Genomic DNA, 111199 nt, shown 5'->3' on the forward strand with positions numbered 1-111199 from the left:
CGCACCCAGCCCTACTCACCGGTGTGAGGACTTACCTATTGCCTCCGGAACCAACCTCTACCCGACCGGCGTCTCCCTCGGCACCGTCGGGTTCCGAGCCCGACGTCGTCTCGCTCAGCCGCAGTCGGGACGGCAGGCGCGCTGCGACAGCGCGTCCACGAGCACGATGCCGAGGTCTTCGGGCTTCGTCGCCGAGTACGCGGCGCCGCCGGTCACCTCGGCGATGCGCTGCATCGCCTCGAGATCGGTGTCTGGACCGAAGCCGACCATGATGACCGGCACCGGTCGCTCCGGGTCCTGTCGTTCCGCGAGCTGCGAGAGCAGCTGGTCGAGCCCCAGACCGCTCTCGTCCTCGTTGCGGCCATCGGTGATGAGGAGCACCGAGTTCATCTTCTTCGGGTCGTAGCCCTCGCGCACGCGATCGACCGCGGCGAGGGTCGTGTCGTAGAGGCCCGTCGCCCCGCCGAGCCGGTCCGGCAGGGAGGCGACCACGCCCATCACCTGCGCCGTGTGCCCCGCGTCGGCCAGCGGGGCGATCGGGGCGAGCTCCTCCCAGTCGCGCTCGCCGTCGCGCGCCGTCGAGAAGACCCAGACGCCGAGCTGCACCTCCCCAGAGAACTGCGCCAGCGCGCCGCCGGCGGCTCGCTGGAACAGGTCGATCCGGCGCAGGCCGTCGCCGGCCGGGTCGGCCATCGACCCGGAGACGTCGATGACGGCGAGCATGCGCGAGCGGAGCGTCATGACGCCCCACTGCCGCAGCAGCTCCAATTGCCCGGCGCCGAGCGAGTCCGCGGCGAGCGCGGTCTCGAGCACGGTGTCGGGGAAGGGCAGCTCCGCGCTGACGCCCGAAGTCGTGATCGTGCCGGAGCCGTCGGGGCGGCGGAGTCCCGCGTGCAGCAGCGGGGCGGACTCGGCGCGCAGCGCGGCCTCGAAGTCGACGATGCCGCTCGCGGTCTCGGCGTGCGCGGCGGCGATGGCGTCGGCCGAGCCGGAACCCGCGGCCGCCGGCACGCGCACGAACGGGTAGTCGAGGACCACGGTGCCGTCGGCCGGGTAGTTCGCGACGAGCAGCTGCGCGGGACGGTCGCGGTTGTGGCGGGCGACCTCGGACTCGCTCATCACGACGACCGAGCCGGCGGCCGCGGACGAGATCGCCGCGTCCGCCGAGGCGGGGATGACCCGGCCGAGCGCGAGCATCGCCGCGGCGAGCTGGCGGGGTTCCTCTGGGGCGGACACGGCCTGCACCGCGGAGAGGGCGGCGAGGCTCGCTGCGCTGGCCTCGGGGTCCGGGAGGAGCGCGGTGAGCGTGCGGTCGCGCACCGCCGCCCAGCTCGGCTCCACCGGAAGCGCGTCGACCGTGGCGCTCGGCGTCGCGAGCACCACCGGCGAGACGGCGACGGAACCCTGCGAGTCGAGCACCGGGGCCTGCCGGCCGAAGGACTGGGCGAGCGCCCCCAGCCGGGCGACCCAGACGCTCGAGTCGGGGATCCAGGCATCGCCCGTGAAGCTGCCGGCGGCGAGCGCGGCGGCGGTGTCGGCGGAGTCCTGCGCGACGACCTCGGCAGCGAGGCACGCCTCGGCATCGGCGTTGAGCCGCTCGGCGGTCTGGCGCGCGGCGTCGGCGATGGACGGATCCGCGACGACGACGATCGCACGCCGTTCGGGGCACCCCTCGGCGGCGGCCGGTGACGCGGGCGGTGCGATGACGCCGCCCGCCCAGAGCGCGCCGCCGGTGGCGACGAGCAGGGCGGCGACGCCGCCGGCGATCAGGGCGCGCCGACGGCGGGGCGTGCCGGCGCTGCGGCGCTCGGCTCGTCTTGCTTCACGGCGCGATCGGATTCCCGGTTCGGGTACCGGGTCGCTGTGTCGTCCCACGTGCACTCCAGGTGAGCGCCGGCCGCTTCGCCGCCGCCCCTCGAACGGGCTCCCCCGTTCGAGGGGGAAGAGAACGAGAACAGCATAGGGGATCGTGCGAGGATGGCACGACGGAGAACGTCATGGAACCGTTCCGCGATCGAGCCCACGCCGGGCGCCTGCTCGGCGAAACCCTGCAGCACCGGCGAGCGAGCTGGCCGGAGCCGCTCGTCGTCGTGGGGATCCCCCGAGGCGGCGTGCCGGTCGCGGCGGAGGTGGCCGCCCGGCTCGCAGCGCCGCTCGAGGCGGTCGTCGTGCGCAAGCTCGGGGTACCCGCGCAGCCGGAGCTCGCCATGGGGGCGGTCGGGCAGACCGGCTCGGGCTCGGGCGCCCACGCGGTCGTGGTGTGGAACGACGACGTCATCGAGGCGGCGCACGTCGACGAGGCGGAACTCGCCGCGATCGTCGCCCGCGAGTCGGCCGAGGTCGAGCGTCGCGCGGCCAGGTGGCGCACGGATGCCTCGGCCGGCGCGATCCTCGACGCGGCCGTCGTGCTCGTCGACGACGGGATCGCGACGGGCGCGACCGTCGCCGCGGCCGGGCGCGTGCTCCGTGCACTCGGTGCCGCCCGCGTGGTGCTCGCCGCTCCGGTCGCGTCGCCGCAGGCGCTCGCCGAGCTCGACGGCTTCGACGAGGTGGTCGTGCTGTCGGCCCCGATCGGATTCAGCGCGGTCGGCAGCTGGTACCTCGATTTCGCTCAGACGCCGGACGAGGAGGTCGACGCGCTGTTGCAGCCGGGGCCTCGCGACTGAATGCTCGGGTTCAGCGCAACCGGGCGCGCACCGCCGTCGCATCGATGGTCTCGTCGACGAGGATCGCGCTCGAGAACCCGGCACGCGCGAACAGCGCCGCCGAGGTCTCGGCCTGGCGTTCGGCGCACTCGATGACGACGGCGCCGCCCGGTCGCAGCCAGCCGCCGGCCTCGGCCCCGATCCGGCGGTGCAGGGCGAGCCCGTCCGCGCCGCCGTCGAGCGCGAGCCGGTGCTCGTGCTCGCGCGCCTCGGGCGGCATGTGCGCGATCTCGGCGGTCGGCACGTAGGGCGCGTTCACCGCGATGACGTCGAAGCCGCCACGGAACTCGGCGGGGACCGCGTCGAAGAGGTCGCCCTGACGCACGACGGCGCCACCGGGCTCGAGGTTGCGGCGCGCGGCCGCGACGGCGGCCTCGTCGAGGTCCACGGCAACGAGCACGAGCTCGGGCAGCGCTCGCTGCAGCACCGCCCCGATCGCGCCGACGCCGCAGCAGAGGTCGAGCACGGTGGCGGGCGCGGCCGAGCGGCGGGCGAGCTGCACGGCTTCCCGGGCGACGAGCAGGGTGCGCGCACGCGGCACGAAAGCGCCCGGTTCGAGCTGCAGCCGGAGCCTGTCGAACTCGGCCCAGCCGAGCAGCTGCTCGAGCGGCTCCCCCGCCTCGCGCCGGACGACGAGCCGCTCGAGTTCGGTCGCCGCCGCGGAGGACGACGCCGCCGCCGCGAGGAGCAGCGCGGCCTCCTCCTCGGCGTAGACGCAGCCGGCGGCGCGCAGTCGGGCGGCGAGCGCCGCGGGGTCCTGGAGGGCGGGCGAGCTCGTCACGCCCCCATCCTCCTCCCGAGTTGCCCGACTTCCATGCGCTTCGGGCAACTCGGGTGGGGCCGGCGCTGGCGGACCGACCCCGCCGGTGCCAGGCTGGGCGCATCATGCCCGTCTTCGAAGTCACCGGCCGCAGGGCGCCTCGGGCCGCCGTACTGGTCGAGGGCGACAGCGACGCCGTCGTCGTCGAACGCCTCGCGGCCTCGCGAGGCATCCGCTTCGACGGCGGGGCGAGCGGAGCCGAGCTCGTGCCGATGCAGGGGGTCACGAACATCCGCCGCATCGTCGCCCGGCTCCGGGCGGATCAGCCGCGCACCGTCGTGCTCGGGCTCGCCGACGCCCCCGAGGAGCGGTTCGTCGCGTCGGCGATCGCCGACGGCGGTGCGCCGCCCGACCGCGACGGGCTCGCCGCGCGCGGCTTCTTCGTCTGCGTGCGCGACCTCGAGGACGAGCTCATCCGCGCGCTCGGCACCGATGCCGTCGAGGACGCCCTGCGGGAGATCGGCGACGCCGGCCGATTCGCGACGTTCCAACGCCAGCCGGACTGGCGCGACCGCGCGCGCGCCGATCAGCTGCACCGTTTCGCCGGCAGCGGCGCGGGACGCAAGCGCGCCCTCGCGGCGCGGCTCGCCGAACGTCTGGACGCGTCGACGACGCCCGTGCCGATCCGGGGGCTGCTCGACCGCCTCGAACTGGAGCTCGGCTGACTCAGCGCGCCCGCCACTCCTCGGCGAGCATGGCGTAGGTGAAGCCGTCGATCCAGCCGAGCTCGGCGTGCCAGGAGTCGCGCACGCCGTGCTGCTCGCGCCGCATGCCGAGCTTCTCCATCACCCGCCAGGAGCCGATGTTGTCGGCGAAGCAGCCCGCCGTCACCCGGTGCACGCCGAGCTCGTCGAAGGCGAGACTCAGCAGCGCTGCGGCGATCTCGGTCGCGTGGCCGGCGCCGGCGTGCGCCGGGTCGATGAGGTAGCCGAGGTCGGCCTCGGCGCCGCGCCACGGCCCGTCGGGCACGTGGCTCTGCCCCATCGCATCGCTCAGCGAGAGCGAGCCGGTGCCGACGACCTCGCCGTCGAGCAGAGCGATCGCGGAGTGGTCCTTCGGGTCGGCGACGCTGTCGAGCCACGCGGCACGGAACGCCTCGGGTTCGACCGTGGTGCGCAGCAGCCAGCGGGTGACCTCCGGACGGTTGCGCCATTCCAACACGGAGTCGAGGAGTTCAGCGGTCGGCAGCCGCAGTTCGAGGCGGCCGGCGGGACGGGGCCAGGACACGTTCGCAGTCGTCATCGCTTCACAGTCTGCCAGCGACCGGCCGCGGTCGCCGCCGCGGCTACTTGACGAGGCGGGACAGCACCCGGTCGGCGAGCACCTTGCCGCCGGTCTGGCAGCCGGGGCAGTACTGGAACGTGGAGTCGGCGAAGATCACCTGACGGATGGTGGTGCCGCACACCGGGCAGCTCTGGCCCGCCCGGCCATGCACCCGGAGGGCGCGCCGCTTCGCGTCTTTCAGCTCGGCCGGCGGTTTGCCGGATGCCTCGGCCACCGCCTCGGCGAGCGTCTCGCGCATCGCGGTGTAGAGCTGCTCGACCTGGGCTGGTGTGAGCTTCGCGGCGAGCGCGTAGGGAGACATGCGCGCGGCGTGCAGGATCTCGTCGGAGTAGGCGTTGCCGATGCCGGCGAACACGGATTGATCGCGCAGCAGTCCCTTGATCTGCGTGTGCCGCCCCTCGAGCACGGCGGCGAAGTCGGCGAGGGCGAAGTCGTCGGCCGTGGGGTCCGGGCCGAGCCTCGCGATGCCGGGCACCTCGGCCGGGTCGCGGACGACGGAGACTGCGAGCGACTTCTTGGTGCCGGCCTCGGTGAGGTCGAATCCCGAGCCGTCGTCGAGCCGCACCCGCAGCGCGAGCGGCGACTTTCCCGGCTTCACGGGGGTCGCCGGCAGCTCGTCGTACCAGCGCAGCCAGCCGGCGCGCGCCAGATGGAAGACGAGGTGCACCTCGCCCGTGTCGAGGTCGACGAACTTGCCGTGCCTCGTCACCCGCTCGATGGTGCGGCCCTCGAGGGCCGACAACGGCGGGTCGAAGGTCTTCAACGCCGCGATGGCCGCGACCCGCAACGACGCGAAGGCGTGACCGACCGTGCGTTCGTCGAGGAACGCCGTCAGCGCCTGCACCTCGGGAAGCTCCGGCATGCCTCGATGCTGCCACTCGCCGCCGACATCCGGAAGCGCTTCGGCCTGCAGCCGGATGCCGAGCCGAATGTCGGTGGGTGCTGAGACACTCTCAATATGAACGAGATCGAGCTCCGGCAGACCCGCGAACTGCGGGTCGGCGACACGCTCGTGAACACCACGGGCCGCCACTACGAGATCACCCGCGTCCGGCGCATCGGGCGAGGCATCCGCGTCGACTACACGACCGTCGACGGCGCGGCCGGGCGGTTCACGGCTGCGCCTGACGCCGCCATCCGCGTCCTCGTCGCCCCGATCTCGCACGCCGCGGCCTGAGCGCACACTTCCACGAGCGCTCAGCGCCGCCAGACATACGGCGTCGTCGTCGACACCTTGACGAAGCCGGAACGCTCAAGAATGGGGCGCGAGAACTCGGTGGAGTCGCTGGTGATCAGCGTCTTGCCCTGTGCGAGCGCCGCGCGCGCCCGCGCCGAGGTGAGCGCCCGGTAGATGCCACGGCCGCGCCACTCCACGCGGGTCGCCCCGCCCCAGATGCCGGCGAACCGCGTGCCCGGCACCGGTTCGATGCGCCCGGCGCTGACGAACCGCCCGTCGACCTCGGCAGCCCACTCCTCGACGCCGTCCCCTCGGGCGAGCTTGCGCAGCAGCTCGTCGGCTCGGACCCGGGAGACCGGAGAGCCGAACACCTCGTCCTGCATCGCACTCGCCGCGCGCACCTCGTGCTCCTCGACGACGCGTCGGACCACCACCCCGGGCGGCAGCTCGACGTCGGCGAGGAGTCGTCGAGCCTCGCCGATCATGATGGACTCGGGCTCCTCCGGGGTGAAGCCGTGCTCGAGCAGCGCATCATGGAGACCAGGCGCGACGTCGTGGCCCCGGGTCTTCCACTCCGCCTCGACGATGCGATCGTCGGCTGCGAAGCGCCGCGCGACTTCGCCGACGAGCCCAGCGATGCCCTCCGCCGTCGCATCGCCGAGGTCGCGGTAGCTCACGAAGCCGCGGCCGCCGCCGAAGCGGGCGATGAACAGCGGACCGAACCGTTCGACGGCCTCCGCCTCACGAACCTCGGCGTCGGTGCGGAGCTCGTCGTCGTAGGCCCGGAGCAGTGCCGAGCGATCGCCCATCATTGCGCCGCCGGTTCCGGCAGCAGCTCGCCGCCCGTCTGGCAGCTCGGGCAGTACTGGCCCACCGTGCTGGCGAAGGCGAAGTCCCGGATGACGCCGCCGCACCCGGGGCAGGGCTCCCCCGTTCGGCCGTGGACCCGCATGGCGGCGACCTTGGCCGCCTTGAGCTCGGCGATCGGGACGCCCCGCCGCGCCGCGATGGCCTCGGTGATCTCGCCCACCGTCGCCTCGAAGAGCGCGTCGAGCTCCGCGCCGGAGAGGCTCGACGCGTGCGCCACCGGCGAGCGCCTCGCCCGGAAGAGGATCTCGTCCGAGTAGGCGTTGCCGATGCCGGCGATCGACTCCTGCTCCTGGAGCACGGCCTTCGTCTGCTTGCGCCGCCCGGCGAACGCCCGGTCGAAGTCGCCGCGCGAGTACGCGGGATCGGCCGGGTCCGGCCCGAGCTTCGCGATCGCGGACACCTCGGCGGGGTCGTCGACCACGGAGACGCCGAGCGACACCCAGCTCCCGGCGTCGGTCAGCTCGAGCGCGGGCCCGTCGTCGAAGCCGATCGTGAGCAGCACCGGGGGCGCGTCGGCCGCGGCATCCGCCCCGCCCCAGCGCGCCCAGCCGTGCCGGCCCAGGGAGATCACGAGGTGCCGGCCGTCGTCGAAGCCGAGTTCGAGATGCTTGCCGTGCCGGGCGACGCGGGCGATTCGCGCGCCGACGAGCTCGGCCGGTGGTCTCGGCCGGGTCTTCACGACCCGGAACTCGAGCACGTCGATTTCACGAACGGCGCGGCCGACGATGCGCTCGCCGAGCTCGTCGACGAGCGCCTGCACCTCTGGCGACTCCGGCATGGGGCCACCCTCTCACGTCCCGCCGACGGCGTCACGCGATCGGGTGGCCCGCCGGGTCACTCCGTGTCGAAGTCGAGCGCGTCCTCGGCGACCGCGATGACCGACCAGGTGCCGCCGTCGGCGTCGGTGAACTCGTAGGCGGGGACGATCAGCACACTGCCGTCGCTCTGCCACTGGCTGGCGAGCCCGAGCCGCGCCTCGACGATGTGCACCTCCGCGACCGGCCACGACACGGCCGCCCCCTCGCCCGGCGTCGCCGGCGGCGCGGTCGGCGGCACCCAGGTCTCGCCGCCGGTGGTGTCGTCGGTGCGCAGGGCGATCACGTCGCCCGAGCGCTGGGCGCCGAACCGCGGGTCGGACAAGCGCCCGAAGGCCTCGTCGGCGCTCACGATCGGGTACTCGCCGAGCCCGATGATCGGGGCGAGGGCACCGGAGACCGAGACGGTCCCCTCCTCGGCGAGCTCGATCGACCACCCTTGGTCGATGCGCTGCCCGTCGACGATGGGCCAGGCCTGCGCGGTGCGGGTGACCGCGCCCTCCCAGGTCTGCGAGTCGTAGGCGAAGGCGTCGGTGTCGTGCCCGGTCGCCGCCAGGATCGAGCGGAGCGCGTCGATCGCGGCCTGTTCGCTCGGCAGTGCGCCGCTCGGGGTGCACTCGCCGCCGTCGGCGGGGCAGTTCCAGGGCTGGATCGACGGATCGTTGTACCAGAAGCTCAGCGCCCCATCGAGGGTCACCCAGAGCGACGGCGCTGAGCCGTCCTGCGGGCCGACGATCCAGCTGCCGTCCTGCAGCACCGGCTCGCCCTCGACGCCGAGCGCCGCGGCGAGCGCACCGATCGTCTCGGCGTTCGCGGCGGAGCCGGGGTCGAACGCGTAGCCGGCGGCACTGCCCGCCTCGGTCGAGAGACCCGACGAGGTGAAGTGGTTGCGCCCCCACCCCCACGGCATCGAGTCGTACGCCCCAGAGCCGGCCATCGCCTTGTCCTGCGCCATCTCCGGCTGACCGCCGCCGGCCTGCCCCTGCGCGCCGTTCTGGCCGTTCGAGAGCGAGATCGGGGGCGCACCCGCGAGCGTCGTGCCGTCGTTCCCGCCGAGTGCGGCCACCGCATACCCGGCACCGCCGCCGAGCACCAGCATCGAAGCGGCGACCGCGGCGATCGGCAGCCAGCGCGGCCGCCGCTTGACGCGTTCGCTGCCGAGATCGGCGACCGGGGCCTCCGTCGCGGTCGTCGCCTTCGCGATCGTCTCCTCGGCGAAGCCGGATCGCGGCTCGATGCCGGCGGCCGGGTCGGCAGCGCGCAGCCGAGCCATCGGGTCCAGCTGGTCGCCCGTGTCGTGCGTGTCGTCGTTCATGTCCTCGCCTCTCCTCGCGGGGCCGGAGCCGCCGTCACCAGGGATATGTCGTCGGCGCGCCCGACCTTGCAGCGTTCGGCCGGCCGTCAGAAGGCGAGGCGCTCGCCCCACGCTTCGCGAAGCCGCTTCCGGGCGCGCGAGAGTGCGGCATCCGCGCCGGAGCGGCTGATGCCGAGCACCGCGGCGAGCTCCTCGCCGTCGAGGCCTTCCCACGCGTGGAGCAGCAGGATGCGCCGATCCCGCTCGCCGACGCTCTCGAGCGCGCCGCGGAGTTCGGCGTCGAAGAGCGCGCTCAGCTCCGGATCCTCGGAGACCGCGCTCGTCCCCTGCTCCGGCACGGTCTCGACCGGCAGATCGACGAGCTTGCGGCGGTGGTTCGCGAGGGTGTACCCCGCCGTGCGGTACAGCCACGGCAGCACCGCGTCGCGTGGCACGTCCGCGCGGCGGCGCCACGCCGTCGCGAAGACCTCCGCCGCGAGGTCCTCCGCGTCCTGGCGCGGACCACGCCGGGCGAAGTAGCGCACGAGCGCCCCGGCGTGCTCGCGCACGACCGCCTCGAACCAGCCAGGCTCGTCGTCCGGCTCGGGACGACCGCTCGGGTCCTCGGGCATCGGCTTCCCCTCGTCCGGGGCGATCTCGTCGGTGCTCGCGCGCTTCACGCCCTGTTTGTGTCGCGTCCGGCGAGAGTCTTGCACGCGATCACGGATTCGTGGCGCATGACGGCGGGCGACACCGCGCTATCGTCGAACACGATGGATTCCGCCACGACGATCGAGGCCCTGCGCCGAGCTGGATGGGGCTTCGAGCCGCCGCTCGACGAGCAACGCCCGGTCCCCCGCTCGCTGCTCAGCTTCCCCGCGGCCTTCGGCGCCTGGACCGTCGCGTTCAGCCGGCTCGCCAACGCGGACGACACCGTCTGGTTCCTCTCGGTCGAGGACTACCGCGGCACGGCCGACTCCGCGTTCGCCTGGAACGAGTTCGAGAAGCTCGGCCTCGACGCCGCCGTCGACCCCGAGCAGACCGCCGCCGTCGCCGCATTCTGGGCCGGGCATCTTCCGGTGCTCCTCTCGGTGCGCGGCGACTACGAGTACCTCGCCATCCGCTCGGACGGCCGGATCGTGCACGGCGGCGGTCCGGAGTTCGAGGAGACGAGCGTCGTCGCCGACGACTTCGGGGCGCTGCTCACCGAGCTGGCCGAGCCGGGCGGTCCGCGGCACCCGCTCGTTCGCGCGCTCTTCCCGGAGCTCGCAGACTCTCCCGAGACATAGCGCGGGGCCTGCGCAACGGACCGTATGCGCGGGCGGGCATACCGGCGCGCGTACCGTTGGTGAATGCTTCGACGACTCGCCTCCCGCGTCTACTGGGCCTGCAGCCGGTGGACGCTCACCGGGTCGCCCGCGCCCACGCAGCCCACGGTGCTGATCGGCGCCCCGCACACTTCGAACTGGGACTTCGTGCTCATGCTGGCCATCGCCTGGCGGCTCGGCATCGACGTGCGCTGGCTCGGCAAGAAGAGCCTGTTCGCCGGCTGGCGCGGCCCGATCATGCGCCGCCTCGGCGGCATCCCAGTGGACCGCGCGGATCCCGCGCGCGTCGTCGACGAGGTCGTCGCCGAAGTGCACGCGGGCAAGGTGTTCGGGCTCGTCGTGACGCCCGACGGCACCCGCGGGCCGCACGAGTACTGGAAGTCGGGCTTCGCCCGCATCGCCAAGGCGACGGGGATGCCAGTGACGCTCGGCTTCGTCGACCGCACCACGATGACCACGGGCCTCGGACCGACGTTCGCCCTCGGCGACGATCTCGGCGCCGATATGGACCGGATCCGCGCGTTCTACGCCGATAAGGCGGGACTCCGGCCCGAGCTGCGGGTGGAGCCGCGCCTGCGCGAAGAGCTCGCGCTGCGCTGAGCGTCAGCGGAAAGCCCTGAGCGTCAGCCGAGCTCGGCCCGGCGCAGCGCCTCGCTCGTGACGCCGGGCATGAGCAGCACTGCGGCGAGCGCGAGCCCGACCGCCGCGATCACGAACGTCGGCTGCAGGCCGAACACGCCCGCGAGCAGCCCGCCGGCGAGGCCGCCGAACGGCACCGCGCCGAGCACGATGAGGCGGTACGCGGCGGTCACCCGCCCGAGCAGCGCGTCCGGCACGGCGGCTTGACGCAGCGTCGAGACGACGATCTGGTTGCACGCGGTCGCGACGGCCGCGAGGAACATGCCGACGAGCACGAGCACGAGATTCGTGCTCAGGCCGAGCACCGCGAAACTCGCCGCCGGCACGAGCGCGGCGGCCCACATCACGGGCCCGCCGCCGATGCGCGGGATGACGCGCTCCGCGATGAGCGAGCCGAGGATGGCGCCCGCCGCGGGGACCGCGATGAACAGGCCGTACCAGGCCTCCGGCACTCCGAGCGGCCCGGTCGCGAGCAGCACGAGGATCGCGCCGGTCGCGGTGCCGAACAAGTTGAAGGATGCCGAGATGAGTGCGACCCGGCGCAGCAGCCGATGCCGCCAGAAGTGCCCCCATCCCGCCGCGATGTCGGCGACCACGGAGTTCGGCCTGCGCGGCGGACCGTCCGCCGCAGCGGCATCGGCGTCGTGAGCCGTCGGGCGGAGTTGCGGGAGCAGCAGCGCGGCCGCGGCCGCGACGGCGAAGAGTCCGGCGCTCGTGAAGAACGCGAGCGTCGCCGCCACCGCCATGAGGAACGAGCCGATCGGCGGCCCGACGAAGGTGTTCACGACCGACTGGGTCGCGAAGAGGCGCCCGTTCGCGCGTTCGAGCTGCGCGCGCGGCACGAGCCGCGGTGGCACCGTCAGCGCGGCGTTGTCGACGATCGTCTCCGCGGTGCCGGCCACGAAGACGGCGGCGTAGAGCAGCCACACGCTCTGCCAGCCGACCGCGACCGACACGGCGAGCAGGGCGAAGCCGAGCGCTCGGAGGAGGTTGCCCGCGACGAGGAGCGTGCGCCGGTCCATCCGGTCGGTGAGGGCGCCGGCGGGCAGCGTGAACACGAGCCAGGGCAGGAACTGCACGACCGTCATCCCCGCCACGATCACGGGGTCCCGGGTGAGCGAGGCCACGAGCAGGGGCGCGGCCGCGGCGAGGATGCCGTCGGCGGTGTTGGACGTCGCCTGCGAGGCCCAGAGGGCCGCGAAGCCGGAGCGCTTCGGCATTCGCTAACCCCCTATCAGCGTTATGATCATTAGGCCGAAGGTAGCAGAGGGCGAGAGGAGCGCGCGATGCGGATGCCGGAGCTCGCCGTCTCCCGGCTCGGCGGCGACGTCGCGCTCGACTTCTGCAACACCGTCGACTGGCGGCTCGACCCCGAGCGCCGCGGCGAGCGACTGCGCAGCTACGCGCACGTGCTCGCCTGGCTCGAGCGCGTCGAGCTGCTCGCCCCGGCTGCGGCCGAGCGTCTCGACGAGCTCGCCGACGCCGATCCCTCGGCCGCGGCCGCGGAGCACACCGCCATCCTGGCCCTCCGCGACGACAGCTACGCCGCCCTCACCGGCGACGCGAGCTCGCCCACCGTGCTCGAGCGGGAGCTGCCACTGGCGCACGCGGCGAGCCGCCTCGAGCGCAGCGCGGACGGCACCTGGGCCTGGCACCCGCGCACGCTGGCGCTCGGCACGCCGCGACACCTGCTCGCGCTCGAGTTCGCCCGACTGTTCGCCTCCCCCGCGCTCTCGGGCTTCCACCGCTGCGAGGACCGGCACTGCGGCTGGGTGTTCCTCGACACCTCCCGGCAGCACAACCGCCGCTGGTGCAGCTCCGCCGATTGCGGCAACCGCAACCGCGTCCGGGCGCACGCCGAACGGCTCCGGCGCGAGGCGGCATCGCAGCGCTGATTCCGCCTATGGCAGATCGCGCACCGGCTCGTCAAGCAGCTGCGGCCAGCCCCGCTGCTCGGCGATGATGGGCGGGTGCGAAGCTCCGTGAACGGTGTGCAGTCACCCGGCGGTCGTGCGGCGAGACGGCTCCTGCTGGGCGTCGTCGCCTGCCTCGCCGCCCTCTCCCTCGCCGCGTGCGGCATGCAGGTCCCGAGCGACCCGGACGGCACGCTCGACCGCGTCAGCGGCGGAGAGCTCCGCGTCGGCGCCGTCGAGGAGCCGGGACTCGTCGAAACCGATGGGCCGAGCCCCGCGGGACCGCTCCCCGAGCTCGTGCGCGGCTTCGCCGACACCATCGACGCACGGGTGAGCTGGCGTGTCGGCAGCGAGGAGACGCTCGTCACCGCCCTGGAGGACGGCGAGCTCGACCTGGTGATCGGCGGGTTCACCGACCAGACCCCGTGGATCGAGCGGGCGGGCCTCACGCGCGGGTACCGGGACATCGAGCACGCCGACGGACGCAGCCTCGTGCTGCTCGTGCCGATGGGTGAGAACGCGTTCCTCTCAGCCTTGGAGCGCTACCTCGACGAGGAGGTCGGCGGATGACCCGGCCGAGCAGTGCCCAGTTCGGCCGCACCGACCTGCCCGAGAAGCAGCGGATCGCGCTCAAGAAGGCGATCCGCTGGGAGCTGTTCACGATCGTGTACACCTCGATCACGATCACCGTCGTCGCCTTCGTCGTCGGCGGATCGCAGGCGATGCGCACCGCCTGGATCGAGGACATGCTCTCGCTCCTCCCCCAGCTCGCGTTCCTCACCGCGGTCATCTTCGTGCGGCGACGGCCGACGGTGAAGCATCCCTACGGCCTCCACCGCGCGATGGGCGTGGGTCACCTCGTCGCCGGCATCGCCCTCCTCGCCGTGGGCCTCAACCTCGCCGTCGAGGCCGTGACCGGCCTCATCGCCGCCGAGCATCCCACGATCGGCACCGTTCAGCTGTTCGGCAAGACGATCTGGCTCGGCTGGCTCATGATCGCCGTGATGGTGATCGTCGTCGTCGGTCCCGTGTTCATCTACGGCCCGGCGAAGGCGAAGCTCGCGCCGGTGCTGCACAACAAGCTGCTCTACGCCGACGCCGACATGGCGAAAGCCGACTGGCAGACGAACGCGGCGTCCATCGTCGGCGTGCTGGGCATCGGCCTCGGCATCTGGTGGCTCGACGGCGCCGCCGCGCTCTTCATCTCGATCGGCATCGTCTGGGACGGCGTGCGCAACACCAAGGGCGCGGTCATCGACCTCATGGACCAGCGTGCGCGCAGCTACGACGACAAGAAGCCGCACCCGCTCGCGGGCGAGATCACCCGGTACCTGCGAAGCCTGCCCTGGGTGGTGGACGCCGGCGTGCGGCTGCGCGACGAGGGGCAGGTCTTCCACGTCGAGGCGTTCGTCGTGCCACGCCGAGCCAAGGTGCGCACGGAAGCACTCTCCGCGGCCTCCGAAGGCATCACCCGGCTCGACTGGAAGGTGCAGGACGTCGTGGTGGTGCCGGTCGAGGAGCTGCCGAGCGAGGCCGACCGCGCGCTCAGCGCCTGAGGTCTGCTCAGGGGGCGCCGTAGCGGGCGGCGATCGTGCGGGCGGCGGCCTCGATGACCTGGTCCTGCTCCTCGTCGGTGATCGACCAGGTGCCGTGCACGAGCCGGGGCCAGAAGACCGACGACGCGATCATGCCGAGGAACTGGGCGGATGCCGTGTCGGGATCGTCGATCTCGGCGACCCCGGCCGCGTGCGCATCCCGGAGGTAGCGTCCCAGCGCCGCGAGCACCGGCAGGGTGCCGAAATCAAAGGTGCGCTCGCGCAGCTCGGGGAACCGGGGCGACTCGGCGATCACGGTGCGCATGAGCGCGGTCATCTCGGGCCGGGTCACGAGCTCGGCGTAGGCGCGGCCGAGCACCACCAGGCCGGCGGCAAAGTCTGCGAGCGGCACGTCGACGGGCTCCGGCACGGCCCTGCCGCCGGCGGCGAGCACCGTCGCCTCGAACAGCGCCGCCTTCGTCGGGAACTGCTTGAAGAGCGTGGCCTTGGAGACGCCCGCCCGCTCGGCGATCCGCGCGAGCGAGGTGCGATCGTAGCCGTCCTCCAGGAAGAGCTCGGTCGCGGCAGCCAGCACGGACTCGCGCTTCGACGTCGCCAGCTCGCGATGGTAGGACGAGGTTCCGCGTGCCATCCGGCCAGTATCGCAGAGACGAGTGCCTTGACTCACCTCTTCGAGCACAGTACCTTCCAGAGGTGAGTCAACCGACTCACTACTAGCCGTATCCGCGAAGGAGCGCCGCATGGCCACCGTGATCGTCCATGCCACCATCACCCTCGACGGCTTCCTCGCCGACCCAGACGGCGGCGTCGACTGGATGTTCGGACGCCCCTCCGCCCCCGAGGACGACGCCGTCGTCGAAGACGTGATGGCTCGCATCGGCGCGGTCGTCGGCGGCGCGAACCGCTCGCAGACCATCGAAGACGGCGAACTCCCCTACGGCGGCATGCTGAAGGTGCCCGTCTACCTGATGACCCACCGCTCCCACGAGCCGATCGAGCGCGACGGCACCACCTACACCTTCGTCGTGGACGACATCGCCGAGGCGGTCGCGCTGGCCTCGGCAGCCGCCGGCGACCGCTGGGTCAGCCTGCTCGGCGGCAGCATCTCGCGGCAGTGCCTGCAGCTCGGACTCGTCGACGAGCTCCACCTCGACGTGGCACCGGTGCTCCTCGGCGAGGGCATCTCCCTGTTCGCCGGGCTGGGGCAGCGGATCGAGCTCGAACGGCTCGAGACCTCGGCCTACGCGAGCGAGACGCACCTGCGGTACCGAGTGCTGCGGTAGGACTCGCGCTCGTCCCGAGATGCGGCCCGGGATCCGAGCGACAGGCTTCGCTCCGGACTCAGTGCGTTTCAGCCGTTGACGGCCCAAGCCCAGCCGTCGCCGGAGCCGCGACGGCTGACGGACTTCTGGCCGTAGACGACCGACTCGATCGCCGCGTCCGCGCGCTCGCTGGCGAAGAGCACGCAGGAGGAAACCTCCACGCCGGAAGCGAATTCCTTCGCGTCATCCCTGGAGAACACCGCGCAGCCGTCGACATTCACGTCCGGTCGAGCGTTGATCGTGACGACGTCGACGTCATCCTTGCCCGCGGCCGCCCAGTTCTCGATCCCGAAGCCGTAGACGCTGTCCTCCGGGTATTCGCCCTCCAGGAGAACCGCCTCGAACCGGACCAGGAAGACCGTGCCGTCGTCATACGCGTCGGGGAGCTGCAATTCACCCTTCGCCTCGGCGACCGACATCGAGGACACCTCGGTGACGGTGACCGCTGCGGTGGCGTCGACCTCCGCCTGGCGCACGCCCACCTCGAGCTGCTCCCCGATGCTCGCCTCGGTCGGCGCACTGGAGCAGCCGGCGAGGACCAGCACTGCGAGGCAAGCGGGGGCGAGGAGTGCGGTTCTGCGCATGGAACGGGGGCCTTTCTGCCGGGGACGGATTCTTGGTATCCAGAGTAATCCAGGAACCAGAGATGCGGAGCCCGCGATGGCCGACTCCTCCGGCGAACTCTCCGACGAAGCCCGGCGGCGAACTACGCCCACACGACCAGGAAGCCGCGCGCCGATGGAATCCCAAACGCGAATCGCGGCGGCCGAGCAAGCAGCTCAGACCGGCGAGCCGCCTTCGTACTGCACGTGGTCGACGATGCATCCGCCGAGGTCGGGCGGCGTCGGGCCGATGAACACGCTGCCGGCGACGGAGCCGGTGAAGGCGGCGACGTGCTCGAACTCGCAGTGGTCGAAGACGCAGCGCGTCGTCCACATCACGTCCCGCAGGCTCGCGCCGGTGAAGCTGCAGCGTTCGAACCGCACGCCGGACGCGACGGAGCGCGACAGGGTTGCGTCGGAGAAGTCGCAGCCCTCGAACACGCCGCCGAGGCGAGCGCCGGTGAGCTTCGCCCCGACGAAGCTGCAGTCCACGAAGCGTCGTCTGACGAACACGCGCCGCATGTCGATCCGGTCGAGGACGCAGTCCTCCAGCTCCGACTCGATCACCGACGCCCCGTCCGCGAAGACGACGTCCGACAGGTCGACGCCCGATGCCCCGAGGTGCCGGATCGGCCTCGTCAGCCGCGCACCGCGCACGTCGACGCGACCCGCCGCGGTCGTTCCGAACGGGGACGCCGGAAACGCGGACCCTGGCCGCTGCAAGGCGCGGACGAGCGCACGCTCGAACTCGCTCGTGAGCTCGGGCGTCCACCGCTCGCGCAACTGGCGCTTCGTCGACTGCATCGGCTCGGCCGCTCACACGTTGAAGCGGAACTCCACGACTCGCCCGCATGCGTGACGTAATCCTTGCCTGCGGTAACGCGCGAAGGCCGGCGCCCGCTGGTCAGCGGGAGTCCTTCGGATCTCTCAGGGCAGTCATGGCCTCGAGCAGCGTGTCGTGGACGTAGGCGAGCTCGGGCGAGACCTCGCCCCATCCCCCGTCGGTGCTCTCGGCCCCCCACTCGCTCTCAGCGTCCTGCGCGTCCCAGACCGCGTCGCCGTGCTGCCAGATCCACCACAGGTTCGCACTCGCATCCTGCACGCGGGCGAATTGCGTGCCGAAGAAGTCGGTCGGCTTCGTGACGAGGCGCGCGCCGCGCGCGAGCGCGCGCTCGAGCACCGCGTCGAGGTCGTCGACGTAGACCTGGAGCAGGCTCGGAGTGAACGGCCAGTCCGGCTTGCGCTCGGCGAGCATGACGGTGGTCGTGCCGACGCGCACCTCGGCCTGCAGCAGCAGCCCGTCCTCGTCGATGGTGCGGGCCTCGGCGCGCTCTTCGCCGCCGAAGACCTCGATCACGAACCGGGTCAGCTCGGCGGCGTCCGTCGTGATGATGAAGGGGTTGACGGTGGCGTAGCCCTCGGGGGCGGCGGGTGCAGACATCGCGTGCTCCTGTCCTCGTGGTGGATGCGAAGTCCTCAGTGCATCATCCCGCCGGGTCGAGGTATTGAAGGATTCCGCCACCCTTGTCCGGAGAGCACCTGCGCCGGGGTCCGGCCGTGGAACATCCGCAGCGAGCGAGTGAGATGGGCCTGATCCGCGAAGCCGCAACGGGCAGCGCACTCGACCGGCGCCACGCCCTGGAGCAGCAGGGCGTACGCCTCCCGCGCCCGGGCCAGCTGCGCGATCTGCTTGCGCGTGAGCCCCGTCGCAGCCCGGACGCGGCGTTGCCGGTGCCGCTCCGAATAGCCCGCGTCGTCGCCGGAGAGCATCCGCCGGACCTCGTCGTCGCCGCGCAGCACGTCGAGCTCGAGCAGCCGATCGGTGAAGGCCTCGAGATCCCCGAACTCCGGGAACGGCAGGGCGTGCTGCGCGATGACGACCCGGCGCTCCTCGAGGACGAGCTGCTGCTCCCCGCCGAGCAGCAGCTGCTTGCTCACCCCGGGCAGGACGACGTGCGCCTTCAGCTGCAAGCCCCAACTGTGCTCACCGATCGTCGAGCGGATCCAGCGGTGTCCGAGCGTCGGCCCGGACAGCCCGGCGCGCAGCGCTCCGTCCTGCTCGCGCGCGAACCACAGGTCCCAGTACTCGACCGCGTCGACCAGGTAGCGCTCGTCCTTCGTCGCGCGCGCCTGCCACATGCACTCGATCACGGGCGATTCAGGATGCTGCTCCTCGTACATGCGTTCGCTCACGACACGCTCCGGTGGCGCACCGTTCACACGTTGAAGCGGAACTCCACGACGTCGCCGTCCTGCATGACGTAGTCCTTGCCCTCCATGCGCGCCTTGCCGCGCGAGCGGGCCTCGGCGACCGAGCCGGCGTCGACGAGGTCGGCGAAGGAGATGACCTCGGCCTTGATGAAGCCGCGCTCGAAGTCGGTGTGGATGACGCCCGCCGCCTGCGGCGCCTTCCAGCCCTTGTGGATGGTCCAGGCCCGCGACTCCTTGGGGCCCGCGGTGAGGTAGGTCTGCAGGCCGAGGGTGTCGAAGCCGACGCGGGCGAGCTGGTCGAGGCCCGACTCCTCCTGGCCGGTGGAGGCGAGCAGCTCCGCCGCGTCCTCGGGGTCGAGGTCGATGAGCTCGGACTCGATCTTCGCGTCGAGGAACACCGCTTCCGCCGGCGCCACGAGCGCGGCCAGCTCGGCCTTGCGCGCGGCATCCGTCAGCACGCCCTCGTCGACGTTGAAGACGTAGATGAAGGGCTTCGCGGTGAGCAGCCCGAGCTCCTTGACGGGCTCGAGGTCGATCTTCGTCGCCGAGAGCGGGGTGCCGGCCTGCAGGGCCTCCTGGGCCTCCTTGGCGGTCGCGAGCACGGACGGGTCGAGCTTCTTGCCCTTGACCTCCTTCTCGTAGCGAGTGATGGCCCGCTCGAGGGTCTCGAGGTCGGCGAGGATCAGCTCGGTGTTGATCGTCTCCATGTCGGACTTGGGGTCGACCTTGCCGTCGACGTGCACGACGTCGCCGTCGGTGAAGCCCCGGACGACCTGCGCGATCGCGTCGGCCTCGCGGATGTTGGCGAGGAACTTGTTGCCGAGGCCCTCGCCCTCGCTCGCCCCGCGCACGATGCCGGCGATGTCGACGAAGGACACCGCGGCGGGCAGGATGCGCTCCGAGCCGAAGATGCCCGCGAGCGTCTCGAGCCTCGGGTCGGGCAGGTTCACGACGCCCACGTTCGGCTCGATCGTCGCGAACGGGTAGTTCGCCGCGAGCACCTGGTTCTTGGTGAGGGCGTTGAAGAGGGTGGACTTGCCGACGTTGGGCAGGCCGACGATGCCGATAGTGAGAGCCACGGGGCTCTATCGTACCGGTGCCGCGCGGTTCCGCCCGGCCGGGCTTCGCCGGCCCGAGGTGGGGCTCAGCCGTCGAGGCGGGCGCGGAAGCAGCGGGTGCGGTACGGCACGTCGAGCTCGTCGCGTCCGGCGAGGTCGGGATGCCGCGCGAACAGCCGTTCCAACTGAGCGATCGTGTCCCGCTGAGCGCCGGGGCTCGAGGTGATGAAGTAGGAGCGGGAGCGCACCAGGTCGAGGAATCCGGCGCGGCTCATCCGGGCGGTCCAGTCCACGGTGTGCTCCTGGATGGGACCGAACGGCGCGCCGATCTGCACGTACTGCTCGAAGCTCGCGCTCGCGTCGTGCCGCTCGTGCATGATCTCGCCGGCCTCCTTGAGCCAGCCGACGCTCGTGTCGCGGCTGTTCCAGACCAGGCCCAGCACGCCGCCCGGCCGCAGCACGCGCGCGATCTCCGGCACCGCGCGCGAGGGGATGAACCAGTGCCACGCCTGACCGGCCACGACCGCGTCGACCGAGCCGTCTTCGAGCGGGATGTCCTCGGCCGTGCCGAGGATCCGCGGCACGCCGGGCACCGCGACCTCGAGCTCCTCGAGCATCTCCTCGACCGGGTCGACCGCGATCACCTCGCGGTCGAGCGCGACGAGCGCCTGGGTGAGCTTGCCGGTGCCGGCGCCGAGGTCGAGCACGCGGGCGGCGTCGCCGATCAGCCAGGCGACCGCCTCGGCCGGGTAGCCGGGACGGGCTGCCTGATAGACGGATGCCGCGTCGCCGAACGACCTCGCGTGCCGCTGCGTCTCCGCGTCCCCCGGATTCATGCCTCCCATTCCACGCCCGCGGCGAGGCATCCGTCAACCGTCGGAGGCGCGTGCGACGATGCCCGCATGCCAGTGGACTTCACCGCCATCGACTTCGAGACCGCGAACTCCTCTGGAGCCAGCGCCTGTTCGATCGGCATGGTGAAAGTGCGCGACGGCCGCGTCGTCGAGCGCGAGTACTGGCTGCTGCGCCCGCCGTTCCCGCACGACGAGTTCATGGAGTGGAACGTGCGCATCCACGGCATCACGCCCGAGATGGTCGCCGATGCCCCCGGCTGGGGCGATCGACTCGCCGAGTTCCGCGAGTTCGCCGGCGCCGACTGGCTCGTCGCGCACAACGCGGGCTTCGACATGGGCGTGATCGAGAAGAGCTGCGGGGTGCTCGAGCTGCCCGTTCCCGACCACCGCTACCTGTGCAGCCTGCAGGTGGCGCGCAAGACCTACCACCTCGACTCGTACCGGCTCCCGGTCGCCGCGATGGCGGCGGGCTTCGAGGACTTCTCGCACCACAACGCGCTCGACGACGCCGAGGCGTGCGCCGCGATCGTCGCGCACGCCGCAAAGCGCCACGAGGCCGATGACCTCGAGCGACTCGCCCACGTCACGGGCGTGCGCGTCGGTGCGCTCGGCGCCCGCGCGGTCAAGGCCCGCGAGGCCGCGCACGGGCCGATGGCCCTGCAGTAGGCGCACTCGGCCGGTGCGCGGCCCCGGCTCGCCGGGCGCCTCGGCGCCGATGTCGGAGGCGGCTGCGACACTGTCGGCATGGAGATCCTGCTGCTCATCATCGGCCTCCTCGTCGGCGCCGCCCTCGGGGGGCTCGCCACCTGGGTGCTGGCGTCGCGCCGGGCCGCCGGCAGCCCCGACGCCGCGCCGGCCGAAGACCCGGCGCTCGTCGAGGCGCGCCACGAGGCGCAGCTGGCCGCCCTGCAGGCCGAGCACGCGGCCGAGCGCTCCCGACTGCTCGCCGACGAGCAGCGCGCGCAGGCCGAGCTCCGCGCCGAGCTCTCCGCGATCGAGGCGACCGCCGAGGGCCTCCGCGAGCAAATCCTCAGCGCCAGGCAGCAGTACCGCGAGATCGTCGAGCGCCATGAGCTCGAGCGGCGCGAGCGGGAGCAGCGCGAGGCCGCCGACAGCAAGGTGCTCCAGGCGCTCGCGCCCGTCAAGCAGACCCTCACCGAGATGCAGAGCAAGGTCACCGCGCTCGAGACGCAGCGGCACCAGCAGCACGGCGAGCTCAGCCAGCAGCTGAAGATCGCCGCCGAGAACGAGGAGCGGCTCCGCTCCACGGCCGAGTCCCTCGCCTCGGCGCTGCGCTCGAACAGCACCCGTGGCGTCTGGGGCGAGACGCAGCTGCGCAGCGTGGTCGAGGCCGCGGGGCTCATCGAGCGCGTCGATTTCGACACCCAGCACTCGGTCACCACCGACGCCGGCGCCGGCCGCCCCGACATGGTCATCCACCTGCCGGGCGGCAAGCACATCGCCGTCGACGCCAAGGTGCCGTTCAACGCCTACCTCGAGGCGAGCCAGATCCCGGCGACCGCGACCGGCGCCGACGCCGGCCGTCGCGAGAGCCTCATGAAGAACCACGTGAAGGCCGTGCGCGACCACATCACCGCGCTCGGCGGCAAGACCTACTGGGAGGGCCTCGGCGCCTCCCCCGAGATGGTCATCGCGTTCATCCCGAGCGAGTCGCTCATCTCGAGCGCGCTCGAGGCCGACCCGTCGCTGCTCGAGTTCGCCTTCTCGAAGCGGGTCGCCCTCGCCTCACCCGTCACGCTCTGGTCGGTGCTGAAGACCGTCGCGTTCAGCTGGCAGCAAGACGTGCTCACGAAGGAGGCGAAGACGCTCTTCGACCTCAGCCGCGAACTCTACGGCCGCCTCGCCACCACCGCGGGGCAGATCGAGAAGCTCGGCCGCACCATCGAACGCACCGTGAAGGACTACAACACCTTCGTCGGCTCGCTCGAGTCGCGCGTACTGCCGACCGCCCGCAAGCTCAAGGCGCTCGACGAGACGAAGGTGCTCGCCACCCTCGAGGGCATCGAAGAGAGCCCGCGCGAGCTGACCGCGTACGAGTTCACCACAGCGATCCCCGCCGAGCGTGACGCCGTCGAGAGCGCCGGCGACGTCGAGGCCGAGGTGCTCGAATCGCCCGCGGCTCCCGCGGTCGCGGCGGCCGACGAACTCGACGTCTTCGCCGACATCGATGCGGGCATCCGGGCTCGGCTCGGCGACGACGACTGAGACGGGCGACGCCGCCGCGCGCAGCCGCGCAGCGCCGCCCGACAGCGCAGCCGCGCTCAGCCGCGCAGCACGCTGAGCACGTTGTCCGAGGGGTCGCGGAACCAACAGATGTCCGGCCCCATCCCCGACTCCCGGCCGCGCGCGATCCCGCGCTCGTCGGTGCCGAAGTCCTGCTCGCCCGAGTAGATCTTCGTCACCACGCCGGCCGCATTCAGCGCGTCGACGGCCGCATCGATGTCGTCGACCTCGAAGTTCAGGATCGTGAACGGCGCCGGGCTGTGATCCGGCTTGCCGTACACGAACACCGACTGCCCCGACGGCAGGGCGAAGCGGAAGCCGCCCATCGCCTCGACCACCTCGAGCCCCAGCACGTCGCGGTAGAAGGCGAGCGCCGCCTCGACATCCCGCACGGCGAAACCGGGGAACGCATCGCGAATCTCGATCATGGCAACCTCCTCGATCGGTCCAGGGCACAGCCTGGCACGCGAGCAGGATCGCGTCGAGGGCCTGGGCTCAGTCCTCGTCGAGCCACTTCGAGGCGAGGTGCTCCGCCTGCACGCGACGCAGCGTGCCCGACTTCGAGCGCAGCACGACCGACTCCGTCGTGATGTAGTCGCCCTCGCGCTTCACGCCCGCGACGAGCGCACCGTCGGTCACGCCGGTCGCGACGAAGAAGGTGTTGTCGCCGCGCACCATGTCCTCGAGCTCGAGCACCGCGTCGACGTCGAGCCCCGCCGCCGCACCGCGGGCGCGCTCCTCGTCATCCTTCGGCGCGAGCCGGCCCTGCATGAAGCCGCCGAGCGCCTTCACCGCGCACGCGGTCGTGATGCCCTCGGGGCTGCCGCCGATGCCGACGCACATGTCGATGCGCGAGTCGTGCCGGGCCGCGTTGATGCCGCCCGCGACGTCGCCGTCGAGGATGAGCCGGGTGCCGGCGCCCGCGGCGCGGATGTCGGCGATCAGCTGCTCGTGGCGCGGCCGGTCGAGCACGGCGACGCGCACATCGGCGACGTCCTTGCCGATCGCGGCGGCGTACGCACGGATGTTCTCGCCGATGGGCTTGCGGATGTCGACGACCCCGCGGCCCGCCGGACCGGTGACGATCTTGTCCATGTAGAAGACGCTGGACGCGTCGAGCATCGTGCCCCGGTCGGAGACCGCCAGCACCGACAGCGCGTGCGAACGGCCCGCCGCGGTGAGCGAGGTGCCGTCGATCGGGTCGACCGCGATGTCGCACGCGGGGCCGTTGCCCGAGCCGACCCGCTCCCCGTTGAAGAGCATCGGGGCTTCGTCCTTCTCGCCCTCGCCGATCACGATGACGCCGTCGAAGTCGACCGTCGCGAGGAAGGCCCGCATGGCGTCGACCGCGGCGCCGTCGGCCGCGTTCTTGTCGCCCTTGCCGATCCACGGAACCGCCCGGATCGCCGCCGCCTCCGTGGCCCGCACGAGCTCCAGCGCGAGGTTGCGGTCGGGGTGGTGGAACAGGCTGGCTTCGTTGCTCATGAGGGGGTCCTCCAGGACGCATCTGCGCCGCGGATCGTCTCACGGCGCGCCGATCGGCGGTGTTCCCGCCACCACGAGCCTAACGAGCCGCCGCGAAACCCGACGCGCTTTCGGCGTGCACGGCCGTGCAATTTCGCCCGTTCTTAACCGCCTGGCAAGTCCATCCGCCCGTGCCGTCCCGAGGCGGCCGACCACCACGCCACCCGCACCCCGTCGGCACGATGCTCGGCGCCCGGGAGCTCGACGCCGATCTCGCACGGGGTGACCGCGGCCACGACGACCTCGGCCGGCCCCGCGCAGAGCAGCTCGAGGGAGAACACCCGCCGCCGATCGAGGACGTCCGCCCCGAGGGCGCTTCGGATCCGCTCCGCCTCGCGCCGGGATTGCGGGGCGAAGCGGGCGAGCATCGATCCGCCGAGCGCGCGGACCGCGGCCGCCACGATGATCCCTTCCGGCGCGCCGCCGATGCCGAGGACGGCGTCGAGCGGCCCGTCGCCGAGCGAACCGGCATGCGATGCCCTTCCTCGCCCTGCCGCATCGCGTGCTCCCCCGTGCAGCGCCCGCAGACTGCGTTCCACTTCGCCGTGCTCGAAGGCGACGAGTTCGGCGCCGCTCGCCCGCACCGCCTCGGCGTGGGCGCGATTGCGCGGGCGCTCCTGCACGGCGATGCGCACCTCGGCGGCGGGGACGCCGCGCAGCTCGGCCGCCCGCGCCACGAGCGCGGGAACCACGGCGGGGAGCTCGCCCGCCGGGGCATCCGCCGCGCCGAGGCCCGGCACCCAGGTGACGAGCTTGTCGAGATAGTGCGCCGGGCCGATGCGCAGGAAGCCGTCGCGGCCGGTCGCCGCGGCCACGGCCATCGCGCCCGGTCGGCCGGCCGCGGCGAGCCGGGTGCCGTCCACGGGATCGACCGCGAGGTCGACGGCGACGCCACCCCGGCCGAAGCGCTCGCCCGGGCTCAGCATGGGCGCCTCGTCCTTCTCGCCCTCGCCGACGACGACACGCCCCTCGACCGGCGCCGAGGCGAGCGCGCGTCGCATGGCGGCGACCGCCGCCCCGTCGAGCGCGTCGCCGTCGCCCCCGCCGACGAGCGGCAGGCCGCCGGCCGCTGCGGCGGCGACCGCGGCGACGAGGGGTTCCGTGAGATCAGCGACATCGAGCGAAACGATCACGCCATCATCCTGGCCGACCCCCGCGCACCCCTGGGCGCGACGCGCGAACTCGGTAGACTCGAGCCGATCCCGCTGTCGTCACGAAGGAGCCTCCATGCCCATCGCAACTCCCGAGCAGTACGCCGAGATGCTCGACACCGCCAAGGCCAAGGGCTTCGCCTTCCCGGCCTTCAACGTCTCGAGCTCGCAGACGCTGAACGCGGTGCTGCAGGGCCTCACCGAGGCGGGCTCCGACGGCATCATCCAGGTCACCACCGGCGGTGCCGACTACTTCGCCGGGCACACCGTGAAGGCTCGCGCCACCGGCGCCCTCGCCTTCGCGCGCTTCGCGCACGAGGTCGCCAAGTCCTACCCGGTCACCGTCGCGCTGCACACCGACCACTGCCCGAAGCCGGCCCTCGCCGACTTCGTGTTCCCCCTGCTCGAGGCCTCCGAGGAGGCCGTGAAAGCCGGCGGCAACCCGATCTTCCAGTCGCACATGTGGGACGGCTCGGCCGTGCCGCTCGACGAGAACCTCGAGATCGCGAAGGAGATCCTGCCGCGCATGAAGGCGATCAACGCGATCCTCGAGGTCGAGATCGGCGTCGTCGGCGGCGAAGAGGACGGCGTCAAGCACGAGGGCTCGAACGAGGCGCTCTACACGACCCTCGAGGACGCGATCTCGACCGTCGAGGCGCTCGGCCTCGGCGAGCAGGGCCGCTACATGGCGGCCCTCACCTTCGGCAACGTGCACGGCGTCTACGCGCCCGGCAACGTGAAGCTGCGCCCCGCGCTCCTGAAGGAGATCCAGGACGGCCTCGCCGCCAAGTACGGCACCGGCCCGAAGCCGCTCGACCTCGTCTTCCACGGCGGCTCCGGCTCGACCGACGCCGAGATCGCCGAGGCGGTCGCGAACGGCGTCGTGAAGATGAACATCGACACCGACACCCAGTACGCGTTCACCCGCTCGATCGCCGGCTACATGTTCCAGAACTACGACGGCGTGCTGAAGGTCGACGGCGGCGTCGGCAACAAGAAGCAGTACGACCCGCGCGCCTGGGGCAAGGTGGCCGAGTCGGCGATGGCCGTCCGCGTCGGCGAGTCGACCCGCCAGCTCGGTTCGGCCGGCCAGTCGATCAGCGCCTAAGGCCGAGATGACGAACGACGAGGCCGCACGTCCCGAGACGCCGGAGCCGGGCACCCCGGCTCCCCCGTCGGCGGACGAGCGGCCTCGTCCTCGCTACGGCGAGTACGCGCCCCCGGGCTGGAGCTGGCAGCCGCCGCAGGCGGCCGAGCCGAGCGCGCCCGCCGAACCTGTGCGCCCCGAGGCATCCGCCCCGCTGCCGCAGCAGCCGACGCCGGCGGATGCCTCGGCGACCCCGGCCCGTCGCGCGCCCGGCTGGGACCGCATCCTCACGATCGGCCTGCTCGCCTTCGGCGCGTTCGGCGCCTGGAACTCGGCCGCGTCGCTGCAAGAGATCCCCCGGCAGATGCAGCTGAGCTACGACCTCATGGGCGTCGGGACGTTCACGCCGCCGGAGTGGCTGCCCACGCTCGTGCTCGTCGGCACGATCATCCAGCTCGCCCTCTACGCCGTGGTACTGGGCCTGTCGATCCTGCGGCTGCGCGCGGGGCGACTCGCCTTCTGGATCCCGCTCGCCGGCGGTGCGGCCTCCTTCGTCGTCACGCTCGTGCTGCTGTCGATCGTGATGCTGAACGATCCGACGTACGTCGACTTCGTCACGGGGGTCACCACCCCGACGCCGAGCCCGGCGCCGTAGGCCTCCCGCCTCAGGAGGCCACGGCCTCCTCCGCGTCGTCCTCGATGGGTGCGGCGAACTGCGCCTCGTAGAGCCGGGCGTACGCTCCGCCCGCCGCGAGCAGCTCGTTGTGCGTGCCCTGCTCGACGATGTGGCCGGCCTCCATCACGAGGATGAGGTCGGCGTCGCGGATCGTCGACAGCCGGTGCGCGATGACGAAGCTCGTGCGGTCGGCCCGCAGCGCGTTCATCGCGTGCTGCAGCAGCAGCTCGGTTCGGGTGTCCACGGAGCTCGTCGCCTCGTCGAGGATGAGCACCGAGGGCTGCGCGAGGAACGCCCGCGCGATGGTCACGAGCTGCCGCTCACCGGCCGAGAGGTTCGATGCCTCGTCGTCCAGCACGGTGTCGTAGCCGTCGGGCAGCGAGCGCACGAAGCGATCCACGTAGGTGGCGCGGGCGGCGTCGAGGATCTCCTCCTCCGTGGCATCCGGCCGGCCGTAGGCGATGTTGTCGCGGATGGTGCCGGCGAACAGCCAGGTGTCCTGCAGCACCATGCCCATGCGGCCGCGCAGCTCGTCGCGGGTCATCTTCGTGACGTCGACGCCGTCGAGGGTGATCCGCCCGCCGTCGAGCTCATAGAAGCGCATGATCAGGTTCACGAGCGTCGTCTTGCCCGCACCGGTCGGGCCGACGATCGCGATCGACTGCCCGGGCTCCGCGACGAGCGAGAGGTCCTCGATGAGGGGCTTCTCGGGGTCGTAGGAGAACGAGACGTCCTCGAAGACGAGCCGGCCGGACTCCTCGGCGGGCGTCTCCGGCTCGACGGGGTCGGGCACCTGCTCCTCGGCGTCGAGCAGCTCGAAGACCCGCTCGGCGCTCGCGACGCCGGACTGCAGCAGGTTGGCCATCGCGCCCAGCTGGCTGAGCGGCTGCGTGAACTGCCGGGAGTACTGGATGAACGCCTGCACGTCGCCGAGCGAGATCGAGCCGCCCGAGACCATGAGCCCGCCGACGACGGCGATGACGACGTAGACGAGGTTCCCGACGAACATCATGGCGGGCATGATGATGCCGCTCACGAACTGAGCGCCGAAGCTCGCCCGGTAGAGCTCCTCGTTCTTCTCGTCGAAGGACTGCTCGACCTCCTTCCTGCGGCCGAAGACGCGCACGAGCGAGTGCCCGGAGTACGCCTCCTCGATGCGGGCATTCAACACACCCGTGTGGGTCCACTGCGCGACGAACTGCTTCTGCGAGCGCTTCGCGATCACGGTCGTGATGAGCAGCGTCGCCGGGATCGTGACGAGCGCGATGAGGGCGAGCCACGGCGAGATGACGAACATCATCACGAGCACGCCGATGACGGTGAGCAGCGAGGTGAGCAGCTGGCTCATCGTCTGCTGCAGCGTCTGCGAGATGTTGTCGATGTCGTTCGTGACGCGGGAGAGCAGCTCGCCGCGCTGCATCTTGTCGAAGTACGACAGCGGCAGCCGGTGGATCTTCTCCTCGACCTCGCGGCGCAGCCGGTACACGGTGCGCTGCGTCACGCCGTTCAGCACGTAGGCCTGCGCCCAGCCGAACAACGAGGACAGCACGTACAGCGCGAGCACCCAGAGCAGCACGGTCGCGACGGCGCCGAAGTCGATGCCCTGGCCCGGCGTGAGGTTCAGCGAGGACAGCAGGTCGGCCTGCTGGTCCTGGCCCTGCGCGCGCAGTCCCTCGACGACCTGCTCCTTGGTGGCGCCCGCCGGCAGCTGCGCCGAGAAGAAGCCCTCGAAGATGAGGTTCGTCGCCTGCCCGAGGATCTTCGGGCCGAGCACCGAGAACACGACGCTCACGATGCCGAGCAGGATGACGAACACGACGGGGCCGCGCTCGGGCGCGAGGCGCCCCACGAGGCGCTTCGCCGAGGGGCCGAAGTTCATCGACTTCTCGGCGGGCATGCCCATGCCGCCCATCGGTCCGCCGCCCATGGGGCCCCGGCGCACCGGGGGACGCGGGGTCCTCGTCTCGCTCATGCCGCCTCCTCGACGCTCAGCTGGCTCTCGACGATCTCGCGGTACGGCTGCGAGCGTTCGAGCAGTTCGGTGTGGGTGCCGCGGTCGACGATGCGGCCGTCCTCGATGACGAGGATCTGGTCGGCGCCGGTGATCGTCGCGACGCGCTGGGCGACGACGATCATGGTGGCGTCGCCGACGGTGCGCTCGAGCGCGGCCCTCAGGCGCGCGTCGGTCGCGGTGTCGAGCGCCGAGAACGAGTCGTCGAAGAGGAACACCGACGGCCGTTTGACGAGCGCCCGGGCGATCGAGAGCCGCTGGCGCTGCCCGCCGGACACGTTCGTGCCGCCCTGCGCGATCGGCGCCTCGAGCTGCTCGGGCATCGCCTCGACGAAGTCACGGGCCTGCGCGGTCTCCAGCGCGGCCCAGAGCTCCTCGTCGCTCGCGTCGGGGTTGCCGTAGCGCAGCGTCGATGCGACGGTGCCGGCGAAGAGGTACGGCTTCTGCGGCACGAGGCCGAACTGCGCGTTCAGCACCTCGGGGTCGAGCTCGCGCACGTCGACGCCGCCGACGCGCACGCTCCCGGACGTCGCGTCGAAGAGCCGCGCGGCGAGGTTCACGATCGTCGTCTTGCCTGCACCGGTGCTGCCGATGATCGCGGTTACCTCGCCCGGGCGGGCGGTGAAGCTCACCTCGCGCAGCACGGGCTCGTCGGCGCCGGGGTACGCGAAGGTGACGTCGCGGAACTCGACGGTGCCCGGCTCGCTGAGCTCGCTCACGGGGGCGGTCGGCTCGACGACGCTCGGCTCGGTCTCGAGGATCTCGCCGATGCGTCCGGCCGAGACCGCGGCGCGCGGCAGCAGGAACGCGATCATCGTCGCCATCATGACGGCCATGAGGATCTGGATGAGGTAGCTGAGGAACGCGGTGAGCGAGCCGATCTGCATGGAGCCGTCCTCGACCCGGAACGCGCCGAACCAGAGCACGGCGATGCTCGAGAGGTTCAGCACGAGCATGACGATCGGGAACACGAGCGCGAACAGCCGGCCAGCTCTCAGCGCGGTGTCGGTGAGCTGGTCGTTGGCCTCGTCGAAGCGCTCGCTCTCGACGCCCTCGCGGACGAAGGCGCGGATGACGCGGATGCCGGTGAGCTGCTCGCGCAGCACCCGGTTCACGTTGTCGATCTTGCGCTGCATCGACTGGAACAGCGGCACCATGCGGCTGATGATGAGGCCCACCGAGACGAGCAGCACGGGTACGGCGACGACCATGATCCAGGAGAGCTGCAGGTCTTCGCGGAGCGCCATGATGACGCCGCCGATCGCGAGGATCGGTGCCGAAACGAGGATGGTGCAGCTCATCAGCACGAGCATCTGCACCTGCTGCACGTCGTTCGTCGATCGGGTGATGAGGCTCGGCGCCCCGAAGCGGGACACCTCCTGCTCGGAGAAGTCGGAGACGCGGCGGAACACGGCGCGGCGGAGGTCGCGGCCGAGGGCCATCGCCGCGCGGGCGCCGAAGTACACGGCGGCGATCGCGCAGGCGACCTGCACGAGGGTGATGGCCAGCATGATCCCGCCGAGGCGGAAGATGGTGCCGGTGTCGCCGGTCGCGACCCCGTCGTCGATGATGTCGGCGTTGAGGCTCGGCAGGTAGAGCGAGGCGATCGACTGCGCGAGCTGGAAGACGACGACGGCGACGAGGAGCGGCCAGTAGGGCCGCAGATAGCGGCGAAGCAGGGTTACGAGCACGGCTCGCTCCTCTCGGTTGCGGGAAGGTCGGCGGGGACGGACGATGACGCGGCGGCTGCGGATGACGCGGCCGCCGGGGCCGGCGGATCGTGCGCGATGCCGCGGCAGACGAGGCTCGCGAGCTCGGCGGAGTCGAGCGAGATCGTGGAGCTGAAGTGCGGCAGGGCCGAGGCGAACGCGACGACCCGCACGAACGCGAAGACGGTGGCCGGCGGCACGCGGAGGCGGTCGAGCTCGGGCGCGAGGAGCTCCGCGAAGATCGCGACGATCGCGTCGACGTTGATGTCGACCGGCGGGCGCGGGTGCGTGCCGAGGGCCGCGAAGACGCCGAAGATGCCGGCGAAGCGGTCGTGGAAGCGGTCGATGATCATCCGCACCTTGAGCTCCAGCGGCAGGGCGGGGTCGATGCGCCGGAGCTCGGCGCGGAACGGCCCCGGCTCGAGATAGGCCGCGACCGCGGCATCCACGATCGCGTCCTTGTTCTCGTAGACGCGGAAGAGCGTGCCCTCGGCGACGCCCGCCGCCTCGGCGATCTGGCGGGTGGTGACATCGCGCCCGTGCGCCATGAGCAGCGGCAGGGTCGCCCGGGCGATCGCCTCGCGGCGCTCGTCGACGGACATCGGCTTCGCCCGCCCTCTGCGGGCCTCGCTCGTCGTGGTCACGAGCGGGAGCCTACGCTGAGTGAGCGCTCACTCCAATCCTGTTCGCCGGAGGCGAAGCCGCGCGGCCGGGTCGCCGCGTGGCGCTCAGCCGTTGGCGCGCGTGCGTCCGCCGAGGGCGCGCGCGTCGCGATTGCCCGCGAGGTCCTTACGGAGCTCCTTCGGCAGCGAGAACATCAGGTCCTCCTCGGCCGTCTTCACCTCGGCGACCTCGCCGTAGCCCGCGTCGGCGAGCTCGAGGAGCACCTCCTTGACGAGCCCCTCCGGCACCGAGGCACCGCTCGTGACGCCGACCGTGGCGACCCCGTCGAGCCACTCCTGCCGGATCTCGCTCGAGTAGTCGACCCGGTAGGCGGCCTTGGCGCCGTTCTCGAGCGCGACCTCGACGAGGCGCACGCTGTTGGACGAGTTGGCCGAGCCGACCACGATCACGAGCTCCGCCTCGGCGGCGACCTTCTTGATCGCGACCTGGCGGTTCTGCGTGGCGTAGCAGATGTCGTCGGACGGGGGGTCCTGCAGGTTCGGGAAGCGCTCGCGCAGCCGGCGCACCGTCTCCATCGTCTCGTCGACCGACAGCGTCGTCTGCGAGAGCCACACGACCTTGTCGGGATCGCGCACCTCGATGTCGGGCACGTCGTCGGGGCTGTTCACGAGCGTGACGTGGTCGGGTGCCTCGCCCGCCGTGCCCTCGACCTCTTCGTGGCCCTCGTGGCCGATGAGCAGGATCTCGAAGTCGTCGCGGGCGAAGCGCACGGCCTCGCGGTGCACCTTCGTCACGAGCGGGCACGTCGCGTCGATCGCGTGCAGGCCGCGGTCGGCCGCGGCGTTCACGACCGCGGGCGAGACGCCGTGCGCGCTGAACACGATGTGCGCGCCCTCGGGCACCTCGTCGACCTCGTCGACGAAGATCGCGCCCTGCTTCTCGAGCTCGGTCACGACGTGGATGTTGTGCACGATCTGCTTGCGCACGTAGACGGGGGCGCCGTAGTGCTCGAGCGCCTTCTCGACGGCGATCACGGCGCGGTCGACGCCGGCGCAGTAGCCGCGGGGCGCGGCGAGCAGCACGCGCTTGGGTCGGCCGGCGGGGATATCCTTGAGCCGGCCTCGCACGCTCGGAATCCTCGGCATGCCGAGGCCGACCCGCGGGGCATCAATCGAGCTCGTCACGATGTCCATCCTACGTGGCCCAGGCTGACGAGCTCCCGGGAGGCAGAGTGACGCAGGCGCCGGCGACGCGCGACGAGCCCTGGCCCGTCGCGCTCCTCTCCACGAAGGTCAAGGAGTGGATCGACCGGCTCGGCACCGTCTGGGTCGAGGGCGAGATCACCCAGTGGGGAGTCTCCGCCGGCAACGTCTACGGCAAGCTCAAAGACCTCGACCAGGCCGCGACGGTGTCGTTCACGCTCTGGTCGAGCGTGCGGGCGCGGCTCTCGGAGGACTTCAAGCAGGGCGACCGGGTCGTCGCGCTCGTGAAGCCGAACTGGTGGGTGAAGGGCGGCAGCCTCACCTTCCAGGTCTTCGAGCTGAAGCACGTCGGCCTCGGCGACCTGCTCGAACGGCTCGAGCGCCTGCGCGCCCAGCTCGCCGCCGAGGGGCTGTTCGCGCTCGAGCGCAAGCGCCGGCTGCCGTTCCTGCCGGGCGTCGTCGGGCTCGTGACCGGCAAGGACTCCGACGCCGAGAAAGACGTGCTGCGCAACGCCCGGCTGCGCTGGCCCGCGGTCGACTTCCGCGTGGTGCACGCCGCGGTGCAGGGCGACCGTGCCGTGGGCGAGGTGACCCGCGCGATCGAACGCCTCGACGCCGATCCCGAGGTCGAGGTCATCATCGTGGCCCGTGGCGGCGGCGACTTCCAGAACCTGCTGCCGTTCAGCGACGAGCGCGTGGTGCGCGCGGCGGCGGCGGCCACGACGCCGATCGTGAGCGCGATCGGCCACGAGGCCGACCGGCCGCTGCTCGACGAGGTCGCCGACCTCCGCGCCTCGACGCCGACGGATGCCGCGAAGCGAGTCGTGCCCGACGTCGCCGAGGAGCTCGCCCGGGTGGGGCAGGCGCGCTCCCGGCTGACGATGCGCCTGCAGGGCTTCCTGGCCCACGAGATCGACCGCATCGGGCATCTGCGCTCGCGCCCCTCCCTCGCCGACGGCGGCTGGATCGTCGACCGCCGCGCCGAGGAGCTCACCCGCTGGGTCGCCCGCGGCACCGAACTCGTCGACCGGCTCGTCGAACGGCAGGGGCACCGCCTCGGCGAACTGCGCGGGCACCTCCGCGCCCTCTCCCCGCAGGCGACCCTCGACCGCGGCTACGCGATCGTGCAGGGCGCGGACGGGCACGTCGTGCGCGCCCCCGCCGCGGCGCCCGCGGGGGCCCCGCTTACGCTCACCCTCGCCGAGGGCACGGTCGCCGCGCGTTCCGAGGGGGCCGCGCCGGATGCCGCCGGTCGCGGCGAATAGAATGGCGGACATGCCCTCCTCCCCCGACATCGCCGAGCTCAGCTACGAGCAGGCGCGCGACGAGCTTGTGCGCGTGGTCGCCGAACTCGAGCAGGGCTCCGCGACGCTCGAGCAGTCGCTCGCGCTGTGGGAGCGCGGCGAGGCCCTCGCGGCCCGCTGCGAGGAGTGGCTGATCGGCGCGAAGGCGCGGCTCGACGCCGCCCGCGCGGGCGTCGGCGCCGAGGCATCAGCCGGGTCCGCCGCGGAGGACGAGGCCTGATGGCCGAGCGCGCCCCGCGGATCGTCGCCGAGCTCGGCCGCCCGGAGACGCCGGAGGAGACCGCCGCCCGCAAGGCCGAGAACTCCCGCAAGCACCGCCAGCGTCAGACGCTGCGCAACCTCGTGCTCGCGCTCGTCGCGAGCCTCGGGCTGATGCTCTTCATCGTGCTCATCGTGCCGCGCAGCAACACCCCGATCGAGCGCGACGTCGACGTGCCCGCCGTGGCCGAGCAGGCGCAGCCCGCGTTCTCGAACGAGCTCGCCGTGCCCGTGCTGCCCGAGGGCTGGCGCGCGAACGCCGCCGAGATCCGCACCAGCAAGGCCGACCAGGTCACCGCCTGGTACGTCGGCTACCTCACGCCCGGCGACGAGTACATCGGCATGTCGCAGGCGGTCGGTGCGAACCCGAGCTGGGTGTCGACGCAGCTCGCCCGCACCCTGCCCGTCGGCACGACCGAGATCGCCGGCGTCGACTGGACCGTGTACGACAACCGCACGAGCGACGCCGACGTCGGCAACGCCCGCTACGGGCTCGTCGCCGAGGCCGGCGAGCAGACCATCATCCTGATCGGCACCGCCTCGCCCGAGGAGTTCGCCGAACTGGCCACGGCGCTCGCGCCGACCATCACGGCGCACGGCTCCGCCGGCTCCGAGTGACCGAGCCGGCGACCGCCGCCGAACGAGAGGATCCCTCCGTGAAGAGCTCCACCCCCAAGACGCCCGCCGACACCTGGCGGGAACTGCGCGACGGCAACGCCCGGTTCGTCTCCGGCGCCCCCCTGCATCCGCGTCAGGACGTCGAGCGCCGCGCTTCGCTCGCGCACTCGCAGCGCCCGCTCGTCGCGATCTTCGGCTGCAGCGACTCGCGCCTCGCGGCGGAGATCATCTTCGACGTCGGCCTCGGCGACGCCTTCGTCGTGCGGAACGCCGGCCAGGTCGTCTCCGACTCGGCCCTCGGCTCGCTCGAGTACGCGGTGGGCGTGCTGAACGTGCCGCTCGTGCTCGTGCTCGCCCACGACGAGTGCGGCGCCGTGCGCGCCGCGATCGACTCCCAGGCCGCCGACGCGGCGCCCCTGCCCTCGTTCATCGGCGGGCTGGTGTCGAAGATCGTCCCGGCCGTGCGCAAGGTCGCCGGCGTCGGGCCGGATGCCCCGGTGGAGCCCGCGCGCATCGACGCGGGTTACGTCGGGCGCGAGCACCTGCGCAACACCGTCACCGGCCTCGTCGAGTCCTCCGAGATGATCAGCGACGCGATCGCAGCGGGTACGCTGGCTATCGTCGGCGCGAACTACCGGCTCCTCGAGGGCCGGGTCGAGACCGACATCGTCGTCGGCGCGGTCTGACCGCCGACGCCAGCCGCCAGCCGGGCCCCGCCGGAGCGTCCGGCATCGCCGATCGAAAGGGAAACACATCGTGGTGGACAACGCCGCCGACTACCGCATCGAGCACGACACGATGGGTGAGGTGAGGGTCCCCGCGAAGGCCCTGTATCGCGCCCAGACGCAGCGCGCCGTCGAGAACTTCCCGATCTCCGGCAGCGGCCTCGAGCCCGCGCAGATCGCCGCGCTCGCCCGCATCAAGAAGTCGGCCGCCCAGGCCAACGCGAAGCTCGGCGTGCTCGAGCAGGACCTCGCCGACGCGATCGTCGCGGCCGCCGACGAGGTCATCGCGGGCCGCCACGGCTTCGTCGAGCACTTCCCGGTCGACGTGTACCAGACCGGCTCGGGCACGAGCTCGAACATGAACATGAACGAGGTGCTCGCCACGCTCGCGACCGAGAAGCTCGGCCGCCCGGTGCACCCGAACGACCACATCAACGCCTCGCAGTCCTCGAACGACGTGTTCCCGACCTCGGTGCACATCGCCGTCACGGCCGCGCTCATCGACGAGCTCATCCCCTCGCTCGACCACCTCGCCGTGTCCCTCGAGGCGAAGGCCGCCGAGTGGGCCGGGGTCGTGAAGGCCGGCCGCACGCACCTGATGGACGCCACCCCGGTGACCCTCGGCCAGGAGTTCGGCGGCTACGCGCGCCAGATCCGGCTCGGCATCGAGCGCGTGCGCACGGCGCTCCCCCGCGTCGCGGAGGTCCCGCTCGGCGGCACCGCCGTCGGCACGGGCATCAACACCCCCGCGGGCTTCCCGCAGCTCGTCATCGAGCTCCTCCAGCAGGAGACCGAGCTGCCGATCACGGAGGCCGCCGACCACTTCGAGGCGCAGGCGAACCGCGACGGCCTCGTCGACGCCTCGGGCGCGCTGCGCACCATCGCGGTGAGCCTCACCAAGATCTGCAACGACCTGCGCTGGATGGGCTCGGGCCCGAACACCGGCCTCGGCGAGCTGCACATCCCCGACCTGCAGCCGGGCTCCTCGATCATGCCGGGCAAGGTGAACCCCGTCGTGCCGGAGGCCGTGCTCATGGTCTGCGCGCGGGTCATCGGCAACGACGCGACCGTCGCGTGGGGCGGCGCCTCGGGCTCGTTCGAGCTCAACGTGCAGATCCCGGTGATGGGCACCGCGCTGCTCGAGTCGATCCGACTGCTCTCGAACTCGGTGCGCGTGCTCGCCGACAAGACCGTCGACGGCCTGCAGGCGAACACCGAGCGCGCGACCGCCCTCGCCGGCATGTCGCCCTCGATCGTGACCCCGCTCAACAAGCTCATCGGCTACGAGGCCGCGGCGAAGATCGCGAAGCACTCGGTGGCCAAGGGCATCACGGTGCGCGAGGCCGTCATCGACCTCGGCTACGTGGAGCGCGGCGAGCTGAGCGAGGCCCAGCTCGACGAGGCTCTCGACCTGCTCTCCATGACGCGCCCGCCGCAGGCGAAGTAACGTCCAGCACTCGGATGCCCCGTGCCGCTCGTCGGCACGGGGCATCCGTCGTTCCGGGCCCCGTCTCAGGCGGCGGGCGCCTCGGCGGGAGCCGTCGTGTGCGGGATGATCCGGAGGCACGCGGCGATCCCCGCCACCGTCGCCACGGCGGTGAGCAGCGCACCGCTGAGCGCGGCGTCGCCGCCCGAGATCATGAACGCGTCGGCGAGCGACATGCCGAGGCTGAAGCCGGCCACGAACACCCCGAAGCCGAGGAACGCCAGCCCGGTGAGCGCGGTGCGCGCCACTCGGCGTTCGTCGAGGTTCCGCAGGATGCCGCGGGGACCGACCACGGCCACGGCGAGGAAGAGGAGTACGAGCGGGAGCCAGGACGCGGCCCAGACGAGGGCGAAGCCGACGCCCGCCGCGGGCATCTCGCCCCGGGCCTCGAGTTCCGCGTAGATCGCGCCGAGCTCGAGGCCCGGCACCTTCGCCATCGGGTTCCACACGAGGAGGTGCAGCACCGCGACGACCAGGGCGGCGGTGAGCGTCAGGGCGGCGAGGAGCGCCGAGAGCCGGGTGCCGAGCCGCGCCGGGATCCCCGGCGTCGTGCGCCGCAGGGCCGGGTCGCGCGCGATCGGCCAGGCGAGCGCCACCGCGGCGACGCCGAGCCCGGCGACGAGGCCGAGCATGAGTGCGAAGCTGAGCGCGAAGAGCGCCAGCACGACGGCGAGCACGGATGCCCCGGCGACCGCGATCCCGATCGCGAGCAGCCAGGCGACGAGCGGCCGCGGCACGGGCAGCAGGGTCCGCAGCCCGACGCTCGCCGCGATCGCGCCGAACACCAGTGCGACGACGGCGAGCCCGCCGAGGCCGATGGAGACGAGTCCGGCGAACGTCCCCGGCAGCGCCTCGCCCGGGATGAGCCATCCGCCGTTCAGCAGCACGAGCGCCGTCGCGAACCAGGCCGCGGCCCAGCGCAGCCGGCGGAAGCCCAGCTCCCCCGGCGTGAGGCCGAACGCGGCCGGGGAGCGCGGGGCGCCGAGCGCCGTCGCGTAGGCACCGCGCACGATCGCGGCGCGGGCAACGCCGAGCTCCGGGGCGTCGCGGAGCGAGCCGAGCCACTCCTCGCGGAACCGCGGACGGAGCGCTCCGGGCAGCAGCAGGACGGCACCGCCGATCCACCGCTCGGCGCTCACGCGTTGCCTCCGACTGCGACGGGCGCGAGGCCCGACCGCGAGTGCGCGGCCGCGGCGCGCCGGCGCGCGATCCGATGGGCGATGGCGGGTGCGGCGGCCTCGCGCCCGGCCGCGGTCAGGGTGTAGAGCCGCCGTCTGGGTCCGGGCCGGTCGGCGTCGAGCTCCCACTCCGACTCGAGCCAGCCGGCGCGCTCGAGCCGTTCGAGCAGCGGGTAGACGGTGCCCGCGGGCCGGCCGGAGCGCTTCACGAGGGCGAGGCCCCAGATCGGATCGGCGGCGTCGACGAGCGCTTCGAGCACGTCGGCGGTGGCGTCGGTGATGCGGGGAGACGTCATGCCTCGAACCTAGCTATATCGAGATAGCCGCGCAACACCCGCTGATTCCGGGCGTGTTTCGGCTGGTGCACGGAGCGAACGGCTCGAGCGGCGGGCGGGAGTAGCGTGGAACCATGGACCACGGAGGCATCCCCGTCACCGACCGCGCCGAGCTCGAGGACCTCATCGGCATCCCGCTCCCGGCCGCGAAGGCGAAGGAGCGCACGCGACTGCACGAGATCGACCGGGCCTTCCTCGCGGCATCCCCGCTCTGCTTCATCGCGACGGCGGATGCCTCGGGCGCCGCCGACGTCTCACCGAAAGGCGACCCGGCCGGCTTCGCGCTCGTCCTCGACGACACGACGATCGCGATCCCGGAGCGTCCGGGCAACCGCCGCGCGGACGGCTTCCACAACGTGCTCGAGAACCCGAACGTCGGGCTCGTCTTCGTCATCCCTGGGCGCGGCGACACGCTGCGGGTGAACGGTCGCGCCCGCCTCCTCCGCGACGTCCCCTACGCGGAGCGGATGACCGTCCGCGGCCACGTGCCGCGGCTCGTGCTCGAGGTGACCCTCGAGCAGGTGTTCTTCCACTGCTCGAAGGCCTTCCTCCGCTCGAAGACCTGGGACGCGGACAGTTGGACCCCCGACGCCGCGCCCCGGCGCGCCGTCATTGCGCAGGCGCTCGAACGGCCCGAGGAGTCCGTCGCCGCGCTCGAGGAGTACTACGGGCCGAGCTACGCCGAGCGCATGTACTGACGCGCCCTCGGCGGAGGAGATTCGCACGCAGGGAGGATGACTCGTGCCCGATCGTCCTCCCCGGGCACGGATCTCCTCCGCCCGCGGCCCGGTCTCGAGCGGCCGCAGCCCGGAGCCGACGCCCCGGGCTGCGGCTCCGATTAGGCGAGCTCGGTGCCGTCGAGCATCTCCGAGACGAGTGCCGCGATCGCGCTGCGCTCGCTGCGGGTGAGCGTGATGTGGCCGAACAGCGGATGCCCCTTGAGCGTCTCGATCACCGAAGCCACGCCGTCGTGCCGGCCGACCCGCAGGTTGTCCCGCTGGGCGACGTCGTGCGTCATGACGACCCGCGAGTTCTGCCCGATCCGGCTGAGCACCGTGAGCAGCACGTTGCGTTCGAGGGACTGCGCCTCGTCGACGATCACGAAGGCGTCGTGCAGCGAACGACCGCGGATGTGGGTGAGCGGCAGCACCTCGAGGATGCCCCGGTCGACGACCTCGTCGAGCACGTTCTGCGAGACAAGGGCGCCGAGGGTGTCGAACACCGCCTGCCCCCAGGGGTTCATCTTCTCGCCCTGATCGCCGGGCAGGTAGCCGAGCTCCTGGCCGCCGACCGCGTAGAGCGGGCGGAACACCATGATCTTCTTGTGCTGCTGGCGCTCGAGCACCGCCTCGAGCCCCGCGCAGAGTGCGAGCGCCGATTTGCCGGTGCCCGCTCGTCCGCCGAGCGAGAGGATGCCGACCTCCGAGTCGAGCAGCAGGTCGATCGCGAGCCGCTGCTCCGCCGAACGACCGTGCACGCCGAACACCTCGCGGTCGCCGCGCACGAGCCGCACCTCCCGCTCCCCCACGACCCGGCCGAGCGCCGAGCCGCGGTCCGAGTGCAGCACGAGACCGGTGTTGATCGGCATCCCCTCCACCGTGCTCGTCGTGAGCGTCTCGCGCTCGTACAGCCGGGCCATGTCGTTCGAGCCGAGCGTGATCTCGGCCATGCCGGTCCAGCCGGAGTCGATGGCGAGCTCGTGCCGGTACTCCTGCGCGTCGAGGCCGATCGAGGCGGCCTTGACGCGCAGCGGCAGGTCCTTCGAGACGACCGTCACCGGCACACCGTCGGCCTGCAGGTTCGCCGCGCAGGCGAGGATGCGGGAGTCGTTGTCGCCGAGCTGCAGCCCGCTCGGCAGCACCGAGGGGTTCGAGTGGTTCAGCTCGACGCGCAGCGACCCGCCCTCGCCGACCGGGATCGGGAAGTCGAGCCGCTCGTGCTCGATCCGCAGCTCGTCGAGCAGCCGCAGCGACTGCCGCGCGAAGTAGCCGATCTCGGGGTCGTTGCGCTTCGCCTCGAGCTCGGTGATGACCACCACCGGCAGCACCACCGCGTGTTCGTGGAAGTTGAACAGCGCTCGCGGATCGCTCAGCAGCACCGAGGTGTCGAGGACGTACGTGCGCTCGGCCTGCGCGAGCTTCTCGTGCTCCGCCTCCGCGTCGCGCGCCTTCGCACGCCCAGCGGAACGACCGACCGATTCAGGAGTAACCGATGACGCCACAACCGCTCCCGCCCCGAGCATTTCGCCCGGATCACGCGCCGGCCGGCGATCCTCCTACGAGCGGTCACGAGCCGACTCGAACGGGTGATTTACCCGTTGAGGCGAAGCTACGACCGTTTGGCGGGAACCCTGGAAGCGACACGCGGGCGGATATCCGGCGTTCACCTGCCTCCCGTCCTCGACAACTCAGGACGCTTCCGACCGGCGTCCGCAGCGGTCCGGGGATGCCGCGACGGCACGTGGCCCATATCCGCCACATGTTCCTGAGTTGTGTTGCCGGGGGGTCAGTAGCTGGCGGCGGTGGCGTAGGAGACGAGCGCGTCGCGCAGCATGCCGAGGGTCTCCTCGGTGGTGGCCGCGTGCACGCTCAGCCGCACCCGCCCCTGCCGGCTCGTCGCCGTCACGCCGTGGTTGTGCAGCGAGGCGGAGAGGATCGTCGCCTGCTCGGCCGGCGGCTCGAGCACGACGATGCCGGCGCGCTCGTGCTCGTCGCGGGACGAGGCCACGGCGATGGCGAACTCGTCGGCGAGCTCGATCACCCGGCTCACGCGCTCCGCGATCGCCGCGTTCACCTGCGGCACGCCGACCCGGGCCAGCTGCTCGAGCACGACCGCGAAGCGGGCCTGCGCGATCGGGTCCGGATTCGTCACCCGGAACGCCCGGGCCGATGACGCCGGCGGCGGCACCTCGCCCCAGGGCTCGTCCTCCTCCGTGCCGGTGAAGCCGGAGAAGACGGGCGTCAGCCGGTCCAGCGCGCGCTCGCTGAGCGCGAGCAAGCCCGTGCCCCAGCCCGCGCGGCACCACTTCTGGCCGCCGGTCGCGACGACGTCGGCGAGCGCCCACGGCGCGTCCACGACGCCGAAGCCCTGGATCGCGTCGACGATCAGGAGCCGATCGCCGATGACCTGGCGGATGCCCTCGAGATCGCACAGGTAGCCGGTGCGGGAGTCGACGAGGCTGACCGCGACGGCCTTCACGCTCGGGTCGAGCTGCTCGCGGATGCGCGCCGGGGTGACCTTGCCGTGGTCGGTCTCGAGCCATACCGGCGTGATCGCGTGCAGCGCCTCCTGGGCGCGCACGGCCGCGATGGGCAGGCTCGGGAACTCGCCCGCCGAGAGCAGCACGCCGCCCGTGAGCCCGAACATGGCGTGCATGAGGCCCTGCGTCGTGTTCGGCTGCGCCACGATCTGCTCACTCGGCAGCCCGAGGAGCGCGGATGCCGCGCCGCGGAGCCGGGCGTCCTGCTCGCGCATGACGTCGAGGCTGCCGTGCCTGGCGCGGCCGAGCACCTGCGCGAGCGCCAGCGTCTCCTCCGCCGCGACGGAGGCGATCGGACCGACTCGACCGTAGTCGAGATAGCCCGGCTCCTCCGTGAATCCGGCGGCGTATTCCTCGATGCTCATGGGCCCCTTCCGCAAGTCCAGCACTGAGGATAGCGCTCGGAGGGCGAACAGCGCTCGTACCGACCGCCCGGACGGCTCGGCGGCGGTTCAGCCGCCGAAGCGCCGGTGCCGCTTGGCGTAGTCGCGGAGGGCGCGGAGGAAGTCGACCTTGCGCAGATCGGGTCCGAGTGCCTCGACGAAGTAGAACTCGCTGTGCGCCGACTGCCAGAGCATGAAGTCGCTGAGCCGCTGCTCGCCCGAGGTGCGGATCACGAGGTCGGGATCCGGCTGGCCGCCCGTGTAGAGGTGCTCGCCGATGAGGTCGGGCGTGAGCCGCTCGGCCAGGTCCTCGAGGCTGCGGCCCTCGGCGTGGTGCGCGGCGACGATGGCCCGCATCGCATCCGTGATCTCGGTGCGCCCGCCGTAGCCGACGGCGAGGTTCACGTGCAGACCGCGCTTGTCGGCGGTGCGGTGCTCGGCGGCGTCGAGCGCCGCCACGAGCGGCCCCGGGAGGCCGGCGTCGCTGCCGACGTGCTGCACCCGCCAGTCCCGGTAGTGGCTGAGCTCCTCGGCGAGCTCCGCGATGATCTCGATGAGGTCGGCCAGCTCGTCAGGGGCGCGGTTGCTGAGGTTGTCGCTCGAGAGCAGATAGAGGGTGACGACGCGGATGCCGAGATCGTCGCACCACTCCAGGAACTCGCGCATCTTCGCCGCGCCGGCCCGGTGCCCGTGCGCGGCGGTGTCGTAGCCGAGCTGCTTCGCCCAGCGCCGGTTGCCGTCGATGATCATCGCGACGTGCCGCGGCACCGACCCGGGACCGAGGCCCCGCTGCAGGCGCCGTTGATACATCCGGTAGAGGAGACCGCGACCAAGGGACCGATCGCTGTTCTGCACCCGACTACGCTACCCCCACCCGGCGCCGACACTCACAGCGGATCGTGATGGGCGACGCCCTACGCTTGGCTCATGACCCCCACCGACGCGCGCGAGCCCGAAGACGTCGCCGAGCGGCTCGAGCACCCGCTCGCCGAGCTCGACGCCTCGGAGGCCGCCGTCGCCCGCGACGAGGGCCGCGGCCCCGAACTGCCGAACATCCCGCTGCTCGACGCCTCGCTCGCCAACCCGGCCGAGCTGAAGCCGAGCTGGCGCGGCTGGATCCACGCGGGCACTTTCCCGGTCACCATCGCCGCGGGCATCGTGCTCATCACGCTCGCCCACGGCGCCCCGGCGAAGTGGGCCTCGGCGGTGTTCATGCTCACCTCGATGCTGCTGTTCGGCAACTCGGCGCTCTACCACCGCTTCAACTGGAAGCCGCGCACCAAGGTCATCCTGAAGCGCATCGACCACGCGAACATCTTCCTGCTGATCGCAGGCACCTACACGCCGCTCGCGGTGCTCGCGCTGCCGCCCGAGAAGGGCTTCGTGCTGCTCGCGATCGTCTGGAGCGGCGCCCTGCTCGGCATCGGCTTCCGCGTCTTCTGGATCACGGCGCCGCGCTGGCTCTACGTGCCGCTCTACCTGCTGCTCGGCTGGGCCGCGGTCATGTACCTCGGCGACCTGCTCGCCGCGAACGTCGCGATGATGGTGCTCGTGATCGTCGGCGGCGTGCTCTACACGATCGGCGCCGTCGTCTACGGCGTGAAGCGGCCGAACCCGTGGCCCGGGCACTTCGGCTTCCACGAGATCTTCCACGTGTGCACGGTGCTGGCCTTCATGTGCCACTGGACCGCGACGCTACTGATCGCACTCGCCCCCGCCTACAACGCGGGCTGACTCGGCGGTCGCGCGGTCAGTCGCGCTTCGTGGCGCCGGGCTCGGCGGGATCCGCCGGCGCGGCGGGGCCGTCGGCGGCGCCCTCGGCCTCGGCGCGCTCCTCGGCGTCGAGCTGCTCCTGCACCTGCGCGCGGTAGTTCGTACGGCGGATGCGACGGGTCATGTCGAGGATCAGCAGCAGCACCGCGATCATCACGAGGAACGTGACGACGAAGCCCATGACACCGGGCGTCACCGTGTTCGGGTCGAACTCCTCCTTCTCTGCCGCGACGACGGCGGCGGAGAGCGCGGAAACGGCGGAGGACAGGAACATCGGGATCCCTTCAGGGGGCGGCGTTAGGCTGGATGCAGCCTAGTCGATCCACCTCGAAGGAGCCCGAGTGAGCCCTGCCGACGCCGCGGCATCCGCGCCGAGCGACGAACGGTCGCCCGCCGATGCCGACACCCCCGCGGCGCCCTCCGAGGCGATCGAGGCCCGCTACGGGCGCACGAAGCGCAACCGCTCGCGCGACCGCCTGCTGCTCGTGCTCGGGGGCGCCGTCGTCGCGATCGTGCTCGTCGCCTGGGTCGTGTGGGCCGGGCTCGACGGCAGCAAGCCGCAGATCCAGGCGACCGACCTCGGGCACGTGCTGCTGCCCGAGGAGCGGGCCGTCGAGGTGACCTGGCAGCTCTCGGTCCCCGCGGGCAATGAGACCGCGTGCATCGTGCAGGCGTTCAACGAGGACTTCACGGTCGTCGGGTGGAAGGTCGTCGAGATCCCCGCCTCGGACAAGCCGATCCGCGAGTTCACGGAGACCGTCCGCACCGCGCAGGAGGCGAACACCGGTTTGATCAACCGGTGCTGGCTCACCTAACATTGGAGATTCGCTCCGGCATCCGCCGGGGCGACACGTCTATTCCGGACGCAGTTCCGAACAGGAGTGTGCACCATGGCGCAGGACGCCACCGTCACCTGGCTGACCCAGGAGGCCTACGACCGGCTCGCCGGCGAGCTCGAGCACCTCTCCACGCACGGTCGCGAGGAGATCGCCAAGCGCATCGAGGCCGCTCGTGAAGAGGGCGACCTCAAGGAGAACGGCGGCTACCACGCCGCCAAGGACGAGCAGGGCAAGCAGGAGGCGCGCATCCGCCAGCTCGCCGAGCTGCTGAAGCACGCACAGGTGGGCGAGGCCCCCGCGTCCAAGGGCATCGTCGAGTCCGGCACCGTCATCACGGCCGTCATCGCCGGCGACGAGGAGACGTTCCTGATCGGCAGCCGCGAGATCGCGGGCGACTCCGAGCTCGACGTGTTCAGCGAGCAGTCCCCGCTCGGCGCCGCCATCCTCGGCCTGAAGGTCGGCGAGAAGACCAGCTACGAGGCGCCGAACGGCCGCGAGATCGCGGTCGAGATCGTGCGCGTCGAGACCTGGGGCGGCGAGTAGCCGACCCAGTCGACGAACGAGGGATGCCCCGGGCGAATCGCCCGGGGCATCCTGCGTCTGCGGCGCTCGCGCCGAGGCCCGTTCGTCAGTCGTCGAGGACGACGGGGGCGTAGCCCGCGCTGCGGAGCACCTCGACGACCTGCGTGCGGTGCTCGGGGCCGCGCGTCTCGACCGAGATGTCGATCTCGACCTCGGAGATCTGCAGGCCCCGGCCGTGCCGGGTGTGCAGCACCTCGACGACGTTGGCGTGCGAGCCGGCGAGCAGCTCCGCGATGCGGAGGAGCTGCCCGGGGCGGTCGGGCAGGCCGACGCGCACCGTGAGGTAGCGGCCCGAGGCGGCGAGACCGTGCGAGATGACCCGCTGCATGAGGAGCGGGTCGATGTTGCCACCCGAGAGCATGGCCACGACGGGTCCCTCGGACTGCACCGCTCCGGTGAGGAGCGCGGCCACCGAGACCGCGCCGGCCGGCTCCACGACGAGCTTCGCGCGCTCGAGCAGCACCAGCAGGGCGCGGGCGATGTCGTCCTCGCCGACGGTGACGACCTCGTCGACGGCCTCGCGGATGATGCGGAAGTTCAGCTCGCCCGGCCGGTACACGGCGATGCCGTCGGCGATCGTGGGCAGCACGGGCACCTGCACCGGCTCCCCCGCGTCGATCGAGACGGGGTAGGGCGCCGCGTTTGCCGCCTGCACGCCGATGACGCGGATGGTCCGGCCCTCGGCGGCGGCCTTCTGCTTCGCCGCGCTCGCGATGCCGGCGGCGAGGCCGCCGCCGCCGATCGGCACGACGATGGTCGCCGCGTCGGGCACCTGGTCGAGGATCTCGAGCCCGAGCGTGCCCTGCCCCGCGACGACATCGGGGTGGTCGAAGGGCGGGATGAGCACCGCGCCGGTGCGCTCGGCGTACTCGATCGAGGCCTGCTGGGTCTCGCCGAAGGAGGCGCCGGCGAGCATGACGTCGGCGCCGTACGCGCGGGTCGCCTCGAGCTTCGGCAGCGCGACGCCGACGGGCATGAAGATGGTGGCCTTGATACCGAGCTCGCGGGCGGCGAAGGCGACCCCCTGCGCGTGGTTGCCGGCGGACGACGCGACGACGCCGCGCTCGCGCTCCTCCGGGCTCAGGCTCGACATGCGGTGGTAGGCGCCGCGGAGCTTGTAGGAGCCGGTACGCTGCAGGTTCTCGCACTTCAGGTGCACGGGCGCGCCGATCACGCGGGCGAGGTAGCGGGAGGACTCCATGGGCGTCTCGCGGGCGACGCGGGCCACGATCTCGCGGGCGCGCTCGAAGTCGGCGAGCCCGGGGCCGGGGAAGGTGATGGTCACGGGGTGGGTTCTCCTCGTTGGAAGCCGGGACGCTGCGGGACGGTGCGCCAGAGGGGGGAGCTCGCGTCGGAGTCGACGGGCGGGCTGCCGCGCCGCCAGTCGCCCTTCGCGATGTAGACGATCATGACGTTGGCGACGGCGGCGATCGGCACTGCGAACAGCGCACCGGGGATGCCGGCGAGGAGCGAGCCCGTCGCGACCGCAATCACGACGCCGAGCGGGTGCACCTTGACGGCGGTGCCCATGATGAGCGGCTGGAGCACGTGCCCCTCGACCTGCTGCACGAGGAGCACGACGCCGAGCATGATGAGCGCGACGACCCAGCCGTTGTACACCAGAGCGACGAAGACGGCGAGGGCGCCAGTGGCCACGGCGCCGACGATCGGGATGAAGGACCCGAGGAAGACGAGCACCGCGATCGGGATCGCGAGCGGGACGCCGAGCAGGAGCGCGCCGAGGCCGATGCCGACCGCGTCGATGGTCGCGACGAGGATCTGCACCTTCACGAAGTTCTGCAGCGTGGTCCAGCCCGCGCGGCCGGCGCCGTCGATGGCGGCACGGCCGCGACGGGGGAAGATGCCCACGATCCAGCGCCAGATGCCGCGCCCGTCGATGAGGATGAACAGCGTCGCGAACAGGGCGAGCAGCATGCCCGCGAGGAAGTGGCCGAAGCTCGAGCCGACCGAGAGCGCGCCGCTCCACAGCACGCCCGAGTCCTCCTGGATCGCCGTGACGGCCTGACCGACCCAGTCGTTCAGCTGCGCCTCGGTGATGTGGAAGGGCCCCTCGAGCAGCCAGACCTTGAGGTCCTCCCAGGCGGTGAGCGACTGCGCGGCGAGCTCGTCGGAGCCACGGGCGATCTGCCAGATGCCGAGCGTCAGCAGACCTCCGACGACGGCGAGCATCGCCACCATCGCCGTCGTCACGGAGAGCCACTTGGGCCAGCGGTGCCGCTGCAGGAACTGGCTGAACGGCACGAGCAGGGCCGAGAGGAGCACGGCGACGAGCAGCGGGATGACGATGAGCCGGAGCTGGATGACGAGGAAGACCACGACCGCGACGACGCCGCCGACGAGCAGCAGCCGCCAGGACCAGGCCGCGGCGAGCCGCATGCCGTAGGGCACGCCCTCCCGGGCGTCGCGTTCGTCGGGAGCCTCGTGCCTCGTCGCCTCCGCGTCAGCCGATCGCGACCGTCGCAGGAACCTGCCTCGAGCCCGCCCCTTCGAGTCCTCCATCGCTCCAGTCTAAATGCGGCCCATTCCGGCGCCGGCATGCGAGCTCGACCGGGCCGCCGGACGATGCGCAGCGCGGGTGGATGTCGGCGGCGCCCGCTAGCCTCGCGACATGGTCGACACCGTCAGCCCCGCGCTCGCCCGACGCATCGCGCTCGCCGCGCAGGGCATCGGCAAGCCCGCGTTCGAACCAGGCGAGGCCGCCGGCACCCGGGCGGTCGGCGGCGTGCTCGAGCGGCTCGGCCTGCTGCAGATCGACTCGGTCAACGTGTTCGAGCGCAGTCACTACCTCCCCGCCTTCAGCCGCCTCGGCCACTACGATCGCGGGGCGCTCGACCGGCTCACCTACGGCCGGCGCGGGCGCACCGTCGAGTACTGGGCGCACCAGGCGGCGTTCATCCCGCGGCGGCTCTGGCCGCTCTTCGAGTTCCGCCGGGCGGAGTACCGCGACCGCGGCGAGGACTGGGGCGGTTGGGTCGCCGACGACCGGGGCCTCGCCGGCTGGCTGCGCTCCGAACTCGCGGCGAAGGGCCCGCTGCGGGCGAGCGAGATCGAGCACGACGCGAACGAGCGGCGCGGCCCGTGGTGGGGCTGGTCCGACGTCAAGCGCACGCTCGAGATGATGTTCCGCACCGGTGACGTCGTCTGCATCGAACGGCGCCGCTTCGAGCGGGTCTACGCGCTGCCCGAGCAGGCGCTGCCCGCCGAGCTGATCGACTCGGCGCCGCCCGAGCCTGAATCCGTCCGCGAGCTGGTTGAGCTGGCGGCATCCGCCCTCGGCATCGGCACCGAGGCCGATCTCGCCGACTACTGGCGCATGAAGCGTGCGCCGGTCCGGCGCGCGATCGGCGAGCTCGAAGCGGCTGGGGTGCTCCTGCCCGTCGAGGTGCCCGGTTGGCGCACCGGTTCGAAGCCGACGCCGAGCTGGCTGCACCGCGACGCCCGCCGCCCGCGGCGGGTCGAGGCGACCGCGCTGCTCTCGCCCTTCGATCCGGTGGTGTGGTTCCGGCCGCGCACCGAGCGCATGTTCGACTTCCACTACCGCATCGAGATCTACACTCCCGAGCCGCAGCGCGTGTTCGGGTACTACAGTCTGCCGCTGCTCGTCGACGATCGCATCGTCGGCCGGGTCGACTTGAAGAGCGACCGGCAAGCCGCCGTGCTGCGCGTGCAGTCCGCGTGGGCCGAGCCCGGCGCGCCCGCGGACACGGCGGCGAGGCTCGTGCCGGTGCTGCGCCGCGCCGCGGCCTGGCAGGGGCTCGACGACGTCGAGGTCACGGGCCGCGGCGACCTCTCCCCCGCGATCGAGGCGGAGCTGCGCCTGGCCTGAGCCGGTCCGTCGTGGGAGCGGGCATCCTGCCGCGCTCACGCACGCCATCGTGCGTCTTGCAATAGTGTGCGCCACACAGTATCGTGTGAGCCATGAGCACAGACGATCTCACCGCCGGCCATCTCCAGGAGCTGCGCCGCGGCACCGTCGTGCTCGCCTGCCTGATCCGTCTGCGCACGGCCGACTACGGCTACGCGCTGCTCGAGTCGCTGAACGCGCTCGGCATCACGGTCGACGCGAACACCCTCTATCCCCTGTTGCGCCGGCTCGAGAAGCAGGGACTGCTCACGAGCGAGTGGAACACCGACGAGGCGCGGCCCCGCAAGTTCTACCGCACGAGCCCCGCGGGTGAGCGTCTCGCCGAGACGCTCACCGGCGACTGGAAACTCATCGACGCGGCGCTCTCGCGCCTGACGGGAGACGACTCATGACCGCCACGCTGACCGACCGCTACGTCTGGGCGGCCGCCCGCAGTGTGCCCGAGGCCCAGCGCCGCGAGCTCGAGCGGGAGCTGCGCGAGCGCATCGGCGACGAGACCGACGCCCTGCTCGAGCAGGGCTCCTCGCCCGAAGAGGCCGAGCGCATCGTGCTCACCGAGCTCGGCGATCCGGTCGCCCTGGCCGCCGGCTACGTCGACCGGCCGCTGCAGCTCATCGGGCCGCGCTACTACCTCGTCTGGTGGCGGCTGCTGAAGCTGCTCCTCGCCATCGTCGTGCCGATCTCCGCCCTCGGGGTCGCGCTCGGCAAGGCGATCTCCGGCGCGCCGATCGGCGACGTCATCGGCTCGGCGGTCGTCGTCTCGCTCTCGGTCGTCGTGCACCTCGGGTTCTGGACGACCCTCGTCTTCGCCCTGCTGGAACGCTCACCCGCCCCCGAGGGAAAGCGCGGCATCGACGCACGGTGGACGCTCGACCAGCTGCCCGCGAGCGTCGAGCCCGCACGCACCTCGCGGCTCGCCGACCTGATCGCCTCCGTGTTCTTCCTGCTCGTGTTCGCAGGATTCCTCGTCTGGCAGCAGTTCGGTCTGCCCTGGGTGCCCCAGCTCGAGTCGGTGCCGCTGCTCGACCCCGCCCTCTGGAGCTTCTGGCTGCCCTACTTCATCGGCCTCATCGGGCTCGAGGTCCTCTTCGCCGTCGCTGTCTACGCGATCGGCTGGACCTGGTGGCTCGCCGGCGTCAACGCGCTGCTGAACATCGCGTTCACGGTGCCCGCAGTGTGGCTCCTCCTCGAGGGGCGGCTGTTCAACCCGGCCGCGCTCGCGGCGATGAGCTGGCCCTGGGGCGACACGGGGCCGATCGTCCTCGCCGTCGCGGTCGTGACCGTCGTCGGCGTGGCGATCGCCGACGTCGTCGACGGCGTCGTCAAAGCCTGGCGGGCGAGCCGGGCGCGCCGCACCGCCGCCTGAGCGGCCCCGCCCACCCACACCGACTTGCCCGACTTTCATGAAAGTCGGGCAAGTCGGTGAGGGTCGGTGGGTGCCTACTTGGGCTGCATGCGGATGGCGCCGTCGAGGCGGATCGTCTCGCCGTTCAGCATCGGGTTGCGCACGATCGTGCGCACGAGGTCGGCGTACTCGGCGGGCGAGCCGAGCCGCGAGGGGTGCGGCACCTGCGCGGCGAGCGAGTCCTGCACCTCCTGCGACATCCCCGCCATCATCGGCGTCTCGAAGATGCCCGGCGCGATCGTGACGACGCGGATGAGCAGCTTCGAGAGGTCACGGGCGAGCGGCAGCGTCATCGCCGCGACCCCGCCCTTCGAGGCCGAGTAGGCGGCTTGCCCGATCTGCCCGTCGAAGGCCGCGACGGACGCCGTGTTCACGATGACGCCGCGTTCGGCGGTGGCCGGCCCGCCCACGACGCCGGCGGAGACCGGCTCGGTCTCCGCCATCGCTGCGGCGGCGAGCCGGGTCACGTTGAAGGTGCCCACGAGATTCACGCGGATGGTGCGCTCGAACACGTCGAGCGGGGCGGGCCCCTCCCGGCCGACCGTGCGGTTGCCGGTGGCGATGCCCGCGCAGTTCACGGCCACGCGCAGCGGGGCGAGCGCGCTCGCGGCCTCGACCGCGGCCCGCACCTGCGCCTCGTCGGCGACGTCGGCGGCCACGAAGCGGGCGGCGGCGCCGAGCTCGGCCGCCGCCTCCTCGCCGCGAGGCCCGGGCAGGTCGACGAGCACGACGGACGCCCCGCCGTCGACGAGGGCCCGCGCGGTGGCCCGGCCGAGGCCGGAGGCCCCGCCGGTGACGATCGCCGAGGTGCCGGTCAGTTCCATTCCTGGGTGTTCCCTTCGTCATATGCCGATCGGGCGGCGAAGGCCCGCCGCCCGGAGGGTGCGCCGCTCAGGACGCCGTCCGTTCGATGATCATGGCGTTCGCCATCCCGCCGCCCTCGCACATCGTCTGCAGCCCGTAACGGCCGCCGCTCGCCTCGAGCTGGTTCACGAGCGTCGTGAGCAGGCGCGTGCCCGAGGAGCCGAGCGCGTGCCCGAGGGCGATCGCTCCCCCGCGCGGATTGAGCTTCGCCGGGTCGGCGCCGGTGTCGGCGAGCCAGGCGAGCGGGACCGAGGCGAAGGCCTCGTTGACCTCGTAGGCGTCGATGTCGTCGTGACCGAGCCCCGCTCGCTCGAGCACGCGGGCCGTCGCCGGGATGACCCCGGTGAGCATGGTCATCGGGTCGCTGCCGACGACGACCGAGGCGTGGAAGCGGGCGCGCGGAGGCAGCCCCAGGCGTTCGGCGGCGGCCCTGCTCATGATGAGCGCGGCCGAGGCGCCGTCGCTGAGCGGCGAGGAGCTGCCCGCGGTGATGCGCCAGTCGAGCTCGGGGAAGCGGGCGGCGAGCTCCTCGGTGCGGAACGCCGCCGGCAGCCCGGCGAGCCCCTCGACGGTGGTGCCCGGGCGGACGGTCTCGTCGCTCAGGCCGTCGACGCCCGGCACCGGCACGAGCTCCGTGGCGAAGGCGCCGGACTCGGCCGCTGCGTCCGCGAGCTCGTGGGAGCGCGCGGCATAGGCGTCCAGGCGCTCCCGGTCGAGGTCCCAGCGCGCCGCGATGAGCTCGGCGGCCACGCCCTGGTTCACCAGGCCGTCCGGGTAGCGGGCGCGCAGCCGCTCGCCGTGCGGGTCGGCCCCCTGCAGGGAGGAGCCGAGCGGCACCCGGCTCATCGACTCCACGCCGCACGCGATCACGATCTCGGCCTGCCCGGCGAGCACCGCCTGCGCCGCGAAGGCGACCGCCTGCTGGCTCGAACCGCACTGCCGGTCGATCGTCGTCGCCGGCACCGTCTCGGGGAACCCCGCCGCCAGCACCGCGCTGCGCGCGAGGTTCATCGATTGCTCGCCGAGCTGGCTGACGCAGCCGGCGATGACGTCGTCGACGAGCGCGGGATCGAGGTCGTTGCGCCCGACGATCGCATCGAGGACGCCCGCGAGGAGGTCCACGGGATGCACGGCCGAGAGCATCCCGCCGGGCTTGCCCCGCCCGACGGGAGTGCGCACGACGTCGACGATGACGGCTTCGGTGCTCATTCCCTCAGCCTACGTCGCGAGCCCGCTCAGGAGACCGGCGCGATCTCGCGCTCGACGACCACCGGCACGCGCTCGGGGAGCACGATCGGGTGGCTGCCGGCCATCGCCTCGATGACGCGGACGACCTGGCAGGAGTAGCCGTACTCGTTGTCGTACCAGACGTAGAGCACGACGTCGGTGCCGTCGGCGATCGTCGCGAGCCCGTCGACGATGCCGGCGCGGTTCGAGCCGACGAAGTCGGTCGACACGACCTCGGGCGACTCGATGTAGTCGATCTGCTGGCGCAGCGGCGAGGTCAGCGAGGTCTGCCGCAGGAAGCCGTTCAGCGTCGCCTTGTCGGTCGGCCGCTCGAGCTGCAGGTTCAGGATGGCGAGCGAGACGTCGGGCGTCGGCACCCGGATGGCGGACCCGGTGAGCTTGCCCTCGAGCTGCGGGAGGGCCTTCGACACGGCCTTCGCGGCGCCCGTCTCGGCGATGACCATGTTCAGCACGGCCGAGCGCCCGCGGCGGTCGCCCTTGTGGAAGTTGTCGATGAGGTTCTGGTCGTTCGTGAAGGAGTGCACCGTCTCGACGTGACCGCGGACGACGCCGTACGCCTCGTCGATGGCCGCGAGCACCGGGGTGATCGCGTTCGTCGTGCAGGAGGCGGCGGAGAGGATGCGGTCGCCGGGCTCGATGACGTCGTGGTTGATACCGTGCACGATGTTCTTGATGGCCCCCTTGCCGGGCGCGGTGAGGAGCACGCGGGAGACCCCGGTGGAGCGCAGGTGCTGCTCGAGGCCGGCCTCGTCGCGCCAGCGGCCGGTGTTGTCGACGACGATCGCGTCGCGGATGCCGTAGGCGGTGTAGTCGATCGACGCGGGGTCGTCGGAGTAGATGACCTGGATGAGCGTGCCGTTCGCGAGGATCGTGTTCGCCTCCTCGTCGACCTCGATGGTGCCCTGGAAGGGGCCGTGCACCGAGTCGCGACGCAGCAGGCTGGCGCGCTTCTGCAGGTCGTTGTCGCTGCCGCGGCGGACGACGATGGCGCGCAGGCGCAGCCCCTGGCCGCCGCCCGTGTGGGCGATGAGGATGCGGGCGAGCAGGCGCCCGATGCGGCCGAAGCCGTAGAGCACGACGTCGGTGCCCGAGGCCGGGGCCGCGTCGACGTCGACGAGGACGGGCGCGAGCTCGGCGCGCAGGAAGTCGGCGAGCGCGGCGGCGTCGTCGAGCTCGCCCGCGGACTCGGCGTAGCGGCTGACGAGGCGCGCGACGTCGATCGAGGCCGGGCCGGGCGCGATCTCGCGGAGCGCCTCGAGCACGCGCATGGTGTCCTCGAGGTCGAGCTCGACGTCGCCGGCCTGGCGCGCGAAGCGGTGCGCCTTCAGCAGCTCGACGGCCGAGCGGTTGATGAGCCGCCGGCCGTGGATGCTCGTGACCACGCCGTGGTCTCGGTAGAGGCCGCCGATGAGCGGGATCATCCGCTCGGCGAGCTCCTCTCGGGCGATCCAGTCCTGACGTCGGGCTTCGAACTCGTGGCTCACGTTGCGTCCTTCTCGGCCGCGCGCGCACAGGTGGGCAGCGTCGACCGCACTCGAAAACGGGGGTGTCTGGGATTGTACGGACCCGCGGAGTGGGAAGGACTGGACGCGGCGGCACCTCGGCCCGCCATCAGTGTACCGTGCGTCGAGCGTCGCTCAGTTCGCGCCGCGCGCGGGAGCCGCCCGCTCGCCGCCGGTCACCAGGCGGGCATGGCCGCGAGCATCGCGAGCATCGCGACGGCCATGAGCGGATGCCGCCACGCGGCGATGCCCGGCTCCTGGCGACGGGCCCGGGGCAGGTGCCGGAACGCCGCCACGGCGAGCGCGAGCGCCGCGAGGAGGAGGAGCACCCCGAGCACCGGGCCGCCGTGCCCGGCGTGGGCTTCGCCGCCGGGCGTGCCTGCGGACACCGCCGAGGGCACCGCCATCCCGAACCACATCGTCGCCATCACGAGGGTCGAGCCGGCGTGCCAGGCGAGCTCGGCGCGGGCGGTCGGCGCGGTGCCGCCGAGCAGCAGGCCAAGCGCGAGCAGGAGCAGGAGCGCGCCCCACCCGACGGGGGCGAGCAGGGTGCCGGGCAGCAGCATGTCCACCGCGGAGACCGCCATCACGATCGCCGCGGGCACGACCCGCTTCGGCGCGGCGCGGCGCGCGACGGCGAGGCCCGCGCAGGCGCCGGACGCCGCGGTCAGCCCGAGGGCCGCGGCGGTGAGGACGGGGGCGAGCACGTTCCGACGCTACGCGGCGCCGGACCGCGGGCGCAGTGACGCGGGCGCAGCGGGCTTGACCGCGAGCGCACCGACGCCCGCCGTGCCCCGTTCCGGGGCGGGTGCCGCGCCCGCGGGAGCCTGCTAAGCTCGCCGCTACGGATCGTATACAACGCAGTCGCGTTCCGAGCACATCGAGGTGAACCCGTGCACAGCTCCCCCGCCGCTCGTCCCGAGCAAGGCCCCGTCTCGACCATCCTCGCGCGTGATTTCTCCGCCTTCCGCACCGCCGTGAGCGACGCCTTCGTGCCGCTGCAGGTGACGAGCGAGCACCCCGACCCGTTCCGCGGCCTCATCCGCGCGGCCAACGTCGACGAGGTGCACGTGAGCGAGGTCCGGGCGACCGACCACGTCGTCGAGCGCACCCCCGAGCTCATCGCCCGCGGCGACCGCGGCTCGTTCAAGCTCAGCCTCATGCTCGCCGGCTCCGGCATCCTCATCCAGGACAACCGCGAGGCGGTGCTTCGCCCGGGTGACCTCGCCGTCTACGACACCAACCGTCCCTACTCGCTCGTGTTCGACGCCGAGTTCCGCACCATGGTCGTGATGTTCCCGAAGCACCTGATCGACCTCCCCTCGGAGGTCGTCGGGCAGCTGACCGCCGTGCGCATGGCGGGCGACGAGGGGCTCGGCGCGCTCGTCGTGCCGTACCTCACCCAGCTCGCCGGCAACCTCGAGCAGCTGCACGGCTCCGCCGGCGTCCGGCTCACGCACAGCGCCCTCGACCTCGTGACGACCGTCTTCGCCCGCGAGCTCGACCTCGACCGCGAGGGCGGCGACCCGCACCAGGCGCTCATGCAGCGCATCCGCGCGTACATCGACGAGAACCTCGCCTCGACCGAGCTCGGGCCCGCCTCGATCGCGGCCGCGCACTACATCTCCACCCGGCACCTGCACGGGCTCTTCCAGTCGCAGGGCACCACCGTGTCGACCTGGATCCGCACCCGGCGGCTCGAGCGCTGCCGCCGCGACCTGATGAACCCGCTCTATGCCGACCGCCCCGTCGCGGCCATCGCGGCGCGCTGGGGCTTCGTCGACGCCGCGCATTTCAGCCGCGCGTTCAAGGCCGCCTACGGGCACGCGCCGAGCGAGCTCCGCACCCGCTGAGCCGTCGCCCCGAACCAGGGTTGCCCAACTTTCATGAAAGTTGGGCAACCCTGGTTCGGGGCGAGCGCGCGGGGCCGCGGAGTAGGACGTGGCGCCCGCTTGCCGCGCGCGGCACGCGGATTGACCAGCCCCGCACGATCATCCCGCCGCCCTTGAGGCGGACTCCGGCCCGGGCCGAGCATGGCTCGAACACCGACCGGAAGGACGCAGCATGACCGACACCACCGCCCCGGTGAAGGGCGAAGAGGACTGGCACACCTACGACGAGTTCGCGGCGGGGATCGACACGTACCGTCTGCCGAGCGGCTCGCTCGCCGGCCGCCGGGTCGGGCTCTCGCTCGACGACGGCGAACGGCTCGAACTCGACTTCGACGAGGGCACCGTGCGCTGGACGGGCGGCGGGGCCCTCGGCCAGGCGTCGCCCGCGGTCGACCCGTACGACGCGGTCGAGGTGCGCGAGGGCGTGCACTTCGTGACCCTCCCTCTCGAGAGTCGCGAGCGCGAGTCGATCACGGTCGTGCTCTCCGCACCGACGGGCCGCGCCATCGTGGTGCGCAGCCGCATCGCCGACGACGAGACGCCGGACGACGTGCCCCGGGTGGGCCAGACCTTCTGGGCCGCGACGATCGACGGGGTCGAGCCGAGCGGCGAGGCCCCCGGCCCGAGCCGCGACCTCATCGGCAAGCGGAACGTCTACCGCTACAGCCCCGAGCACCTCTACGAGCACGTCTACGTCTCGAGCCTGCGCTACGCGTGGCAGTGCCTCGAGGGCGTGCAGCGCGGCCACGGCGACATGGACCTCTCGACCGTCTGGAAGCTCGACGACGGGCTGTACCTGTTCTGCTTCCGCGAGTTCCGCATCGCGGTGGCGAGCGTGTGGCTGCACGACCTCGGCTACCAGCTCATGACGACGGGGAACTTCCTCGGCCTCACCGGCGACGGCCGCAGCGAGCACTCCAAGGCCGGCGGGCACATCTACCCGCTCGGCTCGGTCGCCTACCCCGACGCGCAGCCGGTGTGACCGGGATGGGCAACGCGGAGATCATCCGGGCGCACTACGCGGCCTCCGACGCCGGGGACCTCGCGGGCATGCTCGCGCCCCTCGCGGAGTCGGTGCGGTGGACGGAGGCGGCGGGCTTCCCCTATGCCGGCACCTACGTCGGCCCGCAGGCGGTCGCCGAGCACGTGTTCGAGCGCATCCAGGCCGAGTGGGACGACTACACGCTCACGATCGACGAGGTCGTCGACGGCGGGGACACGGTCATCGGCATCGGCACCTACTCGGGCAGCTACCGCGAGACGGGCCGCTTCTTCGCCGCCCGCGTCGCACACGTCTGGCGTCTCGCGGATGGCCGCGTCACCGCCTTCGAGCAGTTCACCGATACGGAGCTGGTGAACCGGGCCATCCGCCCCGCCTGACCCGGCGAGCCCCCGTCGCCGGGTCGTCCGCTCCGCGCCGGGCGGGCGACCCGGGAGACGGCGCACGCGTCTTCCCGCTCAGGCAAGCGTCGTGCGCTGCACGGCATTCCAGGGCGCGCGACGCCGCTGGAGACTGCATGCCACGCACCAACGTCGTTCCGTGCCCGGATCGACGACGGATGCCGCGGTCGACCCCGCGGCCATCGAGAGGCAGGATCCAATGAAGCATCACCTTCTCGGCGCGACGGCCCTGGCCGCCGCGACAGCGCTCGTGCTCGCCGGTTGCGCGGGCGGCGACGGCGGCGGCGACAGCGGCTCGCCCATCGTCGTCGGTTCCGTGAACACCAAGAGCGGCCCCGCGACCTTCCCCGAGGCGAGCCTCGCCGCGGCCGCCGTCTTCGACGCCTTCAACGAGGCGGGCGGCCTCGACGGCCGGAAGATCGAGTACAAGTCCCTCGACGACAAGGGCGACCCGGCGAGCGCGTCGGCGGCCGCCCGCGAGATCGTCGGCAGCGACGAGGCCGTCGCGATGGTCGGCTCCGCGAGCCTCATCGAGTGCGAGATCAACGCGCAGTACTACGAGCAGGAGCAGATCCTCTCGATCCCGGGCATCGGCGTCGACACCGGCTGCTTCTCGACCCCGAACATCGCCCCCGCGAACGTCGGCCCCTTCAACGACATGACGCTGACGCTGTACTACGGCTCCGAGGTGCTCGGCCTCGACGACATCTGCGTGCTGCTCGAGATCGCCGGCTCCACCCGGCCGACCTACCAGGCCGCGATCGACCGCTGGACCGAGGTCACCGGCAAGGAGCCGATCTACGTCGACGACACCGTGCCCTACGGCGCCTCGGACTACACGCCGTACATCGTGAAGGCGAAGGACGCCGGCTGCAAGGCGGTCGCCGTGAACCCCGTCGAGCCCGACGCGATCGGGCAGGTGAAGGCCGCCGCCGCCCAGGGCTGGGACGACGTGACCTGGCTCTACCTCACGAGCGTCTACAGCGAGAACTTCGCCAAGGCCGTCTCCGACGTGGGCGCCGGCGTCTACGTGCCCGCCGAGTTCTACCCCTTCACCGACGCCGAGAGCGACGTCAACAAGGAGTGGCGCGAGCTCATGGAGGCGAACGACATCCCGCTCACCTCCTTCAGCCAGGGCGGCTTCCTCGCCGCGAAGTACTTCATCGAGGTGCTCGAGGGCATGGACGGCGACATCACCCGCGAGACGGTGACGAAGGCGCTGCACGACATGAAGCCGATCGAGAACCCCATGGTCGGCACGCCCTGGGTCTTCGGCACCGCCGACGCGCACCACGACAACACCGCCGGCTGGCCGATCAAGCTGCTGAGCGGCACCAACGCGTGGGAGTCCAACGGGGACGACTGGATCGTGATCCCGGAGTGAGCCGGACGGCGGGACCGGCCATCCCCCCCGCCGGTCCCGCCGTTCGCTCCCCGACCCTCCCCGAACCCCGCAAGGAAGGAGCACGCCATGCTGCAGGGCGCGCTCGCCGGACTCGCCGCCGGCGGACTGTACGCGGTGCTCGCCGTGTGCCTCACCCTCATGTCGCGCCTCGTGCGCGTCGTCAACTTCTCGCAGGCCGCGACCGGCATGTTCGGCGGCTTCGTCGCCGTGTGGCTCGTCACCGAGATCGGCCTGCCGATCTGGCTCGGCTCGGTGCTCGGGGTGCTGCTGGCCGGGGTCCTGTCCGGCGTCATCGGCTGGATCGCGGCGACCTGGCTGTCCGAGGCTGACACGACCACCCGCTCGGCGATGACGGTCGGCCCGCTGCTGCTGCTCATCTCGCTCTCGTTCATCCTCTTCGGCAACAAGCCGCAGCCCTTCGCCTCGATCATCTCGGGCCCCGCGTTCACCGTCGGCGGGGTCGTGATCAGCCAGGTCACGCTCGTCACCGTGTCGCTCGCGATCGTCGTCGCCGTGGCGGTGCGCATCCTGCTCACCCGGACGGCGATCGGCACCCGGCTCCGCGCGCTCTCGGAGCGGCCGACGACGGCGGAGCTGCTCGGCATCCCCTCGAAGCCTCTCTCGATCGCGGTCTGGGTCGTGACCGGCGTGATCAGCGCCATCGCGATCGTCGTCGTCGCCCCGACCCAGTCGAACGACGCGATCAGCCTCGCGATGCTGATCGTGCCCGCCGCGGCGGCGGCCCTGCTCGGCGGCTTCAAGCGGCTCGACCTCGCCGTCGTCGGCGGGCTCGTGCTCGGGGTGCTCTCGGGGCTCGTCGCGCAGATCGACGAGGTCTCGCTCATCCGCAACTTCCTGCCGTTCCTGTTCATCGTCGTGCTGCTGCTCTGGACGCAGCGGAAGGAGGTGTGGGATGCCGCACGCTGACTCCGGCCTCGCCCGCTCGCGCACCCTGCGCCTCGTCTGGCCGCTCGGCGTCGCCGTGGTGGGCGTCGTCGCCGGGTACCTGCTGAGCGTCGGGCTCTCGGGCTACTTCGTCTTCCTCGCGGTCTCGGCCGTGACCGCGGCCATCGCGATCCTCGGCCTCGGCATCGTGACCGGCTCGGCCGGCATGATCGCGCTCTGCCAGCTCACCTTCGCCGCGGTGGGCGCCTGGGTGGTCTCGCTGTTCAACGTGCTCGAGGTGCCCGGCGGCTTCGTCGTCTGGCTGATCGCCGGCGGACTCGCCGCGGGCGTCGTGGGCATCCTCGTCGGCCTTCCCGCCCTGCGACTGCGCGGCGTCAACCTCGCCGTCGTGACGCTCGGCTTCGCGGCGGCGTTCGACGTGACACTGCTGCAGATCCAGTTCCCCGGCTCGAAGGACGGCATCCCCGTGCTGCGGCCGGAGGGCTTCTCGACCGACCGCGGCTACTTCTTCTTCAGCATCATCGTGCTCGCGGTCTGCGGGCTCGTGGTCTTCTGGCTGCAGCGCGGCCGCTGGGGCTCGAGCTGGAAGGCCGTCGCGTTCAGCGAGCGCGGCACCGCCTCGGTCGGCCAGAGCGTGCAGCAGGCGAAGCTCACCGCCTTCGCGGTCTCCGCGGCACTCGGCGGCATCTCGGGCGGCCTCCTCGCCGGCCAGGTGCAACTGCCCTTCGCATCGAGCTTCACCCCGTTGCAATCGCTCGCGCTCTACGTGCTCGCGGTGATGAGCGGGGCGTACCTCATCGACATGGCGATCTTCGGCGGCATCCTGTGGGTGCTCGTGCCCGAGCTGCTCAAGCGCTGGGGCGTGCCGCAGGACTGGGGGTTCGTGATCTTCGGCGCCCTCGGCGTGCAGGCGCTGACGAGCGGAACGAACCTCGGCCAGGGCATCCGCAACCTCTGGTGGAAACGCGCGGACCGCCGAGCCGCGGCGGCGCGCGAGACGGCGAAGGCGGATGCCGCGGCGCACTCGGCCGCGGTCGAGTCGCCGGCCGAGGCATCCGTGCCGCCCGCTCCCGCCTCGCCTGCCGCGCCCGCGGGCGGCGAGCCCGCGCTCTCGGTGACGGGCCTCACCGTGCAGTTCGGCGCCCTGAAGGCGCTCGACGAGGTGAGCCTCGAGGTGCCGGCCGGCGGCGTGATGGGGCTCATCGGCCCGAACGGCGCGGGCAAGTCGACGTTCGTCGACGCGATCTCGGGCTTCCTGCCGCACGCGAGCGGCACCGTGCGGCTCGGCGGCACGACGCTCGGCCGGATGTCGCCGACGAAGCGGGCCCGGCTCGGGCTCCGCCGAACGTTCCAGCAGGACCGCGTGCCGCCCGCCCTCACCGTCGACGCGTACGTGCGCTTCGTCGCCCGCCGCCGGGTCAGCGCGGAGGAGGTGGCCGAGGTGCTCGACTTCTTCGGCTGCCCGCCCAGCCGCACCCGGCTCGCCGGCGTCGACGTCGGCACGCGCCGCCTCGTCGAGGTCGCCGCGAACGTGCTCGCGAAGCCGCGCGTGCTGCTGCTCGACGAGCCCGCCGCGGGCCTCTCTCACGAGGAGCACCTCGAGCTCGGCGCGCGCCTGCGCGAGGTGCCCGGCCGCTACGGCATGGCGATCGTGCTCATCGAGCACGACCTCGACCTCGTGCGCACGGTGTGCTCGACCCTCACCGTGCTCGACTTCGGCCGGGTGCTCGCGAGCGGCCCGCAGGACGAGGTGCTCGCGGACCCCGCGGTCATCAAGGCGTACATGGGTGAGACGGAGATGCTGTGAGTGCGTTGATCATCGACGACGTCGCGGTGAGCCGCGGCGCGGGTCCCGTCATCCAGGGCGTGTCGTTCACGCTCGAACAGGGGCGGGTGACCGCCCTCGTCGGCCCCAACGGGGCCGGCAAGACGAGCCTGCTCGACGGCATCTCGGGGGTGGCGCCGCTCTCGGCCGGCACGATCCGCATCGACGGGACGCCGATCGAGAAGCTCTCCCGGGTCGCCAGGGCGAAGCAGGGCATCGTGCACATCGAGCAGGGGCGGGCGGTGTTCCCCTCGCTGACGGTGCGGGAGAACCTCTCGCTCACCGCCCGCACCCCGGCGGAGATCGATGCCGCGCTCGCCCGCTTCCCTGAGCTCGAGAAGCGCATCGACGCGCCGACCGCGCTGCTCTCCGGCGGCGAGCAGCAGATGGTGGTGCTCGCCCGCGCGTTCGCCGCGCGGCCCCGGTTCCTGCTCATCGACGAGATGTCGCTCGGGCTCGCGCCCGTCGTGTTCATGCGGCTGCTGCCGATCGTCTCGGAGATCGCCGAGCACGGGGTGGGGGTGCTCCTCGTCGAGCAGTTCACGCATCTCGCGCTCGGCCTCGCCGAGGAGGCGCTCGTCGTCGCGAGCGGCCAGGTGAGCTTCCAGGGCCCGGCGGCGACGCTCCGTGAGGACGCGAGCCTGTTGCACCGCGCCTACCTCGGCGGCGCCGCCGCCTGAGCGAACACCCGAGTTGCCCGACTTCCATGAACGTCGGGCAACTCGGGTTCGTCACATGCCGGCGTGCTCGAAGGCGATCGTCGGCAGGTCGACCACGTGCGCGCCGCCATCGGCGACGATCACGGAGCCGGTCATGTAGGAGGACTCCCCCGAGCCGAGGAAGCGCACGATCGAGGCGATCTCCGCGGGAGCGGCGGCCCGGCGCAGCGGCACGTCGGCCGTGACCGCCGCGTAGCCGGCCTCGCGCCCGCCGTCGAAGCCGGCGTGCTTGGCGAACTCGTCCATCTCCTCGTCGGCCATTGGCGTCTGCACCCAGCCGGGGCAGACCGCGTTCACCCGCACGCCGTGGCGGCCGTAGTCGCGCGCGAGCGTGCGGGTGAGGCCGATGAGGGCGTGCTTCCCGACGGTGTAGCCGGCGACGGAGGGGCCGGCGAAGAGCCCGGCGAGGGAGGAGATCACGACGATCTGCCCCTTCGACTCGATGAGGGCGGGCAGGCTCTCCCTGGCCATCACGAACGCCGTCGTGAGGTTCGCGCGCATGGCGGCCTCCCAGGCGGCGTCGTCGGTGTCGCCGACGGCGGCGAAGCCGTGGCCGCCCGCGTTCGCGACGAGCACGTCGAGGCGGCCGTGCCGGGCGAGCACCTCGGCGACCGCGCGCTTCGCCGACTCGGCGTCGGCGGCGTCGGCCTCCACGGCGAGCGCGCCGATCGCATTCGCGACCCGCTCGAGGGGTTCGCGGCGGCGGCCGACGACGACGACGTGCGCGCCCTCCGCCGCGTAGCGCTCCGCGATGGCGGCGCCGATGCCGGTGCCGCCGCCCGTGATGACGACGACCTTGCCCGCCGTCGATGATCCCGCGTAGCCCATGGCGGGCTCCTTCCTGTCGTTGCGGTCGAGTCGTATGCCCGGGTCCGGCTCAGGCCGGGAACCCCGAGCGGGCCGTGTAGCCGAAGTCGCTCACGAGCGAGGTGCCCGTGATCGCCCGCGCCCGCGGCGACGCGAGGAAGAGCACCTCGTCGGCGACCTCCTCCGGCCGCTGCACGGGGTAGTCGAGTCCGTCGAAGCCGGCCTCCTCGAGGCCGAGGTCGCCCCGGCTCATCGGCGTGTCGACGACGGAGGGGCAGACGGTGTTCACCCGGACGCCGGTGCCGGCCGCCTCCACCGAGGCGGCGCGGGCGAGTTGCACGACCGCGGCCTTCGAGGCGCAGTAGGCCGCCATGCCCGGCGCGGCGACGAGGGCGGAGTCGCTCGCGAGCAGCACGACGGCGGCGTCGCCCGAGCGGGCGGCCTCGGCGCGCAGGGCGGCGGCGGTGTGCTTCAGCAGCAGGAACGAGCCGGTGACGTTCACGGCGAAGACGGCCTGCCAGTCGGCGAGCGCGGTCTCGTCGAGGCTCGTGCCGACTGGGCCCGAGATCCCGGCGCAGCCGACGACGACGGCGAGGCCGCCGAGCTCGGCGACGGCGCCGTCGACGGCGCGGGAGAGGGATGCCTCGTCGGCGACGTCGGCCGGAAGCGTCAGCACGCCATCCACGCCGTCCCACGCAGCTCGCAGGCGGTCCGCGTCCCGGTCGACGGCCGCGACCCGCGCGCCCTCGTCGAGCAGGCGCTGCACGACCGCGCGGCCGATGCCGCTCGCCGCGCCCGTGACGAGCGCCGGGCGCCCCTCGAGTCCGAGTCTCATCCGGCTGGCCTCTCTGCCGTCGTGCGATGGTGCGCCGGCGGGCGCCCCCTGATCGGCACCCGCCGGCATCCGCCATCCTGCACCGGCCGACCCGCCGCCCGGCAGACGCACCGCGCGACCGTGCGCTGGAACACCACTGCCGTTCGCTCGGCGTCAAGCCGAGGCATCCGCCTCAGCGCCAGAATCCTTGCTACCCCCAGAGCTGCACCCCCAGTTCCCGAGATCGAAGGATCCAGCAGTGAGCGAACACTCCGCCCCCAATGAACTCCGGCGCAACGCCCTCGGCGTGGCCGGCATCGTCTTCCTCGTGCTCGCGGCGGTGGCGCCGCTCACGGGCATCATCGTGGTCGCCTCGCTCGCGATCGCGCTCGGCAACGGCGGCGGCACGCCCGCCTCGTTCTTCATCGTCGCGATCGTCCTGCTGCTCTTCGCGATCGGCTACGGCCAGATGTCGAAGCAGCTCGTGAACGCCGGCGGCTTCTACGCCTTCGTCGTGAAGGGACTCGGCCGCACCGGCGGGCTCGTCGCCGGCCTCATCGCGACCCTCGGCTACAACTTCTTCGTCGTCGGCACGATCGGCACGAGCGGCTTCTTCATGCAGACGATCATCGCCGACCTCACCGGGGTGAACATCCACTGGCTGGTCTGGGGCCTCGCCTCGATCGTGGTGTGCTTCGTGCTCGCCCGGATCGGCGTGGACTTCTCCTCCAAGATCCTCGGCGTCTGCCTCGTGCTCGAGGTGCTCATGCTCGTCGTGTTCGACATCTCGGTGCTCGTGCAGACCGGCTACGACGTCGCCGCGTTCAGCCCCGAGTGGGTGTTCTCCGGCTCACTGCCGATCGGCCTGCTGCTCGCCGCGACCGGCTTCCTCGGCTTCGAGGCGACGGCGCTGTTCAGCGAGGAGGCGAAGACCCCGCTGCGCACCATCCCGCGCGCCACGTACATCGCGATCACCGCGATCGGCCTCATCCTCGGCGTCACCACCTGGGCCGTCGTGAGCGCGACGGGTGTCGCCCAGGCGCAGCAGACCGCGCTCGACCACCTCCCGACCGGCGACCTCATCTTCTCGCTCTCGCAGCAGTACCTCGGCGGGCCGCTCACGACCGTGATGATGATCCTGCTGCTCGTGAGCCTCTTCGCCGCGATGCTCGCCTTCCACAACTCGGCGACCCGCTACCTCTTCGCCCTCGGTCGGGCCCGGGTGCTGCCGCGGGCGCTCGCCCGCACCGGCGCGAACGGCACGCCGAAGGTGGCGGGCGCCGTGCAGGCCGGGTTCGCGGCGATCATGGCGATCGTGTTCTTCCTCGCCGGGGCCGACCCGATCGTGACGCTCGTGCCGGCGATGCTCGGCTTCGGCACGCTCAGCGTGCTCATCCTGCAGGGGCTCGCGGCGCTCTCGATCGTGGTGGCGTTCCGCAGGCAGCGCGACAGCCGGCTCTGGTCGACGCTCATCGCGCCGGGCATCGGCTTCCTCGGCATCGCCGCGATCTCGCTGCTGGCGATCTGGAACTTCGACGTCGTCGCGGGCTCCCAGGAGCTGTGGATCCGGCTGTTGCCGCTGCTGCTCGCCGCGGCCGTCGTCGGCGGCATCGGCTACGGGGCGTACCTCAAGCGGCGCAAGCCCGAGGTGTACGCCGGCCTCGAGACCGACCTCGAGAAGTTCAACGTGCACACCCGCGCGACCGAGGTCGTGGAGTAGCGGGCGCACGGTCACCCGCTCTTCGCACGCAACGTCAAGGCGTCGGCGCGCACGGTCAACCGTGCGGCCGGCGCCTCGGCCGATACTGGACGCAACGATTCCCTGATCGAGGACGACGATGACGCACCACGCCGAGCTCCCCCTCCGCCCCGCCGGTTCCCACGGCCCCGACGCCACGCACACGCACGGCTCCCGGGTGACCAGCCCGGAGCGCGCCGAGCACCCGCTCGACCCGCTGACGGCCGAGGAGATCGCGGCCGCGCGACGGATCCTCGACGAGGCCGGGCACGTCTCGGCATCCACCCGGGTGCCCCGCATGCTGCCGGTCGACCCGGCGAAGGCGGAGCTCGCCGCGTGGCGGCCGGGCGAGCCGCTCGACCGGCGCATCCGCGTGACCCTGCTCGACCGGGACACGGGCGTCGCGAGCGAGGCGATCGTCGCGGTCAGCCGCGGCGAGGTCGACGCGTTCCGCGTGCTGCCGAACACGGAGGCGCCGTACGGCCAGCCGCAGTACCTGTTCGAGGAGTACGACGACGCGGCGACGATCGTGAAGGCCTCCCCCGAGTGGCAGGCGGCGATGCGTCGACGCGGCCTCGAGGAGCACATGGAGCTCGCCTTCTGCTCGCCGCTCGCCCCCGGCTTCTTCGGTCGTGCGGACGAGGTCGGCAAGCGGGTGCTGCGCTCGCACACCTACCTGCGTCTCGACGAGCACGACAGCCCGTGGGCGCACCCGGTCGAGGGGCTCGTCGTGCACGTGGACCTCACGGCGCGCCGCGTGATCCGCATCGACGACGAGGGCGACGTGCCCGTGCCGATGCAGCACGGCAATTACACGGCGGCGGCGCAGGGCCCGGCCCGCACCACGCTGAAGCCGATCGAGATCACCCAGCCCGAGGGGCCGAGCTTCTCGGTCGACGGCAGCCTGGTGGAGTGGGAGAACTGGCGCTTCCGCGTCGGCTTCACCCAGCAGGAGGGCCTGGTGCTGAACCAGATCACCTTCCGCGACGGCGAGGAGCACCGCTCGGTCGCGCACCGGGCGAGCGTGCCCGAGATGGTCGTGCCCTACGGCGACACCTCGATCAGCCGGCACTGGATCAGCTACTTCGACGCGGGCGAGTACCTGCTCGGCAAGAACGCGAACTCGCTCGCGCTCGGCTGCGACTGCCTCGGCGTCATCCACTACTTCGACGCCTTCGTGCCGGACGACCACGGCAACCCGGTGAAGATCCCGCAGGCCGTGTGCATGCACGAGGAGGACTACGGCATCCTCTGGAAGCACACCGACCTGGCGGGCAACCCGGAGACGCGCCGCAGCCGTCGCCTCGTGGTGAGCTACTTCTCGACGATCGGCAACTACGACTACGGGTTCTTCTGGTACTTCTACCTCGACGGTTCCATCCAGGTCGAGGCGAAGGCGACGGGCATCGTGTTCGCGGGCGCCGGCATCCCCGGCAGCGACAACCCGCACGCGCCGGAGATCGCGCCCGGCATCTTCACGCCCGTGCACCAGCACCTGTTCTGCGCGCGCATCGACGCGGCGATCGACGGCGAGGACAACACGCTGCACGAGATCGAGATGGTCGGCATTCCGACCGGTCCCGACAACCCCTACGGCAACGCCTTCACCTGGTCGGACGTGCAGCTGTCGAGCGAGTCGGCGGCGCAGCGGGTCGCGAACGGCTTGACGGGCCGCGTCTGGGAGGTGCGCAGCGCGCACCGCACGAACGTGGTCGGCAAGCCGACCGCCTACTGGCTGATCCCCGAGGGCAAGGCGCTCCTCGCGGCGCAGCCGGACTCCTCCGTCGCCGCGCGCGCCGCCTTCGCGACGAAGCACCTGTGGGGCACCCGCTACGACCCCGAGGAGCTCTACCCGGCGGGCTTCTACCCGAACGCGCACTCCGGCGACGGCCTGCCGAAGTGGACGGCCGCGGACCGCAGCCTCGACGGCGAGGACCTCGTGCTCTGGCACGTCTTCGGGCCGACGCACATCCCCCGCACCGAGGACTGGCCGATCATGCCCGTCGACTACTCGGGTTTCTGGTTCAAGCCGCACGGCTTCCTCGACCAGAACCCGGCGATGGACCTGCCCGACGGCGCCGCGGCGCATTGCGCGCCCGGCGAGGGCGGCGCGGATGCCTCGGGCGGATGCTGCGGCGGCGGCGAGTGCCGCTGCGGCCACTGAACCCCGCGGCCCGAGCGAGTTTCCCCCAGGACCGGCGTTTCCCAGCCGGACGACCCCGACGATGACGACGACTGGAGCATCATGACCGACACCGCCACGAATCTGTCCGACACCTCGACCTGGTTGCCGCTCGACGGCCTCGCGCCCGGGTTCGACGCGAACAAGGCGCCGCACTCGCTCGACCTCGTGGGCCGCGAGGTCGCGGTCGTCGACGAGCGCGGCACGCGCATCGTGCACCGCTTCAACGAGCACACCGTCGACTGGGAGTACCAGCCGGGCGCGGGCGACCCGACGGAGGCCGCCGCGAAGACCGACGCGTACGAGGCGGTGAAGGTCGACGAGGAGCTGTACTACGTGCAGTTCCACCACGAGTACCTGCCGAACGAGGCCGTCACGCTCGTGCTCGACTTCCGCAGCGGGCACGCGCTCGCCGTGATCAGCGTGATCCTGCCCGAGGCGGAGGCGGGCAAGACCCGCGTGCAGCAGATCTTCGTCCCCTCGCAGATCGAGGGCATCGAGCTGCGCGGCGAGGCCCCCGCGCCGACGACGACGCTCATCGGCCGCCGGGTGCAGTGGGTCTACAGCCCCGTGCACGCGTACGAGCACATCTACCTCTCGCCGCAGTGGTACACCTGGCAGTGCCTCGCGGGCCCCGAGCGCGGCCTCGCCGACACCGACGAGAACTCGGTGTGGCAGATCCGCCCGGGCATCTACGTCTTCGCCTGGCGCGAGAAGGTCATCCCGTGCGCCTCGGTGACGATCGCCGACCACCGCGACGCCCGGGCGATCCGTTCGCACGGCGTACTGTTCGGCCTCGACGAGTCGGGCGAGGTGCCGACGCACTTCACCTTCGGCGCGCATGGCCGGCTGATCTCGGTCACCGTGCACCCCGACGAGTACGACACCTCCCGCTGATGGCGACGGCGAGCAGCGGCCCCGCGGAGCTCGTGCTCACGGGCGGCCGCATCTGGACGGGCGACCCCGCGGCCCCGTGGGCCGAGGCCCTCGCGGTCGGCGGCGGGCGGCTGCTCGCCGTCGGCACGGATGCCGAGGCGCTCGCGCTCGCGGGCGAGGGCACCGAGCGGCGCGCCCTCGACGGCGCCTTCCTCATGCCCGGCCTCGTGGACGTGCACAACCACCACGCACTCGCTGGGCGCACCGACCTCTTCGAGCTGTCGTTCTCGTCGTCCGGCTCCGTCGAGGAGGTGCTCGCGGCGGTCCGCGAGTACGCGGCCGGGCTGCCCGCCGACGCCTGGATCACGGGCGGGGCGTGGGGCAGCAACCTGCGCACCGCGATCTCGAACGAGGCGACGCGGGCCAGGCTCGACGAGGCATCCGGCGGTCGCCCGGTGATGCTCATGGAGGACTCCCGGCACAACCGCTGGGCGAACACCCGCGCGCTCGAACTCGCCGGCATCACGGCCGACTCCGACCCCGGCGAGGGCGGCGTCATCGAGCTCGACCCGGTCAGCGGGCAGCCGACCGGCGTGCTGCTGGAGTCCGCCGGGCTGCCGGTCGAGGAGGCCATGGCCCGCACCCGCCGGCTCCGCGCCGAGCAGCACCGCGCGGCATCCAGGCGCGGCGTCGAGCTGCTGAACAGCTACGGCGTCACCGCGTTCCAGGATGCCGCGGTCTCGCTCGAGATCCTCGAGGCGCTGCGCGCCCTCGACGCGGATGGCGAGCTGGATGCCTGGGTGGTCTCCTCCCTCACCGTGAACGACCAGATCTTCGGCTACGACCCCGTCGGCGAGGGGCTCGTCTGGCAGGGCGAGGCGTTCCGCACCGAGCACCACCGGCCGGACTTCGTGAAGATCTTCCTCGACGGCGTGCCGCCGGCCCGCACCGGCGCCTTCCTCGAGCCGTACCTGCCGGACGACGCGCACGGCGATCACTTCCTCGGCGAGACGACGCTCCCGCCCGAGGAGCTCTGGGGCTGGCTGCGGCGCACCGCTGAGCGCGGCCTGTCGGCGAAGATCCACTGCTCCGGGGATGCCGCGGTGCGCCTCGTGCTCGACACGGTCGCCCGGCTCCGCGCCGAGGGCTTCACCGAGACCCGCTACCAGGTCGCGCACGGGCAGTTCGTCGCCGAGTCCGACATCCCCCGCTTCGCGGAGCTCGGGGTCTCGGCTGACATGTCGCCGTTCATCTGGTTCCCCGGGGTCATCCCGGAGGCGATCGCGACGGTGCTGCCGGCCGAGCGGGCCGGCCGGATGCAGCCCAACCGCGCCCTGCTCGACGCGGGCGCGCTCATCGCGGGCGGCTCGGACTGGCCGGTCTCGGAGTCGCCGAACGCGTGGGAGGGCATCCACGGCCTCGTGACCCGCGCCGACCCCGCCGGGGTGTTCCCCGGCACGCTGTGGGCGGAGCAGGCCATCACGCTCGACGAGGCGATGGCGGCGTTCACGATCAACGCCGCCGAGGCGATGGGCCTCGGCGGGGAGACCGGATCGCTCGTCGCGGGCAAGTCGGCCGACTTCGTCGTGCTCGACCGCGACCCCTTCGCGCACCCCGCGGAGGAGCTCGTGCGCACCACGGTGGCGGAGACCTGGTTCGCCGGGCGCCGCGTGTACGTGCGCTGAGTGGTTCGCTGAGCCCGTCGAAGCGCCTGGTTCGCTGAGCCCGTCGAAGCGTCTGGTTCGCTGAGCCCGTCGAAGCGTCTGGTTCGCTGAGCCTGTCGAAGCGTCTGGTTCGCTGAGCCTGTCGAAGCGGACCGAAGCGGCGTTCCCTTCGACAGGCTCAGGGAACCAGCGGTTGGTTCGCTGAGCTTGTCGAAGCGGCGTTCCCTTCGACAAGCTCAGGGAACCACGAGCCCGACCGCCTCAGGAACCATCAGTCCGCGATCGCGGCGACCGCCTCGTCGATCGCGAGGAGCACGCGCCGGTCGTGCCGCGACGGCGCCCCCGGCACGTAGCGCAGCCGCTCGATCGACCCACCCCTGAAGCGATAGGCGCCGTGCGCCTCGTGCAGCCCCCAGTCCACCGGTCCGCCGTAGTCGTAGCCGACGCTGATGCCGGTGAACGGCGCCATGCCGAACAGCATCGGCACCGCGGGGATCACCGCCTCCGCCACCCCGTCGACCTCGAGCGTCAGCCGCCAGCGCAGCCCGTCCAGCTCGTCGACGCGCAGCAGCACCCCGTGCGGGCCGGGCGCCACCCGTCCGCCGCGCTCGCGATGCAGCTCGCCGTACGCGTTGTAGGAGAGCAGCCAGCGCCCCTCGTCGACGGCGAGCAGATACCCGCCGCCCTGATCGCCGTGCGCGACGACGACGCCCGCGGCATCCGCGTCGGCGAGCAGTTCGACCTCGACGGCGAAGGAGCGCAGCACCGTGAGGCGCGAGGCGCGGAAGCGTTCGAGGGGCGGCCGGAACGGGGGCAGCACGACCGGTTCCGACAGCGCCGACTCCCCCGCCGGCCGTACGTCCTGCAATGAGCCGTCGTCGTCCAAGGGGAACACCGTGTTGCGCCACGCCTCGGTCCGCCAGCGCTCGGCGAGCTCGCGGACGAGCGCCGGCTCGCCATCGGCGAGGTCGCGCGTCTCAGTGGGGTCGGCGGCGAGGTCGTAGAGCTCCCACCGTCCGCCGGCCGCGCCGTCCTGCCGCGTCGGCGGGGCCGAGGAGAGGGCCTTCCAATCGCCGACGACGAGCCCGCGCCGCCCGACGCACTCGAAGTACTGGGCCTCGCGGCCGGCTCCGCCCGGGTCGCTGAGCAGCTCGGCCATGCTGCGGCCGTCGGGCTGCTGCGCCGGGCGGCCGCCGCGTTCGGCGAGCGGTGCGACCCCGGTGAGCTCGAGGATCGTGGGGGCGAGGTCGGCGACGAAGACGAACTGCTCGCGCAGGCCGCTCACGGCGCCAGGCGCTCCCGGCCAGGAGACCACGAGCGGCGCATGCACCCCGCCCTCGTACGTCGAGGACTTGAACGAGCGGAACGGGGTGTTCGACACCCGCGCCCAGCCCGTCGGATACTGGCCGAACACCCGTGGGCCGCCGATCTCGTCGAGCTCGCGGGGCACGTCGGCGACCCAGTCCGCCGGCAGTTCCGCCGAGAGCCCGAACTGCGCGAAGTAGCTGCGGGTGCCACTGGGTCCGCCTTCGGCGGTGCCGCCGTTGTCGCTCGCGACGACGATGATCGTGCGGTCGAGCTCACCGAGCTCCTCGAGCCGCTGCACGAGCCGGCCGACGCTCTGATCGACCTCGTCGACGGCGGCGGCGTAGACCTCCATGTGCCGGGCGAAGAGGGCGCGCTCGGCATCCGTCAGCGTGTCCCAGTGCGGGATCCGCTCGCCGTCGGCGAGTTCGTCCGGCGGCAGCACCGCCGACGGCGGCACGACGCCGAGCTCGCGCTGCCGGGCGAAGCGCGCCTCCCGGAGTGCGTTCCAGCCCTGCTCGTAGCGCCCGGCGTGGCGGGCGATGTCCTCCGCCTTCGCCTGGATCGGGCCGTGCACCGAGGTGTGCGCGAAGTAGAGGAAGAACGGCTTGGCCGCGTCGTTCGCGCGGAGCTCGTCGATCATGCCGAGCGCCTCCTCAGTGAGCTCGTCGGTGAGGAAGTACCCCTCGGGGAACTCCGCCACGTCGTCGACCGAGTTGTCGCGCACGAGCCGGTGCGGGTGGTGCAGCGCGGTGAACCCGTCCATGCTGCCGAAATAGCGGTCGAAGCCGCGCTGCAACGGCCAGCTGGCGCGGTCGCCGCCGTCGTGCAGGCGGGACTCCACCGTGAGGTGCCACTTGCCGACCATGAAGGTGGCGTAGCCGCCGGCGCGCAGGGACTCCGCGAGGGTGGGCGCGTCCTCGGGCAGCTCGCAGGCGTAGCCCGGGTAGCCGGGATCGATGTGCGCCACGAAGCCGAAGCCGGCCCGGTGCGGGTTCAGGCCGGTGAGCAGGGCGGCCCGGGCGGGCGAGCACATCGGTGCGGTGCGGTAGTTCGTGAAGACCCAGCCGCCGGCGGCCAGCCGGTCGATGTTCGGGGTGGGGATCTCGCTGCCGAAGGGGCCGAGGTCGCTGAAGCCGAGATCGTCGACGAGCATCACCACGACGTTCGGCGCTCCGGCCGGCGCGTGCAGGCGGGCCGGCCAGGACGGCCGCGACTCGGAGGCGAACTCGGCCGCCCGGCCGGCGAAGCGCTCGTAGCCGCGGCGCTCCGCCACCTCAGCCCGCCTTCCGGATGAGTTCGAAGACCTCGCTGCGGAGCTCGGCGAACTCCGGCACCGCGCGCGTGGTGAGCTGGTCCCGAGCGCCGCCGAAGTCGACGTCGATGACCTCGGTGACCCGGGCGGGCCGCTCCCCCAGCACGATCACCCGGTCGGAGAGGTACACCGCCTCGTCGATGTCGTGCGTGACGACGACGATCGTCATGCCGAACTGCTCGCGGATGCGCAGGCACAGGTCCTCGAGCTCGAAGCGCGTCTGCGCGTCGACGGAGGCGAAGGGCTCGTCCATCACGAGCACCTCGGGCCGGTAGGCGATGGCGCGGGCGATCGCGACGCGCTGCTGCATGCCGCCCGACAGCTGCCAGGGGTACTTCGACTCGGCGCCGGCGAGGCCGACCGCGGCGAGCGCGCCGCGGACGCGCTCCTCCCGCTCGGCCGCCGGGAGCCGCAGGTGCTTCAGCGGCAGCCGCACGTTCTTCTCGACCGTGAGCCACGGCATGAGCGAGCGGGTGTACTCCTGGAAGACGAGCGCCATCTCCTCGGGGGGTCCGTCGATGGGCCGCCCGTCGATGAGGGCCTGGCCCGAGCTGATCGACTGCAGTCCGGTCAGGCACTTCAGCAGCGTCGTCTTGCCGATGCCGGAGGGCCCGACGATGCAGGCGATCTCCCCGACGCGCACGTCGAAGGTGAGGTCGGCGATGACGGGCACACTGCCCCGCTTGGTGTCGTAGCTCTTGGCGAGGCCGCGGACGCTGAGCCGCACGGGCGCATCGCGGAGGGTGTCGGAGGTCATGCGTTCTTCTCCTGCTGTTGCGAGGCGAGGTACCAGCGCAGTACGCGGCGCCGGAAGAGGGTGAACACGGCCGTGGTCGCGTAGCCGATCACGCCGAGGACGAGGATGCCGACCCACATGTCGGCGATCGCGAAGGACTGCTGGGCGAGCAGGGTGGCCGCCCCGAGCCCCGTCGAGGAGCCGAGCATCTCGCTCGCGATCATCACGACGAAGGCGGTGATGAGGCTCACCTGCATGCCGGAGAGGATGCGCGGGCTGGCTGCGGGCAAGGTCACGGAGACGAGGCGGTCGAACCAGCCGATCCGGTACACCCGGCTCACCATGGCGAGGGTGGGCTCGGTGCCGCGGATCCCGTCCATCGTCGAGATGAGCACCGGGAAGAGGGCGGCGAGCGTGATCGAGAGGATCCGCGTCTCGTTGCCGAAGCCGATGAGCGAGACGAAGATCGGCACGAGGGCGACGGGCGGGATGGCCCGGAAGAAGTAGATCGTGGGCTCGACGAACCAGGCGAGTGCCGGGACGAGGCCGAGTGCGGCACCGAGCAGCACGCCGATGACGCTCGCGAGCACGAAGGAGAGCAGCAGATTCCCGAGGGAGGAGCCGACGTCGATGAGGAACGTCGGCGTCTGCACGAGCTGCACGAGCCGCTCGAGGATGACCTGCAGCGGTGGGAAGAACGTGTTCGTCGAGTTCGCGGAGGCGACCCACCACAGCGCGAGCAGCACGATCGGCACGAGCACCTCGGTGCCGATCAGCACCCAGCGCGGCGTGCCGCTGCGGCCGGCGCGGCGGGCGACCGAGGTGCGGGCGGGGATGGACGAGGTGAAGACCATCACCTGGCCTCCTTCCGGTACTGCGGGTGCCAGTGCAGCAGGCGCCGCTCGCCCCACTGGCTGAGGCCCTGCACGAGGAGCCCGAGGAGGCCGAGCGCGAGCACGTAGGCGAACAGCTGCGCCTGGTCGCCGGAGATCTGCGCGAGCAGCAGGCTCTGGCCGAGGCCGGGCCCGCCGCCGAGGAGCCCGGCGACGACCGCGACGATGAGCGAGGTCGGCGCGGCGACGCGGATGGCGGTGCCGATGTACGGCAGGGCGCTCGGCAGCACGATCCTGGTGAGGATCTCCCCGCGGCCCATGCCGTAGGAGCGGCCGGTCGCCCGCGCCACCGGGTCGGTGTCGAAGACGCCGGCGGCGGACTGCACGGCGATCGCGACGAAGCAGCCGAAGAAGACGAGGAACACCCCCATCGCCATCGTGGGCCCGAGCACGAGCACGACGACCGGCAGGATGACGATCGGCGGGATCGGCTTCAGGAATTCGAGCGGCACCCGGGTGGCGTGCATCGCGAGCGGTGAGGTGCCGATGCCGACGCCGAGCACCACGCCGACGACGGTCGCCAGGAGGAGACCGGCGATCGCCATCACGACGGTGTCGCCGAGCGACCGCCAGAGCTCGGGCGTCGCGACGAGGCCGGCGAGCGCGCCGATGGAGTCGGCGGCGCTCGGCAGCGGCGAGTCGGCGAGCGGACCGGCGGTGGCGGCGAGCTGCCAGGCGCCGAGCGCCGCCACCGCGCCGGCCGCACCGACCCCGGTTCGAAGGAGCGGGACGCGCATGCCGGATCAGCCCGTGACGATGACGCCGTCGAGCTCGACGGGCTTCTGGAGGAAGCCGAGCTCGACCATCTTCTCGTTGGGCAGCTCGAGGTCTTCGGCCTTCACCTCGGCCGGCCAGACGGGCACCTTGACCTCGTCGAGCGTGAGCGTCGAGCCGGTGTAGTCGAGCCCTGCCTGAATGGCCTCCTCGGGGTGCTCGGTGGCGTAGGCGTTCGTCTTCACGAGGGCGCGCTGGAAAGCGGCGATCGCGTCGGCCTTCTGCTCGACGGTGGAAGCGCCGGCGGTCCAGAGCCCCGTCGCACCGCGCTCGAAGAAGCCGACCGAGGGGGCGGAGAGCTGCGTCGCGCCGGCCGCAGCCGCCTCGGTGGTGAAGGGGCTCACGAGCCCGGCGGCGTCGACGGTGCCGTTCTTCAGCGCGGCGACCGCCGAGGTGAAGTCGAGCACGACCCAGTTCACGCCGCTCGCGGGGTCGATCCCGGCCTTCTCGAGCTCGCCGGCGATGACGACCTCGAGCTGCGCCTTGCGCGCGGGGATCGCGATGGTCTTGCCCGCGAGGTCGGCGACGTCGGCGACCCCGCTGCCGGCGGCGGCGAAGAGCCCGGTGTCGTCGAGGGCGGCCGGGTCCTCGGCGGTGGCGGCGTCCTCGGGGTAGCCGTCGGCGGCGCCGATGACCTTGACGGGCACGCCCTGGCTGAGCGCGTTCAGGAGCGGGATGCTCGGCGAGTAGGCGATGTCGACCTGCCCGCTCTGCACGGCGGCGAGGCCGGCGGGCGGGTTGGCGACGACGCTCGTCTCGAGCGCGAGCCCCTCCTCCTCGAAGAAGCCCTGCTCGATGCCGGTGAGCAGCGCGCCGTCGGAGGTGAGGCCGATGGTCGCCACCTTGAGGGTGGTCGTGCCGCCGTCCGCCCCGTCGGTGGCGGCGGGCGCGCCGGACGAGCAGGCCGTGAACGCGAGCGCCGCGAGCGGGATGGCTGCCACGGCCGCCGCGATGCGGGAGGTGGTCTTCATGAGCGACTCCTTCGTCGTCGGGGGATGCGACCGGTTCGATCAGGGAGCGCGATCGGTTCGCCACGAACGGTTAGTCACCGATTGGTGACTAAACGATACCGACGTTCGCGTGATGCCGGATCACGGATCGGTAACAATAATCACCAAATGGAGACGAAACGCCGCATCCTGCCCCGACCGGAGCGCATCATCGGTGCGAGGCATCCGTATGATCGTCGCGACAGGAGGTGCGCCATGCCGAAGATCGTGGATCACGACGAGCGGCGCGCGCACATCGTCGAGGCGCTCATGCGGCTCATCGTGCGAGACGGCTTCGAGCGCGCGACCATGCGCGAGATCGCCGCAGAGGCCGGCTACGCGCACGGCGCCATCGCCCGCTACTTCCCCGACAAGCAGAGCGTGCTCACCGCGGCGTTCCAGCGCCTACACACCCAGGCCAACGACCGCATCCTGGCGGGCGTCGAGGGCCTCAGGGGCCTCGACGCGCTCCGCGAGATGTGCCTCGAGATCCTGCCGTTCGGCGAGGCCGGGCCGCGCTACGCGAAGGTCGTGCTCGCGTTCTGGGACCACGCCGCCCAGGACCGCGAGATTTGGGAGATCCACCGCGAGCACAATCTGCGCTGGCGCCAGCTCATGCACCGCTTCCTCGGCGAAGCGCGCGACGACGGCGAGCTCGCGCCCGAGATCGACATCGCGACCGCGGTGAACGAGGTCTCCGCGCGGAACGCCGGCTGGCAGATGATCGCCGTGCTGATGCCCGACGAAGCGGGCGACGCGCATCTCGACCAGGGACTCGACGCGCTGCTCGACCGCTTCCGCGCCCGTCGCTGATCGCCCTGGTTCGCTGAGCCCGTCGAAGCGCCCTGGTTCGCTGAGCCCGTCGAAGCGCCCTGGTTCGCTGAGCCCGTCGAAGCGCGGCGTTCCCTTCGACAAGCTCAGGGAACCAGGGTTGGTCCGCTGAGCCCGTCGAAGCGCGGCGTCCCTTCGACAAGCTCAGGGAACCAGGGTTGGTCCGCTGAGCCCGTCGAAGCGCGGCGTTCCCTTCGACAAGCTCAGGGAACCAGGGTTAGTCCGCTGAGCCCGTCGAAGCGCGGCGTTCCCTTCGACAAGCTCAGGGAACCAGCGCGGTTCGACGCGCCCGCCGCCGGTCGTTCGCCTACACTGGTTGACGCGTGAGCGCCGGCGATCTGCGCCGCCCGCGCGAGGACGGGAAGAGGGCCGGATGCCGAAGGTGATCGACCACGACCAGCGACGCCGCGACATCGTCGACGTCACCTGGCGGCTCATCGTCAAGGGCGGCATCGAGGCCGCGACGATGCGCGAGATCGCCGCGGAAGCGGGCTTCGCCAACGGCGCGCTGAAGCACTACTTCCCCGGCAAGGACGAGATCATCCAGGGCGCGTACGAGCGCTCGCTCGGCCTGATGGGCGAGCAGATCGAGGCCGAGGTGGCCGGCAAGCGCGGCGTCGCCGCCCTCCGGGCGATCTGCTGGGCCGCGATGCCGCTCGACCAGGAGCGGATCACCTCGGGCCGCGTGCTGCTCTCCTTCTGGGAGCGCGCCGTCTCGAACGAGACGCTGCACGAGGCCTACCTCGCGCACCTCGCGGTCTGGCGTGACGCGCTCGCGCGCTACCTCGCCGAGGGCCGCGAGGACGGCGACATCACCACCGCGACGCCCGACGAGCAGCTCGTCGACGAGATCGTGCTGCTGAACGTCGGCGCGAACATCATGAGCCTCATCTCGCCGCAGACCTCGACCCCCGCACTGCAGGAGGCGCACCTCCGCGCCTTCTTCGAACGACTCTAGAAACGCCGAGTTGCCCGACTTCCATGAAAGTCGGGCAACTCGGGGTGGGGTCGCCTCAGCAGGGACGGTCAGCGCGCCTCGGCCACCAGGATGCGCGGGCTGCCCGGCAGCGCGATCGTCTGCACGTAGCGCCAGCCTGCACCCTCGAGCCACTCGCGCACCTCGGCCTCGGGGAACACGACGGTGCCGTCGATGTTGTAGTACTCCCCCGCGTGCAGCGCGTCGATGCGACGCTGGCGCGGCTCGTCGTCGAGCGTGAAGTCGAGCACGGCGAGCTTCGCGCCGGGTGCCGCGGCCGCACGGGCGTTCGCGAGGATCGTGCGGTTCTGCTCCGCCGTGAAGCGGTGCAGCACGTGGTTCACGAAGACGAGGTCGTGCTCGCCACCCGGCTCGACCGACTCGGTCTCGCCGCCCTCGACGACGGCCCGGTCCGCGAGGCCAGCCTCGGCCACGGCCTGCGCGACGGAGTCGGCGAAGTCGGGCGCGACGACGAAGCGGGTGGTGAGCTCGGGGTTCGCCCGCATGACGTTGACGGCGAAGGCCGGGCTGAGGCCGCCGAGGTCGAGCAGCGAACGGCGTCCGGTGACGTCGAAGGCGCGGGCGAACTCGTCGGCGTGCAGTTCGTTGTAGCGCATCACGCCCGCGAGGAAGCGGCCCCAGCCGGCCTCATCGAGCTCGAGCACGCCCGGCGCGTCGGAGTCGACGGTGCGGTCGTAGCCGCGCCACTGCTCGTATGAGGTGTCGCCGAGGAAGGCGAGGAACGGCCCGAGGTCGATCTCGGCCCGCTCGCCGGTGAGGTACGCCGCGGCATCCGGCGTCAGCGAGTAGCGACCGCCCTCGCGCTCGAGCAGCCCCTGGGCGTTCATGCTGTCCGCGAGGATCCGCACCTGGCGCTGCGGCACGCCGGTCGCCGCGGCGAGCGCCTCGGCGTCGAGCGGGCCGTCGGCGAGCGCGGCGAACAGGCCGATGCGGCTCGCGGTGATGAGCTGCTTGGCGCCCATGAAGCCGATCGCGATGTCGACGATGGCGGCGGGGCTGGCGGCCCGCTCGGCGGGCTGGAGGGTGTCGGTCATGGCTGCGCTTCCTGTGCGGCCGCCCGTATCCGTGGGACGGCGATGTCGTGGATTCAGCACGATGCTACACGTTTTTCTACTAACATAGAAAAACAAATCCACCCGTTCATTCACCGTCGAAAGCGAACGCATGCCACTCACCGTCAGCACCCGCACTCTGCCCGCCGCCGGGGACGCCGCGGGCCGCGACCACGCCCCCGTCGTCCTCCTGCACGGCTTCGCCTCGGACGGGGAGACCGACTTCATGGCCAGCGGACTCGCCGACGCGATCGCCGCCTCCGGGCGCGAGACGATCGTCGTCGACCTGCCTGGGCACGGCACCGGCGGCGCGATCGGGGCGGACGAGGATGCCTCGACGAGCACGGTCGTCCGGGCCATCCGCGAGGCACTCCCCCAGTCCGGCCCGGTCGACGTCGTCGCCTACTCGCTCGGCGCCCGGCTCGCCTGGGCGCTCGCCGCGGTCGAGCCGCGCGTGCAGCGCCTCGTGCTCGGCGGCCTCAGCCCCTTCGAACCCTTCGCCGGCGTCGACGTCGCCGCCCTGGTCCGCGCGCTGGACGGCGAGGCCCCGGCCGACCCCATGCTCGGCATGATGGCCGCGATGATCGGCGCGCCGGGCCGCGATCGCGACTCGCTGCCGCGCCTCATCGAAGGGCTCGCGCGCGAGCCCTTTGACCCGGCGCAGGAGGTGCCGGCGGTTCCCGTGCTGTTCGTCGCGGGAGCGGACGACCCCATGACGACGGGCCTCGACCGCGTCGTCGAGGGCGTTGCGCGCGGCCAGCTCGTGCGGGTGCCCGGCGACCACCTCGGCGCCCTCGCGAGCCCCGAGTTCCGCCGGGCCGTGCTCGACTTCCTCGCCTGACGCCTGACGCCGGACGCCTGACGCCTGACGCCTGACGCCTGACGCCACCCAACCCCCGAGTTGCCCGACTTTCATGAGAGTCGGGCAACTCGAGGTTGAGAGCGAGGGGGCGGCGCGCGCTACGCCCAGATGCCGTCGGAGCGCACGGACTGGTCGAGCTGGAGCCCCTCGGTCGCCGCGCGGATCCCCTCGGCGCCCACGCGTTCGAGCAGGGCGAGCGCGCCGAGGTTGTCCTCGAGCTGCGACATCCGGCTGACGCCGAAGAGCACGTTGGCCGTCGCGGGGTTCGCGAGGCAGAAGGCGATGCCGAGCTGCGTCGGGGTCGCGTCGAGCTCGGCGGCGATGCGGGCCACCTCGGGGAAGATCGCGACGATGCGCTCGCGGATGCCGCCGACGTCCGCACCGATCTTGCGGCCGGGCACGGCCTTGCCCGCGAGGATGCCGCCCTCGAAGGCATCCGAGGCCTGCAAGGCCAGCCGTCCAGACGCGAACAGCTCGCCGTACTCCGGCCCCTCGGCCATCGAGCGGCGCACGAGGCCGTACTTCAGCTGCGCGAAGCTCGGCGGCACGAGACCCTCGCGCTCGGCGTGGTCGAGCGCGAGCACGAGGTCGTCGGCGCGCCAGTTGTTGACACCCCAGGCGCCGAGCCGGCCGGCCGCGATCTCGGCCTGCACGTCGTCGACGACGCGGCGCACGTCGATCGGCTCGAGGTAGTCCCCGACGACGGCGAACTCCGCGCGCTCGACGCCGATCCGCTCGAGGGAGGTCGTGAACTGCCCGGCGAAGCCGACGCGCGGGTACTCCCAGAGCCAGAGCTTGCCGCAGAGCAGGTAGTCCTCGCGGGCGAGCCCGGCCTCGCGCACGGCACGGCCGAAGATCAGGTCGGTCGTCGCCTGCTCGGCGTGCGGGCCCAGGTCGTAGTGCGCCACGTCGAAGAACGCCGCGCCCGACTCGTGGGCGCGGCGGATCAGCGCGACCGCGTCGTCGAAGTCCATGCGGTCCCAGGTGTTCCAGGACCCGAGGGAGAAGACAGGAACCTCCGGCCCGCCGGGCCCGAGCTGGCGGGTGGGAACGGTGACGGTCATGCGGCCTCCTCGTCGCTTTTTTCTACGCTCGTATAATATAACCACGCGCGTGCACCGACGCACGCCGACGGCAGAAGGAGATCCCGTGTCCGAACCTCGAATCGTGCTCATCACCGGCGGCGCCGGCGGCATCGGCCGCGGCATCGCCGCCGCGTTCCGCGACGCGGGCGACCGGGTCGTCGTCGCCGACGTCGACGCGGACGCCGCACGCGCCGCCGGCGACGAGCTCGGCGTCGCGCACCTCGCCCTCGACATCACGGATGCCGAGGCCGCCGCCCGCGCGGTCGAGACGCTGGAGGCCGAGCACGGCCCGGTGGGCGTCCTCGTGAACAACGCCGGCATCCTCTCGGTGCACGGCGCGCTCACCGAGCTCGAGCCGGGCGCCTACCGCTCGATCGTCGACGTGAACATCGTCGGCACCTTCACGATCACGCAGGCGGTCGCGCGCCGCATGATCGCGAACGGCACCCGCGGGGCGATCGTGAACATCTCCTCGATCGGCGGGCGCCAGCCCACGCCCGGGATGGGCGCCTACGAGTCGAGCAAGGCCGCAGTCGACTCGCTCACCCGCTGGGCGGCGATCGAGCTCGCCGGGCACGGCATCCGCGTGAACGCGGTCGCCCCGGGCCCGGTGCTCACGCCGATGCTGCGGATGGGGATGCCGGAAGGCTCCCCCGCGCGCGAGGCCTGGTCGAGCCGGATCCCGCTCGGCAAGCTCGCCGAGGTCGAGGAGGTGGCCCCCGCCGTCGTCTTCCTCGCGAGCGAGGGCGCCGCGCACATCACGGGCGTGAGCCTCGCCGTGGACGGCGGCCAGCTGCTCACCTGAGCCGACGCGCCACACCACCGACCGAGTTGCCCGACTTTCATGAAAGTCGGGCAACTCGGAGCTGGAGGGCTGGGGCGGGGTCAGCGCTCGTAGACGACGTCGCCGTCGACGACGGTGAGCTCGACGCCCACGCCGGGCAACTCGGCCGGGGCGAGTTCCAGCGGATTCGCCTCGAGCACGCAGAGGTCGGCCGCCATCCGCGGTGCGAGGGTGCCCTTCCAGCTCTCCGCCCCGTCCTGATGCGCCGGCACCACGGTGTACGCGCGCAGCAGCTGCAGCATCCGCCGCTCGGCCTCCGCCGGCGCCGCGGCGCCCATCCAGGCATCCGCGTCCGCCAGACCCTGCCGCCAGTCCGGTGCGAGCACGGGGGCGTCCGAGCTGAGCGACACGCGCACGCCCGCCTCGATCGCGCGCCCGATCGGCCACGCCGCCGCGGCGACCTCCCCGCCGAGCACGCCGGCGACCCACGGGGCCGTCTTCGCCGCGATGCCGGCCTGCACGTTGAGCCCCATGCCGAGCCCGCGCATGCGCTCGAGCGCCGCTGGCGTGACGAGGTCGCCGTGGATGACGTAGTGACGCAGATCGGCCGGCGCCTCCGCGGCGGCGGCCTCGACCGCGTCGATGACGTGATCGATCGTGCGATCGCCGGTGGCGTGCACGCCGAGCTGGAGGCCCTGCCGGTGCACCGCGCGGATCATCTCGGCGAGGTTCGCCGCGCGCTGATCGGGGTCGCCGCCGCCCACGAGGAGTCCGCCGTGCGAACCGTCCGGATAGGCGTGCGCCGTCCAGGCCTGCAGCATCGGCGGGATGCCGTCCGCGAAGATCTTCACCCCGGCGACGCGCAGCCACGCTGGGCGCTCGGTCTGCCGCTCGAGCCCGCGCAGCCCGGCGAGGAACGCCCGCAGCTCGCTCGGCCCGTCGAGCACGCCGAACAGGGCGAGCACGTTCACGCGGGCGCGCAGCGCGCGCTCCGACTCGAGCGCGCGGTAGCTCTCGAGCACGGCCTGGCCGAAGCATCCGGTCGCGCCGTCGTCCTCGCCCGGCCCGAGGCCGGGCTCCGTGTAGCTCGTGATGCCGAGCGAGGTGATGAGCTCGCCCGCGCGCAGGATGGCCCGGCGCCGGCCGGCCTCGTCGTCGACGAGGCGGGGCCCGGCCGGGACGTGCGGATCGGCGGCGGATGCCTCGAGCGGGACGGCCTCGGCGAGCGGCCCGCCGTGCCCGCCCGACGGGACCTCGGCCGCGGCACCCGCCTCCATCGCCCCGAAGACCGTCTCGGGCCACATCGCGCCGAGCCAGGCCGCGTGCAGGTGCGAGTCGTTGATGCCCGGGATGACGGCGCGTCCGTCGAGCTCGACGACGCGCGTGCGGCGGCCGATCAGCGGCGCGATCCTCGCCTCCTCGCCGACGGCGAGCACCCGGCCGTGCCGCACGGCGATCGCGGTGCCGCGGGTGTCGGCGGCGTCGAGCGCGAGCACCGTCCCCCCGCGGAGCACCAGTTCGGCGGGCCCCTCGGCACCCGATCGTTCGACTCCCTGCACGTCTCCTCCTCGAGCGCTGGCAATTTTGGTCAACGTATGTAGAATAACCCACATCGGCGGCCGGTCGACAACGTCGCGACCGGAACCACCGCCTCGAAGGGAGCTTTCGATGACGATCCCCACGACCACCCGCGCCGCCGTGCTCACCGCGCACGGCGAGCCCCTCGAGCTGCAGGAGCTCCCGCTCCCCCAGCACGTCGAGCCCGGCGCAGCGCTCGTGCGCATCATCTGCGCGAGCCTCTGCGGCACCGACATCGAGATCTGGTCGGGCCGGATGAGCTTCCCCGGCATGCTGCCGATGGTGCTCGGCCACGAGATGGTCGGCGAGATCGTCGCCGTGGGCGACGGTACCCCCGACGCGCTCGGCCGGGAGCTCGCCGTCGGCGACCGGATCGGCTGGTCCGAGTCCACCTGCGGCGAGTGCTTCGGCTGCACCGTGCTCCGCGAGCCCGTCGCCTGCAGCCGCCGCGGCTACGGCTTCCTGCAGCGCTCCGACGTGCCGCCCTACGCGACCGCCGGTCTCGCCGACTACGCCTACGTGGTGCCCGGCGCGGCGAAGCTGCTGCTGCCCGCCGAGGTCAAGGACACCTGGGCCTCGATGGCCGGCTGCGCCGCCAAGACCGTGCTGCGCGCCTTCGGCCGAGCGGGCGGCGTGCGGCCCGGCTCCCGCGTCGTCGTGCAGGGCTCGGGCGCCCTCGGCATCTTCGCCACCGCCGTCGCGAAGCTCTCCGGCGCGGGCACGGTCATCACCGTCGGCGCCCCCGCCGAACGACTGGCGATGGCCGAGCGCTTCGGCGCCGATCACGTCGTGGGCATCGAGGGCGGCTCGGAGGCGGTCGTCGCCCGGGTGCTCGAGCTCACCGATGGGCAGGGCGCGGATCTCGTGCTCGACTTCGCCGGCGCGCCGAGCGTCGGTCCCGAGGCGATCGGCATGGCCGCCCAGCGCGGCACCTTCGTCGTCGTCGGCTCCACCGGCCCCGTCGGCGAGCCGATCGCCCTCTCGGCGATCATGGGCAAGGAGCTGACCGTCGTCGGCTCGCTGAACGGCGACATCTCCGATTACGCCCGCGCCATCGACTTCTTCCGCGCCTTCGCCGATCGGATGCCGTGGGACGACCTCTTCTCCCCCGCCGTCCCGCTCGCCGAGGCGAGTGTGCACATTGAGCGGATGCATCGGCTCGGCGAGATCAAGGCCGTCATCGACCCGCGCCTGCCCTGAGCCGGCGACCCCACGACCGCACGCCCACGACTGGAGCCACCATGACCGCACCCACCACCATCCCCACCCGCGAGATCGGCACGAGCGGCATCCGCACCGGCGTGCTCGCGCTCGGCTCCTGGCACACCTACGACCGGATGGACTTCGAGGACGCCGTCGAGCTCGTCGCGACCGCCGTCGAGCGCGGCATCACCCTCTTCGACGTCGGCGTCTACGGCTTCCCCGGCATGCGCCCGCCGGCGATCACCGACGTGCTGTTCTCGGCGATCGTGCGCGGCGCCGGGCTCGCCCGAGCGCAGTACCAGCTCTCCGAGAAGCTCTGGCTCGAGGGCTACGGCGAGGGCGGGTTCCGGCCGCAGCTCGAGCGGGCGCTCTTCCGCGTCGGCACCGAGTACGCCGACCTCGTCATCCTCGGCGACCTCCGCCGCGACGACCTGTCGCTGCGCGAGCTCGTGCTGGACCTCGCCGGCCTCGCCGAGGCCGGGCTCATCCGCGCCTGGGGCGTGAACAACTGGTCGGCGACGAACATCCGCACGCTGCTCGAGCTCGCCGAGGCCGAGGGGGTGCCCGGCCCGCAGATCGCGCAGCTGAAGTACAGCGTCGCCCGCCGCGCCATCCCCGACGGCGAGCCCTTCGCCGCCCTCTGGGAACGCGGCTTCAGCATGCAGGCCTCCGACGTCATGGAGGGCGGCATCCTCGCCGGCCGGGTCGAGCGCGAGCGCGAGGTGGGCCGCGACCCCGGCGACATCCGCGCTCGCATCGTCGAGCAGGTGCCCGAGTTCGTCGCGCTGGCCGAGTCGCTCGACGCGAGCCCCGCCCAGCTCGCCGTCGCCTTCACGCTCACCCACCCGGCGAACACCACGACGCTCTTCGGCGCGACCCGGATGGCGCAGCTCGAACAGAACCTCGCGGCCGTCGAGCTCGCCGAGCGCATCGGCGCCGCCGAGCTGCGCCGGCTCGTCGAGCCGTTCTGGGCCGACCGCGGGATCGTCGACCCCGAAGGGCCCTGAGCCGCGCACCCGAGCAGCCCGGCCAGCCCGGCCAGCCCGAGGCATCCCACCACCCACCGTCCCATCGACCGATCGAGAGCCGAGACCATGACCGCCTATCCGCCCGTGCCGTTCGCCGACGAACTGCTGCCCGCCCTCGAGGCCATGAACGCCGCCCCGCAGCCGCCGCTCACGGAGGAGAGTCTGCCGCACACCCGGGAGGGCGCCGACCGGATGTTCCCCTCCGCCGCCGAGCTTGTCGCCGGCCGCGCCGTCGAGGCCGAGGAACGGGTGATCCCGGGCCCGGCGGGCTCCCCCGAGCTCGAGATCACGATCTTCCGCCCGGCGGGGCACGCCGCGGCGAGCACGCCGCTGCCGGCGCTCGTCAACTACCACGGCGGCGGCATGATCGTCGGTCACCGCTCCTGGGAGCACGGCCGGGTCGTCGACCTCGTGGAGTCGCTCGGCGTCGTCGGCGTGAACGTCGAGTACCGCCTCGCCCCCGAGCACCCCTACCCCGCCGGCGTCGAGGACAACTACGCCGCCTTCGTCTGGACGGCCGAGCACGCCGCCGAGCTCGGCGTCGACCCCGAGCGGATCGTCGTCATGGGCGGCAGCGCGGGCGGCGGCTTCGCGGCCGCGGTCGCCCTGATGGCGCGCGACCGGAAGGGCCCCGCGCTCGCCGGCCAGCTGCTGATCTGCCCCATGCTCGACAACACGAACAGCACCGTGGGCAGCTACCAGTACGACGGCATCGGCACCTGGCAGCGCGAACTCAACCTGCTCGCCTGGCGGATGGTGCTCGGCGCCGAGCTCGCCGGCTCCACGGAGGCGCCCGCCTACGCCGCGCCGAGCCGCGCCGCCGACCTCTCCGGCCTCGCCCCCGCGTTCATCGAGGTCGGCGCGGCGGAGATGTTCCGCGACGAGGACGTGGACTACGCGAGCCGCATCTGGGCGACCGGTGGCCAGGCCGAGCTGCACGTCTGGGGCGGCGCCTTCCACGGCTTCGACATGTACGCGCCCGACACCGAGCTCACCCGTGCGGCCCTCGCCTCGCGGGACTCCTGGCTCCGCCGGGTGCTCGGCCTCTGACCCGGGCGCCCGGCCGCTGAGCCGGCGACCTCACCGACCCCGACGTCCGTGCCGGCGGAACGCCTGCCCCGCCGGCACGGACGACTCGGACCCGCACAGACCACGCACCCGCGCACCGCACCCGCACCTCCACCGGAACGAGGGAATCCCGATGACCACCGACGCCGCGCCGACCCCGGTGCCCTACGACCCCGCCCTCGAGCCGGGCCTCGCCGCGTTCCTCGAGCTCGTCGAGCGCATCCCGCTCCGGGCCGACACGATCCTCGCCAACCGGGCGCACTTCGCCACCATCATCCCGCCGATCGAGGCGCAGATCGGCGAACTGCCGCTCGAGTTCGAGCACCGCCGTGTGCCGGGTCCGGCCGGTGCCCCGGAGGTCGAGGTGACGATCATCCGCCCCCGCGAGCGCGCCGCGGCCGCCGCACCCGGCGTGCTCGGCATCCACGGCGGCGGCCTCGTGCTCGGCACCCGCTTCTTCGGCACCCCCGAGCTCATCGAGCTCGCGCTGCGCTACGGCACGGTCGGCGTCGCCGTCGAGTACCGCCTCGCCCCCGAGCACCCGGGCCCCGCCGCGGTCGAGGACTGCTACGCGGCGCTCGAGTGGTTCGCCGCGCACGCCGCCGAGCTCGGCGTCGACCCCGAGCGGATCATCGTCTCCGGCGCCAGCGCGGGCGGCGGCCTCTCCGCCGGCGTCTCGCTGCTCGCGCGCGAGCGCGGCGGGCCCCGGCTCGCCGGGCAGCTCCTCAACTGCCCGATGCTCGACGACCGCAACGAGACCGTCTCGAGCCGGCAGTACGACGGCATCGGGGCGTGGGACCGCAACAACAACGACACCGCGTGGACCGCGGTGCTCGGCGAGCGCCGCTTCGGCGACGACGTCTCCCCCGCCGTCGCGCCCGCGCGGGCCGCCGAGCTCGGCGGCCTGCCGCCCGCCTACCTCGAGGTCGGCGCGGCGGAGGTGTTCCGGGACGAGACGGTCGCCTACGCCTCCCGGATCTGGGCGGCCGGCGGCCAGGCGGAACTGCACGTGTGGGCCGGCGCGTACCACGGCTTCTCGGGCTTCTCGCCCGAGGCGATCGTGTCCCAAGCGGCGAACGAGGCGCGCGACAGCTGGCTCCGGCGCACGCTCGGCGTCGAGCCGGCCGAACGATCCGAGCCATCCGAGCCGTCGCCGTGACGCACGACGCGGGCGCCGCCCGGCCCGCCGGCTCCGCCCGGCCGGTCATGGGCGTCGGCCGGGCGATGCTCGTGCTCGGCCTGCTCGAGGCCTTCGGCCCGCTGTCGATGGACCTCTATCTGCCGAGCCTGCCGCAGCTCGCGACGAGCCTCGGCACGAGCGACGCCCTCGCCCAGGCGACCATGTCGGTCTGCATGATCGGGCTCGGGCTCGGCCAGCTCGTCGCGGGGCCGCTGAGCGACCGCTTCGGCCGTCGCCGGCCGCTCCTCGTCGGGGTCGCGCTGTTCACCGTGCTCTCGCTCGTCTGCGTCGTGGCGCCGAGCATCGAGGTGCTGCTGCTCGCCCGCTTCCTGCAGGGGCTCGCCGGCTCGGCGGGCATCGTGATCTGCCTGGCGGTTGCGCGCGACCTCTATTCGGGCGCGGAGCTCAGCCGCATGCTCTCCCTGCTGATGCTCGTCAGCGCCTCCGCGCCGATCGTCGCGCCCGTCATCGGCGGCCAGCTCGCGCTCGTCATGGACTGGCGCGGCATCTTCGGCGTGCTCGGCGGTGTCGGTGCGCTGCTCTTCGTGCTCGCGCTCACGCTCATGCGCGAGACGCTGCCGCCCGAGCGCCGGCACGGCGGCGGCGTCGCCGCGAGCGGGCGGCATCTCGGCGCGCTCGCCCGCGACGGGCTCTTCCTCGCCGTGCTCGGCGCCTCGGCGGCGGGCGGCGTCGCCTTCTTCGCCTACCTCTCGATGTCGAGCTTCGTGCTCCAGGACGAGTTCGGCCTGAGCCCGCAGCTGTTCTCGCTGTGCTTCGCGGCGAACGCCGTGGCGAACATGGCGGGCGCGCAGCTCAGCCGCGTGCTCGTGCGCCGCACCGGGCCCGCCCGGATGTACCTGATCGGCCTCAGCGTCACGGCCGCCTGCGCCCTGCTGCTGCTCGGCGGCGCGATCGCCGGCGTCGCCCTCTGGGTGATCCTCGCGCTCGGCCTCTTCCTCGCGAGCGTCGGCGTAGGCGGTCCGAACGGCTCCACGCTCGCGCTCTCGGCGCACGGGGAACGGGCGGGCACGGCATCCGCCGTCCTCGGCACCGCGCAGTTCACCGTCGGCCCGATCGTGGCGCCGCTCGCCTCGCTCACCGGGGCGACCGCGCTCGCGATGGGTTCGACGATCGCCGCGGGCGCGCTCGTCGCGCTCGCGCTCGGCTGGGCCGTCGTGTTCCCCGCCCTCCGTCGCCGCGGCGCCCTCGCCCCCTGAACTCCACCCAGACCCCACCCCCGAGTTGCCCGACTTTCATGAAAGTCGGGCAACTCGGGGTGTGGTCGGGGCGGCGGTCAGCCGGCGAGGAGGAAGCGGGCGGCCTGCTCGCCGATCAGCACGGACGGGGCGTTCGTGTTGCCCGTCGTCACCCGCGGCATGATCGAGGCGTCCGCGACGCGCAGCCCCGCGACGCCGTGCACGCGCAGCTTCGGGTCGACCACGGCCTCGGGCCCGATGCCCATCGCGCAGGTGCCGACCTGGTGGTGGTAGGTGATCGCGGTCGAGCGGACGTAGGCCTCGAGCTCCTCGTCCGAGACCTCCGGCCCCGGGTAGAGCTCGCTCGCGCCCCACGCCTCGGCGAGCGCGGGCTGCCGCCCGATGCGGCGGCACTGCGCGACCGAGGCGACGAGGGAGCGCACGTCGTCGGGGTGCGAGAGCGCGCCGAGGTCGATGCGCAGGGGGTCGTGCGGCTCGGGCCCGGACAGGCGGATGCTGCCCCGGCTCTTCGGCGTCACGATCCCGGCCATGAGCGAGAAGCCGTCGCCCGGCCCCGTCATGCCCTCCTGGTACATCGGCACGCTGAAGTGGATCGGCTGGGTGTCGGGCACCTCGAGCGCGGGGTCGCTCTTCCAGAACAGGTGCGTCTGGGTCACCGAGACGCCCTCGTGCGGCGGGCCGACGGGGCGCTCGGTCGTGAAGATCACCGGCGACAGCAGGTGGTCGTGCAGGTTGCGGCCGACGCCGGGCAGGTCCGCGACGGACTCGATGCCGAGCTCGGCGAGCTCGTCGGCCGGCCCGATGCCGCTGCGCAGCAGGATCCGCGGCGAGTCGATCGCGCCGGCGGCGAGCACGACCTCGTCGGCGCGCAGCTCGTGCAGTTCGCCGCCCTGCTCGTAGACGACGCCCACGACGCGCGGTCCGCCGTCCGAAGCGCCGCCGGGCCCGGGCTCCGCGAAGAGCAGCCGGTGCACGTGGCAGCCGACGCGGACGTCGACCGCGTCGCGCACGGGCGCGAGGTAGGCGAGATAGGTGTTCAGGCGACGGCCGTCGCGCATGGTCACCTGCTCCTGCGAGACGCCGTCGAGGTGGTCGCCGTTGTAGTCGGGGTTGTGCTCGAGCCCCTCCTCGACGGCGGCCTCGATGATCGACGCCTGGATCGGGTCGAGCGGGTAGTCGTCGGTCACGTCGAGCAGGCCGGCGTCGCCGTGCAGCTCCGAGGCGCCGCCCGAGAAGCGCTCGATGTCGCGATAGATCGGCAGCACCTCGGCCCACGACCAGCCCTCGTTGCCGAGGCTCGCCCAGTGGTCGTAGTCGGCGGGCGCGCAGCGCACCCAGATCATGGCGTTCAGCGAGTGCGAGCCGCCGAGCACCTTGCCGCGGGGCAGGTGCAGGCGCCGATCCGCGGCGGCGGGCTGCGGTTCGGTGAAGTAGTCCCAGTCGTCGGGGCTGTGCCACAGCTCGCCCATCCGGCTCGGGTCGTGGATGGCGGGGTTCGTGTCCTCACCGCCCGCCTCGAGCACGGTGACCGAGACGCCGGCGTCGGCGAGGCGGCGCGCGATGACGCTGCCTGCGGAGCCCGCGCCCACGACGACGACGCGACGTGCGCCGCCGGCGGACTCGGGGGTGACGGTGGACTGGGGGGTTGCGGCCACTGGCGTTCCTCTCCATCGGGGATGCCTCGAGGCTGCCAGGCCGGCACCGCCCCGGCGAGCGCCACGGCGGCCCAGTACGCACACGGTCAACGCTCGTGCTCGCCAGGTCAAGGCCGGCCGCGCGGGCGCTCGTAGCGTGGGATCCGACCGGATTCACCCGGTCTCGACCGGACTCTCTGAGTGGAGGAATCCATGGAAAGCTACGACCGCCTCCTCGAGGCGATCACGCCGTCGTCGGGGCCGTCCCGCGACGTGCACGACCCCGCGACGGGCGAGCTCATCGGCACCGCCCCCGTGCAGGACGTCGCCGATCTCGAGCGCGCCATCGACACCGCCGTCGCCGCGCAGCCGGCGTGGGCCGCGCTCCCCGACGAGGAGCGCCGCGGCTACCTGCACCGCGCCGCGGACGCGATCGAAGCCGCGGCCGAGCCGCTCGCCGAGCTCCTCTCGCGCGAGCAGGGCAAGCCGCTGAACGGCCCGAACGCCCGCTTCGAGGTCGGCGCCTGCGTGGCGTGGCTGCGCGCCACCGCCGAGACGCCGCTGCCCGTCGAGGTCGTCGTCGACGACGGCGAGAACTACGCCGAGCTGCACTACCGCCCGATCGGCGTCGTGGGCGCGATCTCGCCGTGGAACTGGCCGATGATGATCGCGATCTGGCAGATCGCCCCCTCGCTGCGGATGGGCAACACCGTGGTCGCGAAGCCGGCCGAGACGACGACGCTCTCGGGGCTCGCCCTCGTCGCCGTCATGAACGAGGTGCTGCCCGCCGGCGTGCTGAACATCGTGGCCGGACCCGGTCGCACCGTCGGCGACGCGCTCACGAAGAGCCCGAAGGTCGGCAAGATCATGTTCACCGGCTCCACCCCGGTGGGCAAGCGCATCATCGAGGCGAGCGCGAACAACGTCACCCGGCTCACCCTCGAGCTGGGCGGCAACGACGCCGGCATCGTGCTGCCCGACGTCGACCCCGCGGCGATCGCCGAGAACCTGTTCTGGGGCGCGTTCATCAACACGGGCCAGACCTGCGCCGCCCTGAAGCGCCTCTACGTGCACGACTCCGTGTACGACGAGGTCGTCGCGGCGCTCGTGGAGGTCGCCAAGAACGTGCCGATGGGCGTCGGCCTCGACGAGCAGAACGTGCTCGGCCCGCTGCAGAACCGCGGTCAGTACGAGATCGTCGATCGCCTCGTCGAGTCGGCGAAGGCCTCCGGTGCCCGTGTGGTGCTGGGCGGCGACCCCGACCACGACGCCGTCGGCAACTTCTACCCGACGACGATCGTCGCCGACATCGATCCGCACAATGACCTCGTCGTCGAGGAGCAGTTCGGGCCGGCCCTGCCGGTCATCCGCTACACGGACCTCGACGAGGTCGTGGGCCTCGCGAACGAGCTCGAGGTCGGCCTCGGCGCCTCCGTCTGGTCGGCGGACCGCGACCGGGCCCGCGAGATCGCGGCGCGCCTGCAGGCCGGCACGGTGTGGATCAACTCGCACGGCGGACTGCACCCGATGGTGCCGTTCGGCGGGGCGAAGCAGTCCGGCTACGGCCGCGAGTTCGGGGTCGAGGGTCTGAAGGCCGTCGCCGAGCCGCAGGTCGTCAGCGGCTGAGCCGAGCAGCGCGACGAAGAAGGGCCCCGCTCGACGAGCGGGGCCCTTCCTCGTGCCCGGCGGGGCGGGGCTGGTGCCCGGGATCGTGCCGGTCGGGCGGCGTCCGCCTCGTCAGGCGGCGCGCTCGCCGCGCAGCGCCAGCCACGCCTCGCGGCGCTGGGCCTGCAGCGCGGGGTCCGCGACCGGCGAGGCCATCAGCAGGCGGCGGCTGTAGGCGTCCTGCGGGTCGCCGGTGACCTGCTCGCCGTCGCCGGTCTCGACGATCGTGCCGCGGTACATCACCGCGACGCGGTGGCAGACGCGGCGCACGACGCCGAGGTCGTGCGAGACGAAGAGGTACGAGACGCCGGTGTCGCGCTGGAGCTCGATGAACAGGTCGAGGATCGTCGCCTGCGTCGTGAGGTCGAGCGCGCTCACCGGCTCGTCGCAGATGATCAGCTTCGGCCGGCGCACGAGCGCCCGCGCGATCGCGATGCGCTGCCGCTGCCCGCCCGAGAACTCGCTCGGGTAGCGGTCGATGACGTGCGTCGGCAGGCGCACGCGGTCGAGCATCTCGCCCACGACGGCCTTCGCCTCGGCACGGCTCGCACCGGCGGTGGCGAGCGGTTCGGCGAGGATGTCGCCCACGGTCATCAGCGGGTCGAGCGAGCCGTACGGGTCCTGGAAGACGACCTGGATGTCGGCGGCGAGCGCCCGACGGTCCCGGCCCGAGGCGTGCGTGATGTCGCGGCCGTCGAAGGCGATCGAGCCGCCCGCGACGGGCACGAGGCCGAGGATCGCCTTGCCGAGGGTCGACTTGCCCGAGCCGGACTCGCCGACGAGGCCGAGGCATTCGCCGGGGGCGATCTCGAGCGAGACCTCGTGCAGCACCCGGTTCGGCTTGCGGCGGGTGCCGTACTCGACGACGACGTCCTTCGCCTGCAGCAGCGTTGCTGCGGATGCGGTCGCGCTCATGCGCGCACCTCCTTGCGGTCGGCCTCGGTCGAGGCATCCGTGGCTGTGGGGGCCGCGGCGTCCAGGGCGCCGGCGTCCGGTGCGGTGGAGCCGGTCAGCGCGAACGCGCGGTCCAGCTCGGCGCGGCTCTCGGCGCCGTCGAGCGAGGCCGCGATGAGCTCCCGCGTGTACGGCTCCTCGGGGTTCGAGAACAGCTGCGCCACCTCGCCGATCTCGACGATGGAGCCGTGCCGCATGACGACGACGCGGTCGCAGATGTCGGCGACGACGCCGAAGTTGTGGGTGACGATGACGAGCGCCATCCGGTACTCCTGCTGCAGTTCGCGCAGGAGCTCCAGCACCTCGGCCTGCACCGTCACGTCGAGCGCCGTGGTCGGCTCGTCGGCCACGAGCACCGAGGGCTTCGCGGCGATCGCGCCGGCGATGAGCACGCGCTGCGCCATGCCGCCCGACAGCTCGTGCGGGTAGGCCCGCATGACCCGGGGCGGATCGGCGATGCCGACCCGTTCGAGCATCGCGAGCGCCCTGGCCTTCGCATCGGCGCGGCTCATCCCGTGCACGGCGCGCAGCGGCTCGGTGAGCTGGTGCCCGATCGTGAACGAGGGGTCGAGGTTCGTCATCGGCTCCTGCGGCACGTAGCCGATCTCGCGGCCGAGCAGGCGCGCCCGCTCGCGGCGGCCGAGCGAGGTGACGTCCTCGCCGCCGATCCAGATCGCGTCGGCCGTGTAGCTGCCGGTCTTCGGCAGCAGGTCGAGCACCGAGAACACGGTCTGCGACTTGCCGGAGCCGGACTCGCCGACGATGCCGAGCACCTCGCCGGGCGCCACGTCGAGCGTGATGCCGTGCACCACCTCGACCTCGCCGTCGGCCGTCTCGTAGCGCACCCGCAGGTTCTCGATCTGCACCGCCGAGTCCACCGCGGCGTGCGCGACGGCGCCCGTCGAGGCGGTCACGGCGAGCGGCTCGCCGGAGGCCGCGGCCCGCTCCGCCGCGCGGCGGGCGCGGCGCGCCTTCCGCGAGGGCAGCGGGGCGGTGACGCTCACGACGTCGGCGAGGGTCGAGCCGAGCACCGCGAGGGCGGCGATGGAGATGCCGAGGGCGAGCGAGGGCCAGAGCAGCAGCAGTGGGTCGGTGCGCATGACCCGGAAGCCCTCGTTCATCGCGGCGCCCCAGCCGGGGGTCGTGCCGCCGCCGATGCCGAGGAACTGCAGGCCCGCCTGCATGCCCATCGCCATGCCGGCGGTCAGCGCGGACTGGATCACGATCGGCGCGACGACGGGGCGGATGACGTGCCGCCCCATGATGCGCGCGTGCGAGAGGCCGGAGACCTTCGCCGCGTCGACGTAGGCCTCGTTGCGCACGGCGAGCACCGTCGCGCGGGTGAGGCGGAAGTAGCCGGGCGCCATGAACACACCGACGGTGACCATGAGCAGGTTGAAGTCGTTGCCGGTGTTCGCGCCGACGATGAGCAGGATGATCATGCCGGGCACCGACTGCACGGCGTCACTGATCCAGGTGCCGATGCGGTCGGTCGCGCCGCCGAAGTAGCCCGCCGCGAGGCCCGAGGGCACGCCGATGACGAGCGAGGTCACGATCGCCACGAGTGCGCCCCAGAGCGTGATCTGGGTGCCCCAGATCAGCCGGCTCAGCACGTCGCGGCCGGTCGTGTCGCCGCCGAGCGGGTGCTCGGGGCTCGGCAGGGCGCGGGTGATGGAGAGGTCGACGAAGTTCGGGTCGTACGGGGCGAGCAGCGGCGCGAAGACCGCGACGAGCACGATCAGCACGAGGATGCCGAAGGAGATCGCGCCAGCGGGGCGCTTCAGCAGGCGGACGAAGACGGAGCCGCGACGGCCGGCTCGGGTGTCGATGTTCTCGGTCAGCGGGGAGGTCACTTCACACGCGCCTTCGGGTTGATCCAGCCGAGCAGGATGTCGAGCAGGAAGTTGATGATGACGACGAAGACGACCGTCACGACGGTGATGCCGAGCAGCATCGGGATGTCGCCGTTCTGCGAGGACGCCTGCGTGAGGGGCCCGATGCCGGGCAGCGCGAAGATCTGCTCGACGATGATGGCGCCCGACAGCAGACCGACGAACATGAGCGCGAGGATCGTGAGCGAGGGCGGGGCGGAGTTCCGCAGCAGGTGCACGACGATCCGCCACTGCGGCAGGCCGCGGCTGCGGAGCGTGCGCATGTAGTCGAGGCCGTCGGCGCGGATGATCGCGTTGCGGAGCTGCTCGGCGATCATCACGACGGCGCCGAGGGCGAGGGAGATCGCGGGCAGGGTGATCGATTGGAGCCATCCGCCGACCGACTGCTGCGGCTGCACGTAGCCCACCGCGGGGAACCACTTGAGCTGCACCGCGAACGTCATCACGAGCAGGAGCGCCACCCAGAATCCGGGCAGGGCGAAGAGGATGACGGCGCCGGCCTTCACGAGCTTGTCGATCCAGGTGCCGGGGCGGAGGCCGGCGAGCACGCCGAGCAGGCCGCCGAGCACGGCGGAGAGCAGCACCGCGGCGGTGACGACCGAGAGGGTGACGGGCAGCTTGAGCGCGATCTGCGCGCCGACGGGCTGGAAGTTCTTCCAGGAGTCGCCGAGGTCGCCGCGGAAGAGCCCCGCGATCCACTCGCCGAACTGCACGATCACGGGCCGGTCGGTGCCGATCTTGGCCGCGAGCGCCTGCTGCGCCTCGGGGGTGGCGGCGCTGCCGAGGAGGCCGAGCGTCGGGTCGGGGATCGCGGCGTGCGCCAGGAAGAAGGTCGCGGTCGCCACGACGACGAGCAGGATCACGCCGGAGACGAGCCGTTTGAGCGTGAAGGTGAGCATGGGGACTCCTGGATCGGGTGCGGACTCGGGGAAGCCGGTGGGACGGGGCCGCGCGCGGCGCGCGGCCCCGTCCCGAGGCGATCAGCCCACGACCTCGATCTGGCGGAGCGTCGGGAACATCATGCCGATGACCGGCGTCACCTCGAACTCGGAGGTCGAGATGTAGGTGTTCGTCGACTGGCTCCAGACCGAGAAGAAGGCCTGCTCGGTGACGAGCTCGTTGAGCTTCTCGATCGCGGCGATCTGCTCGTCGCCGGGCTCCGCGGTGAACACCGTGTCGATCTGGGCCTGGATCTCGGGGAACGCCTCGATACCCGGGTTCGGGTTGTACCACTGCGGCTTCGCGATCTGGCGCTCGACGGTGGCGACCGGGTTGCCGTCCATCGCGATGACCGCGACGAACATGGGGTACTCGGGCGCGACCGACATGTACTGCATGAAGTCGGTCTCCTTGAAGGTGACGCCGATGCCGAGCTCGCCGAAGGTCTGCTCGATGATCGCCTGCCACGGCTGGAACGGCGGGGCCATCGGCATGGTCACGTCGAAGCCGTCGGCGTAGCCCGCCTCGGCGAGCAGCTGCTTCGCCTTCTCGATGTTCGCCGGGTACAGCTCATTCAGCGACTTGACGTAGCCGGCGGTGTCGGCCGGGAACACCTGGTTGGTCGCGACGCCGACGCCCTGACCGATGGTGTCGACGAGCTCCTGCCCGTTGAACGCGTAGTTCAGCGCCTGGCGCACGCGCACGTCGCCGAGCGGCTTGCCCATCTCGGTCGCGCCGAGCCGGTCGCTGAACTGCAGGCCGACCCACATCGAGAGTCCGCTGGCGACGTTCCAGCCGTTGTCGGGGGCCAGGTCCATCGCGGTCTTGTCGCCGTAGATGAGGTTGAACTGGCCGCCCTCCATGCCGTTCAGCATGGCGGTCGCGTCCGAGAGCGGCGAGATGGTGAGCGGGTCGAATGGGAAGTCCTCGGCCGCCCAGTGGTCGGCGACCTTGTCGAAGTGGTACTCCGCGCCGGGTACCGAGCTCGCGCCCAGCGTGTAGGGGCCGGAGCCGACGGGGGCGGTGGCGAGCGAGCCGTCGTCGATGGCCGAGGGCGCCATCATGTAGCTGCGGCCGAGACCCATGAAGTAGAGGATCGTGTCGTCGCGCTGGGTGAGGTGGATCGCGATGGTGTCCTCGTCGACCGCCTCGAAGCTCTCGACCTTCTGGTACGCCTCCTGCGAGCGGACGCCCGCCTTCAGGTACTCGAGGCTCTTCACGGCGGCTTCGGCGTTGAAGGCCTCGCCGTTCGAGAACTCGGTGTCGGTGCGGAGGTTCATCGTGATGGTGGTGAAGTCGTCGGACACCTCCCAGTCGGTGGCGAGGCCGGGCTGCGGCTGACCGTCGCCGTCGATGGTGAGCAGCGGGTCGTAGACCGCCGACAGGTAGGGGCCGTCGAAGCCGATGTCGGCGAGCGAGGGGTCCCAGGAGGTGACGTCCAGGAAGTTGCCGATGCTCAGCGGGTGGACCGAGGTCCCGCCGTCACCGTCGGAGGGCGCGTCAGTACCGGACGTGCACGCGGTGAGCGCGAACGCGGCGGCCGCGGCGAGGGCGACGCCTGGCAGTGCCTTCTTCATGTCTTCTTCTCTCGATTGCGGGGAAACAGGTGGGTGCTGCGGGACATCGCGGTCAGGGCGAGTGCCGATCCCTCCGGTCGCGTTCTGCGCGTCGATGCGCCGCGGCGCCGTAGCCGTGGAGCTCGAGAGGTCGTCACCTCGATGTGCCGTGCGGGTAAGTCTACAACTGTTGACAAGAAACACAACACCTGGAGAAAGACGGGGCGGCGACGTGCCCGCGCACGTCGCCGCCCCCGCGGTCCACCCTTGGAATTCAGGCGATCGAGACGTCCTCCACGAAGGAGATCTCCTTCGCCGCGATGCGCTCCGGGATCCCCTCGAACGCCCCCGCGCGCTCCGGGGAGACGAGGTAGGCGGCCTCGACGCGCTCGAACTCGGCGCGGTCGCCGGGCACGCTCACGGCCCAGACGAACTCGCCGGCCTCGGGCCGCCCGTAGGCGAACTCCACCTCGAACCCGGTGGCGCGCCGCACCGCGGGCATCCGGGTCTCGAACCACTCCACGAACGCCTCGTACTCGCCCTCGACGATCTGATAGCGACGCAACTGCACGGTCTTCATGGCTCAATCATGCCGTGCCCGCAGCATCCGCTCGTCGCCGTATACTCGATGCGTCCAGGCGCGCCATCCGCGCCGGTGCTCGAAAAATGGGCACGAAGCGAGCCGATGCCGGCGTCGGTTGCGAGACACATACGGAATCCGTCCGTCGCGTCTCGAAAGGCCGCCCCATGCCCACCGTCTCCTCCCACGTCGCCCACGCCCTCTCCGCCCACGTCAGCCACGTCTTCGGCGTGATGGGCAACGGCAACGCCTACTTCCTCGACGCGATCGAGCGCGAGACCGACGCCGTGTTCACCGCGGTGCGCCACGAGGCCGGCGGCGTCGTCGCCGCCGACGCCCACTACCGCGCCTCGAAGCGCCTCGCCGCGGCGACCTCGACCTACGGCGCCGGCTTCACCAACACCCTCACCTCGCTCGCCGAGGCCGCGCAGGCGCGCGTGCCGCTCGTGCTCGTCGTCGGCGACGAGCCCACCTCGGGCCCCCGCCCCTGGGACGTCGACCAGATCGCGCTCGCCTCCGCGGTCGGCGCGCGCACCTATACGGTCGGCCGTGCGGATGCCGCGGCGACCACGGTCATCGCGATCGAGCACGCCCTGCAGTACCGACTGCCGGTCGTGCTCGCGATCCCCTACGACGTCGCCGCCGCCGAGGCGGGCCCCCTCGCCGAGGCGCCCTCCCCCGCCCTGCCGGCGCCGATCGCCCCGGCCGGCGAGTTCGCGCACGGCCAGCTGCGCGAGATCGCCCGCGCGCTCGCCGGGGCCGAGCGGCCGTTCCTCCTCGCCGGCCGCGGCGCCTGGCTCGCCGACGCCGGCGAGGCGCTCGGCGAACTCGCGGCTGCGGCCGGCGCGCTCACCGCCTCCACCGCGCTCGGCCGCGGCGTCTTCCCCGAGGCGCGCTTCGACCTCGGCGTCACCGGCGGCTTCGGCGCCGACGGCGCGATGGCGCTCGTCCGCGAGGCCGACGTCGCCGTCGTCTTCGGTGCGTCGCTCAACCAGTTCACGATGCGCTTCGGCGAGTTGTTCGCCCCGGGCACGCGCGTGTTCCAGATCGACGTCGCCCCGGCGGCGACCCACCCGAACGTCGGCGGCTACGTGCGCGGCGACGCGGGGCTCGTCGCCCGCGAGCTCGTCTCGCAGCTCGTCGCCGTCACGGGCGAGCCGGTGCGCCCCGACGGCTGGCGGGAGCGCGTCGACGTCGCGGCCGCCCGGGCCTACGAGCCTGGCGAGGCCGCCGCACCGGACGGCCGGCTCGACCCCCGCAGCGCGGCCCGCCGGATCGCCGAGCTGCTGCCCGAGGACCGGGTGGTCGTCTCCGACGGCGGGCACTTCATCGGCTGGGCGAACATGTACTGGCCGGTGGCGGCGCCCGACCGGATGATGATGGTCGGCACCGCGTTCCAGTCGATCGGGCAGGGCTTCCCGAGCGTCGCAGGTGCGGCGGCCGCCCGACCCGAGTCCACGATCGTGCTCACGACGGGCGACGGCGGCGGGCTGATGGCGATCGCCGACCTCGAGACCGCGATCCGCACGGCGGGCGGGCGCGGCGTCGCCGTGGTCTGGAACGACGCCGCCTACGGCGCGGAGGTGAACCTCTACGGCCTGAAGGGACTCGCGGAGGGCCCGATGCGCATCCCCGAGACCGACTTCGCGGCCGCGGCGCGCGCGTTCGGCGCGGAGGGCGTCGTCGTGCGCGAGCTCGCCGAGCTCGACGCCCTCGCCGACTGGGCCGCCCGCCCCACGGCGGAGCGCCCGTTCCTGCTCCTCGACTGCCGCATCTCGGGCGACGTGATCGCCCCCTACCAGCACGAGATCATCCGCGTGAACTCCCGCTGACCTCGCACAACTCAGGAACATGTGGCGGTTATGCGGTTCGTCGCTTCGGGCGACCCGCGCCGCAACCGGGCACGCCGGCGAGGCTTCCTGAGTTGTGGATGGCCTCGCGCGGGAGCCGCGGGATCGTATACGATCAACCCAAGCGCCCGACGAGGAAGTGGAGCCCGCGTGCTGAACCAGTCCACCATCGAGGCGATCGCCGACGAACTGTTCATCGCCGATCGCGACCGCGGCATCGTGCCGCGGCTCACCGCCCGCCACGACGGCATGACCGTCGAGGACGCGTACGCCGTGCAGAAGCTCTGGGCCGAGCGGCGCGCCGCCGCCGGCGCCCGCCTCGTCGGCCGCAAGATCGGCCTCACCTCGAAGGTGATGCAGGTCGCGACGGGCATCACCGAGCCCGACTACGGGGTGATCTTCGACGACATGGTGTTCGAGTCCGGCGCGACGGTCGAGTTCGACCGCTTCTCGAACGTGCGCATCGAGGTGGAGCTCGCCTTCGTGCTCGCGAAGCCGCTCTCCGGCCCGAACGCGACGATCTTCGACGTGCTCGACGCGACCGCCTACGTCGTGCCGGCGCTCGAGATCCTGAACTCGCACATCGAGCTCGAGGGCCGCACGATCGTCGACACGATCAGCGACAACGCCGCGATGGGCGGCATGGTGCTCGGCGGTCGCCCGGTCAAGGTTGACGAGCTGGATCTGCGCTGGGTCGGGGCCCTCCTGTACCGCAACCAGACGATCGAGGAGTCGGGCGTCGCCGCGGCCGTGCTCGGCCACCCCGCGATGGGCGTCGCCTGGCTCGCGAACAAGCTCGCGCAGCACGGGCAATCGCTCGAGGCGGGCGAGATCGTGCTCGCCGGCTCGTTCACCCGTCCGATGTGGGTCGAGCGCGGCGACACCGTGCACGCCGACTACGGCCAGCTGGGGGCGATCACGTGCCGATTCGAATGAACGCGCCGCAGACGTTCTCGTCCCGCCTCGCCGCGGCCGACCGCCCGCAGATCGGCATGTGGGTCTGCTCGGCCAGCCCGATCGTCGCCGAGATCGCCGCGGGCAGCGGGGTGGACTGGGTGCTCCTCGACGCCGAGCACTCCCCCAACGAGCTGCAGTCGATCCTGCACCAGCTCTACGCGATGTCGGCCTACCCGGTCTCGGCCGTCGTGCGGCCGCCGATCGGCGACCCCGTGCTCATCAAGCAATACCTCGACCTCGGCGTGCAGAACCTGTTGGTGCCGATGGTCGACTCCGCCGAGCAGGCGCGTGAGCTCGTCCGCGCCGCGCGCTACCCGGGGCCGGCCGGAGGTGGCGCCGCTCCGGCCGAGCACGGGGCGCGCGGCGTCGGGGCCTCGCTCGCCCGTTCGTCCCGCTGGAACCGCATCGAGGGCTACCTCGGCCGGGCCTCCGAGACGGTGAGCCTGATCGTGCAGATCGAGTCGGCGGCCGCGGTCGCGAACGTCGACGAGATCCTCGCGGTCGACGGCGTGGACGCCATCTTCGTCGGGCCGGCCGATCTCGCGGGCTCGATGGGCCTGCTCGGCCAGCCGAGCCATCCGGACGTCGTCGACGCCGCGCTGACCGCGATCCGGGCCGCCCGCGCGGCCGGCAAGCCGGCCGGCATCAACGCCTTCGTCCCGGCGGACGCCGACCGCTATCTCGCCGAGGGCGCGGCGTTCGCCGCGGTCGGCGCCGACGTCGCCATCCTGGCGCGCGCCTCGGAGGCGCTCGCCGACCGCTTCATCGGGGCGCACCCCGCGAACGACCGGACCGGCGACGGCGCGGATGCCTCCGGCGCGACCGCCTCGGACACGAGCGCACGCCGCGAGAGCTACTGAGCGCCGGCCCTTCCGCCGCGTCGCCAGATCGTATATCATTTCAGATACAACGAGACGAGGATGTCAATGACCTTCGGTATCCCCACCCCGGGCAAGATCATCGCGGTGCACCTCAACTATCCGTCGAGGGCCGCGCAGCGCGGCCGCACCCCCGCCCAGCCGAGCTACTTCTTCAAGCCCGCCTCCTCCCTCGCCGCGACCGGCGGCACTATCGAACGCCCCGCCGGCACCGAACTGCTCGCCTTCGAGGGCGAGATCGCCATCGTCATCGGCGCGCCCGCGCGCTGGGTCTCCCCCGAGAACGGCTGGTCGCACATCGCCGCCGTGACGGCGGCCAACGACTTCGGCGTCTACGACCTGCGCTCGGCCGACAAGGGCTCGAACGTGCGCAACAAGGGCGGCGACGGCTTCACGCCGATCGGCCCGGCCGCGATCCCCGCCTCGGTCGCCGGGCAGGACGGATGGCGCGTCCGCACCTGGGTCAACGGCGAACTCGTGCAGGAGGACACCTCCGACACGCTCCTCTTCCCCTTCGGCCGCCTCGTCGCCGACCTCTCCCAGCACCTCACCCTCGAGACGGGCGACGTGATCCTCACGGGCACGCCGGCCGGCTCCTCCGTCGTCGTGCCGGGCGACGTCGTCGAGGTCGAGGTCGACGCCCCCGCCGCGCCCGGCGCGCCGAGCACCGGCCGGCTCGTCACCACCGTGACCCAGGGCGAGCACGCCTTCGGCGACTTCGGCACGAAGCCCGCCATCGACGACGACCAGCGCCTCGAGGCCTGGGGCAGCGAGGCCGAGCTGCTCGCCGCAGTCGCCGACGGTCGCGCGAGCGCACCCGACTCCGCCGCCGCCGTGCGCGAGGCCGCCGCGCCCGCCGCTCTCGACCCCGAAGTGCGCGAACTGCTCTCGCAGGCCGCGGTCGCGACGATCTCCGCGGCCCTGCGCAAGCGCGGCTACCACGACGTCTTCATCGAGGGCGTCTTCCCGAACCACGCCGGCGACCGCATCGTCGGCACGGCGAAGACCCTGCGCTTCATCCCCTTCCGCCCCGACCTCTTCAAGGAGCACGGCGGCGGCTTCAACGCCCAGAAGCGCGCCTTCGACCAGGTCGCCCCCGGCGAGGTGCTCGTCGTTGAGGCCCGCGGCGAGCGCGGCACCGGCACCGTGGGCGACGTGCTCGCCCTGCGCGCCCAGGTGCGCGGCGCCGCCGGCATCGTCACCGACGGCGGGGTGCGCGACTTCGACGCCGTCGCCGAGTTCGAGATCCCCGTGTTCTCGCAGGGCCCGCACCCGAGCGTGCTCGGCCGCCGCCACGTGCCGTGGGAGACCGACGTCACGATCGCCTGCGGCGGCGCCGCCGTGCAGCCCGGCGACGTGATCGTCGGCGACGGCGACGGCGTGCTCGTCATCCCCGCCGCCATCGCCGCCGAGGTCGCCGCCGAGGCCGCCGCGCAGGAGCGCGAGGACGCCTGGGTCGCCGAGCAGGTGGCCGCCGGGGCATCCGTCGACGGCCTCTTCCCCATGAACGCCGAGTGGCGCGCGAAGTACGAGGCGAGCCGCTCCGCGCAGCCGACCACCGAGACGGACGCCCGATGAACGAGAGCAAGGCGCAGCAGGCGTACCGCTTCATCCGCGAGCGCATCGACGACGGCCGCTACGTGCCCGGCTTCCGGCTCGTGCTCGGCACGATCGCCCGCGAGCTCGGCGTCTCCGTCGTGCCCGTGCGCGAGGCGATCCGCCTGCTCGAGGCCGAGGGACTCGTCACTTTCGAGCGCAACGTGGGCGCCCAGGTCGCGCTCATCCAGGAGACCGAGTACCTGCACACCATGCAGACCCTCGCCCTCGTGGAGGGCGCGGCGACCGCCCTCGCGGCCCCCACGCTCACGGCCGAGCACCTCGCCCGCGCCCGCGCCGTGAACGAGCGGATGCGCGAGAGCCTCGACGCCTTCGACCCGCACCGCTTCACGGCGCTGAACCTCGAGTTCCACGCCGTGCTCTTCGAGGAGTGCCCGAACCCGCACATCCTCGACCTCGTCCACCGCGGCTGGAACCGCATGAAGGTGCTGCGCGACTCCTCGTTCAGCTTCGTGCCCGGCCGCGCGCAGTCCTCCGTCGACGAGCACGAGGCGATCCTCCGGCTCATCGAGGACGGCGCCGCCGCGATCGAGATCGAGCTGGCCGCCCGCGGCCACCGCACCGCCACGCTCGACGCCGTGCTCGCCTACCAGGCCGAGCAGCACGCGCACACCCCGACCCCCTGAGCCCCACCGGCGCCGCCGCCGTTCCCGGCCCGGTGCCACGACACGATGAAGGTGAGAACCGCATGACCGACGCGTACCGCCCGGCCGAGCTGCCGGAGAAGATCCAGCACTACATCGACGGCGAGTTCGTCGACTCGCTCGACGGCGACACGTTCGAGGTGCTGAACCCCGTCACGAACGAGACCTACGTGCACGCCGCTGCGGGCAAGAAGGCCGACGTCGAGCGCGCCGTCGCCGCCGCGAAGCGCGCCTTCCAGGAGGGCCCCTGGCCGCGGATGCTCCCCCGCGAGCGCTCGCGCGTGCTGCACAAGATCGCCGACCTCGTCGAGTCGCGCGACGCCCGGCTCGCCGAGCTCGAGTCCTTCGACTCGGGCCTGCCGATCACCCAGGCGCTCGGCCAGGCCCGCCGCGCCGCCGAGAACTTCCGCTTCTTCGCCGACCTGATCGTCGCCCAGGCCGACGACGCCTTCAAGGTGCCCGGCCGGCAGATGAACTACGTGAACCGCAAGCCGATCGGCGTCGCGGGCCTCATCACGCCGTGGAACACCCCGTTCATGCTCGAGTCGTGGAAGCTCGGCCCCGCCCTCGCGACCGGCAACACGGTCGTGCTAAAGCCTGCCGAGTTCACCCCGCTCTCCGCCTCGCTCTGGGCCGGCATCTTCGAGGAGGCCGGGCTGCCGAAGGGCGTCTTCAACCTCGTGAACGGTCTCGGCGAGGACGCCGGCGACGCGCTCGTGAAGCACCCCGACGTGCCGCTCATCTCCTTCACCGGCGAGAGCAGCACCGGGCAGCTCATCTTCGGCAACGCCGCGCCGTATCTGAAGGGCCTCTCGATGGAGCTCGGCGGCAAGAGCCCGGCGGTCGTGTTCGCCGACGCCGATCTCGACGTCGCGATCGACGCCTGCATCTTCGGCGTCTTCTCCCTGAACGGCGAGCGCTGCACCGCCGGCTCGCGCATCCTCGTGCAGCGCGACGTGTACGACGAGTTCGTCGAGCGATACGCGGCGCAGGCGAAGCGCGTGAAGGTCGGCCACCCGCACGACCCGGCCACCGAGGTCGGCGCGCTCGTGCACCCCGAGCACTACGAGAAGGTGATGAGCTACGTCGAGCTCGGCAAGCGCGAGGGCCGGCTCGTCGCGGGCGGCGGACGCCCCGAGGGCTTCCCCGAGGGCAACTACGTCGCCCCCACCGTCTTCGCCGACGTCTCGCCCGACGCCCGCATCTTCCAGGAGGAGATCTTCGGCCCGGTCGTCGCGATCACCCCGTTCGACACGGAGGAGGAGGCGCTCGCCCTCGCGAACAACACGAAGTACGGGCTCGCCGCCTACATCTGGACGAACGATCTGAAGCGCGCGCACAACTTCGCCCAGTCGGTCGAGGCCGGCATGGTGTGGCTGAACTCGAACAACGTGCGCGACCTGCGCACCCCGTTCGGCGGCGTCAAGGCCTCGGGCCTCGGCCACGAGGGCGGCTACCGCTCGATCGACTTCTACACCGACCAGCAGAGCGTGCACATCACGCTCGGCGCCCCGCACAACCCGACGTTCGGCAAGCAGGAGGTCCACGAGGCATCCGAGCTCGACGACCCGGACCCCCGCTGACCGGCCCCGCCCCAGACTCCACCCCAGGCAAGGACGCTGACATGACCCACCGCGACGAAATGACCCTCACCTCCTCCGGCTTCTACGTGAGCCAGGAGGCCCCGATCCACAGCGACAACCCGGTGCCGACGCCCTCGGCGCCCGCTCCCGACATCCTGCGCTGCGCGTACATGGAGCTCATCGTGACCGACCTCGCGGCCTCCCGCGTGTTCTACGTCGACGTGCTCGGGCTGTACGTCACCGAGGAGGACGACGAGGCGATCTACCTCCGTTCGACCGAGGAGTTCATCCACCACAACCTCGTGCTGCGCCAGGGCCCCGTCGCCGCGGTCGCCGCGTTCTCCTACCGGGTGCGCACGGCCGAGGACCTCGACAAGGCCGTGGCGTTCTACACGGAGCTCGGCTGCCGCGTCGAGCGCCGGGCCGAGGGCTTCACGAAGGGCATCGGCGACTCGGTGCGCGTCGAGGACCCGCTCGGCTTCCCCTACGAGTTCTTCTTCCAGACCGAGCACGTCGAGCGGCTGTCGTGGCGCTACGACCTGCACACGCCGGGCGAGCTCGTGCGCCTCGACCACTTCAACCAGGTCACTCCCGACGTGCCGCGCGCCGTGAACTTCATGCAGTCGCTCGGCTTCCGCGTCACGGAGGACATCCAGGACGAGGAGGGCACGGTCTACGCGGCGTGGATGCGTCGCAAGCCCACGGTGCACGACACGGCGATGACGGGCGGCGACGGGCCGCGCATGCACCACGTCGCCTTCGCCACGCACGAGAAGCACAACATCCTCGCGATCTGCGACAAGCTCGGCGCGCTGCGCCGCTCCGACGCGATCGAGCGCGGACCGGGTCGCCACGGCGTCTCGAACGCGTTCTACCTGTACCTGCGCGACCCCGACGGCCACCGCGTCGAGATCTACACGCAGGACTACTACACCGGCGACCCCGACAACCCGGTGGTCACCTGGGACGTGCACGACAACCAGCGCCGCGACTGGTGGGGCAACCCGGTCGTGCCGAGCTGGTACACGGATGCCTCGCTGGTGCTCGACCTCGACGGCAAGCCCAAGCCCGTGGTCGCCCGCACCGACGACAGCGAGATGGAGGTCACGATCGGGGCCGACGGCTTCTCGTACACGCGGAAGGGCGATGAGGAGCAGGGCTTCAAGCTCGGCAACACCCTCTGAGCCGCCGTCTCGCGCAACTCAGGAACGCCGTCCGGCGGTCCCCCGGTTTCCCGGGGATCCGCCGGGCGGCGTTCCCGCATATCGGGCGGATGTTCCTGAATCGCGTGCGGGGCTGTGCGGCGGCGTCAGCCGAGGAAGCGGATGGCGGCGTCCTTGAAGGTCCGCGACGTCAGCGTCGAGACGTGGTCCCGGCCGGGGATCTCGAGGTACTCGGCGCCCCACTCGCGGGCGAGCTCGGCGGCGCCACGGGGCACCGGGTCGAGCGCCCCCGCGACGAGCATCGCCGGAAGCCCTGGCGGCAGCTCCAGGGGCGCGCCGGCGACCCCCTCGACGCAGGCGAGCAGCGCCTCAGGATCGGCTCCGGAGCGGAGGGCCGTGCCGAGCACCGCCCGCATGACCGCGTCTTCCGGCGTGCCGGCCGAGGCATCCGGCCCGGCGCCGGCCCGCTCCGCCTCGGCGTCGAGCAGCAGCTGCCGGGCCCGCACGAGGTCCCAGCTCGCGAAGAGCTCCTGCGGCCCCGCCCCGCCGATCACGATGCGCCGCACCCGCGAGGGCTCGCGCCGGGCGAGGGCGGCCGCGATCCGACTGCCGAGCGAGTAGCCGACGACGTCGGCGCGCCCGGCGCCGATCGAGTCGAGCACGGCGGCGAGGTCCGCCCCCTGCACCTCGGCGCGGTAGGCGGCCGGCTCGAGCGGGGCGTCGCTGTCGCCGTGGCCGCGGAGGTCGACCGTCACGACCTCGCGACCGGCCCGCGTGAGTGCCTCGACCCAGCCGGTGCCCTGCCAGGTGATCGCGCCGTCGGCGCCGAAGCCGTGCACGAAGAGCACGGGCGGGAGCGCTGCGACGCCGTCGGACGGCGCCGCGGCCGATGCGCGTCGGTAGGCGATGAGCGCGCCGTCCTCGGCCTCGGCGTGCAGGGCGGGCCCCGCCGCGCCGGGCAGGGCCGGGCTCACGCGTCCGCCGCGACGATCTCGGCGCCGGCGTGGCCGAGCTCGGCGAGCGCCGCCGCCGACGACTCCGGCGCCACGCCGGCGACGAGCCCCGTGAGCACGCGCACCTGCTGCCCGTGCTCGAGCGCGTCGAGCGCGCTCTGCCGCACGCAGTAGTCGGTCGCGATGCCGACGACGTCGACGCCGGTGATGCCGCGTTCGGCGAGGATCTCGGCGATGCCCCGGCCCGCCTCGTCGGTGCCCTCGAAGATCGAGTAGGCGGGCTCGCCCTGCCCCTTGCGGATGTGCACGTCGACCCCGGCGACGTCGAGCGCGGGGTGGTACTCGGCGCCGAGCGTGCCGGCCACGCAGTGCACCGGCCAGGTGTCGACGAAGTCGGGCGCCGCATCGCGGGCGAAGTGGCCGCCGTTGTCGCTGTCGCCGTCGTGCCAGTCACGCGAGGCGACGACGAGCTCGTACTCGTTCCGATGCGCGGCGAGGTACTCGGTGACCCCCGCCGCGACGGCGGCCCCGCCGTCGACGCCGAGCGCCCCGCCCTCGGTGAAGTCGTTCTGCACGTCGATGATGAACAGCGCCTTCGTCATGTCTTCCATTGTGCCCTCGCTGCCGTGCTGCGGCACCCCTCCGGGGGCTCCGGGGCCGAGGGCGCGGGCCCGGTCAGCGGTTGGACAGCTGCGCCCCGCAGCGGTAGAAGCCGGTCGCGAGCGTGTCGATGGCCTGCTTCGCGTCGTCGGAGACATCGCCGAGGGCGTAGATCGCGAAGGTCAGGGTCGCGCCGTCCGCGGCGTGGATGACGCCCGCGAGCGTGTAGCCGGTGTCGATCCATCCGGTCTTCGCGATGACCTGCCCGTCGGCGACCGCGTTGTCGCCCGTGAAGCGATCGTCGTAGGAGAGCGAGCCGCGCTCCCCCGCGATCGGCAGCGCGTCGAGCAGCACGCCGAGCTGTCCCTCGCGCGCCGCGATCTTCTGGAACAGCCGGGTGAGGTAGGCGGGCGGCACCGCATTGTCGTCGGAGAGACCGGAACCGTCGACGATCACGAGGCCCGCGGTGTCGACGCCGTAGCCGGCGAGGCCCTCGAGCACGCCGGCGTTGATGGCGTCGAAGCCGTTGCCCGCACCGGTCTGGATCGCGACGAGCCGCGCGAGCATCTCGGCCACGGTGTTGTCGGAGACGACGAGGGCCTTGTCGACGAGCTGCGCGACCGTCGGCGACGAGACCGCGCCGAGCTGCGCCGCTCCCGCCGGCGCGGTGCCCCGCTCGATCGTCTCGATGCCGCCGAGCTCGTCGGCGAACGCCTGCCCGGCGCGCCCGACCGGGTCGTCGCTGCGGAACGAGGTGTTCGAATACGGGTCGTCCCGGTCGCCGTCGACCATGAGCGCCGCGATGTTCGACATGTAGCCGTCGTCGCGCTCCTTGAGGTTCCAGCTCAGCTGCCACTCCTCGCCGCCGAAGTAGCTGGCGTCGAGCACGAGCCGGGTGAGCGGCGGGTTCGCCGGGTCCGCGTCCCAGGCGGCGCGCACCTGTGCGGCGAGGTCGTCGAGGTGCGCGGCGCCCGGGTAGACGCCCTCGTCGCCGCTCGGGGTCCGCGAGAGCGTGACGTCTCCCCCGCCGACGAGCACGGCGGTGCCGGGCTCCGCGCCCTTCACGACGGTCGTCGTCGCCCGGTAGTCGGGGCCGAGGACGGCGAGGGCGGCCGCCGAGGTCAGCACCTTCATGACGCTCGCGGTGCGCGACGGGGTCGAGCCGCCCCGGTCGAAGAGCACTTCGCCGCTGCCCGCGTTCACGACCTGAGCCTGCAGCTCGGCCAGCCGGGGGTCGGCCGCGAGCTCGGCGACCGAGCAGGTGCGGAGCGCGACGGCCGCCGCAGCGGTATCGGGGCTCGGTCGAGGCTCGGCGCTCGGGGCCGGTTCCGCAGCGGCGGCGACTCGGACGGGCGCGGGCGGCGTGCGCATCGCGGCGCCCACGGCGAGCGCCCCGCCGCCGAGGAGGAGCAGGCCGAGCGCTCCGGCACCGACCGTGGTCGCGAGCCGGTGGGCGCCGAGGACGGCGCGCACCCGGCCCAGCAGGCCGCCGGGTGCGGGCGCAGGCGGCGCACTCGCGCCCTCGGGCGCGCTCGCGTCATCCGTCCGCTCGTTCACCCGGGCATTCTACGGAGGGGATGCCTCCATGCTTCCTGGGCGCCGCTCAGCACCGCGGTGCGGCGACCGTGTGCGGCGAGCGCGTCACTCCCCCGGGTACCGCAGGCCGATCTCGGCGCGGATCGCGTCGAGCGTGCCCATGATCCCCACCGTCTCGGCCGTCGGCAGCACCTCCCCGCCGTCGAGGCGGCCAGCCGCGACGAGCGCTTCCAAGGCCGCGGCCTGGTACTGCATGCCCCGCCCCTCGACCCGCGACTCGAAGGTCTCGAGCAGGCTGCCGTCGGCCGCGACGATCCGGAAGGTGGTCGGCGCGTACCAGACCTCGTCGATCTCGATGCGCGCGGCCGTGCCGATGATCGCGGCGCGGTTCGGGCCCTGGGTGTCGCTCGCGGAGTAGGTGGTGGCCATCTGCCCGCCCGGGTACTGGAAGATCGTCGCGAGCTGCGCGTCGGCGCCCGTCGCCTTGAACACGGCGGAGGCGCGGATGGCAGCGGGCTCCCCGAAGAGGTCCCACGCGAAGGAAATCGGGTAGATGCCGAGGTCGAGCAGGGCGCCGCCGCCGAGCTCGAGCGCGTTGACGCGGTGGGCGGGGTCGTCGCTCAGCAGCTGCGTGTGGTCGGCGATGAGCGAGCGCACCTCGCCCAGCGCGCCCGCGGCGATCAGCTCGCGGATGCGCACCATGTGCGGCAGGTACCGCGTCCACATCGCCTCGAGCGCGAGCCGCCCGTTG

General features: G+C 72.4%; 108 protein-coding genes (1 of these 108 cut by a window edge). 53 read left to right on the forward strand and 55 right to left on the reverse strand.

Features of this window, described 5'->3' with window-relative positions:
• Positions 1 to 114 precede the first annotated feature (114 nt).
• Entirely contained in the window at positions 115 to 1875 is a 1761-nt protein-coding gene (locus ACFWE1_RS02835; RefSeq protein WP_376932021.1) for a VWA domain-containing protein, read from the reverse strand.
• 122 nt (positions 1876 to 1997) lie between these two features.
• On the opposite strand from ACFWE1_RS02835, the gene ACFWE1_RS02840 reads away from it, so the two are divergent.
• Positions 1998 to 2666, forward strand: coding sequence for a phosphoribosyltransferase (locus ACFWE1_RS02840; RefSeq protein WP_376932022.1), 669 nt, complete (start codon positions 1998 to 2000; stop codon positions 2664 to 2666).
• Between the two features lie 10 nt (positions 2667 to 2676).
• On the opposite strand, the gene ACFWE1_RS02845 is transcribed toward ACFWE1_RS02840, so the two are convergent.
• Complete coding sequence (locus tag ACFWE1_RS02845) at positions 2677 to 3486, reverse strand: putative protein N(5)-glutamine methyltransferase (protein ID WP_376932023.1); 810 nt, start codon at positions 3484 to 3486, stop codon at positions 2677 to 2679.
• 104 nt (positions 3487 to 3590) lie between these two features.
• Here ACFWE1_RS02845 and ACFWE1_RS02850 point away from each other — a divergent pair, with 104 nt between their 5' ends.
• The gene (locus ACFWE1_RS02850) at positions 3591 to 4190 is read left to right on the forward strand and encodes a TOPRIM nucleotidyl transferase/hydrolase domain-containing protein (RefSeq protein ID WP_376932024.1); all 600 of its coding nucleotides are present in this window, start codon (positions 3591 to 3593) and stop codon (positions 4188 to 4190) included.
• A gap of 1 nt (position 4191) precedes the next feature.
• On the opposite strand, the gene ACFWE1_RS02855 is transcribed toward ACFWE1_RS02850, so the two are convergent.
• Positions 4192 to 4767 (reverse strand): GNAT family N-acetyltransferase, encoded by a 576-nt coding sequence (locus ACFWE1_RS02855; protein WP_376932025.1) that lies wholly within the window; start codon positions 4765 to 4767, stop codon positions 4192 to 4194.
• Between the two features lie 43 nt (positions 4768 to 4810).
• Positions 4811 to 5671: an Fpg/Nei family DNA glycosylase gene (locus ACFWE1_RS02860; protein ID WP_376932026.1), complete on the reverse strand. Its 861-nt coding sequence runs from the start codon at positions 5669 to 5671 to the stop codon at positions 4811 to 4813.
• A 96-nt stretch (positions 5672 to 5767) separates the two neighbouring features.
• Here ACFWE1_RS02860 and ACFWE1_RS02865 point away from each other — a divergent pair, with 96 nt between their 5' ends.
• Positions 5768 to 5986, forward strand: a complete 219-nt coding sequence (locus ACFWE1_RS02865; protein ID WP_376932027.1) for a hypothetical protein — start codon at positions 5768 to 5770, stop codon at positions 5984 to 5986.
• A gap of 20 nt (positions 5987 to 6006) precedes the next feature.
• On the opposite strand, the gene ACFWE1_RS02870 is transcribed toward ACFWE1_RS02865, so the two are convergent.
• The 4 genes from ACFWE1_RS02870 to ACFWE1_RS02885 all read right to left on the reverse strand — a co-directional run bounded on the left by ACFWE1_RS02870 (position 6007) and on the right by ACFWE1_RS02885 (position 9645).
• Positions 6007 to 6795 carry a GNAT family N-acetyltransferase gene (locus ACFWE1_RS02870; RefSeq protein WP_376932028.1) on the reverse strand — a complete coding sequence of 263 codons (789 nt, stop codon included), beginning with the start codon at positions 6793 to 6795 and terminating at the stop codon, positions 6007 to 6009.
• A complete protein-coding gene (locus ACFWE1_RS02875) occupies positions 6795 to 7634 on the reverse strand; it encodes a DNA-formamidopyrimidine glycosylase family protein (RefSeq protein WP_376932029.1) in 840 nt (279 codons plus the stop codon). Before ACFWE1_RS02875 ends, ACFWE1_RS02870 begins: the two co-directional genes overlap by 1 nt.
• 56 nt (positions 7635 to 7690) lie before the next feature.
• On the reverse strand, positions 7691 to 8986 hold the full coding sequence (locus tag ACFWE1_RS02880) for a hypothetical protein (protein ID WP_376932030.1): 1296 nt from the start codon (positions 8984 to 8986) through the stop codon (positions 7691 to 7693).
• 86 nt (positions 8987 to 9072) lie between these two features.
• On the reverse strand, positions 9073 to 9645 hold the full coding sequence (locus ACFWE1_RS02885) for an RNA polymerase sigma factor (RefSeq protein ID WP_376932031.1): 573 nt from the start codon (positions 9643 to 9645) through the stop codon (positions 9073 to 9075).
• A 93-nt stretch (positions 9646 to 9738) separates the two neighbouring features.
• On the opposite strand from ACFWE1_RS02885, the gene ACFWE1_RS02890 reads away from it, so the two are divergent.
• On the forward strand, positions 9739 to 10254 hold the full coding sequence (locus ACFWE1_RS02890; protein ID WP_376932032.1) for a hypothetical protein: 516 nt from the start codon (positions 9739 to 9741) through the stop codon (positions 10252 to 10254).
• Between the two features lie 63 nt (positions 10255 to 10317).
• On the forward strand, positions 10318 to 10893 hold the full coding sequence (locus ACFWE1_RS02895; RefSeq protein WP_376932033.1) for a 1-acyl-sn-glycerol-3-phosphate acyltransferase: 576 nt from the start codon (positions 10318 to 10320) through the stop codon (positions 10891 to 10893).
• Between the two features lie 23 nt (positions 10894 to 10916).
• On the opposite strand, the gene ACFWE1_RS02900 is transcribed toward ACFWE1_RS02895, so the two are convergent.
• The gene (locus ACFWE1_RS02900) at positions 10917 to 12152 is read right to left on the reverse strand and encodes an MFS transporter (RefSeq protein ID WP_376932034.1); all 1236 of its coding nucleotides are present in this window, start codon (positions 12150 to 12152) and stop codon (positions 10917 to 10919) included.
• A gap of 66 nt (positions 12153 to 12218) precedes the next feature.
• Between ACFWE1_RS02900 and ACFWE1_RS02905 the strand changes: the two genes are divergently transcribed.
• From ACFWE1_RS02905 to ACFWE1_RS02915, 3 genes are all read left to right on the forward strand, one after another.
• The gene (locus tag ACFWE1_RS02905) at positions 12219 to 12827 is read left to right on the forward strand and encodes a CGNR zinc finger domain-containing protein (RefSeq protein WP_376932035.1); all 609 of its coding nucleotides are present in this window, start codon (positions 12219 to 12221) and stop codon (positions 12825 to 12827) included.
• Positions 12828 to 12902: 75 nt separating this feature from the next.
• Positions 12903 to 13415 carry a hypothetical protein gene (locus ACFWE1_RS02910; protein ID WP_376932036.1) on the forward strand — a complete coding sequence of 171 codons (513 nt, stop codon included), beginning with the start codon at positions 12903 to 12905 and terminating at the stop codon, positions 13413 to 13415.
• Positions 13412 to 14401 carry a cation transporter gene (locus ACFWE1_RS02915; RefSeq protein WP_376932037.1) on the forward strand — a complete coding sequence of 330 codons (990 nt, stop codon included), beginning with the start codon at positions 13412 to 13414 and terminating at the stop codon, positions 14399 to 14401. Before ACFWE1_RS02910 ends, ACFWE1_RS02915 begins: the two co-directional genes overlap by 4 nt.
• Before the next feature lie 7 nt (positions 14402 to 14408).
• Here ACFWE1_RS02915 and ACFWE1_RS02920 read toward each other — a convergent pair whose 3' ends face one another.
• A complete protein-coding gene (locus tag ACFWE1_RS02920) occupies positions 14409 to 15032 on the reverse strand; it encodes a TetR/AcrR family transcriptional regulator (protein WP_376932038.1) in 624 nt (207 codons plus the stop codon).
• 109 nt (positions 15033 to 15141) lie between these two features.
• Between ACFWE1_RS02920 and ACFWE1_RS02925 the strand changes: the two genes are divergently transcribed.
• On the forward strand, positions 15142 to 15684 hold the full coding sequence (locus ACFWE1_RS02925) for a dihydrofolate reductase family protein (RefSeq protein ID WP_376932039.1): 543 nt from the start codon (positions 15142 to 15144) through the stop codon (positions 15682 to 15684).
• A gap of 68 nt (positions 15685 to 15752) precedes the next feature.
• Here ACFWE1_RS02925 and ACFWE1_RS02930 read toward each other — a convergent pair whose 3' ends face one another.
• From ACFWE1_RS02930 to ACFWE1_RS02955, 6 genes are all read right to left on the reverse strand, one after another.
• Complete coding sequence (locus tag ACFWE1_RS02930) at positions 15753 to 16268, reverse strand: hypothetical protein (protein ID WP_376932040.1); 516 nt, start codon at positions 16266 to 16268, stop codon at positions 15753 to 15755.
• Positions 16269 to 16502: 234 nt separating this feature from the next.
• The gene (locus ACFWE1_RS02935; protein WP_376932041.1) at positions 16503 to 17129 is read right to left on the reverse strand and encodes a pentapeptide repeat-containing protein; all 627 of its coding nucleotides are present in this window, start codon (positions 17127 to 17129) and stop codon (positions 16503 to 16505) included.
• A gap of 100 nt (positions 17130 to 17229) precedes the next feature.
• Positions 17230 to 17766, reverse strand: a complete 537-nt coding sequence (locus tag ACFWE1_RS02940) for a VOC family protein (protein WP_376932042.1) — start codon at positions 17764 to 17766, stop codon at positions 17230 to 17232.
• 35 nt (positions 17767 to 17801) lie between these two features.
• Complete coding sequence (locus ACFWE1_RS02945) at positions 17802 to 18518, reverse strand: helix-turn-helix domain-containing protein (protein ID WP_376932043.1); 717 nt, start codon at positions 18516 to 18518, stop codon at positions 17802 to 17804.
• A 23-nt stretch (positions 18519 to 18541) separates the two neighbouring features.
• Positions 18542 to 19615 (reverse strand): redox-regulated ATPase YchF, encoded by a 1074-nt coding sequence (gene ychF, locus ACFWE1_RS02950; protein ID WP_376932044.1) that lies wholly within the window; start codon positions 19613 to 19615, stop codon positions 18542 to 18544.
• Between the two features lie 65 nt (positions 19616 to 19680).
• Entirely contained in the window at positions 19681 to 20430 is a 750-nt protein-coding gene (locus ACFWE1_RS02955) for a class I SAM-dependent methyltransferase (protein WP_376932045.1), read from the reverse strand.
• Between the two features lie 66 nt (positions 20431 to 20496).
• On the opposite strand from ACFWE1_RS02955, the gene ACFWE1_RS02960 reads away from it, so the two are divergent.
• Both ACFWE1_RS02960 and rmuC read left to right on the forward strand, forming a co-directional pair.
• A complete protein-coding gene (locus tag ACFWE1_RS02960) occupies positions 20497 to 21114 on the forward strand; it encodes a 3'-5' exonuclease (protein ID WP_376932046.1) in 618 nt (205 codons plus the stop codon).
• Positions 21115 to 21192: 78 nt separating this feature from the next.
• Positions 21193 to 22674, forward strand: coding sequence for a DNA recombination protein RmuC (gene rmuC / locus ACFWE1_RS02965; RefSeq protein WP_376932047.1), 1482 nt, complete (start codon positions 21193 to 21195; stop codon positions 22672 to 22674).
• A gap of 56 nt (positions 22675 to 22730) precedes the next feature.
• On the opposite strand, the gene ACFWE1_RS02970 is transcribed toward rmuC, so the two are convergent.
• From ACFWE1_RS02970 to ACFWE1_RS02980, 3 genes are all read right to left on the reverse strand, one after another.
• Positions 22731 to 23120, reverse strand: a complete 390-nt coding sequence (locus ACFWE1_RS02970) for a VOC family protein (RefSeq protein ID WP_376932048.1) — start codon at positions 23118 to 23120, stop codon at positions 22731 to 22733.
• A 67-nt stretch (positions 23121 to 23187) separates the two neighbouring features.
• Entirely contained in the window at positions 23188 to 24177 is a 990-nt protein-coding gene (glpX, locus tag ACFWE1_RS02975; RefSeq protein ID WP_189084517.1) for a class II fructose-bisphosphatase, read from the reverse strand.
• A gap of 143 nt (positions 24178 to 24320) precedes the next feature.
• A complete protein-coding gene (locus ACFWE1_RS02980; RefSeq protein WP_376932049.1) occupies positions 24321 to 25349 on the reverse strand; it encodes a fructose-bisphosphatase class II in 1029 nt (342 codons plus the stop codon).
• 94 nt (positions 25350 to 25443) lie between these two features.
• On the opposite strand from ACFWE1_RS02980, the gene fbaA reads away from it, so the two are divergent.
• A complete protein-coding gene (gene fbaA, locus ACFWE1_RS02985) occupies positions 25444 to 26475 on the forward strand; it encodes a class II fructose-bisphosphate aldolase (RefSeq protein WP_243567833.1) in 1032 nt (343 codons plus the stop codon).
• Positions 26476 to 26482: 7 nt separating this feature from the next.
• Positions 26483 to 27109 (forward strand): DUF6264 family protein, encoded by a 627-nt coding sequence (locus tag ACFWE1_RS02990; RefSeq protein ID WP_376932050.1) that lies wholly within the window; start codon positions 26483 to 26485, stop codon positions 27107 to 27109.
• A gap of 10 nt (positions 27110 to 27119) precedes the next feature.
• Here ACFWE1_RS02990 and ACFWE1_RS02995 read toward each other — a convergent pair whose 3' ends face one another.
• The 4 genes from ACFWE1_RS02995 to ACFWE1_RS03010 form a co-directional block, all read right to left on the reverse strand.
• Positions 27120 to 29102, reverse strand: coding sequence for an ABC transporter ATP-binding protein (locus ACFWE1_RS02995; protein WP_376932051.1), 1983 nt, complete (start codon positions 29100 to 29102; stop codon positions 27120 to 27122).
• A complete protein-coding gene (locus ACFWE1_RS03000; RefSeq protein WP_376932052.1) occupies positions 29099 to 30832 on the reverse strand; it encodes an ABC transporter ATP-binding protein in 1734 nt (577 codons plus the stop codon). Before ACFWE1_RS03000 ends, ACFWE1_RS02995 begins: the two co-directional genes overlap by 4 nt.
• Positions 30823 to 31494, reverse strand: coding sequence for a TetR/AcrR family transcriptional regulator (locus tag ACFWE1_RS03005; protein WP_376932053.1), 672 nt, complete (start codon positions 31492 to 31494; stop codon positions 30823 to 30825). The genes ACFWE1_RS03000 and ACFWE1_RS03005 overlap by 10 nt, the downstream gene beginning before the upstream one ends.
• A gap of 84 nt (positions 31495 to 31578) precedes the next feature.
• Entirely contained in the window at positions 31579 to 32619 is a 1041-nt protein-coding gene (locus ACFWE1_RS03010) for a 4-hydroxy-3-methylbut-2-enyl diphosphate reductase (protein WP_189085112.1), read from the reverse strand.
• A gap of 86 nt (positions 32620 to 32705) precedes the next feature.
• Here ACFWE1_RS03010 and xseA point away from each other — a divergent pair, with 86 nt between their 5' ends.
• From xseA to ACFWE1_RS03035, 5 genes are all read left to right on the forward strand, one after another.
• Positions 32706 to 33941 (forward strand): exodeoxyribonuclease VII large subunit, encoded by a 1236-nt coding sequence (gene xseA, locus ACFWE1_RS03015; protein WP_376932054.1) that lies wholly within the window; start codon positions 32706 to 32708, stop codon positions 33939 to 33941.
• Positions 33942 to 33951: 10 nt separating this feature from the next.
• Entirely contained in the window at positions 33952 to 34200 is a 249-nt protein-coding gene (locus tag ACFWE1_RS03020; RefSeq protein WP_376932055.1) for an exodeoxyribonuclease VII small subunit, read from the forward strand.
• On the forward strand, positions 34200 to 34856 hold the full coding sequence (locus ACFWE1_RS03025; RefSeq protein ID WP_376932056.1) for a DUF4245 domain-containing protein: 657 nt from the start codon (positions 34200 to 34202) through the stop codon (positions 34854 to 34856). The genes ACFWE1_RS03020 and ACFWE1_RS03025 overlap by 1 nt, the downstream gene beginning before the upstream one ends.
• A gap of 38 nt (positions 34857 to 34894) precedes the next feature.
• On the forward strand, positions 34895 to 35542 hold the full coding sequence (locus ACFWE1_RS03030) for a carbonic anhydrase (RefSeq protein WP_376932057.1): 648 nt from the start codon (positions 34895 to 34897) through the stop codon (positions 35540 to 35542).
• Positions 35543 to 35612: 70 nt separating this feature from the next.
• Positions 35613 to 37028, forward strand: a complete 1416-nt coding sequence (locus ACFWE1_RS03035) for a class II fumarate hydratase (RefSeq protein WP_376932058.1) — start codon at positions 35613 to 35615, stop codon at positions 37026 to 37028.
• Positions 37029 to 37093: 65 nt separating this feature from the next.
• On the opposite strand, the gene ACFWE1_RS03040 is transcribed toward ACFWE1_RS03035, so the two are convergent.
• Both ACFWE1_RS03040 and ACFWE1_RS03045 read right to left on the reverse strand, forming a co-directional pair.
• Complete coding sequence (locus ACFWE1_RS03040) at positions 37094 to 38206, reverse strand: hypothetical protein (protein WP_376932059.1); 1113 nt, start codon at positions 38204 to 38206, stop codon at positions 37094 to 37096.
• Positions 38203 to 38541 (reverse strand): PadR family transcriptional regulator, encoded by a 339-nt coding sequence (locus ACFWE1_RS03045; protein WP_376932060.1) that lies wholly within the window; start codon positions 38539 to 38541, stop codon positions 38203 to 38205. Before ACFWE1_RS03045 ends, ACFWE1_RS03040 begins: the two co-directional genes overlap by 4 nt.
• A gap of 113 nt (positions 38542 to 38654) precedes the next feature.
• On the opposite strand from ACFWE1_RS03045, the gene ACFWE1_RS03050 reads away from it, so the two are divergent.
• Entirely contained in the window at positions 38655 to 39278 is a 624-nt protein-coding gene (locus tag ACFWE1_RS03050; RefSeq protein WP_376932061.1) for a pyridoxamine 5'-phosphate oxidase family protein, read from the forward strand.
• A 140-nt stretch (positions 39279 to 39418) separates the two neighbouring features.
• On the opposite strand, the gene ACFWE1_RS03055 is transcribed toward ACFWE1_RS03050, so the two are convergent.
• From ACFWE1_RS03055 to ACFWE1_RS03065, 3 genes are all read right to left on the reverse strand, one after another.
• Positions 39419 to 40801 carry a PhoH family protein gene (locus ACFWE1_RS03055; protein ID WP_376932062.1) on the reverse strand — a complete coding sequence of 461 codons (1383 nt, stop codon included), beginning with the start codon at positions 40799 to 40801 and terminating at the stop codon, positions 39419 to 39421.
• Between the two features lie 284 nt (positions 40802 to 41085).
• The gene (locus ACFWE1_RS03060) at positions 41086 to 42204 is read right to left on the reverse strand and encodes an aminotransferase class V-fold PLP-dependent enzyme (protein WP_376932063.1); all 1119 of its coding nucleotides are present in this window, start codon (positions 42202 to 42204) and stop codon (positions 41086 to 41088) included.
• A gap of 87 nt (positions 42205 to 42291) precedes the next feature.
• Positions 42292 to 43077 carry an isoprenyl transferase gene (locus tag ACFWE1_RS03065; protein ID WP_376932064.1) on the reverse strand — a complete coding sequence of 262 codons (786 nt, stop codon included), beginning with the start codon at positions 43075 to 43077 and terminating at the stop codon, positions 42292 to 42294.
• A gap of 72 nt (positions 43078 to 43149) precedes the next feature.
• On the opposite strand from ACFWE1_RS03065, the gene ACFWE1_RS03070 reads away from it, so the two are divergent.
• Positions 43150 to 43956 (forward strand): hemolysin III family protein, encoded by an 807-nt coding sequence (locus tag ACFWE1_RS03070; protein ID WP_376932065.1) that lies wholly within the window; start codon positions 43150 to 43152, stop codon positions 43954 to 43956.
• A gap of 16 nt (positions 43957 to 43972) precedes the next feature.
• Here the strand turns inward: ACFWE1_RS03070 and ACFWE1_RS03075 are convergent, their stop codons facing one another.
• Positions 43973 to 44269, reverse strand: a complete 297-nt coding sequence (locus ACFWE1_RS03075; RefSeq protein WP_376932066.1) for a hypothetical protein — start codon at positions 44267 to 44269, stop codon at positions 43973 to 43975.
• Between the two features lie 67 nt (positions 44270 to 44336).
• On the opposite strand from ACFWE1_RS03075, the gene ACFWE1_RS03080 reads away from it, so the two are divergent.
• Both ACFWE1_RS03080 and greA read left to right on the forward strand, forming a co-directional pair.
• Entirely contained in the window at positions 44337 to 44810 is a 474-nt protein-coding gene (locus ACFWE1_RS03080) for a DUF4307 domain-containing protein (protein ID WP_376932067.1), read from the forward strand.
• 75 nt (positions 44811 to 44885) lie between these two features.
• Positions 44886 to 45377 carry a transcription elongation factor GreA gene (gene greA / locus ACFWE1_RS03085; protein ID WP_376932068.1) on the forward strand — a complete coding sequence of 164 codons (492 nt, stop codon included), beginning with the start codon at positions 44886 to 44888 and terminating at the stop codon, positions 45375 to 45377.
• An 85-nt stretch (positions 45378 to 45462) separates the two neighbouring features.
• Here the strand turns inward: greA and ilvA are convergent, their stop codons facing one another.
• Positions 45463 to 46701 (reverse strand): threonine ammonia-lyase, encoded by a 1239-nt coding sequence (ilvA, locus tag ACFWE1_RS03090; protein WP_376932069.1) that lies wholly within the window; start codon positions 46699 to 46701, stop codon positions 45463 to 45465.
• A complete protein-coding gene (locus tag ACFWE1_RS03095) occupies positions 46698 to 47936 on the reverse strand; it encodes an AI-2E family transporter (RefSeq protein WP_376932070.1) in 1239 nt (412 codons plus the stop codon). The genes ilvA and ACFWE1_RS03095 overlap by 4 nt, the downstream gene beginning before the upstream one ends.
• Before the next feature lie 109 nt (positions 47937 to 48045).
• Here ACFWE1_RS03095 and ACFWE1_RS03100 point away from each other — a divergent pair, with 109 nt between their 5' ends.
• The 3 genes from ACFWE1_RS03100 (at position 48046) to ACFWE1_RS03110 (ending at position 50668) form a co-directional block, all read left to right on the forward strand.
• Positions 48046 to 49263, forward strand: coding sequence for a winged helix-turn-helix domain-containing protein (locus ACFWE1_RS03100; protein ID WP_376932071.1), 1218 nt, complete (start codon positions 48046 to 48048; stop codon positions 49261 to 49263).
• Positions 49264 to 49355: 92 nt separating this feature from the next.
• The gene (locus tag ACFWE1_RS03105; protein WP_189084493.1) at positions 49356 to 49694 is read left to right on the forward strand and encodes a PadR family transcriptional regulator; all 339 of its coding nucleotides are present in this window, start codon (positions 49356 to 49358) and stop codon (positions 49692 to 49694) included.
• Entirely contained in the window at positions 49691 to 50668 is a 978-nt protein-coding gene (locus ACFWE1_RS03110; protein WP_376932072.1) for a permease prefix domain 1-containing protein, read from the forward strand. The genes ACFWE1_RS03105 and ACFWE1_RS03110 overlap by 4 nt, the downstream gene beginning before the upstream one ends.
• A 74-nt stretch (positions 50669 to 50742) precedes the next feature.
• Here ACFWE1_RS03110 and ACFWE1_RS03115 read toward each other — a convergent pair whose 3' ends face one another.
• The 4 genes from ACFWE1_RS03115 to ACFWE1_RS03130 form a co-directional block, all read right to left on the reverse strand.
• Entirely contained in the window at positions 50743 to 51531 is a 789-nt protein-coding gene (locus ACFWE1_RS03115) for an SDR family NAD(P)-dependent oxidoreductase (RefSeq protein ID WP_376932073.1), read from the reverse strand.
• 67 nt (positions 51532 to 51598) lie between these two features.
• Entirely contained in the window at positions 51599 to 52780 is a 1182-nt protein-coding gene (locus ACFWE1_RS03120; RefSeq protein WP_376932074.1) for a thiolase family protein, read from the reverse strand.
• Positions 52781 to 52806: 26 nt separating this feature from the next.
• On the reverse strand, positions 52807 to 54303 hold the full coding sequence (locus ACFWE1_RS03125) for a glyceraldehyde-3-phosphate dehydrogenase (RefSeq protein ID WP_376932075.1): 1497 nt from the start codon (positions 54301 to 54303) through the stop codon (positions 52807 to 52809).
• Between the two features lie 194 nt (positions 54304 to 54497).
• A complete protein-coding gene (locus tag ACFWE1_RS03130; protein ID WP_376932076.1) occupies positions 54498 to 55028 on the reverse strand; it encodes a hypothetical protein in 531 nt (176 codons plus the stop codon).
• Positions 55029 to 55214: 186 nt separating this feature from the next.
• Between ACFWE1_RS03130 and ACFWE1_RS03135 the strand changes: the two genes are divergently transcribed.
• The 7 genes from ACFWE1_RS03135 to ACFWE1_RS03165 all read left to right on the forward strand — a co-directional run bounded on the left by ACFWE1_RS03135 (position 55215) and on the right by ACFWE1_RS03165 (position 62430).
• Positions 55215 to 56174, forward strand: coding sequence for a helix-turn-helix domain-containing protein (locus tag ACFWE1_RS03135; protein ID WP_376932077.1), 960 nt, complete (start codon positions 55215 to 55217; stop codon positions 56172 to 56174).
• A 211-nt stretch (positions 56175 to 56385) separates the two neighbouring features.
• Positions 56386 to 57195, forward strand: a complete 810-nt coding sequence (locus tag ACFWE1_RS03140; RefSeq protein ID WP_376932078.1) for a MoaF C-terminal domain-containing protein — start codon at positions 56386 to 56388, stop codon at positions 57193 to 57195.
• 5 nt (positions 57196 to 57200) lie between these two features.
• Complete coding sequence (locus tag ACFWE1_RS03145) at positions 57201 to 57593, forward strand: nuclear transport factor 2 family protein (RefSeq protein WP_376933058.1); 393 nt, start codon at positions 57201 to 57203, stop codon at positions 57591 to 57593.
• 220 nt (positions 57594 to 57813) lie between these two features.
• A complete protein-coding gene (locus ACFWE1_RS03150) occupies positions 57814 to 58998 on the forward strand; it encodes an ABC transporter substrate-binding protein (protein ID WP_376932079.1) in 1185 nt (394 codons plus the stop codon).
• Positions 58999 to 59085: 87 nt separating this feature from the next.
• Complete coding sequence (locus ACFWE1_RS03155) at positions 59086 to 59946, forward strand: branched-chain amino acid ABC transporter permease (protein WP_376932080.1); 861 nt, start codon at positions 59086 to 59088, stop codon at positions 59944 to 59946.
• The gene (locus ACFWE1_RS03160; protein WP_376932081.1) at positions 59933 to 61732 is read left to right on the forward strand and encodes an ATP-binding cassette domain-containing protein; all 1800 of its coding nucleotides are present in this window, start codon (positions 59933 to 59935) and stop codon (positions 61730 to 61732) included. Before ACFWE1_RS03155 ends, ACFWE1_RS03160 begins: the two co-directional genes overlap by 14 nt.
• Entirely contained in the window at positions 61729 to 62430 is a 702-nt protein-coding gene (locus ACFWE1_RS03165; protein WP_376932082.1) for an ABC transporter ATP-binding protein, read from the forward strand. The genes ACFWE1_RS03160 and ACFWE1_RS03165 overlap by 4 nt, the downstream gene beginning before the upstream one ends.
• A 51-nt stretch (positions 62431 to 62481) precedes the next feature.
• Here the strand turns inward: ACFWE1_RS03165 and ACFWE1_RS03170 are convergent, their stop codons facing one another.
• Both ACFWE1_RS03170 and ACFWE1_RS03175 read right to left on the reverse strand, forming a co-directional pair.
• A complete protein-coding gene (locus tag ACFWE1_RS03170) occupies positions 62482 to 63297 on the reverse strand; it encodes an SDR family NAD(P)-dependent oxidoreductase (RefSeq protein WP_243567801.1) in 816 nt (271 codons plus the stop codon).
• A gap of 49 nt (positions 63298 to 63346) precedes the next feature.
• Positions 63347 to 64111, reverse strand: a complete 765-nt coding sequence (locus ACFWE1_RS03175; protein ID WP_376932083.1) for an SDR family NAD(P)-dependent oxidoreductase — start codon at positions 64109 to 64111, stop codon at positions 63347 to 63349.
• Between the two features lie 238 nt (positions 64112 to 64349).
• Between ACFWE1_RS03175 and ACFWE1_RS03180 the strand changes: the two genes are divergently transcribed.
• From ACFWE1_RS03180 to ACFWE1_RS03195, 4 genes are all read left to right on the forward strand, one after another.
• Positions 64350 to 65810: an APC family permease gene (locus ACFWE1_RS03180; protein ID WP_376932084.1), complete on the forward strand. Its 1461-nt coding sequence runs from the start codon at positions 64350 to 64352 to the stop codon at positions 65808 to 65810.
• A 118-nt stretch (positions 65811 to 65928) separates the two neighbouring features.
• On the forward strand, positions 65929 to 67992 hold the full coding sequence (locus tag ACFWE1_RS03185) for a primary-amine oxidase (RefSeq protein ID WP_376932085.1): 2064 nt from the start codon (positions 65929 to 65931) through the stop codon (positions 67990 to 67992).
• Between the two features lie 81 nt (positions 67993 to 68073).
• Positions 68074 to 68907, forward strand: coding sequence for a molybdenum cofactor biosynthesis F family protein (locus ACFWE1_RS03190; protein ID WP_376932086.1), 834 nt, complete (start codon positions 68074 to 68076; stop codon positions 68905 to 68907).
• Positions 68907 to 70571, forward strand: a complete 1665-nt coding sequence (locus ACFWE1_RS03195) for an amidohydrolase (RefSeq protein WP_376932087.1) — start codon at positions 68907 to 68909, stop codon at positions 70569 to 70571. Before ACFWE1_RS03190 ends, ACFWE1_RS03195 begins: the two co-directional genes overlap by 1 nt.
• A 250-nt stretch (positions 70572 to 70821) precedes the next feature.
• Here ACFWE1_RS03195 and ACFWE1_RS03200 read toward each other — a convergent pair whose 3' ends face one another.
• The 5 genes from ACFWE1_RS03200 to ACFWE1_RS03220 are packed head-to-tail and all read right to left on the reverse strand — an operon-like array spanning position 70822 to position 76544.
• A complete protein-coding gene (locus ACFWE1_RS03200) occupies positions 70822 to 73131 on the reverse strand; it encodes an arylsulfatase (protein ID WP_376932088.1) in 2310 nt (769 codons plus the stop codon).
• Position 73132: 1 nt separating this feature from the next.
• The gene (locus ACFWE1_RS03205) at positions 73133 to 73927 is read right to left on the reverse strand and encodes an ABC transporter ATP-binding protein (RefSeq protein WP_376932089.1); all 795 of its coding nucleotides are present in this window, start codon (positions 73925 to 73927) and stop codon (positions 73133 to 73135) included.
• On the reverse strand, positions 73924 to 74760 hold the full coding sequence (locus ACFWE1_RS03210; RefSeq protein ID WP_376932090.1) for an ABC transporter permease: 837 nt from the start codon (positions 74758 to 74760) through the stop codon (positions 73924 to 73926). Before ACFWE1_RS03210 ends, ACFWE1_RS03205 begins: the two co-directional genes overlap by 4 nt.
• Positions 74760 to 75536 (reverse strand): ABC transporter permease, encoded by a 777-nt coding sequence (locus ACFWE1_RS03215; protein WP_376932091.1) that lies wholly within the window; start codon positions 75534 to 75536, stop codon positions 74760 to 74762. The genes ACFWE1_RS03210 and ACFWE1_RS03215 overlap by 1 nt, the downstream gene beginning before the upstream one ends.
• A gap of 6 nt (positions 75537 to 75542) precedes the next feature.
• A complete protein-coding gene (locus tag ACFWE1_RS03220) occupies positions 75543 to 76544 on the reverse strand; it encodes an ABC transporter substrate-binding protein (protein ID WP_376932092.1) in 1002 nt (333 codons plus the stop codon).
• A gap of 234 nt (positions 76545 to 76778) precedes the next feature.
• Here ACFWE1_RS03220 and ACFWE1_RS03225 point away from each other — a divergent pair, with 234 nt between their 5' ends.
• Together ACFWE1_RS03225 and ACFWE1_RS03230 are read left to right on the forward strand one after the other, a co-directional pair.
• A complete protein-coding gene (locus ACFWE1_RS03225) occupies positions 76779 to 77375 on the forward strand; it encodes a TetR/AcrR family transcriptional regulator (protein ID WP_376932093.1) in 597 nt (198 codons plus the stop codon).
• Between the two features lie 391 nt (positions 77376 to 77766).
• Positions 77767 to 78351: a TetR/AcrR family transcriptional regulator gene (locus ACFWE1_RS03230; protein WP_376932094.1), complete on the forward strand. Its 585-nt coding sequence runs from the start codon at positions 77767 to 77769 to the stop codon at positions 78349 to 78351.
• Between the two features lie 68 nt (positions 78352 to 78419).
• On the opposite strand, the gene ACFWE1_RS03235 is transcribed toward ACFWE1_RS03230, so the two are convergent.
• Positions 78420 to 79424, reverse strand: a complete 1005-nt coding sequence (locus ACFWE1_RS03235; protein WP_376932095.1) for a methyltransferase — start codon at positions 79422 to 79424, stop codon at positions 78420 to 78422.
• A gap of 130 nt (positions 79425 to 79554) precedes the next feature.
• Between ACFWE1_RS03235 and ACFWE1_RS03240 the strand changes: the two genes are divergently transcribed.
• Complete coding sequence (locus ACFWE1_RS03240; protein ID WP_376932096.1) at positions 79555 to 80283, forward strand: alpha/beta fold hydrolase; 729 nt, start codon at positions 79555 to 79557, stop codon at positions 80281 to 80283.
• A 119-nt stretch (positions 80284 to 80402) separates the two neighbouring features.
• On the opposite strand, the gene ACFWE1_RS03245 is transcribed toward ACFWE1_RS03240, so the two are convergent.
• On the reverse strand, positions 80403 to 81368 hold the full coding sequence (locus ACFWE1_RS03245) for an aldo/keto reductase (RefSeq protein WP_376932097.1): 966 nt from the start codon (positions 81366 to 81368) through the stop codon (positions 80403 to 80405).
• A gap of 85 nt (positions 81369 to 81453) precedes the next feature.
• On the opposite strand from ACFWE1_RS03245, the gene ACFWE1_RS03250 reads away from it, so the two are divergent.
• Positions 81454 to 82194 (forward strand): SDR family NAD(P)-dependent oxidoreductase, encoded by a 741-nt coding sequence (locus ACFWE1_RS03250; RefSeq protein WP_376932098.1) that lies wholly within the window; start codon positions 81454 to 81456, stop codon positions 82192 to 82194.
• A gap of 80 nt (positions 82195 to 82274) precedes the next feature.
• Here the strand turns inward: ACFWE1_RS03250 and ACFWE1_RS03255 are convergent, their stop codons facing one another.
• Entirely contained in the window at positions 82275 to 83732 is a 1458-nt protein-coding gene (locus ACFWE1_RS03255; RefSeq protein ID WP_376932099.1) for an amidohydrolase, read from the reverse strand.
• Positions 83733 to 83841: 109 nt separating this feature from the next.
• Here ACFWE1_RS03255 and ACFWE1_RS03260 point away from each other — a divergent pair, with 109 nt between their 5' ends.
• From ACFWE1_RS03260 to ACFWE1_RS03280, 5 genes are all read left to right on the forward strand, one after another.
• Entirely contained in the window at positions 83842 to 84951 is a 1110-nt protein-coding gene (locus tag ACFWE1_RS03260; RefSeq protein WP_376932100.1) for a zinc-binding dehydrogenase, read from the forward strand.
• Positions 84952 to 84992: 41 nt separating this feature from the next.
• Positions 84993 to 85961 carry an aldo/keto reductase gene (locus ACFWE1_RS03265; RefSeq protein ID WP_376932101.1) on the forward strand — a complete coding sequence of 323 codons (969 nt, stop codon included), beginning with the start codon at positions 84993 to 84995 and terminating at the stop codon, positions 85959 to 85961.
• 87 nt (positions 85962 to 86048) lie between these two features.
• Positions 86049 to 87032 carry an alpha/beta hydrolase gene (locus tag ACFWE1_RS03270; protein WP_376932102.1) on the forward strand — a complete coding sequence of 328 codons (984 nt, stop codon included), beginning with the start codon at positions 86049 to 86051 and terminating at the stop codon, positions 87030 to 87032.
• Between the two features lie 151 nt (positions 87033 to 87183).
• On the forward strand, positions 87184 to 88209 hold the full coding sequence (locus ACFWE1_RS03275) for an alpha/beta hydrolase (RefSeq protein ID WP_376932103.1): 1026 nt from the start codon (positions 87184 to 87186) through the stop codon (positions 88207 to 88209).
• Entirely contained in the window at positions 88206 to 89447 is a 1242-nt protein-coding gene (locus tag ACFWE1_RS03280; protein ID WP_376932104.1) for a multidrug effflux MFS transporter, read from the forward strand. Before ACFWE1_RS03275 ends, ACFWE1_RS03280 begins: the two co-directional genes overlap by 4 nt.
• Positions 89448 to 89524: 77 nt before the next feature.
• On the opposite strand, the gene ACFWE1_RS03285 is transcribed toward ACFWE1_RS03280, so the two are convergent.
• Complete coding sequence (locus ACFWE1_RS03285; protein ID WP_376932105.1) at positions 89525 to 91102, reverse strand: GMC family oxidoreductase; 1578 nt, start codon at positions 91100 to 91102, stop codon at positions 89525 to 89527.
• Between the two features lie 192 nt (positions 91103 to 91294).
• Between ACFWE1_RS03285 and ACFWE1_RS03290 the strand changes: the two genes are divergently transcribed.
• Positions 91295 to 92707 carry an aldehyde dehydrogenase family protein gene (locus ACFWE1_RS03290; protein WP_376932106.1) on the forward strand — a complete coding sequence of 471 codons (1413 nt, stop codon included), beginning with the start codon at positions 91295 to 91297 and terminating at the stop codon, positions 92705 to 92707.
• Positions 92708 to 92818: 111 nt separating this feature from the next.
• Here ACFWE1_RS03290 and ACFWE1_RS03295 read toward each other — a convergent pair whose 3' ends face one another.
• The 5 genes from ACFWE1_RS03295 to ACFWE1_RS03315 form a co-directional block, all read right to left on the reverse strand.
• On the reverse strand, positions 92819 to 93661 hold the full coding sequence (locus ACFWE1_RS03295) for an ABC transporter ATP-binding protein (protein WP_376932107.1): 843 nt from the start codon (positions 93659 to 93661) through the stop codon (positions 92819 to 92821).
• Entirely contained in the window at positions 93658 to 95553 is a 1896-nt protein-coding gene (locus tag ACFWE1_RS03300; RefSeq protein WP_376932108.1) for a dipeptide/oligopeptide/nickel ABC transporter permease/ATP-binding protein, read from the reverse strand. The genes ACFWE1_RS03295 and ACFWE1_RS03300 overlap by 4 nt, the downstream gene beginning before the upstream one ends.
• A complete protein-coding gene (locus ACFWE1_RS03305) occupies positions 95550 to 96491 on the reverse strand; it encodes an ABC transporter permease (RefSeq protein ID WP_376932109.1) in 942 nt (313 codons plus the stop codon). Before ACFWE1_RS03305 ends, ACFWE1_RS03300 begins: the two co-directional genes overlap by 4 nt.
• Before the next feature lie 81 nt (positions 96492 to 96572).
• The gene (locus ACFWE1_RS03310; RefSeq protein WP_376932110.1) at positions 96573 to 98108 is read right to left on the reverse strand and encodes an ABC transporter substrate-binding protein; all 1536 of its coding nucleotides are present in this window, start codon (positions 98106 to 98108) and stop codon (positions 96573 to 96575) included.
• A gap of 253 nt (positions 98109 to 98361) precedes the next feature.
• The gene (locus ACFWE1_RS03315; protein ID WP_376932111.1) at positions 98362 to 98667 is read right to left on the reverse strand and encodes a hypothetical protein; all 306 of its coding nucleotides are present in this window, start codon (positions 98665 to 98667) and stop codon (positions 98362 to 98364) included.
• Between the two features lie 167 nt (positions 98668 to 98834).
• On the opposite strand from ACFWE1_RS03315, the gene ACFWE1_RS03320 reads away from it, so the two are divergent.
• From ACFWE1_RS03320 to hpaD, 7 genes are all read left to right on the forward strand, one after another.
• Positions 98835 to 100499, forward strand: a complete 1665-nt coding sequence (locus tag ACFWE1_RS03320) for a thiamine pyrophosphate-binding protein (RefSeq protein WP_376932112.1) — start codon at positions 98835 to 98837, stop codon at positions 100497 to 100499.
• A gap of 168 nt (positions 100500 to 100667) precedes the next feature.
• On the forward strand, positions 100668 to 101453 hold the full coding sequence (gene hpaH, locus ACFWE1_RS03325) for a 2-oxo-hept-4-ene-1,7-dioate hydratase (protein ID WP_376932113.1): 786 nt from the start codon (positions 100668 to 100670) through the stop codon (positions 101451 to 101453).
• Positions 101438 to 102334 carry an HpcH/HpaI aldolase/citrate lyase family protein gene (locus ACFWE1_RS03330; RefSeq protein WP_376932114.1) on the forward strand — a complete coding sequence of 299 codons (897 nt, stop codon included), beginning with the start codon at positions 101438 to 101440 and terminating at the stop codon, positions 102332 to 102334. The genes hpaH and ACFWE1_RS03330 overlap by 16 nt, the downstream gene beginning before the upstream one ends.
• 66 nt (positions 102335 to 102400) lie before the next feature.
• Positions 102401 to 103930 carry a fumarylacetoacetate hydrolase family protein gene (locus ACFWE1_RS03335; protein ID WP_376932115.1) on the forward strand — a complete coding sequence of 510 codons (1530 nt, stop codon included), beginning with the start codon at positions 102401 to 102403 and terminating at the stop codon, positions 103928 to 103930.
• On the forward strand, positions 103927 to 104595 hold the full coding sequence (locus ACFWE1_RS03340) for a GntR family transcriptional regulator (protein WP_376932116.1): 669 nt from the start codon (positions 103927 to 103929) through the stop codon (positions 104593 to 104595). Before ACFWE1_RS03335 ends, ACFWE1_RS03340 begins: the two co-directional genes overlap by 4 nt.
• 62 nt (positions 104596 to 104657) lie before the next feature.
• Complete coding sequence (gene hpaE, locus ACFWE1_RS03345) at positions 104658 to 106196, forward strand: 5-carboxymethyl-2-hydroxymuconate semialdehyde dehydrogenase (protein WP_376932117.1); 1539 nt, start codon at positions 104658 to 104660, stop codon at positions 106194 to 106196.
• Positions 106197 to 106237: 41 nt separating this feature from the next.
• Positions 106238 to 107380 (forward strand): 3,4-dihydroxyphenylacetate 2,3-dioxygenase, encoded by a 1143-nt coding sequence (hpaD, locus tag ACFWE1_RS03350; protein ID WP_376932118.1) that lies wholly within the window; start codon positions 106238 to 106240, stop codon positions 107378 to 107380.
• Positions 107381 to 107505: 125 nt separating this feature from the next.
• On the opposite strand, the gene ACFWE1_RS03355 is transcribed toward hpaD, so the two are convergent.
• The 4 genes from ACFWE1_RS03355 to ACFWE1_RS03370 all read right to left on the reverse strand — a co-directional run.
• Positions 107506 to 108333 carry an alpha/beta hydrolase gene (locus ACFWE1_RS03355; protein ID WP_376932119.1) on the reverse strand — a complete coding sequence of 276 codons (828 nt, stop codon included), beginning with the start codon at positions 108331 to 108333 and terminating at the stop codon, positions 107506 to 107508.
• Positions 108330 to 108914 (reverse strand): isochorismatase family protein, encoded by a 585-nt coding sequence (locus tag ACFWE1_RS03360; RefSeq protein ID WP_376932120.1) that lies wholly within the window; start codon positions 108912 to 108914, stop codon positions 108330 to 108332. Before ACFWE1_RS03360 ends, ACFWE1_RS03355 begins: the two co-directional genes overlap by 4 nt.
• 73 nt (positions 108915 to 108987) lie before the next feature.
• The gene (locus ACFWE1_RS03365) at positions 108988 to 110469 is read right to left on the reverse strand and encodes a D-alanyl-D-alanine carboxypeptidase/D-alanyl-D-alanine-endopeptidase (protein ID WP_376932121.1); all 1482 of its coding nucleotides are present in this window, start codon (positions 110467 to 110469) and stop codon (positions 108988 to 108990) included.
• An 84-nt stretch (positions 110470 to 110553) separates the two neighbouring features.
• On the reverse strand, positions 110554 to 111199 hold the 3' portion of the coding sequence (locus ACFWE1_RS03370) for a Gfo/Idh/MocA family protein (protein ID WP_376932122.1). Its footprint extends 341 nt past the window's final position; only the last 646 of its 987 coding nucleotides appear in the window; its start codon lies off the right edge, out of view — the gene reads right to left on this strand; its stop codon occupies positions 110554 to 110556.

The organism is Agromyces sp. NPDC060279 (genome assembly GCF_042726785.1).
In the GTDB taxonomy this organism is placed as follows: Bacteria; Actinomycetota; Actinomycetes; order Actinomycetales; family Microbacteriaceae; genus Agromyces.

Excerpts from the sequence above, each read along its gene's own strand:
- ACFWE1_RS03240 (WP_376932096.1), top strand. The coding sequence starts at position 79,555 with ATGCCACTCACCGTCAGCACCCGCACTCTGCCCGCCGCCGGGGACGCC.
- ACFWE1_RS03225 (WP_376932093.1), top strand. The coding sequence starts at position 76,779 with ATGCCGAAGATCGTGGATCACGACGAGCGGCGCGCGCACATCGTCGAG.
- ACFWE1_RS03190 (WP_376932086.1), top strand. The coding sequence starts at position 68,074 with ATGACCGACACCGCCACGAATCTGTCCGACACCTCGACCTGGTTGCCG.
- ACFWE1_RS03335 (WP_376932115.1), top strand. The coding sequence starts at position 102,401 with ATGACCTTCGGTATCCCCACCCCGGGCAAGATCATCGCGGTGCACCTC.
- ACFWE1_RS02995 (WP_376932051.1), bottom strand. The coding sequence starts at position 29,102 with ATGAGCGAGACGAGGACCCCGCGTCCCCCGGTGCGCCGGGGCCCCATG.
- ACFWE1_RS03275 (WP_376932103.1), top strand. The coding sequence starts at position 87,184 with ATGACCACCGACGCCGCGCCGACCCCGGTGCCCTACGACCCCGCCCTC.
- hpaE (WP_376932117.1), top strand. The coding sequence starts at position 104,658 with ATGACCGACGCGTACCGCCCGGCCGAGCTGCCGGAGAAGATCCAGCAC.
- ACFWE1_RS03220 (WP_376932092.1), bottom strand. The coding sequence starts at position 76,544 with ATGAAGACCACCTCCCGCATCGCGGCGGCCGTGGCAGCCATCCCGCTC.
- ACFWE1_RS02880 (WP_376932030.1), bottom strand. The coding sequence starts at position 8,986 with ATGAACGACGACACGCACGACACGGGCGACCAGCTGGACCCGATGGCT.
- ACFWE1_RS03155 (WP_376932080.1), top strand. The coding sequence starts at position 59,086 with ATGCTGCAGGGCGCGCTCGCCGGACTCGCCGCCGGCGGACTGTACGCG.
- glpX (WP_189084517.1), bottom strand. The coding sequence starts at position 24,177 with ATGAGCAACGAAGCCAGCCTGTTCCACCACCCCGACCGCAACCTCGCG.
- ACFWE1_RS03230 (WP_376932094.1), top strand. The coding sequence starts at position 77,767 with ATGCCGAAGGTGATCGACCACGACCAGCGACGCCGCGACATCGTCGAC.
- ACFWE1_RS02860 (WP_376932026.1), bottom strand. The coding sequence starts at position 5,671 with ATGCCGGAGCTTCCCGAGGTGCAGGCGCTGACGGCGTTCCTCGACGAA.
- ACFWE1_RS03265 (WP_376932101.1), top strand. The coding sequence starts at position 84,993 with ATGACCGCACCCACCACCATCCCCACCCGCGAGATCGGCACGAGCGGC.
- ACFWE1_RS03305 (WP_376932109.1), bottom strand. The coding sequence starts at position 96,491 with ATGCTCACCTTCACGCTCAAACGGCTCGTCTCCGGCGTGATCCTGCTC.
- ACFWE1_RS02960 (WP_376932046.1), top strand. The coding sequence starts at position 20,497 with ATGCCAGTGGACTTCACCGCCATCGACTTCGAGACCGCGAACTCCTCT.
- ACFWE1_RS02875 (WP_376932029.1), bottom strand. The coding sequence starts at position 7,634 with ATGCCGGAGTCGCCAGAGGTGCAGGCGCTCGTCGACGAGCTCGGCGAG.
- ACFWE1_RS03210 (WP_376932090.1), bottom strand. The coding sequence starts at position 74,760 with ATGGTCTTCACCTCGTCCATCCCCGCCCGCACCTCGGTCGCCCGCCGC.
- ACFWE1_RS02865 (WP_376932027.1), top strand. The coding sequence starts at position 5,768 with ATGAACGAGATCGAGCTCCGGCAGACCCGCGAACTGCGGGTCGGCGAC.
- ACFWE1_RS03310 (WP_376932110.1), bottom strand. The coding sequence starts at position 98,108 with ATGAAGAAGGCACTGCCAGGCGTCGCCCTCGCCGCGGCCGCCGCGTTC.
- ACFWE1_RS02850 (WP_376932024.1), top strand. The coding sequence starts at position 3,591 with ATGCCCGTCTTCGAAGTCACCGGCCGCAGGGCGCCTCGGGCCGCCGTA.
- ACFWE1_RS03360 (WP_376932120.1), bottom strand. The coding sequence starts at position 108,914 with ATGACGAAGGCGCTGTTCATCATCGACGTGCAGAACGACTTCACCGAG.
- ACFWE1_RS02840 (WP_376932022.1), top strand. The coding sequence starts at position 1,998 with ATGGAACCGTTCCGCGATCGAGCCCACGCCGGGCGCCTGCTCGGCGAA.
- ACFWE1_RS03185 (WP_376932085.1), top strand. The coding sequence starts at position 65,929 with ATGACGCACCACGCCGAGCTCCCCCTCCGCCCCGCCGGTTCCCACGGC.
- ACFWE1_RS03150 (WP_376932079.1), top strand. The coding sequence starts at position 57,814 with ATGAAGCATCACCTTCTCGGCGCGACGGCCCTGGCCGCCGCGACAGCG.
- ACFWE1_RS03145 (WP_376933058.1), top strand. The coding sequence starts at position 57,201 with ATGGGCAACGCGGAGATCATCCGGGCGCACTACGCGGCCTCCGACGCC.
- ACFWE1_RS03235 (WP_376932095.1), bottom strand. The coding sequence starts at position 79,424 with ATGACCGACACCCTCCAGCCCGCCGAGCGGGCCGCCAGCCCCGCCGCC.
- ACFWE1_RS03195 (WP_376932087.1), top strand. The coding sequence starts at position 68,907 with ATGGCGACGGCGAGCAGCGGCCCCGCGGAGCTCGTGCTCACGGGCGGC.
- fbaA (WP_243567833.1), top strand. The coding sequence starts at position 25,444 with ATGCCCATCGCAACTCCCGAGCAGTACGCCGAGATGCTCGACACCGCC.
- ACFWE1_RS02870 (WP_376932028.1), bottom strand. The coding sequence starts at position 6,795 with ATGGGCGATCGCTCGGCACTGCTCCGGGCCTACGACGACGAGCTCCGC.
- rmuC (WP_376932047.1), top strand. The coding sequence starts at position 21,193 with ATGGAGATCCTGCTGCTCATCATCGGCCTCCTCGTCGGCGCCGCCCTC.
- ACFWE1_RS03115 (WP_376932073.1), bottom strand. The coding sequence starts at position 51,531 with ATGGAACTGACCGGCACCTCGGCGATCGTCACCGGCGGGGCCTCCGGC.
- ACFWE1_RS02895 (WP_376932033.1), top strand. The coding sequence starts at position 10,318 with ATGCTTCGACGACTCGCCTCCCGCGTCTACTGGGCCTGCAGCCGGTGG.
- ACFWE1_RS02920 (WP_376932038.1), bottom strand. The coding sequence starts at position 15,032 with ATGGCACGCGGAACCTCGTCCTACCATCGCGAGCTGGCGACGTCGAAG.
- ACFWE1_RS03100 (WP_376932071.1), top strand. The coding sequence starts at position 48,046 with ATGGTCGACACCGTCAGCCCCGCGCTCGCCCGACGCATCGCGCTCGCC.
- ACFWE1_RS03120 (WP_376932074.1), bottom strand. The coding sequence starts at position 52,780 with ATGAGCACCGAAGCCGTCATCGTCGACGTCGTGCGCACTCCCGTCGGG.
- ACFWE1_RS03010 (WP_189085112.1), bottom strand. The coding sequence starts at position 32,619 with ATGCCGAGGATTCCGAGCGTGCGAGGCCGGCTCAAGGATATCCCCGCC.
- ACFWE1_RS03245 (WP_376932097.1), bottom strand. The coding sequence starts at position 81,368 with ATGACCGTCACCGTTCCCACCCGCCAGCTCGGGCCCGGCGGGCCGGAG.
- ACFWE1_RS03205 (WP_376932089.1), bottom strand. The coding sequence starts at position 73,927 with ATGACCTCCGACACCCTCCGCGATGCGCCCGTGCGGCTCAGCGTCCGC.
- ACFWE1_RS03140 (WP_376932078.1), top strand. The coding sequence starts at position 56,386 with ATGACCGACACCACCGCCCCGGTGAAGGGCGAAGAGGACTGGCACACC.
- ACFWE1_RS03105 (WP_189084493.1), top strand. The coding sequence starts at position 49,356 with ATGAGCACAGACGATCTCACCGCCGGCCATCTCCAGGAGCTGCGCCGC.
- ACFWE1_RS02970 (WP_376932048.1), bottom strand. The coding sequence starts at position 23,120 with ATGATCGAGATTCGCGATGCGTTCCCCGGTTTCGCCGTGCGGGATGTC.
- ACFWE1_RS02940 (WP_376932042.1), bottom strand. The coding sequence starts at position 17,766 with ATGTCTGCACCCGCCGCCCCCGAGGGCTACGCCACCGTCAACCCCTTC.
- ACFWE1_RS03025 (WP_376932056.1), top strand. The coding sequence starts at position 34,200 with ATGGCCGAGCGCGCCCCGCGGATCGTCGCCGAGCTCGGCCGCCCGGAG.
- ACFWE1_RS03160 (WP_376932081.1), top strand. The coding sequence starts at position 59,933 with ATGCCGCACGCTGACTCCGGCCTCGCCCGCTCGCGCACCCTGCGCCTC.
- ACFWE1_RS03045 (WP_376932060.1), bottom strand. The coding sequence starts at position 38,541 with ATGACGTCTCCCCGCATCACCGACGCCACCGCCGACGTGCTCGAAGCG.
- ACFWE1_RS02990 (WP_376932050.1), top strand. The coding sequence starts at position 26,483 with ATGACGAACGACGAGGCCGCACGTCCCGAGACGCCGGAGCCGGGCACC.
- ACFWE1_RS03295 (WP_376932107.1), bottom strand. The coding sequence starts at position 93,661 with ATGAGCGCGACCGCATCCGCAGCAACGCTGCTGCAGGCGAAGGACGTC.
- ACFWE1_RS03320 (WP_376932112.1), top strand. The coding sequence starts at position 98,835 with ATGCCCACCGTCTCCTCCCACGTCGCCCACGCCCTCTCCGCCCACGTC.
- ACFWE1_RS03060 (WP_376932063.1), bottom strand. The coding sequence starts at position 42,204 with ATGAGCATCGAGGAATACGCCGCCGGATTCACGGAGGAGCCGGGCTAT.
- ACFWE1_RS02890 (WP_376932032.1), top strand. The coding sequence starts at position 9,739 with ATGGATTCCGCCACGACGATCGAGGCCCTGCGCCGAGCTGGATGGGGC.
- ACFWE1_RS03290 (WP_376932106.1), top strand. The coding sequence starts at position 91,295 with ATGGAAAGCTACGACCGCCTCCTCGAGGCGATCACGCCGTCGTCGGGG.
- ACFWE1_RS03270 (WP_376932102.1), top strand. The coding sequence starts at position 86,049 with ATGACCGCCTATCCGCCCGTGCCGTTCGCCGACGAACTGCTGCCCGCC.
- ACFWE1_RS03215 (WP_376932091.1), bottom strand. The coding sequence starts at position 75,536 with ATGCGCGTCCCGCTCCTTCGAACCGGGGTCGGTGCGGCCGGCGCGGTG.
- ACFWE1_RS02905 (WP_376932035.1), top strand. The coding sequence starts at position 12,219 with ATGCGGATGCCGGAGCTCGCCGTCTCCCGGCTCGGCGGCGACGTCGCG.
- ACFWE1_RS02855 (WP_376932025.1), bottom strand. The coding sequence starts at position 4,767 with ATGACGACTGCGAACGTGTCCTGGCCCCGTCCCGCCGGCCGCCTCGAA.
- ACFWE1_RS03050 (WP_376932061.1), top strand. The coding sequence starts at position 38,655 with ATGGACCACGGAGGCATCCCCGTCACCGACCGCGCCGAGCTCGAGGAC.
- ACFWE1_RS03170 (WP_243567801.1), bottom strand. The coding sequence starts at position 63,297 with ATGGGCTACGCGGGATCATCGACGGCGGGCAAGGTCGTCGTCATCACG.
- ACFWE1_RS03315 (WP_376932111.1), bottom strand. The coding sequence starts at position 98,667 with ATGAAGACCGTGCAGTTGCGTCGCTATCAGATCGTCGAGGGCGAGTAC.
- ACFWE1_RS02935 (WP_376932041.1), bottom strand. The coding sequence starts at position 17,129 with ATGCAGTCGACGAAGCGCCAGTTGCGCGAGCGGTGGACGCCCGAGCTC.
- ACFWE1_RS02925 (WP_376932039.1), top strand. The coding sequence starts at position 15,142 with ATGGCCACCGTGATCGTCCATGCCACCATCACCCTCGACGGCTTCCTC.
- ACFWE1_RS02955 (WP_376932045.1), bottom strand. The coding sequence starts at position 20,430 with ATGAATCCGGGGGACGCGGAGACGCAGCGGCACGCGAGGTCGTTCGGC.
- ACFWE1_RS03075 (WP_376932066.1), bottom strand. The coding sequence starts at position 44,269 with ATGTTCCTGTCCTCCGCCGTTTCCGCGCTCTCCGCCGCCGTCGTCGCG.
- ACFWE1_RS03070 (WP_376932065.1), top strand. The coding sequence starts at position 43,150 with ATGACCCCCACCGACGCGCGCGAGCCCGAAGACGTCGCCGAGCGGCTC.
- hpaD (WP_376932118.1), top strand. The coding sequence starts at position 106,238 with ATGACCCACCGCGACGAAATGACCCTCACCTCCTCCGGCTTCTACGTG.
- greA (WP_376932068.1), top strand. The coding sequence starts at position 44,886 with ATGGCGCAGGACGCCACCGTCACCTGGCTGACCCAGGAGGCCTACGAC.
- ACFWE1_RS03175 (WP_376932083.1), bottom strand. The coding sequence starts at position 64,111 with ATGAGACTCGGACTCGAGGGGCGCCCGGCGCTCGTCACGGGCGCGGCG.
- ACFWE1_RS02915 (WP_376932037.1), top strand. The coding sequence starts at position 13,412 with ATGACCCGGCCGAGCAGTGCCCAGTTCGGCCGCACCGACCTGCCCGAG.
- ACFWE1_RS03340 (WP_376932116.1), top strand. The coding sequence starts at position 103,927 with ATGAACGAGAGCAAGGCGCAGCAGGCGTACCGCTTCATCCGCGAGCGC.
- ACFWE1_RS03260 (WP_376932100.1), top strand. The coding sequence starts at position 83,842 with ATGACGATCCCCACGACCACCCGCGCCGCCGTGCTCACCGCGCACGGC.
- ACFWE1_RS03095 (WP_376932070.1), bottom strand. The coding sequence starts at position 47,936 with ATGGAGGACTCGAAGGGGCGGGCTCGAGGCAGGTTCCTGCGACGGTCG.
- ACFWE1_RS02900 (WP_376932034.1), bottom strand. The coding sequence starts at position 12,152 with ATGCCGAAGCGCTCCGGCTTCGCGGCCCTCTGGGCCTCGCAGGCGACG.
- ACFWE1_RS03110 (WP_376932072.1), top strand. The coding sequence starts at position 49,691 with ATGACCGCCACGCTGACCGACCGCTACGTCTGGGCGGCCGCCCGCAGT.
- ACFWE1_RS03020 (WP_376932055.1), top strand. The coding sequence starts at position 33,952 with ATGCCCTCCTCCCCCGACATCGCCGAGCTCAGCTACGAGCAGGCGCGC.